82 protein-coding genes and 2 pseudogenes (1 of these 84 cut by a window edge) are annotated in these 114,672 nt (G+C 72.4%); 31 read left to right on the top strand and 53 right to left on the bottom strand.

All coding sequences use genetic code 11. From position 1 onward, the window contains the following. From ACFYY2_RS27080 to ACFYY2_RS27070, 3 genes are all read right to left on the bottom strand, one after another. Positions 1-161: helix-turn-helix domain-containing protein (locus ACFYY2_RS27080; RefSeq protein ID WP_388747613.1), on the bottom strand; the 161-nt coding region annotated here is incomplete at its 3' end. A gap of 85 nt (positions 162-246) precedes the next feature. Continuing rightward, complete coding sequence (locus ACFYY2_RS27075) at positions 247-1,227, bottom strand: hypothetical protein (protein WP_388747585.1); 981 nt, start codon at positions 1,225-1,227, stop codon at positions 247-249. Next, complete coding sequence (locus tag ACFYY2_RS27070) at positions 1,224-1,487, bottom strand: 4-oxalocrotonate tautomerase family protein (RefSeq protein ID WP_388747582.1); 264 nt, start codon at positions 1,485-1,487, stop codon at positions 1,224-1,226. Before ACFYY2_RS27070 ends, ACFYY2_RS27075 begins: the two co-directional genes overlap by 4 nt. A gap of 284 nt (positions 1,488-1,771) precedes the next feature. Between ACFYY2_RS27070 and epsC the strand changes: the two genes are divergently transcribed. The 11 genes from epsC to ACFYY2_RS27015 all read left to right on the top strand — a co-directional run bounded on the left by epsC (position 1,772) and on the right by ACFYY2_RS27015 (position 13,333). Further along, positions 1,772-2,482, top strand: a complete 711-nt coding sequence (gene epsC / locus ACFYY2_RS27065; RefSeq protein WP_388747579.1) for a serine O-acetyltransferase EpsC — start codon at positions 1,772-1,774, stop codon at positions 2,480-2,482. A 73-nt stretch (positions 2,483-2,555) separates the two neighbouring features. After that, on the top strand, positions 2,556-3,539 hold the full coding sequence (locus ACFYY2_RS27060) for a PLP-dependent cysteine synthase family protein (RefSeq protein WP_388747576.1): 984 nt from the start codon (positions 2,556-2,558) through the stop codon (positions 3,537-3,539). A 2-nt stretch (positions 3,540-3,541) separates the two neighbouring features. Then, positions 3,542-4,096 carry a cupin domain-containing protein gene (locus tag ACFYY2_RS27055; protein WP_388747573.1) on the top strand — a complete coding sequence of 185 codons (555 nt, stop codon included), beginning with the start codon at positions 3,542-3,544 and terminating at the stop codon, positions 4,094-4,096. 62 nt (positions 4,097-4,158) lie between these two features. After that, positions 4,159-5,109: a DMT family transporter gene (locus tag ACFYY2_RS27050; RefSeq protein WP_388747570.1), complete on the top strand. Its 951-nt coding sequence runs from the start codon at positions 4,159-4,161 to the stop codon at positions 5,107-5,109. A gap of 259 nt (positions 5,110-5,368) precedes the next feature. After that, entirely contained in the window at positions 5,369-5,752 is a 384-nt protein-coding gene (locus tag ACFYY2_RS27045) for a hypothetical protein (RefSeq protein ID WP_388747567.1), read from the top strand. A gap of 470 nt (positions 5,753-6,222) precedes the next feature. Continuing rightward, on the top strand, positions 6,223-7,110 hold the full coding sequence (locus ACFYY2_RS27040) for a cupin domain-containing protein (RefSeq protein ID WP_388747564.1): 888 nt from the start codon (positions 6,223-6,225) through the stop codon (positions 7,108-7,110). Between the two features lie 8 nt (positions 7,111-7,118). Next, complete coding sequence (gene asnB / locus ACFYY2_RS27035) at positions 7,119-8,975, top strand: asparagine synthase (glutamine-hydrolyzing) (protein ID WP_388747561.1); 1,857 nt, start codon at positions 7,119-7,121, stop codon at positions 8,973-8,975. Beyond that, entirely contained in the window at positions 8,972-10,075 is a 1,104-nt protein-coding gene (locus tag ACFYY2_RS27030; RefSeq protein WP_388747558.1) for a PrpF domain-containing protein, read from the top strand. Before asnB ends, ACFYY2_RS27030 begins: the two co-directional genes overlap by 4 nt. Further along, positions 10,054-11,295: an acyl-CoA dehydrogenase family protein gene (locus ACFYY2_RS27025; protein ID WP_388747555.1), complete on the top strand. Its 1,242-nt coding sequence runs from the start codon at positions 10,054-10,056 to the stop codon at positions 11,293-11,295. Before ACFYY2_RS27030 ends, ACFYY2_RS27025 begins: the two co-directional genes overlap by 22 nt. Then, positions 11,283-12,758, top strand: coding sequence for a dihydroorotase family protein (locus ACFYY2_RS27020; protein ID WP_388747552.1), 1,476 nt, complete (start codon positions 11,283-11,285; stop codon positions 12,756-12,758). Before ACFYY2_RS27025 ends, ACFYY2_RS27020 begins: the two co-directional genes overlap by 13 nt. Continuing rightward, complete coding sequence (locus tag ACFYY2_RS27015; protein WP_388747549.1) at positions 12,755-13,333, top strand: flavin reductase family protein; 579 nt, start codon at positions 12,755-12,757, stop codon at positions 13,331-13,333. Before ACFYY2_RS27020 ends, ACFYY2_RS27015 begins: the two co-directional genes overlap by 4 nt. Before the next feature lie 198 nt (positions 13,334-13,531). Here the strand turns inward: ACFYY2_RS27015 and ACFYY2_RS27010 are convergent, their stop codons facing one another. From ACFYY2_RS27010 to eccD, 10 genes are all read right to left on the bottom strand, one after another. Beyond that, entirely contained in the window at positions 13,532-14,206 is a 675-nt protein-coding gene (locus tag ACFYY2_RS27010; RefSeq protein ID WP_388747546.1) for a type VII secretion system-associated protein, read from the bottom strand. A 7-nt stretch (positions 14,207-14,213) separates the two neighbouring features. Further along, the gene (locus tag ACFYY2_RS27005) at positions 14,214-39,734 is read right to left on the bottom strand and encodes a lonely Cys domain-containing protein (RefSeq protein WP_388747543.1); all 25,521 of its coding nucleotides are present in this window, start codon (positions 39,732-39,734) and stop codon (positions 14,214-14,216) included. An 84-nt stretch (positions 39,735-39,818) separates the two neighbouring features. Continuing rightward, complete coding sequence (locus ACFYY2_RS27000; protein ID WP_388747540.1) at positions 39,819-40,190, bottom strand: hypothetical protein; 372 nt, start codon at positions 40,188-40,190, stop codon at positions 39,819-39,821. Positions 40,191-40,192: 2 nt separating this feature from the next. Continuing rightward, on the bottom strand, positions 40,193-40,648 hold the full coding sequence (locus tag ACFYY2_RS26995; RefSeq protein ID WP_388747537.1) for a YbaB/EbfC family nucleoid-associated protein: 456 nt from the start codon (positions 40,646-40,648) through the stop codon (positions 40,193-40,195). 181 nt (positions 40,649-40,829) lie between these two features. Then, positions 40,830-44,144, bottom strand: a complete 3,315-nt coding sequence (locus tag ACFYY2_RS26990; protein WP_388747533.1) for an AAWKG family protein — start codon at positions 44,142-44,144, stop codon at positions 40,830-40,832. Positions 44,145-44,294: 150 nt separating this feature from the next. Then, positions 44,295-44,759 carry a type VII secretion system-associated protein gene (locus ACFYY2_RS26985; RefSeq protein WP_388747530.1) on the bottom strand — a complete coding sequence of 155 codons (465 nt, stop codon included), beginning with the start codon at positions 44,757-44,759 and terminating at the stop codon, positions 44,295-44,297. Between the two features lie 156 nt (positions 44,760-44,915). Then, the gene (locus ACFYY2_RS26980; RefSeq protein WP_329041248.1) at positions 44,916-45,224 is read right to left on the bottom strand and encodes a WXG100 family type VII secretion target; all 309 of its coding nucleotides are present in this window, start codon (positions 45,222-45,224) and stop codon (positions 44,916-44,918) included. Between the two features lie 90 nt (positions 45,225-45,314). After that, entirely contained in the window at positions 45,315-45,650 is a 336-nt protein-coding gene (locus ACFYY2_RS26975) for a hypothetical protein (RefSeq protein WP_327113586.1), read from the bottom strand. Positions 45,651-46,108: 458 nt separating this feature from the next. Further along, positions 46,109-47,707, bottom strand: coding sequence for a type VII secretion protein EccB (gene eccB / locus ACFYY2_RS26970; RefSeq protein ID WP_388747525.1), 1,599 nt, complete (start codon positions 47,705-47,707; stop codon positions 46,109-46,111). A gap of 46 nt (positions 47,708-47,753) precedes the next feature. Then, entirely contained in the window at positions 47,754-49,160 is a 1,407-nt protein-coding gene (gene eccD / locus ACFYY2_RS26965; RefSeq protein ID WP_388747522.1) for a type VII secretion integral membrane protein EccD, read from the bottom strand. Between the two features lie 452 nt (positions 49,161-49,612). Here eccD and eccCa point away from each other — a divergent pair, with 452 nt between their 5' ends. After that, on the top strand, positions 49,613-53,617 hold the full coding sequence (gene eccCa / locus ACFYY2_RS26960; RefSeq protein ID WP_388747516.1) for a type VII secretion protein EccCa: 4,005 nt from the start codon (positions 49,613-49,615) through the stop codon (positions 53,615-53,617). 94 nt (positions 53,618-53,711) lie between these two features. On the opposite strand, the gene ACFYY2_RS26955 is transcribed toward eccCa, so the two are convergent. The 4 genes from ACFYY2_RS26955 to ACFYY2_RS26940 form a co-directional block, all read right to left on the bottom strand. Further along, positions 53,712-54,947 (bottom strand): S8 family serine peptidase, encoded by a 1,236-nt coding sequence (locus ACFYY2_RS26955; RefSeq protein WP_388747514.1) that lies wholly within the window; start codon positions 54,945-54,947, stop codon positions 53,712-53,714. Next, entirely contained in the window at positions 54,944-58,255 is a 3,312-nt protein-coding gene (locus tag ACFYY2_RS26950) for a right-handed parallel beta-helix repeat-containing protein (RefSeq protein WP_388747511.1), read from the bottom strand. Before ACFYY2_RS26950 ends, ACFYY2_RS26955 begins: the two co-directional genes overlap by 4 nt. Before the next feature lie 145 nt (positions 58,256-58,400). After that, positions 58,401-59,822, bottom strand: coding sequence for a ricin-type beta-trefoil lectin domain protein (locus tag ACFYY2_RS26945; RefSeq protein ID WP_388747508.1), 1,422 nt, complete (start codon positions 59,820-59,822; stop codon positions 58,401-58,403). Further along, positions 59,819-60,661: a type VII secretion system-associated protein gene (locus ACFYY2_RS26940; RefSeq protein WP_388747505.1), complete on the bottom strand. Its 843-nt coding sequence runs from the start codon at positions 60,659-60,661 to the stop codon at positions 59,819-59,821. The genes ACFYY2_RS26945 and ACFYY2_RS26940 overlap by 4 nt, the downstream gene beginning before the upstream one ends. Positions 60,662-61,184: 523 nt before the next feature. Between ACFYY2_RS26940 and ACFYY2_RS26935 the strand changes: the two genes are divergently transcribed. Continuing rightward, the gene (locus tag ACFYY2_RS26935; protein WP_388747502.1) at positions 61,185-62,174 is read left to right on the top strand and encodes a mannose-binding protein; all 990 of its coding nucleotides are present in this window, start codon (positions 61,185-61,187) and stop codon (positions 62,172-62,174) included. 34 nt (positions 62,175-62,208) lie between these two features. Here the strand turns inward: ACFYY2_RS26935 and ACFYY2_RS26930 are convergent, their stop codons facing one another. Continuing rightward, positions 62,209-63,651 carry an FAD-binding oxidoreductase gene (locus ACFYY2_RS26930; RefSeq protein ID WP_388747499.1) on the bottom strand — a complete coding sequence of 481 codons (1,443 nt, stop codon included), beginning with the start codon at positions 63,649-63,651 and terminating at the stop codon, positions 62,209-62,211. 192 nt (positions 63,652-63,843) lie between these two features. After that, positions 63,844-64,860 (bottom strand): hypothetical protein, encoded by a 1,017-nt coding sequence (locus ACFYY2_RS26925; RefSeq protein WP_388747495.1) that lies wholly within the window; start codon positions 64,858-64,860, stop codon positions 63,844-63,846. Positions 64,861-64,964: 104 nt separating this feature from the next. Here ACFYY2_RS26925 and ACFYY2_RS26920 point away from each other — a divergent pair, with 104 nt between their 5' ends. After that, positions 64,965-66,071 carry a methyltransferase gene (locus ACFYY2_RS26920; RefSeq protein ID WP_388747492.1) on the top strand — a complete coding sequence of 369 codons (1,107 nt, stop codon included), beginning with the start codon at positions 64,965-64,967 and terminating at the stop codon, positions 66,069-66,071. Positions 66,072-66,375: 304 nt separating this feature from the next. Continuing rightward, a complete protein-coding gene (locus ACFYY2_RS26915; protein ID WP_388747489.1) occupies positions 66,376-68,385 on the top strand; it encodes a beta-N-acetylglucosaminidase domain-containing protein in 2,010 nt (669 codons plus the stop codon). 98 nt (positions 68,386-68,483) lie between these two features. Here the strand turns inward: ACFYY2_RS26915 and ACFYY2_RS26910 are convergent, their stop codons facing one another. Continuing rightward, positions 68,484-69,095 carry a dihydrofolate reductase family protein gene (locus tag ACFYY2_RS26910; protein WP_388747486.1) on the bottom strand — a complete coding sequence of 204 codons (612 nt, stop codon included), beginning with the start codon at positions 69,093-69,095 and terminating at the stop codon, positions 68,484-68,486. Positions 69,096-69,415: 320 nt separating this feature from the next. Between ACFYY2_RS26910 and ACFYY2_RS26905 the strand changes: the two genes are divergently transcribed. Then, positions 69,416-70,264: an aldo/keto reductase gene (locus tag ACFYY2_RS26905; protein WP_388747483.1), complete on the top strand. Its 849-nt coding sequence runs from the start codon at positions 69,416-69,418 to the stop codon at positions 70,262-70,264. 95 nt (positions 70,265-70,359) lie between these two features. Then, positions 70,360-71,394, top strand: coding sequence for a zinc-dependent alcohol dehydrogenase family protein (locus ACFYY2_RS26900; RefSeq protein WP_388747480.1), 1,035 nt, complete (start codon positions 70,360-70,362; stop codon positions 71,392-71,394). Between the two features lie 187 nt (positions 71,395-71,581). Here ACFYY2_RS26900 and ACFYY2_RS26895 read toward each other — a convergent pair whose 3' ends face one another. Continuing rightward, complete coding sequence (locus tag ACFYY2_RS26895; RefSeq protein WP_388747476.1) at positions 71,582-71,974, bottom strand: type II toxin-antitoxin system death-on-curing family toxin; 393 nt, start codon at positions 71,972-71,974, stop codon at positions 71,582-71,584. Then, on the bottom strand, positions 71,971-72,165 hold the full coding sequence (locus ACFYY2_RS26890; RefSeq protein ID WP_275491664.1) for a ribbon-helix-helix protein, CopG family: 195 nt from the start codon (positions 72,163-72,165) through the stop codon (positions 71,971-71,973). The genes ACFYY2_RS26895 and ACFYY2_RS26890 overlap by 4 nt, the downstream gene beginning before the upstream one ends. Positions 72,166-72,547: 382 nt before the next feature. On the opposite strand from ACFYY2_RS26890, the gene ACFYY2_RS26885 reads away from it, so the two are divergent. Both ACFYY2_RS26885 and ACFYY2_RS26880 read left to right on the top strand, forming a co-directional pair. Continuing rightward, positions 72,548-72,739, top strand: a complete 192-nt coding sequence (locus ACFYY2_RS26885) for a hypothetical protein (RefSeq protein ID WP_388747473.1) — start codon at positions 72,548-72,550, stop codon at positions 72,737-72,739. 58 nt (positions 72,740-72,797) lie between these two features. After that, on the top strand, positions 72,798-72,998 hold the full coding sequence (locus tag ACFYY2_RS26880; RefSeq protein ID WP_388747470.1) for a hypothetical protein: 201 nt from the start codon (positions 72,798-72,800) through the stop codon (positions 72,996-72,998). Positions 72,999-73,296: 298 nt separating this feature from the next. Here the strand turns inward: ACFYY2_RS26880 and ACFYY2_RS26875 are convergent, their stop codons facing one another. Next, positions 73,297-73,683 carry a WXG100 family type VII secretion target gene (locus ACFYY2_RS26875; RefSeq protein WP_388747467.1) on the bottom strand — a complete coding sequence of 129 codons (387 nt, stop codon included), beginning with the start codon at positions 73,681-73,683 and terminating at the stop codon, positions 73,297-73,299. Between the two features lie 148 nt (positions 73,684-73,831). Between ACFYY2_RS26875 and ACFYY2_RS26870 the strand changes: the two genes are divergently transcribed. Then, positions 73,832-74,389, top strand: a complete 558-nt coding sequence (locus ACFYY2_RS26870; protein WP_388747464.1) for a hypothetical protein — start codon at positions 73,832-73,834, stop codon at positions 74,387-74,389. Positions 74,390-74,444: 55 nt separating this feature from the next. Here ACFYY2_RS26870 and ACFYY2_RS26865 read toward each other — a convergent pair whose 3' ends face one another. Next, the gene (locus ACFYY2_RS26865) at positions 74,445-74,927 is read right to left on the bottom strand and encodes a hypothetical protein (RefSeq protein ID WP_388747461.1); all 483 of its coding nucleotides are present in this window, start codon (positions 74,925-74,927) and stop codon (positions 74,445-74,447) included. 110 nt (positions 74,928-75,037) lie between these two features. On the opposite strand from ACFYY2_RS26865, the pseudogene ACFYY2_RS26860 reads away from it, so the two are divergent. Next, a pseudogene (locus ACFYY2_RS26860) lies at positions 75,038-75,427 on the top strand (transposase family protein); the annotation flags it as partial. Positions 75,428-75,978: 551 nt separating this feature from the next. On the opposite strand, the pseudogene ACFYY2_RS26855 reads toward ACFYY2_RS26860, so the two are convergent. From ACFYY2_RS26855 to ACFYY2_RS26835, 5 genes and pseudogenes are all read right to left on the bottom strand, one after another. Beyond that, a pseudogene (locus ACFYY2_RS26855) lies at positions 75,979-76,655 on the bottom strand (IS5 family transposase); the annotation flags it as partial. Positions 76,656-76,744: 89 nt separating this feature from the next. Beyond that, a complete protein-coding gene (locus ACFYY2_RS26850) occupies positions 76,745-77,503 on the bottom strand; it encodes a hypothetical protein (RefSeq protein WP_388747458.1) in 759 nt (252 codons plus the stop codon). A gap of 35 nt (positions 77,504-77,538) precedes the next feature. Next, positions 77,539-78,294 (bottom strand): hypothetical protein, encoded by a 756-nt coding sequence (locus tag ACFYY2_RS26845; RefSeq protein ID WP_388747456.1) that lies wholly within the window; start codon positions 78,292-78,294, stop codon positions 77,539-77,541. A gap of 717 nt (positions 78,295-79,011) precedes the next feature. Next, positions 79,012-80,370, bottom strand: a complete 1,359-nt coding sequence (locus tag ACFYY2_RS26840; protein ID WP_388747453.1) for a class I SAM-dependent RNA methyltransferase — start codon at positions 80,368-80,370, stop codon at positions 79,012-79,014. A 205-nt stretch (positions 80,371-80,575) separates the two neighbouring features. After that, positions 80,576-82,624, bottom strand: coding sequence for an APC family permease (locus tag ACFYY2_RS26835; protein ID WP_388747450.1), 2,049 nt, complete (start codon positions 82,622-82,624; stop codon positions 80,576-80,578). Positions 82,625-82,970: 346 nt separating this feature from the next. Between ACFYY2_RS26835 and ACFYY2_RS26830 the strand changes: the two genes are divergently transcribed. Together ACFYY2_RS26830 and ACFYY2_RS26825 are read left to right on the top strand one after the other, a co-directional pair. Next, positions 82,971-83,639, top strand: coding sequence for a potassium channel family protein (locus ACFYY2_RS26830; RefSeq protein WP_388747447.1), 669 nt, complete (start codon positions 82,971-82,973; stop codon positions 83,637-83,639). Further along, entirely contained in the window at positions 83,639-84,316 is a 678-nt protein-coding gene (locus ACFYY2_RS26825) for a TrkA family potassium uptake protein (protein ID WP_327113656.1), read from the top strand. Before ACFYY2_RS26830 ends, ACFYY2_RS26825 begins: the two co-directional genes overlap by 1 nt. Before the next feature lie 71 nt (positions 84,317-84,387). On the opposite strand, the gene ACFYY2_RS26820 is transcribed toward ACFYY2_RS26825, so the two are convergent. The 8 genes from ACFYY2_RS26820 to ACFYY2_RS26785 all read right to left on the bottom strand — a co-directional run bounded on the left by ACFYY2_RS26820 (position 84,388) and on the right by ACFYY2_RS26785 (position 91,989). After that, a complete protein-coding gene (locus ACFYY2_RS26820; protein ID WP_388747443.1) occupies positions 84,388-85,164 on the bottom strand; it encodes a DUF3159 domain-containing protein in 777 nt (258 codons plus the stop codon). A gap of 3 nt (positions 85,165-85,167) precedes the next feature. After that, entirely contained in the window at positions 85,168-85,518 is a 351-nt protein-coding gene (locus ACFYY2_RS26815) for an OB-fold nucleic acid binding domain-containing protein (protein ID WP_388747610.1), read from the bottom strand. Positions 85,519-85,782: 264 nt separating this feature from the next. Beyond that, positions 85,783-86,490: a response regulator gene (locus ACFYY2_RS26810; protein ID WP_388747440.1), complete on the bottom strand. Its 708-nt coding sequence runs from the start codon at positions 86,488-86,490 to the stop codon at positions 85,783-85,785. 70 nt (positions 86,491-86,560) lie between these two features. Next, positions 86,561-89,104: a DUF4118 domain-containing protein gene (locus tag ACFYY2_RS26805; RefSeq protein ID WP_388747437.1), complete on the bottom strand. Its 2,544-nt coding sequence runs from the start codon at positions 89,102-89,104 to the stop codon at positions 86,561-86,563. Positions 89,105-89,271: 167 nt separating this feature from the next. Further along, positions 89,272-90,006: an ABC transporter ATP-binding protein gene (locus tag ACFYY2_RS26800; protein ID WP_388747434.1), complete on the bottom strand. Its 735-nt coding sequence runs from the start codon at positions 90,004-90,006 to the stop codon at positions 89,272-89,274. 147 nt (positions 90,007-90,153) lie between these two features. Then, a complete protein-coding gene (locus tag ACFYY2_RS26795) occupies positions 90,154-90,918 on the bottom strand; it encodes a DUF3710 domain-containing protein (RefSeq protein WP_388747431.1) in 765 nt (254 codons plus the stop codon). Position 90,919: 1 nt separating this feature from the next. Next, positions 90,920-91,447 carry a dUTP diphosphatase gene (gene dut / locus ACFYY2_RS26790; RefSeq protein ID WP_388747428.1) on the bottom strand — a complete coding sequence of 176 codons (528 nt, stop codon included), beginning with the start codon at positions 91,445-91,447 and terminating at the stop codon, positions 90,920-90,922. Further along, positions 91,447-91,989 (bottom strand): PaaI family thioesterase, encoded by a 543-nt coding sequence (locus ACFYY2_RS26785; RefSeq protein WP_388747607.1) that lies wholly within the window; start codon positions 91,987-91,989, stop codon positions 91,447-91,449. The genes dut and ACFYY2_RS26785 overlap by 1 nt, the downstream gene beginning before the upstream one ends. A 100-nt stretch (positions 91,990-92,089) precedes the next feature. On the opposite strand from ACFYY2_RS26785, the gene ACFYY2_RS26780 reads away from it, so the two are divergent. Further along, positions 92,090-92,545: a DUF3093 domain-containing protein gene (locus tag ACFYY2_RS26780; protein WP_388747425.1), complete on the top strand. Its 456-nt coding sequence runs from the start codon at positions 92,090-92,092 to the stop codon at positions 92,543-92,545. 4 nt (positions 92,546-92,549) lie between these two features. Here the strand turns inward: ACFYY2_RS26780 and ACFYY2_RS26775 are convergent, their stop codons facing one another. The 4 genes from ACFYY2_RS26775 to ACFYY2_RS26760 all read right to left on the bottom strand — a co-directional run bounded on the left by ACFYY2_RS26775 (position 92,550) and on the right by ACFYY2_RS26760 (position 96,124). Then, on the bottom strand, positions 92,550-93,506 hold the full coding sequence (locus ACFYY2_RS26775; RefSeq protein ID WP_388747422.1) for a hypothetical protein: 957 nt from the start codon (positions 93,504-93,506) through the stop codon (positions 92,550-92,552). Positions 93,507-93,517: 11 nt separating this feature from the next. Then, a complete protein-coding gene (locus ACFYY2_RS26770; RefSeq protein ID WP_003965732.1) occupies positions 93,518-93,814 on the bottom strand; it encodes a DUF4193 domain-containing protein in 297 nt (98 codons plus the stop codon). Between the two features lie 404 nt (positions 93,815-94,218). Further along, positions 94,219-95,463 carry a sensor histidine kinase gene (locus tag ACFYY2_RS26765; protein ID WP_388747419.1) on the bottom strand — a complete coding sequence of 415 codons (1,245 nt, stop codon included), beginning with the start codon at positions 95,461-95,463 and terminating at the stop codon, positions 94,219-94,221. A 7-nt stretch (positions 95,464-95,470) separates the two neighbouring features. Continuing rightward, positions 95,471-96,124, bottom strand: coding sequence for a response regulator transcription factor (locus ACFYY2_RS26760; protein WP_327113679.1), 654 nt, complete (start codon positions 96,122-96,124; stop codon positions 95,471-95,473). Between the two features lie 362 nt (positions 96,125-96,486). Here ACFYY2_RS26760 and ACFYY2_RS26755 point away from each other — a divergent pair, with 362 nt between their 5' ends. Continuing rightward, a complete protein-coding gene (locus tag ACFYY2_RS26755) occupies positions 96,487-96,660 on the top strand; it encodes a hypothetical protein (protein WP_327113681.1) in 174 nt (57 codons plus the stop codon). A gap of 101 nt (positions 96,661-96,761) precedes the next feature. Here ACFYY2_RS26755 and ACFYY2_RS26750 read toward each other — a convergent pair whose 3' ends face one another. Continuing rightward, entirely contained in the window at positions 96,762-97,562 is an 801-nt protein-coding gene (locus tag ACFYY2_RS26750) for an inositol monophosphatase family protein (RefSeq protein WP_388747416.1), read from the bottom strand. A 64-nt stretch (positions 97,563-97,626) separates the two neighbouring features. Then, a complete protein-coding gene (locus tag ACFYY2_RS26745; protein WP_388747413.1) occupies positions 97,627-98,751 on the bottom strand; it encodes a ferrochelatase in 1,125 nt (374 codons plus the stop codon). Positions 98,752-98,876: 125 nt separating this feature from the next. On the opposite strand from ACFYY2_RS26745, the gene ACFYY2_RS26740 reads away from it, so the two are divergent. Next, positions 98,877-100,121, top strand: coding sequence for an MFS transporter (locus ACFYY2_RS26740; RefSeq protein ID WP_388747410.1), 1,245 nt, complete (start codon positions 98,877-98,879; stop codon positions 100,119-100,121). Further along, entirely contained in the window at positions 100,081-101,400 is a 1,320-nt protein-coding gene (locus ACFYY2_RS26735; RefSeq protein WP_388747408.1) for a D-arabinono-1,4-lactone oxidase, read from the top strand. The genes ACFYY2_RS26740 and ACFYY2_RS26735 overlap by 41 nt, the downstream gene beginning before the upstream one ends. Positions 101,401-101,424: 24 nt before the next feature. On the opposite strand, the gene ACFYY2_RS26730 is transcribed toward ACFYY2_RS26735, so the two are convergent. Further along, positions 101,425-102,393: a hypothetical protein gene (locus tag ACFYY2_RS26730; RefSeq protein WP_388747405.1), complete on the bottom strand. Its 969-nt coding sequence runs from the start codon at positions 102,391-102,393 to the stop codon at positions 101,425-101,427. A 496-nt stretch (positions 102,394-102,889) separates the two neighbouring features. Between ACFYY2_RS26730 and sepH the strand changes: the two genes are divergently transcribed. Next, the gene (sepH, locus tag ACFYY2_RS26725) at positions 102,890-103,951 is read left to right on the top strand and encodes a septation protein SepH (RefSeq protein WP_388747402.1); all 1,062 of its coding nucleotides are present in this window, start codon (positions 102,890-102,892) and stop codon (positions 103,949-103,951) included. 83 nt (positions 103,952-104,034) lie between these two features. Here the strand turns inward: sepH and ACFYY2_RS26720 are convergent, their stop codons facing one another. Beyond that, positions 104,035-104,862, bottom strand: a complete 828-nt coding sequence (locus ACFYY2_RS26720; protein ID WP_388747399.1) for a sulfurtransferase — start codon at positions 104,860-104,862, stop codon at positions 104,035-104,037. Positions 104,863-105,101: 239 nt separating this feature from the next. Here ACFYY2_RS26720 and ACFYY2_RS26715 point away from each other — a divergent pair, with 239 nt between their 5' ends. Beyond that, complete coding sequence (locus ACFYY2_RS26715) at positions 105,102-105,878, top strand: VOC family protein (protein WP_388747396.1); 777 nt, start codon at positions 105,102-105,104, stop codon at positions 105,876-105,878. Positions 105,879-105,916: 38 nt separating this feature from the next. On the opposite strand, the gene ACFYY2_RS26710 is transcribed toward ACFYY2_RS26715, so the two are convergent. Next, positions 105,917-106,141 carry a hypothetical protein gene (locus ACFYY2_RS26710; protein ID WP_388747616.1) on the bottom strand — a complete coding sequence of 75 codons (225 nt, stop codon included), beginning with the start codon at positions 106,139-106,141 and terminating at the stop codon, positions 105,917-105,919. 123 nt (positions 106,142-106,264) lie between these two features. Here ACFYY2_RS26710 and ACFYY2_RS26705 point away from each other — a divergent pair, with 123 nt between their 5' ends. Beyond that, a complete protein-coding gene (locus ACFYY2_RS26705) occupies positions 106,265-106,573 on the top strand; it encodes a hypothetical protein (RefSeq protein WP_388747393.1) in 309 nt (102 codons plus the stop codon). A gap of 89 nt (positions 106,574-106,662) precedes the next feature. On the opposite strand, the gene ACFYY2_RS26700 is transcribed toward ACFYY2_RS26705, so the two are convergent. From ACFYY2_RS26700 to ACFYY2_RS26680, 5 genes are all read right to left on the bottom strand, one after another. Then, positions 106,663-107,106, bottom strand: coding sequence for an SRPBCC family protein (locus ACFYY2_RS26700; protein WP_388747390.1), 444 nt, complete (start codon positions 107,104-107,106; stop codon positions 106,663-106,665). 104 nt (positions 107,107-107,210) lie between these two features. Next, positions 107,211-107,861: a thymidine kinase gene (locus ACFYY2_RS26695; protein WP_327113703.1), complete on the bottom strand. Its 651-nt coding sequence runs from the start codon at positions 107,859-107,861 to the stop codon at positions 107,211-107,213. 70 nt (positions 107,862-107,931) lie between these two features. After that, a complete protein-coding gene (locus ACFYY2_RS26690; RefSeq protein WP_388747386.1) occupies positions 107,932-109,119 on the bottom strand; it encodes an alkaline phosphatase family protein in 1,188 nt (395 codons plus the stop codon). Further along, positions 109,119-109,715, bottom strand: a complete 597-nt coding sequence (locus ACFYY2_RS26685) for a DUF5998 family protein (protein ID WP_388747383.1) — start codon at positions 109,713-109,715, stop codon at positions 109,119-109,121. Before ACFYY2_RS26685 ends, ACFYY2_RS26690 begins: the two co-directional genes overlap by 1 nt. A gap of 58 nt (positions 109,716-109,773) precedes the next feature. Further along, entirely contained in the window at positions 109,774-112,635 is a 2,862-nt protein-coding gene (locus ACFYY2_RS26680; protein ID WP_388747380.1) for a GNAT family N-acetyltransferase, read from the bottom strand. Positions 112,636-112,799: 164 nt separating this feature from the next. Between ACFYY2_RS26680 and ACFYY2_RS26675 the strand changes: the two genes are divergently transcribed. After that, a complete protein-coding gene (locus ACFYY2_RS26675; protein WP_018520603.1) occupies positions 112,800-113,081 on the top strand; it encodes an HPr family phosphocarrier protein in 282 nt (93 codons plus the stop codon). Positions 113,082-113,251: 170 nt separating this feature from the next. On the opposite strand, the gene ACFYY2_RS26670 is transcribed toward ACFYY2_RS26675, so the two are convergent. Together ACFYY2_RS26670 and ACFYY2_RS26665 are read right to left on the bottom strand one after the other, a co-directional pair. Then, positions 113,252-113,956 carry a GntR family transcriptional regulator gene (locus ACFYY2_RS26670; RefSeq protein ID WP_388747376.1) on the bottom strand — a complete coding sequence of 235 codons (705 nt, stop codon included), beginning with the start codon at positions 113,954-113,956 and terminating at the stop codon, positions 113,252-113,254. 224 nt (positions 113,957-114,180) lie between these two features. Then, positions 114,181-114,672, bottom strand: partial view of a M23 family metallopeptidase gene (locus ACFYY2_RS26665; protein WP_388747372.1) — the 3' portion only. The gene runs 264 nt beyond the window's last position; only the last 492 of its 756 coding nucleotides appear in the window; the start codon falls outside the window, past its right edge; its stop codon occupies positions 114,181-114,183.

Raw genomic sequence — 114,672 nt, 5'->3', positions numbered from 1 at the left:
CCGTTGCGCCAGCGTCGGCCGGTCTTCGGGTTGATCCCGACGATCCGGCACGCTTCCTTGTTGCTCAGGCCCTGCTGCATGAGCTGGGAGTATGCCGCCCGCTCAGCCGACAGCTTCCTCGGCCCCTGCGGCTTCCGGCTCCCTCGGATCTCGAAATCCATCGCACCCCTTGAACTGGGGTGTTGCGACGATCCCTAGAACCCAAGGAGGCCGACGGGCCCTTCGTGACACGGGGGATGTACGGGCTCAGGACAGCCGGTCGCGCACGGCCGCGGTCCGGCCGGTGAGTTCGGCAGGTGTGAGGGCCGTGACCAGCACGTGCCCGTCCCGCACCTCCCGTACGCCGGCGAGCAGTGTGACGTCCTGCGGCACGTCGTCCGGACAGGGCAGCGGCATCGCGGCGGCACAGCCGACGAGCACCGGCGCCTCCATCGGCTTCCCCGACAGGGCGCGCACCAGTTCCCGCTCGGGCGCCAGCCCCGTCGTGAGCTCGATGAGCCGGGATACGGGCCAACTTGCCTGACGTGTCACCGCGTTGATGATGCGGGGGCCCTGAGCGGTGCGCGCGATACGCGTGAAGGCGTATCCGAACTCGTACCCGGCGAGGTCGAGCAGTCCGGTGGCCAGGGCCCTGATCTCGGCCTCTTCCTGGCCCGTCAGCGGGGCCGGGAAGGTGTGGAGCGGAGCAGGCACACGACCGGTGGCGCCGTCGCCCGGTCCGCCACCGGATGCCGTTCCCCCCGAGGCGCCGCTCGTGTCCGTACGGCGCAGCTCGACGATGCCGGTGACCCGGTGCATCCCTTCCGCCGTCAGCGTCTCCACGCCGTATTCGACCTCGTGGGCGGGCGGCTGCTCCCCGGATCCCGCGGGCAGCGCGACCGCCTCCCACTGGGGGCCGCTGCGGGTCAGCAGGCCCCGGATCTCGGAGGGGTCAGCGAGCAGCCGGGCCACGGCGGCCGGGTTCGAGGACAGGCCGAGGTCTTCGGCCGTCTCCACCACGGCCGGCAGGGCGCTCGCCTCTCCGCAGGCGATCAGCTTGCCCACCCTGTGGGTGCGGGCGAGGTCGGCGAGGTGCTCGCGGAGCCCGTCGTCGTCCTGGAAGCCGGTCATGTCGTTGAGCGTCAGGACGTCGAAGCCGGCCTCCGTCGCCTCCGCCACCAGCCGGGGCGGCGGGGTGATGAGGAGAAGCCGCCGCGGATCGGGGCAGGATCCGGCTGGTGACGTCATGGCCGTCCTCCTGTGTCCGATGGGGTGGGGGTGGCGGTGGGGGTGTCGGTGGAGGAGTCGGTGGGGGTGTCCGCGAGGAGGACGTCGGCGAGCACGCCGCCCTTCCCCCAGTTCGCGGGTTCCACGTCCCGCACGATGACGGTGACGGCCTCCTTGGGGCACCCCGCTATGCGGGACACGCTGGCGGTCAGTTCACCGACCAGCTCCTCGCGTTGGGCACGGTCGTTCCCTTTCCACCAGTCCACGGAAATCACGGGCACGGGAAACTCCTCTGCTGGAAGTCCGACACGTCGGTGTGACGAGTCGCTGTGCGGTGTGGCAGGCGCACCCCCGTGGCCGGGCCTCAAGGAGCCCGTGTCCGTCGGCGTTGGTGCTCCGGCGAGTGTGCGGGCTCCCGTTCCCGTCTGTTTCCCGCCACGTTCCCTGCTCGTTCCGGCCCGGCCGCCGGGTGCCGCCGGGGAGGGAACGGGCCGGGACTCCGGCGGGAAGGCGGACCGGCAGGCTCTGTTCCAGTCAAGAGGCCCGCCCCGCCACTGGAGCCACGATGAGCCTGCTCAGTCCGACGAAACCCGAGCCGAATCCGGTCCCCGGCCCCGCGTCCGGCACCGCCCCCACGGGCGGCCCCGGGACGACGGGCGCAACCCCCGCCTCCCCCACCCCGCGTCTTCTGCGCACCCTTCGCGAGGACCTCCACGTCGTCGTCGCGCGGGACCCGTCCGTGCGGGGCGCGAAGGAGGCCGTGCTCCATCCCGCCCTCACCGCTCTGTGGGCGCACCGGATCGCTCACCGCATGCACGGCAGAGGCATGCGCATCCCGGCCCGGCTGCTCGCCCGGTGGGCGAGGCGGGTGACGGCCGTCGAGATCCATCCGGGCGCGGTGCTGGGACGCCGGGTCTTCATCGACCACGGTGCCGGCGTGGTGATCGGTGAGACCGCCGTGGTCGGCGACGACGTGACGATGTACCACCAGGTCACCCTCGGCGCGATCGGCTGGTGGAGCGACAACAAGCGGCCCGAGGGCGACCGCCGCCACCCCGTGGTCGGCAGCGGTGTCGTCCTCGGTGCCAACTGCACGGTCCTCGGGCCGGTGACCGTCGGGGACCGCGCGGTCATCGGCGCGCAGGCCCTCGTCAACAAGGACGTACCCGACTCCGCCCGGGTGCTCGCGCCCACCGCCGTCATCAAGGAGCCGGGCCGCAAGCCGGAGCTGATGGAGGACGTGTTCACCGTCATCGCCTCCTCGGGCTCCTGGTGACGCTCCCGGCCTCCGTACGCCCTCACGCCCTCACGGGCTCCCCCGTATCCCCGACTCCTTCCGATTGCGAGAGATGAGAACCGTGACGACCACCGCACAGGCCCCCCTGGCCCCCATCGCCCCCGTCCGCCCCGCGGTCGCCTCCCGCGTCGAGGACCTCGTCGGATCCACCCCGCTGCTCGAACTGCGCCTGCGGGACCTGGCTCCCGGCGCCCGCGTGCTGGCGAAGCTCGAATCCGCCAACCCGATGTCCTCCAGCAAGGACCGTGCGGCCCTGTACATGCTCCGGGCCGCCGAGGACCGGGGCGATCTCCCGCCCGGCGGCACCGTCATCGAGGCCACCTCCGGGAACACCGGCATCTCGCTGGCCGCCTTCGCCGCCTCGCGTGGTTACCGCTGTGTGATCGTCCTGCCGGACAACGCCACCACCGAGCGGGTCAAGCTGCTGAAGGCCTTCGGGGCCGAGATCGTCCAGACTCCGAGCGCGCTCGGCTACCCGGGGGCGATCGCCGAGGCCGAACGGCTGCACGCGGCCACCCTCGGTTCCTGGTTCCCGTGCCAGCACGAGAACCAGGACAACGTCCGCGCGCACTACGAGACCACGGGCCCCGAGATCCACTCCGCCGTCGCCTCGACCGGGCGCCGCATCGCCGCCTTCGTGTGCGGGGTCGGGACCGGCGGAACCCTCACCGGCGTCGCCCGCCACCTCAAGGAACAGGACCCGGACGTACGGGTGATAGCCGTCGAACCGGAGAAGTCGCCGATCCTCTCCCGGGGTTACGCGGGCCAGCACCGCATCCCGGGTCTCAACGGCGGTTTCGTCGCCGACACCACCGACGTCTCCCTCATCGACGAGGTACTCACGGTCTCGGACGAGGACGCGCTCCTCACCGCGCGCCGGCTCGCGCGCGGCCAGGGCCTGTTCGCCGGGGTCTCCTCCGGTGCGGCCACCCACGCCGCCGAAATCGTCGCCCGCAGGCCGGAGTTCGCCGACAGCCTCGTGGTGACGCTGCTGCCGGACACCGGGGAGCGCTACCTGAGCATGTGGGAGGCCTGAGCATGAGCCACGCGATGTTCCGGGCGTACGCCGACGCGGTGAAGGCCGAGATCGGGGTGGCCACGACCACCCGGTTCATAGCCCTGGCCGAGACCACCGACGGCCGCTTCGGACTCTTCCACCACTCGATGCTCCCGGGCGCCGGCGGCGCCGACCCGCACTACCACTCCCGGATCTCCGAGTCCTTCTACGTGCTGTCGGGCGAGGTGCGCCTGCACGACGGAACCGGCTGGCGCACCGCCAGGGCGGGCGACTTCATGCACGTGCCGGAGAACGCCGTGCACGGCTTCCGCAACGAGAGCGACGCCCTCGTGGAGATGCTGATCATCTTCACGCCGGCGGAGCACCGAGAGGGTTACTTCCAGGGCCTGGCGGATCTGCTCGCCGACGGCAACCGCCCGTCCCGCGAGGCGATGGTCGCCCTGATGGAGAAGTACGACCAGTTCGAGGTCGAGGCGCCCGACACCGACCACGACCACCCCCACTCCCACTCCCACGGAGACGGGACCGGCCACCACCACGGCCCCGTCGGCACCCGTCCACACGTCCACGCCTGACCGGACCGGCCGCGCCCCGCGCCCCCGGACCCCCACCTCACCCCCGACGAGGAGAACCCACCATGAACCTCACCAACTGGGGCCGCTTCGGCCTCCTGGCCGCCCTGTGGGGCTGCAGCTTCGCCTTCATCAAGATGTCCCTGGAGGCGTTCGCCCCGCTCCAGCTCGCCTCCGGCCGTCTGATCGTGGGCACGCTCGTCGTCCTCGCGATCCTGGCCCTGAAGCGGCTGACCCTGCCCTCCCGCACACTCTGGGGACACATCGCCGTCGCGTCCGTCTTCGGCAACGTCATCCCCTTCACCCTCTTCGCCATCGGCGAGCAGCACACCACCGCGACCACCGCAGGAGTGATCCAGGGAGCGACCCCCCTCATCACGATGGGGGTCGCGGCCCTCGCGCTCTCGGAGGAGCAGCCGACGACCCGCAAGGTGGTCGGCCTGATCGGCGGTTTCATCGGTCTGGTCGTGGTCGTCGGGCCGTGGAACACCGACGGGTTCGGCACCCTCGGCGGCCAGCTGGCCTGCGTCGGCGCCGCGGCGAGCTACGCCGTCAGTTTCGTGTACGTACGCCGGTTCATCGGCCCCCACAAGCTGCCGGCCCTCTCGGTGACCGCTGCCCAGCTCGGTTCCGCCGCCGTCATCACCGTGGTGGTCACCACCTTCATGACCGGCTGGACGCTGCACGGTGACCTCACCGTCAAGCCGCTGCTCGCCCTGCTGGTACTCGGCGCGGCCTCCACCGGTATCGCGTTCGCACTGCTCAACCGGCTGATCGCGGAAGCCGGTCCGACGACGGCGTCCGGTGTGAACTACCTCGTGCCGGTGTTCTCGGTGGTCGTCGGTGTGCTCGCCCTCGGTGAGCCGCTGACCTGGAACGTGCCGGTGGGAGGCGTCGTCGTCATCGCGGCGCTGGCGCTGGCGGAGGGCCGTATCTCCGCCCTGTCCAGGCGGACGGAGACCGCACCGACCGCAGCGGCGGCACCCACCCCCGTACGGGAGAAGACCGCACCGTAGGCAGGGCGCACGCACAGCGCACCACAACGAGCCGGGGCCGGCGCGGACACCCTTCCGGGGTGCCTGCGCCGGCCCCGGCTCGTTGTGGACCGGCCCCAACGTCGAAGCCCACTGGCCGCCTTCCCACCGGTTCGTGGCCACGTACGGGGAACGCAGCGCGTCCGCACGAGCGGCGCGTCCGCACAGGCCGGTGCCGCGGACATCGCCGCTACCAGAGGCAGGTGCACGCCCCGGTACTGGGCGCGGGCAGACTACGCGCATGCAGCTCCCCGCCGAAGCCGTAGCCACCGCTGTGCTGCTGGAGGTCGTAAGGATCTCCGAACTGCCGACGATGCGGGGCGCCCCGTATCCCGGCAGGGCGGGCGCCCACTGGATCGGGGACGAGGCAGCCGGCGTCCTGGGCTTGATCAAGAGCTTGCCCGGCAGTGAACAGCACCGCTGCGGCTTCTCGCCGGGCTGGAGTGTCCGGGCGTACGCGGACGCTCTCGACCTGGTGCTGTTCGAGGCGGCGTTCTGCTTCAGCTGCCATGAAGTCCGCATGCATGGAACCGCCGTGTCACCCGCACTGGCCACGCAGTTCTTCGACGCGGGCGCCCCGCAGGCGCACGCCCTCCTGGCCCTCTTCCGCGAGGCAGCCCCGTAGCCGATCGGCCCCAGTCACCACACCTGACACGGTGACCTGCGGACCTGCGAAGTCCGGGCCCAGGTGTCCTGTCGCACTCCGGTCCCCGCCGGTGAGGAGCTTGACCGGCCTCGTCGCACTTACCGCCGGGCTTGAGCTCGCTGCGGAGGAACACGCGACGGCCGAGCAGCTCCGTCAGTTCCGTCAGCTCCGTCAGTTCCGTCGAGTGCTCGGCGGAACTGCCCCTGTCCGCGAGGAAACAGGGCGGGCCACGTCGGGGCAATCCCCCCTGGTCTGGATCGTATGTCGCCTACATATGTGGCGAGTTGACTTCACCTCATGATCCGGGACGCTTCCCGGTCATGTCCCTCCCACCGGTAGCGGAGCGGGATGGTGCCGGGATCACGCAGCGCGAGCCTGAGGTCACAGGACGAGGGGAAGCACCGTAACCCTCTTCGCTCCCTCCCCCACCCTCAAGGAGCACACCGCACATGCACGCATCCACCTCGGCAACCCTCGCGGCGACCCACCTCGGGGACGGCCGCATCATCACCTCCGCCGAATTCGACTTCGCGCCGCTGCCCGGCGGACGGTCCACACTCGCGACCCCGGTGAGCCCCGCCGCCGGCGCCACGCACATCACCCTGCACGTCGTGCGCATCGCGGCGGGAGAGTCCTTCAGCCCGGACAGGAGTGCCGAGGAGGAGAACACGGCGGTCGTGTTCTCCGGTCTGGGCACCGCGACGGTCGGCTCGCGCACCCGTCCGGTGGCCCGCGGGCACGCGGTGTACGCCCCCACCGGGCAGTCCCTGACCCTGACCGCCGGGGGAGAGGGGCCGGCCGCCGGCGAGGAGGACCTCGGCGCCGCCGCGCCCGGCCTGTCCGCCGGCGAAGGGGGCCTGACCGCCTACATATGGCGCACCCCGCTGGCCGCCGGCCGCCGCCCCGGCACGGACCCCGAGCCCTTCTCCACCCTCTGGGACGAGACCACCCAGCTGCGCGGCTTCGGCGGCACGGGCCAGATCGCCCCCGACGCCAAGCGCGCCACCATGAACTTCGTCTTCTGGCCCGGCAACGGCAGCAGCCAGCTCTGCCTGCACTGCGGCATCCAGCAGCCCGGTGAGACCTTCAGCGTCCACCTGCATCCCGACAGCGACGAGTCGATGATCGACTTCGAGGGCGTCGGCCAGATGTACCTCGCCGACCGCTGGGTCGACGTGTCCCCCGGAGACGTCCTGTACGCCGCACCCGGCGTCCTGCACGGCACCCGCAACCCGCACACCGGCCCCGAGGCCCGGCGCTTCGTGACCTGCGGCGGTCCCAGCCCGTACGACCCGGCGCTCTATTCCGCCGCCGGTCTCTCCTCCGACGTCAGGTGATCTGAGCCATGTGCCGCATCCACGGATCCTTCCACGCCCGCACCACCGCCCAGGAAATGCGCGACGTCGCCGCCCTCCAGCACCACGGCGGGCCCGACGCCCAGTCCTTCGCCCAGCACTCCGGCTGGGCGCTCGGCAACAACCGGCTGTCGATCATGGACCCCGAGGGCGGCGCCCAGCCGTACCGCCTCGGCGACATCACCGTCGTCTTCAACGGCGAGCTGTACAACCACGACCGGCTCCGCACCGAACTCATCCGGCAGGGCTTCCACTTCGAGGACCGCTGCGACGGATCGATCCTGCCGGCGTTGTACCTCACCTACGGCGAGAGGTTCGCCGAGCAGCTGGACGGCATGTTCTCCGTGGCCGTCATGGACCTGCGCTCCGCCCCGCGTCTGGTGATCGCCACCGATGCCTCCGGAATGAAGCCCCTGTACTACCACTGGGAGGAGCGCAGCGGCAGGTTCCACTTCGCCTCGGAGCTCCCCGCGCTGCTCGGCTTCACCGACGTACGCCCCTACGAGGACGAACTGGGCCTGCACACCTACCTGTCGGCGAAGACGCCCTTCGGCCAGCGCACCATGTTCCAGGGCATCGACGTGCTGCCGCCGGCCGCCACCGCGGTCGTCACCCGGGAGGAGGGCCTGCACCTCACCACCCGGCGGATGGGCTACGAGAGCGCACCGCCGGTGCGTGAGGAGCGCAGTCTCACGCAGACGGGCGGAGAACTGCGGGACCTGCTGGCCCGCGAGGTGTCCAGGCTGCTGATCGCGGACGCCCCGGTGGCCGCGATCACGTCCGGCGGCCTCGACTCCAGCCTGGTCACGGCACTCGCCGCCCGGACCCTGCGGGACCGGGGCGCGTCCGGCGCCCTGCACACCTTCAACATCGCCTACACGGGCGACTGGCCGGGCGACGAACGCGCCTTCGCCGACGAGGTGTCACGGCACACCGGCACGGTCCACCACCAGGTGGAGATCGACCCGGCCACCTTCCCCGACCTGATGGGCGACGTCGTACGGCACCTGGGTCAGCCCAACGCCGACCCGATCACCCTCAGCACCTTCTCGCTCTTCCGGGCGGTCCGCGACGCCGGGTTCAAGGTCGCCCTCACCGGCGACGCGGCGGACGAACTCTTCGGCGGGTACTCCCGCATGACGCAGGCCGTCGCCGCGCCCGAGGGCTCGGACTGGGCCGGCGCCTATCTCGACCACCTGGCCGCCGTGCCGCGTTCGCTGCGCGATCACCTGTACACCGGTGACTACGCCGCCCGGGTCCGCTCCCACGGGTCGGCCATGCCGCCCGGGCTCACCGAGACGCTCGCTCGCGGCGCGGGCAGCCGTCTCCAGCGGATCTCCCGCATCGAGCAGCGCTACCGGCTGCCCGCCTACCACCTGCGCCGGGTCGATCACCTGTCGATGGCGAGCTCCGTGGAGGCCAGGCTGCCGTTCTGCCAGCCGAGCATCGTGCGCTACGCGGCGACGCTGCCCGACCACCACCGCACCGTCCCCGGCACGGGCGTCAAGCGCGCCCTCTACCGGGCCGCGGACGGCCTGCTGCCGGACAGCGTCCTGAACCGCCCCAAGCAGCCGTTCACCCTGCCGATCACGGCGATGCTGGCTCCCGGCCAGCGGCTGTGGGCGATGGCCCGCGACGTGCTGTCCCCGCAGGCGCTGCGCGCCGACGGCCGGCTGCGCTACGAGGCGGTGGACGCCCTGTTCGCCGAGCAGGCCGTCAAGCCGTCCGACCAGGTGTCGCTGGCCCTGTGGGCCCTGATGTCGCATCAGATGTGGCGCACCGAGTTCTTCGGCGCGGCCGCCGGTGCCTCGCTGCGCACTCCCGAGCCCGCGGGGGCGGTCGTATGAACGTCTCCCTCGCCAAGGCGCACGGCGCACCCTGCCCCACCGTCGTCCTGGACGGCCGGGTGTTCCCCGAGTCGGAGCCGGAGCTCCTGGACGCACTGGCCGGCCTGCGGGCGGACCTGAGCGGGCAGGGCGCGGGCGACGTGCTGAAGAACGCGATCGTACGGCCGTCCCGGCACCCGCTGTTCGACCTCGACTACCGGTTCGTGCAGTCGCTCCCGCAGAGCCACGACAGCTTCGACCTCCGGGGCTCCTGCGGTCACTCGATCCTGGCCGCGGTCGAGGCGGCGGCCCGTACCGGCATGATCCAGCCGCTGGTGCCGGGCTGCCGGGTCCGGGTCAACGTCCTGAACAACGGCGACAACGTGGTGTGCGAGACGGAGGAGACCTCCGACGGCGGCACGCGGTTCACCGCCCACTTCCTGTGCTCGCCGCCGCTGCGGCTGCCCGAACTGCTGATGACGGGCGAGCCGGTCACGCACGTGCCCTTCGACGGCCGTTCCGTGCCCGTGTCACTGGTCTCGATGGGCAACCCGTACGCCTTCGTCGACGCCTCCAACCTCGGCGTGAGCGGCCCCGACGCGCTCTTCGCGGACGACCCGGAGCTGTTCACCGCCATGACGCGGCTGCGGGTCGCGGTCTGCGAGTCGCAGGGCTGGGACACCTTCGGGGCCTTCCCGAAGATCGCCGCGCTGCTGCCGCAGGACGGCGGCGGACTGTTCGTACGGGCCGTGTCCGTCCCCTCGTGGCATCCCACGGTCGCCCTCACCGGCGCGATCTGCCTGGGTGCGGCCGCAGGGATCGTGGGCTCGGTGCCCTGGTCGCTGGCCGGGACGTCGGCGCAGGACCCGGACGCCCTGCTGTCGGTGCGCACCCCCGGCGGGTGCGTGCGGGTCGCCGCCCACTCGGCGCTCGGCCCCGACGACGTGCGCAGGCTCGCCTGGGTCTCGGTCGCCGAGAAGCAGGTCGACTACCGGGGGCTGTTGCCGCGTCCCCGGTCCGTCACCCCGCGGGCCGGCTCCGTCGCCGGCGCCCGTACCCCCGTGCTCGCCACGTCCGACCACTCATCCGAGGAGACACCGTGGGTTCCGCTGACAGCCTGACCGCCGTACGCGGGAGCACCGTGCCGCCCGCGCTCCCCGACGCGTACGCCGACCCGTTCGTGGAGGCCGGCACCGCCCGGGCCCGCGCGGCCGCCCTCCGCACCGCCCCCCTCGTCCCCTCGCCCGAGGTGCTGAGCCGTCTGTCGGCGTGTGCCGAGGCGGCCGACCGCAGCGGGGAGCCCGACCGGGAGGCCGTCGCCGTGCTGCGCGAGAGCGGCCTGCTCGCTCTCGTCGTCCCCGCGTCCCACGGCGGCGCCGGAGCGGACGCGGTGGCGCTCAACTCCTGCGTCGAGCAGGTCGCCGCGGTGAACGCCTCCGCCGCGATCATGCTCTTCCAGCACTGCGCCGTCACCAGCCGGATCGTCGAGAACGGCACCCCCTCCCAGCACCGCGAGGTCCTGCCCCGGCTGGCCGACGGCCGGTGGCTGGCGGCGTCCGCCTGGTCGGAGAGCGGAGCCGGGGCCGCCAAGAAGAACCTCTCGACCCGGGCCCACCGCACCGACGGCGGCGACTGGCTGCTCGACGGCGCCAAGTCCTTCACCACGAGCGCGGGGCTGGCCGACGTCTATCTCGTCCTGGCACAGTCGCAGGAGGAACCCGCACCGGCAACCTCCGCCCAGGACACCGGATACGGCGCCGCGGGGCAGACGTTCTTCCTGATCCCCGGCGACCACCCCGGCCTGCTGCCCGACACCTCGATGCGGCTGGCCGGGATGCGCGGCTCCGCCACGGGCTTCGTGTCGGTGCGGGAGTGCCGTGTGCCCGACACCGCGCGGCTGGGCGCGACGGGCGTCGCCGCGTCCATCATTGCCCGGGTCCGGGACAGCGGAGCCACGCTCGGCGCGGTCGCCGTGGGCATCGCCCAGGCGGCGCTCGACGCCGCACACGAGCACGCGGCGCGCCGGGGGCTCTACGCCCACCAGGCGGTACGCCACCGGCTGGTGGACCTGACGACCCAGGTCGAGACCGCCCGCGCGGTGGTGGAACGCGCCGGACGCCGCACCTCGGCCGATCCCGGCCTGACCACCCTGCACTCCAAGCTGGCGGCCTCCGCGACGGCCGAGCGGGTCGTGGCGGACGTCGCGCAGTTCCTCGGCTCGGCGGGTTACGTCGAGACGCACCCGATCAACCGGTTCGGGCGCGACGCCCGTGCCGTCGCCCTGATGGGACCGACCAACGACCTCTGCAAGGAACTGGTGAGTCTGCCGTGGAACCGTTGAACACCGCCTCGTCCCGCATGTCCACGACCTCCCGTCACACCTCCGCCCCGGACGCCGACCTGGTGGTGGAGGGGGGCCGGCTCGTCACCCCCGAGGGGGTCCGCGAGGGTGCCGTCGTCATCCGCGCCGGACGCGTCGACGCCCTCGTCGCACCCGGTGACCCGCTGCCCCCGGGGCCCCGCCTGGACGCCGCCGGCCGGTACGTCCTGCCGGGTCTCATCGACTCGCACGTGCACTTCCGCACCCCGGGCCTCGAACACAAGGAGACGTGGGAGAACGGCAGCCGGGCGGCCCTCGCGGGCGGGGTCACCACGGTGATGGACATGCCCAACACCCGTCCGCCGTCCCTCGACACGGCCTCCCTGCGGGCCAAGGCCGCCCTGATCGCCGGCCGTTCCTACGTGGACCACCGCTTCCACATGGGCGCCGACCCCGACCATCCGGAGGTTCTCGCCGGCCTGGACCCGGCGGTGGCGACCTCGGCGAAGGCCTTCATGGCGGGGCACCACACCGCGCCCGTGGTCTTCCGCGAGGCGCACCAGCTGGAGGCGGCCTTCGCGGCCGCCGCCCGCGGAGGCGTACGCCTCGTGCTGCACGCGGAGGACCAGCACGTCTTCGACCTGCTGGACTCCCGCGGCGGAGACCCCGAGTCCTACGACGCGTACGAGCCGCACCGCCCTCGCTCCGGGGCGATCGTGGCCGTCGCCAAGGTCGTGCACCTGGCCCGCACCTACGGCACGAAGGTGCACGTGCTGCACGTGTCCTCTGCGGAGGAGACCGACATGCTGGCGGCCGCGGCGGACGAGGGACTGCCCATATCCTTCGAAGTCACCGGCCACCACCTGTCGTTCACCGACCACGACACGGCCCGGCGCGGCCCGCGCACCCGGCTGTCCCCCGCGATCCGCGCGCCGCGCGACCAGGAGCGCCTGTGGCAGGCGGTCCTCAGCGGTGAGGCCGCCACCGTCGGCAGCGACCACGCCCCGCACACCGTCGAGGAGAAGAACCGTCCGCCGGCCGAGGCACCGCCCGGCCTGCCGGGCGTCCAGGAGCTCGCCGTGTCCGTGTGGACGGGGATGCTCGCCCGGGGGGTCGAGCCCGACGCGGCGGCCACGCACCTGGCCCGGCTGATGGGCACGGGGCCCGCGGACCTGTTCGGGCTGGCCGGCAAGGGCCGCCTGGCGGTCGGCGCGGACGCCGACCTCGCGCTCCTCGACCCGGCCGCGCGCTGGCAGTTGTCCGCGAAGCACGTGCAGTCGCTGTGCGGCTGGTCGGCGTACGAGGGCTGGATGTTCACCGGGCGGTTCACGACGGTGGTGACCGGCGGCCGCGTCGCCTGGGACCTGGAGAGGGGGACGGTGGGCGAACCGCTCGGCCGCTGGCTGCCGGGACCGGAGCGGCCCCGGCCCGAATCCGCGCCCACGACGGTGGCCGAGCGCGAGCTGGAAGGGGCGTCCCGATGAGTGTCACGACCCTGCGCACGGACTCCGGGGCGCCGTCCGGATGGGAGCACGAGCCGGCCACTTCGGTCCTGTCCCGCGACGTACCCGCCGACGAGTTCCGTGCGGCCATGGCCTCGCTCGCCGCCCCCGTCACCGTCGTGACGTGCTACGACGACACGGGCAGCCCGCGGGGACTGACGGCCAGTGCGGTGTCCTCGCTGTCGCTGGACCCGCCGTTGCTGCTGGTCTGCCTGGACCGGGGCTCGCGCACCCATGACGTGCTGACCGGTGCGGCCGCCTTCACGGTCCATCTGCTCGGACCGGAGGACGAGGCGCTGGCGAAGAAGTTCGCCGGCCCCACCGGACAGCGCTTCGAGGGCGTCTCGCTCGCCACCGGACCGACCTCCCGCCATGCTCCCCAACTGGCGGACAGTTCCCTGCGGCTGACCTGCGCGCGGCACGACCTGATCGAGGCGGGCGACCACACGATCCTGGTCGGCCGGGTCGCGGTCGCCGACTGCCAGGGCCGCCCGGCCGGCGGCCTGGTCTGGCACCACAGGGGCTTCGCCCACGCACGGCCGGCGGAGGCACGCTGAGCGGGCGGGCGCGGTGACGTCCGCGCCCGCGTCGGACGCCGTGGAGTGTGCGCACGGACGCGAGGAGGGCGCAGGACGAGAGGCGGCCCGGCCGGACCCCCGGCCGGGCCGCCGACCTGCCGGGCTGCCGACCTGCCGGGCTGCCGGGCTGCCGGGCTGCCGACGGGCCCGGCTGGGCCGGGCCCGTCGGCGGAGGGGTCAGGACGGCGACGCGGCCGGTGCCCCCGCCGGGTCTCCGCGCCCTTCTCTGTCACCAGGTCCCTCCGGACCTCCAGGCCCCGCCGCGTCTCCAGGTCCCGCTGCTTCCCGCAGCGCCTCCGCGAGACCGTCCGTGGCCAGCACCATGCCGACGGGGGCCGAGCTGTTGAGGAACAGGCTGTGGCCCGGAGGCACGCGGGTGAGCAGGTCCGCGACCGGCATCCGCACGTGTCCCAGTCCGACGGCCCCGAGGTGGCTCGGAGAGGTGTAGACGGGGACGACCGCGGTGCCGTCGGGGGCCGACGCGCTCACCGGCTCGCCGTCCGCGGTGACCAGGAACGCGACCTCGGCGCCCGCCAGGGCCGCGGTGACCCCCTCCGCGGGGCCGTAGCCGGTGGTGGCGAGCTGGACGGCGCGGTCCACGTCGTCGGTGGGTTCGGGCCATCCCCTCGCTCCGGGCGACGGCCTGTATCCCTCGTTGTCCTCCCATTCGACGATCTCCCCCGCGGAGTCGGAGCGCCACTGGCCCACCACGGCCCAGTCCGGTGGCGTTCCCTCCCCCTGCCACGCGGGATCGCCGAGGTAGAGCCAGTGGCCGGGCGCGAGCCTGGCGGCCCGGACGAACTCCTCGGGCGGTGCCGGCCGGGCGGGGCGCTCGGCGCCGGGGTCTGTCATCGTGTCCTCACTTGCCGGGTGTGCCGGAGTCGGTGCCGGGGGCGGGCAGCGGCGGCTCGACGGGGCGCGGACCCTCCTGGGGTCCGGCCGGGTCGACGGGCCGCGCCTCCCGCCAGTCGGCGGCCGTCGGGCTGGTCAGGGTGGCCAGGGAGTCGGCGAGCGTGGGTACCGAAGCCCCCGCGTCATCCGTCCCGGAGAGCTCCACCGGGAACGGGCTCCACCACACGCCGCGGCCCAGCCGCCGGGCGATCAGGTCCGCGACGACGGAAGCCGGCCCGCCGAGACCGTCGAGCACGAGGAGCACCGGGGTCGAAAGGTCCTTGCGTCGCAACTCGCCGTCTGCGGCCAGAAGTTCGGCGAACTCGACGGCCGGGACCCGGTAGGAGGCACCGCCGATGACGACGTCGAGGTGGTCGCTCTCCTGGAGGTCCACCGACGCCCTCACCAGATGGGGGACGGGCCTGTCCTTGCCGGAGGCGTCCTGCCCTGCCCACGGCGCGTCGACGATTCCCTCCGGTGCGCGGAACCTGCCCAGTTCCGGCAGGAAGGCCGAGCCGTCCTTCCAGTCACGGCCGCCGCCCATGGCGGTGCCCATGGTCGTGAACGGCACGGGCACGGTGAAGGCACCGCGCGCCTCCAGGTCGTACGCGGCCGCCACCTCCGGGTCGGCCATGTCCCGGCCCGCCGCGAACCCCTGGGTGAGCAGCCTCAGAGCCTCGCCGCGCGACGTGTCGTCGACCTCGACGGCGGGGTCGAGGTGCAGCATCTTCGCGGTGAGGGCGTCCGTGCCCGGACCGGCGGCCTGCAGCGTCTCCTCGGCCCTGACCCGCGCCCAGAACATCCGCGCCCGGTCGGCCCCGGCAGACGCGGAGTGCTCCGGTGCGGAAGGCGCGGCCGCGTCCACCGCCGCGGTGTCCTGGAGCCACCGGGCGGCCGAGAGCAGCACCGGCAGGTCCACGAACGCGCTGACGGGCAGGGGGGATCCGGACTGCCACGCCTGCGCGGCGGCGGCCAGCACACGACGGGTGACCTGCCGGTCGACCCCGGTCGTGGCGTCCGGGTGCGCGGCGATCACCCGGCGCAGCAGGTCGGGCGAGAACGGACCGGTCGCGCCGAGGTCCGGATCGGCATGCCACATGTTGTCGATCGCGCCCGCCCCGCGGATCAGGGTCGCGAAGTCGTCGGCGTCCTCGACGTCGGCCCCGAACAGCAGGCGCAGGGCACGCACCAGTCGCAGCATCTCGGCTCGGCTCCGCGGTGACGGCTCGCCCTCGAAACCGGCGGTCCGCGCGAGCCCGTCCAGCTCGGGCTCCCCGGGTTCGGGACGGCTGGTCTCCCACCACCAGCGCCGTCCGCGCGCGTCGGTGAACAGGACCCGCACGGGGTCGTCCTGGTACCGGAACGCCCCCTGCAGGGCGTAGGACAGGCGCACCTTGCGCCCCGTCACGTTCGCGAGGTGCTGCCCGAGGGAGACCGCGTCGTCCGCGAGGGGATCGGCGGCGAACGGCACGGGGAAGGAGTGGCCCGCCTGCGACAGATCCTGCGTGGTGCCGTCCTGCGGGGCCGACGAGTAGCAGACGACCATGTCGATCCAGTGGTCGCCGGGCAGGCTCGACAGGCTCTTGCGCCGCCGCAGCCACTCCCCCGCCTCGTGCCGGCCGGCCGTCCTCGAACCGCCGCCTGCCAGCGGCATCATCAGATGGCCCGGAAGCCCGTGGCCCGCCAGGTGGTACGCCTTGTCCTTCGGACCGGGGTCCTCCAGGGGCAGTTTGGCCGAGTACGTGCCCGTGGCGGGGTTGTAGTGGACGAACAGCGTCATCCGGTCGAGGAGGCTGAAGTCGTCCTCGCGCGATCCGGCGAGTTCGCCGGGCTCGTGCAGGCTCCGGCCGATCTGCTGTCCGGTCAGCGCGCTGACGACGGGCTGGGTCAGCACCTCGCGGTGCCAGTCCGGCGCGCCGTCGTCCGCGTCGGGGGCGAGGCCGGGCCGGACCGGGACCCAGGAACCGTGCGGCAGCCCGTCCTGACGGACCACGGCGAGGGTCGCCTGCGCGGCGGGGTCCGGATGGCGCCGCGCGAGACCGCTGTGCACCCAGACGGTGCGGCCGGTGCGCTCCGCGAGCTTCCTCGGCATGTCCAGGTACCGGTCACCGGCGTACGGGACCGCCAGCACGATCGGGGTGCCGGCCGGGAGGTTCTGCCCGGCCAGGTCGGCCGCGACCAGTTCGGTGAGTTCGTCGGCATCGAGGTCCTGTGTCGTCCCGTCGGGCAGCCGGGCCGTCACCCTGTCGTGCCGCCCGTCGGCCAGGACGGCGTACGGGGTGACGTCCCACGGCCAGGGTGAGACGTCCGGGACGAGCGTGGAACTGAACCCGCCGGCCTGGTCGGGCACCACGTTGTCGACGAACAGGGTGTCCAGTTCGGCGGTGTCGGATCCGGTCCAGTTGAGGCCCGGTACCCGGTGTCCGCCCACGGAGACGTATCGGGTGCGGTCCGCCGCGATCAGGCCCTGTTCCTCCAGGGAGAACGCGGTGAGCGCGGCGCGGCCGCCCGCCCGGCCGGCCGCGAGGGCCCGTCCGGTCATCGTGAGGAAGTCCCGGCGCATCTCCGGGTCGACGAGCACGTGCGGTCCGAGGTGGAGGACCCGCCGGACGACCGCGTCCACGTCGAACGCCCCGGCGCGCAGTGCCCGGTCCTGGCCGCGCAGCGCGTCCAGGGTCTCCACCGCCGCCGCGTGCCCGGGCATGGTGACGGCGATCGTGGCCTGGCGGCCCAGGTCCGCCCGGTCCACCTGCTCGGACGGGCCCACGGTGACACTGCGGCCGGGTACCCGTGCCCGGCCGCGCGAGGCGATCGCGAAGTCCCGTGCGGTCAGGGGACGCTGTCCGGCCGGCAGGTTCTGCTGGAGGGTGCCGAGTGCCTCGTCCAGCAAGCGGACGAACAGCTCGTGGGCGGTCCGCGCCCGTGCGTCACCCCTCTCGCGGGCATCCCGCTCCCGGTCCTGCGCGGTCCCGGTCCCGCGTGCGTCGGCGCCGTAGCCCGCGATGCCGATCCTGGGCAGCGGCACCCGCACACGGCGGTTGCGCAGACCTGCCTGCGCCACACGGAGAGCCAGCTTTTCCACGCTCTCCCGCGCTTCGCCCGAGGGACCGGTCTCACCCCGGCCGAACTCCACGAGGCTCAGCCGGGGCAGTACGGCGAGCGGCCCGGCCGACGAGGCGGCCACCGGTGCGACGAACACCGTCTGCCCGTCGCCGGTGTCCAGGACCGTCATGTCCAGGCCGGTCATGTCGACGTCGGCGGGGTCAAGGCCGGTCATGTCGACGTCGGCGGGGTCAAGGCCGGTCATGTCGACGTCTGCCGCATCGGCACCGGTCATGTCGAAGTCGAAGTCGTCCCAGCCGGTGGCGTCCAGGTCGAGGCCGTCCAGGTAGGGCGTGTCGAGGTCCGGCACGTCCGCACCGGTGGCCGACTGCGTTTGGGGCGCGGCCTCGACGGCGCTGTCCGCGGTGGGTACCGTCCAGCGGTGCCGCAGGCCGAGGCCGGACCTGAGGGTGTCGGCCAGCTCGACGGCGGACGCCGACACCGGCCCGCTGCCCGCCCCCGCTTCCAGGAGATGGCCGGCGACCCGGCGCACCGCGCTGCGGAACCCGTCCTCGGCGTACCGGGAGTCCGCGAGCACCGGGTGCGGCTCGGCCGGGAGCACCAGCAGGACGGCGGCGGCCCAGGCGCGGGTGAGGCCGGTCCCGTCCGCGCCCTCGGGTGCCACGTCGGCGAACGCGGTGTACGCCTGCGACCACAGCCTCCGCGACACACGCGCGGCGACCGTGTCGAGCGTGCCGGTCCACGGACCGCTGCCCGACATCCGTACCCGGACCCGGTCCAGGGGGGTCAGGACACCCGCCGGCAGCCGCCCGTCGCCGCGCAGCACCATCTCGGTCCGCTGTCCGTGGGTGAGCGTGACTCCGGCGGCGTCCAGGTCCGCCGTGCCGAAGGTCTCGCCCGCGCCGGGCGCCGGAGGTGCGGGCGGCAGGTCGGCCTCGGTCACCTGCTCCGCGATCCAACGGCGTCGGGCGGCGGTCCTCGGCACGACCGGAGCCGCCCCCTCCGCCTCGGGGCCGGTCGCGGCCGTCATCGTCGCGCGCGCCTCGTCGAGCGCACCGGGCGTGACGCCGAGGACCCGGAGCCCGGCCTCGGCGTCCTCCAGCCGTCGGCGCGCCTCGTCAACGGCGGCCCAGGCGGCCCGCGCCCCCTCTCCGCCGCCCTGCTCCTCCGCGCCGGCTGCGGCGCCGGCCTCGCCGAGCGCGGTCAGCGCGCGCCCGTGGGCCTCCCAGGCGGCGGCGCTGTCCACGGCGGCAGCGTCCGTGGCGGCTACGGACGGCACGGCCGGCGTGGCGGGTGCCTGGGGCAGCGGGCGGTCCGGCCGGGCGGCGGACCCGGTGCGCCCAGGCCGGTGCGGGAGCACGCGGACGTCCGCACCGGTCCCACGGACGCCGGTGTCCGTGCCGGAGGAGTCCCGGAGTTCGTCCAGCAGGGCCTGGGCGTGCTCGTCCGGGAAGAGTCCGTCCCGCGCGACGTTCGCCCGCAGCTCCCGCTCGTCGAGCGGATGGATGTCCCAGTAGCGGCCCCAGTTGTCCGTGTAGTCCAGTGCCGGATCGTGCCCGGGTACGTCGTCCAGGGCCAACTGGGCGCCTCGCATCACCTCGTGGACGGTGTGGTGGCCCACGGTCAGTGAGACGGCCAACATCCCCGCCCGGATGAGCCCGAGATCGAGGTCGAGACCCCACCGCTCACGCATCCGGGCGGCATGGAGCATGAAGCGGTACGTCGAACCGGCGGTGCCCGTGGCCACCAGACCGCCCGTGTCCTCGGAACTCCCCTGGAACGCCTCGCTCATGGCGATGTCGTACACCGACGTCGCCGGCATCCAGGTCAGACCCGCGCCGTCGACCGCGAGCCTGCGCTCCGCCTCGCTCAGCGGCGGGCGGGCGTCGCCCGGACGCGTGGGTGTCACCAGCGGTGCCTGCAGTTCCCGGACCGCGGCCTCCTTCTCCGCCGTGGTCAGATCGTCCGACGCCTGGATCTCCATCGCCCGTCGCATGAAGTCGGCGTAGGCCTCCCGCTGCCGTCGGCTCGGCCGCTCCGCCGCGATCTCCGGGTGCTGCTCCTCGGCGCCGCCGAGCATCACCGGCACGAGGTCGTTGGAGATGCCCTCGTACAGGAACGCCACGAGTTCCCGCAGGTTCCCGCTCCGCAGGACCCGCTGGAGCGCCTCGCGCGACGTGCCGACGACGCCCGCCTTGTACTTGCTGGTGTCGCCGAAGGTCGCCAGCTCGAGCGGACGGTCCCGGCGGGCCGCCGCCCACGCGGCACGTGCCATCTTGCGGAACTCGGCGGTCACCGCCTCGTTCGCTGCCAGGTACTCGCCCAGCCGCCTGTCGAAGGCGACGGACTCCTCGGCGTAGCGGATGCGCGCCAGGACCCACGGCGGTGCGTCGCTGTTCCGGCGCTCCGGGCTCGGCTGCGCGGAACGCCCGGGCGGCCGCGACCTCGGGCGCCCGGGAACGGTTTCTGCCCCGACGGGCAGAACCTCGGACGGCTCGGACGGCTCGGACGGCTCGGGCGTCGTGCCGGGTCCGGGCGTCAGCGGTTCGGCGGTCGCCGGCCGCGTGACGGCGGGCTCCCCGGACGGGGCGTGCCCGGCGTCCGGGGTGCTGGTGCCGGACGACGCCGGCGGGACGAGCCGGTGATCGTCGACCTCGATCGTCACGACGCGTCCGCGGTCCGGATCGGTGGCGCTGCGCACCCGCTTCGCGGACTTGGTGAGGCCGAAGTCCCGTACGCCGACGAGCGGCCCGGCCGCACCGCTCTGGAAGGAGGTCAGGATCCGGGCCAGCCGGGTGCCGAGCGCACCGGCGACGGCGTCGGCCCGCGCCCGGCCGGTCGCCTGCGAGCGGTTGCCGTGCCCGGTGACGGTGATCGACGGCATCGGCAGGCCGTGGGCACGGTTCCACAGCCCCGCGCGCGCCAGGGCGAGGGCCAGGCCGTCGATCGCCTCGTCCGCTCCGGCGGGGACACCGTGCTCCTTCTCCGCGAAGCGGATGGTCTGCTGGTGGCCCCGTGGCGTGTGGCCGTGCAGCACCACTGTCGTGAGCGGGTTGGCGACGGCGGGCGAATCCTCGGACAGCAGGGCCGCGTTGGTCTCGTGCGCCGACTCACCCGGGCGCTTGCTGTACGCCCGGAAGAACCACAGGTCCTTGTTCTCGATCACCGGAGCGGCGGCCCGGACCATCTCCCTGGCGCGCGAGCGTGCGCGGTCCACCTCACCCAGTGCCAGAGCGTGCTCGGGGCGGTCCTCGTCGAAGTACCAGGGCAGTTGCTGTGCCCGGTGGACGTCGGCCAGGGACCTGGCCACCTTCGCGAAACCCTCCAGGCGGGCGGTCTCCGCCTCGTCGGCACCGTCGCGCCGCGCCGCGTCGAGGCGTTCCTCGGCTCCGGTGGCCAGCGCCGTGAGCTCGTCCTCGCCGTAGCGGTCGAGGTTCTCGTCGATGACGTCGTCGAGAACCCCGGCCGGGATCTCGGTCCGGGAGTGGGTCTCGTTCTCCAGGGTGATCTGGTGGGTGCCGTCCTCACCGGCCAGCACGACCTGCGCGAAGTGGTACGGGGCGTGCGGGCCGACCGGGTCGCCCGGTTTGGCGTGGTTGTGCGTGAACAGCTGGGCGCCGCCGTCGTTCGTGGTGCTGATCGACTGGATGAGGTAACCCTCTCCGACCCCGGCCCACGCGAACTCGTTGACCCCGATCCGCCGCGCGGCGGCGGCCAGCCGGGGCCGCGACGGGTTGTCCTGCGGCTCGAAGCTCAGGGCGCGGCCGTACTCCTCACCCGGGGTGGGGGCGCCCACCACACCGCCGGTGAAGCGGTTGTCCTGCGCCGTCCGGCGCGCCGCCCAGCGGGGGGTGACGTCGGTGGCGGCGCGCGTGCCCCGGGCGACGTCCGACAGGGCGTGGGCCAGGTGGTGGGTTCCGGTGACCTCGCGGCCGTGCATCCCGTTCACCGGTGCCGTGGTGACGGTGCCGCCGGGGCTCCGGAAGGCGATGTGCGACAGGGGTGCGGTCGCCGAACCGGCCACCATCCGTGCGAAGTCGCGGGTGAAGGCGTGCTCGGGACCGCCGGACGGCGTCAGGAACTCGGGCTCCACGCGGAAGAGGGGTTCGCCGTAGGAGCCGTCCTCCTTCGGCAGCAGCACACCCACCGACTCGTCGGTCTTCAGCCGTACCCCGGCCCCGGCTGCCGCGAGCCGCGCCGACGACCGCTCGATCGCCGCGCGCGTGGCGTAGGCCTGCCGGCTGCGCCCGGTCGCGCCGTCCCCGGCCGCGAGCGTCGCCAGCGTCCGGTCCTCGGAGATGTGCAGCGGCGGCCGGTCGGCCATGAGCACGCGTGCGTGGTCCTGGCGCGGCAGGACCAGCGGGAGCGTGTCCGGGCCGTCGCCCTGCCCGGCCCGGACCTCACCGACGGACCGCGGGAGCGGCGGGGTGAACAGGACGCCGGTGCCGCGCCGGTCGATGACGCCGTAGTCGCGTGTCGTCAGCGGGCGGGGGCGGCGCGCCTCGATCTCCCGTTCCAGGACCGCCTGATCGGCCAGCCGGTCGAACTCCGCGTCCCCGTCGCTGCTGGACCCGTCGCCCCCGTCGTCCGGGCCGGACAGGCTGTCGGTGTCGCTGTCGGTGTCGCTCCCGCTGCTGAGGTCGCGGGCTCCGGGCAGCCCGCCGTCGGCGGCCGGGTCGGTCGGGGCCCAGCCCACCGCGCTGTCCCCGTCCCCGAGTTCCAGGATCAGGTGGCGGGTCCCGGTGGCGGGATGCACGTCCAGGACGACGGGCGCCTCGGGGTGCCAGACGCGGCGGCCCGTGGTCCCGGCGACGAGGGACGCGACCGTCGCGGCGTACTCCAGGGGGAGCGCCAGGACGATGTCCGCCCCGCGGGGGCGCCTGGGGTCGTACGAGATGAGCATCGCCAGCTCGTAGGCGCTGTCCACCCGGAAGGTCCGCCCCGGCAGGGCGATCTCCACGGCGCCGCCGGCCGCCTTCGCGACGACCACGTACGGGTTGTGCCACGGAGCGGGCCTGGGGATGACCCGGCCCCGCCCCCGGACGGCGTACGACGCGGTCTCGGGGGCGGACCCCGGTCCGGTGTAGTCGCGGCCCACGGGGCTCCCCGTGTCGTCGCGCAGGAGCGTCGGCTCGTCGAGCGCGCCCCGTCCGGTCTCGATCTGCCGCTCGATGAAGTACAGGGCGAGGTCGTCGGCGGTGTCGAGGTCGTCCGACGAGGCGTCGAGCGCCAGGGAACCGAGCAGCTGGAAGTCCGCGGCGGACGGCCTGGCCCGGCTCCCCATGTGCAGGACCTGCCGGGTGACGCGGATCAGGCCGTCGCGCAGCGCCTGTTGCGTGGGGCGGGGTCCCGCTTCGGCAAGGGCCAGGTCGTACACCGCCTCGGAGGTCTCCTCGAGCCGGTCGCGCGGGACGCTGCCGCGCAGCGGGCCGAACAGCGGGTCGAGCCACTCCGGGTCGGCCCAGCCCGGGCGGTCGGCCTCGTCGCCGGACTCCGACTCGTCGGACGCCTCCGCCACTGGGGGCAGCGCCCCGCCGGGAGGCAGCGGGGGCGGCACCGAGCCGTCGGGACCGGTCTGCGGGGAGGCGTCGGGGAGTGACACCGGGTCGACCCAGGCGGGCTCCCGGCGCTCCGCCGGAGCGTTCTTCCGCGCGTCGGCCCAGCTCGCGCCCTCGGGCGGGGTGTACGGCTCGCCGGCCCCGGCCACCGCGGCCCACAGCTGGAGGTGACGTGAGCGCAGACCGCTCTGCGCGAGACCGTCGGGGGCCTTAGCGCGGAACGCGCCGAGCAGGCTGCCGGGCGCGTCGAGCCGGCCGGGGTTGCTCGCGTCGCGCGACTCGTCCCGGAGGAACAGCTGGTGTGCCAGTTCGTGCGCGAACTCCACCGGGTCGGCGTCGGCCCACCACGCGCGCTGGTTCATCGGCCGGTCGCGGCCGACGAGGTCCACCGTCAGGTGGGGGTCCCCGTCGGGGGCGACCCGCTCGACGGTGACGTGCAGCCGGTCTCCGCCGGGCAGTTCGTGGCCCGGCTCGTTGTAGAACTCCTCCACGCCCTGGAGCACGCGTGCCATGACGGCGTCCGTGTCGGACCGGCCGTCTCCGTCGGCGAAGGCGATCCGGACCGTGAGGTCGGTGACGGTCCGGCCGCCGTGGGTGAACCTGCGCACGTCGAAGGCGGACCGCACGACGTACCGCGGCCGGTCGTCCAGGCGGGCGCGGGGCGCGGGCGGCCGTCCGGCGGAAGGGGTCCGCCCGGACTGCGGCGTGTCGGAGGCCGGGGAGCCGGGACCGGTGGAGCCGCTGGTCTCCCGCAGCGGGATGCGGAGTGCGGAGTCGCCGTCGCCCTCCGGGACGAGGTAGAGGGCCGAGGAGTCGGCCACGATCCGGTGGGGCCGGGAATCCGGGTCCAGGTCGGCCATCACCTGCGCGAGGCCGTCCATGTTGGCCACGCGGCCGATCCATCCGCTGTCGCCGCGCAGGATCACGCCCGTCGCCCCGTGGACGAAGTCGTGCCCGAACCGCGTCCAGCCGGCGGGCGGGATCACCTCGCCGTCGGGAAGCCTGATGTGCCCGGTGCCGGCGACGTCGTAGCGGAAGGGTTCCGAGCGGGACTCGGCGGCCCGCGTGTAGGTGAACCACTGGTCCGGCCGCCGGTCCGGGGCGACCGGCCCGTCGTGCGGCGCAGTGGGGGCCGGGTCCTTGCCCTTGCCCGTGGTGTCCGCCACCGAGGTGTCCGCGGGACTTCCGGTCTCCGCCGCGTCCGCACCGGGCACGTCGGTGACCGGCACCACGGATGCCGCGTCGACGCCGCCGTAGCGGGGCCGCATCACGGTGATCGCGCGCCCGACCGGCCACTGCTCCGCCACCGGGTCGAGGCCGTCGTCGCGCGAACCGCCCGGCAGGCCTCCCGGCTGCGAACCGGTGCGCGGACCGCGCGTGGCGACCTGCCGCGGACCGCCGCGGTGGTCCTCGACGGTGATGTCCACGGTGCCGTCGGCCGCGTCACCGCTGGACGCTCCGCGTCCGGGGGCCGCGACGGCCTCGACGGTGAACCGGTCGGCGCCGATGTGGGGTTCGGGGGTGCCGTCCTGGAGCGCCGCGAGTGCCTCGGCGAGTTCCTGCCGGAAGGAGGCCGCGACCGCTTCGGTGCGTACCTTCGCGAGGTCCTTTCCGGTGAAGCGCCCGGCACGCCGGCCGCTGACCCGGATGTCCGGCAGCGGCAGTCCGTTGGCGGCGTTCCACAGCGCCGCCCTCGCCACCACCCTGGCCAGATGCCGGACGGAGTGCTTCGCCCCGTCGGGGGTCTGCTGGACGCCCTTGCCGAACGAGACGGACACCGGCAGCGCCTGCTGGCCGCGGAGCACCACGGCGGTCAGCGGATTGGCCTCGGCGGAGGGCCCGTCGCCGAGGAGTGCGGCGTTGGTGTCGTGCGCGGACTCGCCCGGACGCTGCGAGTACATCCTCATGTACCACTGGTGCTTGCCCGGAATGACGGCCTCCAGCTGACCGATGCGGAGCGCGGCGGCGCGGGTGGCGCCCTCCAGCGTCCGCTCGGCGGCGGCCCGCTCCGGTGAGCCCGCTGCCGCCGCCAGGGCGTCGGTCTGCGCCTGCTTGGCCCTGACGAGCGCGAGGGTCAGGTCCAGGTGGCCGCGCAGCTCCGCGAGGTGCTCGCCGCCGCCCGCCTCCAGCCGTTCGATCTCCCGGCGCAGTCGTGACGCCATGTCCCGCAGCTCGTCCAGGTCGTGGTTGCGCAGGTTCGCCTGGACGGCCCGGCGGTGCCGGTGGTTGCGCTGGGAGGCCCTGGCGTGGTTCTCCAGGGAGATCTGGTGGCTGCCGTCCTCGCTGGCCAGGACCACGGTCAGGAAGTGGTAGCCGAAGTGCGCTCCGCCGGATTCGGTCTGCGGTTTCGCGTAGTTGTGCTCCAGGCTGGGCTGCCCCTGCTCGCCGGGAGCCGCGACGGACTGGACGACGTAACCCTCCCCGATGTCGGCCCACGCGTGCTCGTTGACCCCGATGCGGCCCGCGGCGTCCGACAGGGCGTCACGCCGCGGGTCGCTCTGCTCGGCGAGGCTGAGCGCGCTGCCGTACGAGCGGCCGGGCAGCGGTCCGCCGTCGCCGCCGGTGGGCCGGTCGTCCTGCCGCACGAGCGACGCAGCCCAGCTCGGCTCCGCCGTGCCGGGGTCCTCGTCCCCGTCCGCGACACCGCCCAGGGCCTCGGCGAGGTGGTGGGTACCGGTGACCTCCGCGCCGTCGGAGGCGTTGACCGGGGCGGTCACCGCCGGGCCGCTCCCCGGCACCCGGAAGACCACGTGCGACGTGCGGGAGAGGTCGGCCAGCATGTCGGCGAAGTCCCGGCAGACCTCCTCCGTCGAACTGCCCGAACCGGTGAGGAACACGGGTGTCACGCGGAACAGTCGTCTGCTCCCCCCGTCGGCGGTGGGCAGGATGACGCTCAGGTCCCTGTCGGCCCGCAGCCGCACCGCCGTCCCCGCACGCGACAGCTTGACCGACGCGCGGGCGACGGCCTCGGCCGTCGCGAAGATCTGCTGCCCGTACGCGCCGTCCTCGACCGCGAGCGTGCGGTCCGAGGAGATCCGCAGAGCGGGCCGCTCGGAGACGAGCGTCTCGTGGTGGTCCTGCACGGACATGGCGAGTTCGGGGGCGTCCTCGCTGGCCGCGAGCGCCCTGGGCGTCCGCCAGCTGCCCCGGACGCCGCCGGGCCGGCGGAAGAGCACGCCCGTGTCCCGGCTGTCGACGATCCCGTAGTCCGTCGTCGTCAGCGGTTCGGCCCGGCGCGCGTCGGGGTCGTTGCCGTACATGCCGACGATGTCCCCGACCTCCCCGCCGTCGCCGTCGCTGCCGCTGTCCGCGTGCCGGTCCGGCCGGACGGAGTTCCACGTCCTGCCGGTGCCGTCGGGGACCGGGCCGAGCATGATGTGGTCGGTTCCGGTGCGCCAGTCGGTGGACGGACGGGGAGCGTGCTGCGAGTACCAGACCTTCGCGCCGGTCAGGTCCGCGATGTGCCGGGCCAGGGACTCGACGTCTTCGTGGGGGAAGGCCAGGACGACGTCCGCTCCCGCACGCCGAGCCGGGTCCCGCGCCACGAGCCGCGCGAGCTCACCGGGATCGTCCAGGGTGAGGACGCCGCGGGGCGTGTTCAGACGGACGGAGTCCCCGTCCGCCTGGGCGAGGACCACGTAGGGGTCCGACCACGGCGCGGGCCAGGTGCTCAGCAGCCCGTCCTCGCCCTCGACGGCGTACGAGTCGAGGGCCGGCACCGCGTCCCCGGTGCCGGTCCAGTTCCGCACGGTGCCCTGCGGGGACACCAGCCGGGTGCCACGGCCAAGGGCGGCGTCATGGCTCCTCAGATACGCGGTCAGGGCGGCCTCGTCCGCGAGTTGGGCCGGGGTCGCGCCGAGCGCCAGCGACCCCAGGACCAGCAGTTGCCGCTCGCCCACCTCGGCGTCCGGGCCCAGGCCCAGCACCCGCCCGGCCAGACCGTGCAGGGTGTCCCCGGTGCCGGTGGCCACGGAGGCCGGCTGGGGGTGCCGCTGGGCGAGTTCCCGCAGTGACAGGGCCGTGCCGACCAGCATCTCGGGCGCGTAGTCGTCCCGGGCGGCCGCGCCGAAGAGGAGGTCGAGCCAGAGCTCGTGCGCGGCCTCCTCGGAGTCGTCCTCGCTGTCCGGCTCACTGTCCGTCTCGCTGGTGTCGTCGGTGAACCTGAACCGAGCGAGCTCCTCCGCCCCGGAGAGCGTGCTCAGTCCGTACGCCTCCTCCTCGCCGGGGATTCCCGGCAGATCGCCTTCGGCCGGCGACCCGGCTGTGTCCGGGCCCGGTCGCACGGTGCCCTCCGGCGCCTTCTGCCCGGACTCCGGCCCGTGCTCCTTCGGCGCGCCCTCCTTCGCATCGGGCGTCACAGGTGCCTTCGGCGCGCCCTCCTTCACCTCCGGTGTCACGGGTGTCTTCGGTGCTGCGGACGTCTTCGGCGTCCCGTGCGTGTCCGGCCGGGGTGCGGGGGTGCGCGGGGTCACCGGGACGAAGTCGCCGCCGCGGCGGCGGAGCCGGATGTGCGGGGAGTGCTCGCCGGCGGGGCCCGGGTAGGTGTGGGTGGTGCCGTTCTCCTCGATCAGGGTGACGGTGGTGCCGGTCGCGGAGGCCGCCCACTCGGCGACGGCACGGTCGGCCCCCGGCCCCCAGGGGCCGGTGGCGAGGTACCGGCGCAGGTGGCCGGCGCGGGCTTCGGCACTCGGCTGCGGCGCGCCCGGCCGGGTGGTCAGCGGCGGTGGCGCGAAGAGGGAGTCGCGCTCGGCGGGGACTCCGGGCAGGCCGTACAGCCGCATCAGGCGGGCGGGTGACTGAGCGGCCCGGGCGCGCAGCCTGATCGCCTCGCTCCGCGCCGTGCCGGGCACGTCGGCAGCCTGCCGCAGGGCCGTGGAGAGCGCGCCGAAGAAGCCGTTGCCTCGGCCGGAAGGGGGGCCCTGGGTGTAGGTGGCACCGTCGGGGGCGGTCAGCACGCCGTCCCGGTCGAGGCGGTGGCGCGGGCCGGTGCTGTCCGCGGGCGGCGCCCAGGGCGGGGTGGCGTGGCTGCGGTGAGCGGGCGGCCTACCGGTCACCGGCCGCGCGCCGTCCGTACCGGTGGCGGTGGCCGCCGGGGCGGGCAGCGGCGCGGCGACCGGCGCCGGACTCCCCTGAGGCAGGGCGATGTGGAAGAAGCCGCCCGTCGTGAGCAGGACGGGGTCGGTCGCCGGGGCGACGGCGGCGGGGTCGGTGCCGTGCGGCAGGAAGAGCTGCTCGCGTCCCTCGTCCGTGACCACGGTGAGCGGTGTGCCCATGACGCGGGCGGCCAGTGCGGGCAGCAGGTCCGCGCCGCCGTGGTCGCCGGCCCGGCGTTGCGGCGGTGCCGGTTCGCCGTCCGCGCCGTCCTGGCGCGGCTCGTTCGCGAACGGGCGGGAGAGGGCCGCGGTGGCCAGCGCGACCCGCTGCGCGGGGGTCGGCCACAGGGTCTGCGGGAGGCGCCCGAAGGCGTCGAACTCGGCCTGCTGAGCGGCGGTCAGCCGTATCCCGGCGCCATCGAGTTCGGCCTGGGTGAAGGTGTCCAGGGCGTCCAGCGCGAGGGCGTCGAGCAGGTCCTCGTTGCCGTCCTCGCCCAGGGCCCAGGCGAGACGGTCCCGGGCGGCGCCGACGGCCTCCGCCGTGACCGCCGGATCGCCGGGGGCGGCCGCGAACCGCTCCGCGAGGTCGGCCCCGAGCAGGTGCGCGAGCCGCCCCCGGTGCTGGGCGGCGGCGAGCAGCGAGTGGAAGAACGACGCACCGTCGTGCGGCATGTCGTGCACCTCGCGCACGGTGACGCCGTCCGGGAAGGTGAGGGTGCGCGGGGCGGTACCGGTGCCGTCGGCGATCCGGTACGGCTCGGGCGCCTCGGAGCGCCAGGCCGGTGCGGTGTACTCCTGCGGCCCGTCCTTCACCGGCACCGAGGCGGAACCCTGGTGGTGGGCCGTGAGTCGGGAGGCGGCGAGGTGCAGCCGGTGGTGGTCCGCCGCGGCGGCGGCGGTGCGCCGCTCCCAGTCGCGGACCTCGTGCCGGGCGCTCTGCCAGGCGGCGACGGCCGGGGACCCGTCGAGGGCCGGGGGGAGTCCGGCCGTCCGCTGCGCGTCGTCCGCCCCCAGCGCCGCCTGTTCGTCCGCACTCAGGTCGAGCCATGTCTCCCTGGCCCGGGCCCTGGCGTCGTAGTAGCCCTTCTCCGCGGCCGCGAGGTCGCCGGCCGCCTTGCCCTGGGCGTCCCAGGCCGCGACGACCTCGTCGGTGAACGTGGTGTCGTCCAGGAGGCCGTAGTCGCGGGCGATGTCCTCGCGCAGCCAGACCAGCGCGGTGGTCTCGGCCTCGGCGGCGCGCGGCCCGCGCTTCGCCTTGCCGAGGGCGAACATCGGGCGGCTGTCGGTGATCCGGTGGTCGACCTCGGACACCGAGAGCCAGCTCACCGGCAGTGCGAAGAGCATGCTCCGGTCGGTGACGACCTTGAGGTGGGTGCCGAGGGTGGTGTCGGCGGCGCCCTTGAGCGTGGTTCCGTCGTTCGTGCCCGCGACCGGGAACGTGGCACCCGGGTTGGTGACGCCCGCGTTGCTGTTGCCGGCCAGCGGCGCGGTGCCCACCGCGCCTTCGACGTTGTCGGTGATGCCCGCTTCGTGCGCGTCGGAGGTCTTCGACCGCTGCATGGCCTCCATGCGCGGCTTGTTCTCCACGGCGAGCAGCCGGGCACCGCGGCGGTGCATCTTCGCGTACAGGCGGGAGTTGGCGGTGTGGAACTGGCCGAAGAGGTGGGCGGACGCCTGGGTGGGCAGTGCCGCCCCGCTCGCGCCGAGCGCCTCGCGGAACCCGGACGTCAGCCCGCCCTGTGTGGTGGCCTCCTGCTGCGCCTGGGCGGGGGCGGTGCCGAGGCCGGTGAGGGGGGTGTGGCGGGCCATGCGCACGCGTGCGCCGAGGACGCTGCCGGTGTGGCGTTCGCCGAGGTCGCCGTCGCCGAGGCCGTCGGCGCGGGCGGTGGCGAGGGTCAGGGCGTCCCGCACGTTGGAGGCGCCCAGGATGTCCACGGCGAGGATGCCCGAGCCGATCCGGTCGTCGAAGGGCAGGACGTCCGGATCGGCGCTGCCGGTGGGGTCCCCGGCGGAGGAGGCCCGCCAGGCGGCGATGCCCTCCGGCCGCGCGCCGTCGGCGGTCAGCATCCGCACCGCGCGCTCGGGTTCCGGCACGTCCTGCTCGGTGACCGCGCCGTCGGCACCGTCGCCGTCCGGCGTGAGCAGACTCGCCGGGAGGATCTCGTTGAGGCTGCCGACGGGTACGCCGACGACGCCGGGGGTGAGTGCGTCACCCGCCGCGTCCGTCATGGTGACGGTCAGGGTGTAGCCGGTGATGATCTCGGCGTGCGCCTGGGTGGTCGCGATGTTCGGCATCGCGGTGGTGCCGGAGGTCTCGGTCCGGGCGCTCGCCCGCTGCTTGGCGGCGGTTCCCTGGAGCGAGGGGTTCGCCACGAGGATGCCGCTGTCCGCCGCGCGCTGGCCTCCGCTGAGCGTCACGTCGGCGCCGCGGTCCTGGGAGGCCGACGCGGCGTCGTCGCGGGCGGTCGTGCGGTAGTCCTCCAGTTCGTAGCCGGTCCGCAGCCTTTCCACCGTGGTGGTGACGGGGGTGAGCTTGAACGCGACCTGCCCGGGGCTGCCGCCGACGGGCAGGTGGAAGGGGCTGGACCAGGTGCGGTAGCGGACCGGCAGCGCCATCCCGTCGGTGGTCAGCTCGTGCTGGTGGGCGGCGAGGAAGTCCGGGGAGAGCCGCTGCAGGACCTGTTCCCGGTCGTGCGAGGACACCCCGATCTGCTCCAGCTGTCCCATCAGCTGCTGCGCCGCCCGGGTGGCGTCGAGCCGGCCGCTGGGATGAGTGGGGAAGCGGCGGCCGCGCAGGAAGGGCGGAATCCGGTAACCCCCGCCGAGGTTGCGCGGTGTGGTGGTGCCCAGGCCGTCCGGCGCGATCCCGGCCTCGATGACGTCCTGCATCGGCAGGTGGAACATCACCGCGTCCCGGATGCGGTGCAGCGCGGCTGCGGCCCGGCGCGGGGCGAGGCCGTCGCCGAGGCGTCCGGAGAGCCTGCCGGCCGCGGCACTGACGCGGGACCCGGCGCGGGTGCCCACGGCGCCCATGACGGCCGTCCAGCGGTCCCGCACCGCGACGGTCTCGACGGAGTCGGCGACCACGAGGTACATCCGCCCGGCGAACGCGAGGGTGGTGTTGCGCCCCCGGGTCAGGGTCTGCGAGACGCCGCGGCCCTTGCCCCACGCGTACTGCAGGGCGGTCGAGTAGGAGCCGACCACCGCCGGCCCGCCCGGTGCCTGCTGCAGCGGTGTGTCGGCGCCCTGGAGGCCGAGGGTGGTGCGTGTGACCGTGCTCGCGCTGCCGTTGATCCGGTGCTCGTTGCCGACGGTGGTTTCGAGGCTGGCCGGCTTCGGGTCGCTCTTGACCCGGAAGTTCCCCAGCTCGCCGCGGACGGCCGCCTTGAGGTAGTGCGTACGGAACGGTCCGGCGCCGTTGAGGCCGGTGATCCGGGAACCGAACGGGCCCAGGTACTGCCCGAGTTGCCCGGCGACACTGAGATTCGCCACCGCCCTGCGCAGGGCGGTGCGCACCGGGGCGCCGGGCGCGCTGACGTGCCAGGAGGAACCGGAGGCGCGGTCGGCGGTGTCCTGCACGAGGCGTTGGCGCTCCGGTCCTCCCTCGGCGCTCAGGACCACGTGCGGGGAGCTGAGCAGCTTCGTGGCGAGCTGCCGGTCGGCGGATTCGGACCTCGGCAACGGCCGTGTGCCGTCGAGCAGTTGGTCGGCCTCGGTGGAGGAGAGCTGCCGCGGTGCGGGCGCCGCCACCGGTGCGGGCGCCGTACCGGTGGCCGGCGGGTCGACGGGAGCGTGCCGTTCGGAGCCGTGTGCCGCCGGCACGGCCAGCTCCACCCGGCCCACGGTCTCGTTGCCCCGGGCGAACAGGGGCCGTTCCTCGACCTTGCTGACGAAGACACCCGCGCCCAGCAGACCGACGGACGCGAGCCGCGCCCAGCCGCGCGGGCGCCGGTGGCCCTCGAACGTGGCTCCCAGCTCGACCTGGTAGCTGTAGAGGTCTGCGCCGGTCTGGAACATCAGGTGGTCGTGCGTGACCGCGACCGTGTTCCTGGTCGCCTTCTGGTCGGTCCTGGCGTGCCGGGCTCCGACCGCCACGCTGCCCGCCTGGCGGGGCAGTCCCACGTCCGGGACCTTGTCGTGGTCGCGCGGCGAGATGCCCAGCTCGACACCGCCGGAGAGGGTGATGGACGCCTGTTGCCCCTGGCCGGAGACCTCGGTGCCGATCACGGCGTTGCGCAGCGAGCGCTCGCTCATCGTGGACTCGAACCGCCGGTCGGTCAGCCGCGCCCTGAGAATCAGGGTGTGCTGACCGCGTCGCACCTTGCCGTCCTCGGTGAGTGTGACCGGCACTCCCGTGGTGGTCAGGTCGTCCAGGCTCTGGGCCAGACTGGGCCGGTTCAGCGCCTCGCGCACCTGCCGGTCGTTGTGCAGCGCGGTCCGCATCCGCCCGTCGCCGTACCAGAACTTCGCGAGCCGGGGATGCCGGAGCATGAACGTCGGGACGAACAGCGAGGGGTACGAGCGGTGCAGCGTGTCCACGACGGCGTCCCCGAACGCCCGCATGGGGTCCTGGGGGACGGGCTGTTGAGGCTGCGTCTGCCCCTGCGTCTGCGTCTGTGTCTGCGCCTGGGTCCGCGGGCTGCCGGGCCGGAAGCCCTCGGCGCGGACCTGGCCGCTCAGGTGGACCGGGTCCTCGCGGGTGAGGTACCAGGGGACCGGCGGCTCGGCGTCCGGGTGAGGGCCGGTCCGGCCGGGCGTACGGCTGTCCCAGCCCGCGAGGCGGCGGGCGTCCTGGGTGGAGATCCAGTCCAGCGTGACCACCCTGACCGGGCGGGCGGCGGAGGGCGGTTCACCGGGCTTGCGCACCATCAGCGTGCGCTCCACCCGGTAGAGGGCGACCGGGTGGTTGCGGATCCGGCCGGTGGTCTTGCGGGCGGCGTCCGCGCCGAGGTAGTGGCCCCGCCCGGTGGCGATGTCCGCCCGGACCAGCGGCCCGCCCTGGAGGCGTACGTCGGTGTCCGCACCGGCGAGGGTGTAGTTCGGCCCCGAGGTGACCTGGAACCCCAGCCGGGTGTCGCGGACGTGCCCGCGCTCGTTCTGGTAGGTGATCTGGGTGAGGTCGCGCAGCTCCGCCTTGACGGACTCCGCCACCAGCGTGGCGCGGTGGGGCACCGACCGCTCCACGATCAGGTGCCCCAGCGGATGCTGTCCGCTGCCCCGGGTGAGCTCGGGCCCGGTGACCGGTCCCGCGAACCGGCCGAACAGGGCGAGGAGCCTGCCGGGGCGGACGTACGAGACCAGCGTGCGGTGCGCCGAACTGCCGGGCCGCGCACCGGACAGGGCGAGTGCCAGGTCCTCGGGCGGGTCCGTCAGGTGCAGCCCGGTGGTGTCGGTCATGCGCGGCTCGGCGCCGTCCGGGAAGGTGAGCGTCGCCGGTGCCCGGCGGGGCCCCTTGTAGGGCACGGTCAGGTCGTCGGGCAGCCGCCAGCTCAGCCCGTCGCGCATGGCGAACTCCGCGGTGTGCACCCGCGAGCGCTGCCAGCCGCGGGCGGGGCGGGGCGCCCTGGTGCCGCCGTCCCCGGTGGGCGCCGGCGGCCCCTTGGGCGCGGGCGCCTCGGTGACGCGGTCCACCCGGACCCGGTAGTGGACGTCGTCCAGGTGCAGGTGGGAACCCTCGTGGGCGCGCCACTCGGACTGGTTGTAGGCCTGGGTGCCCTGCGCGTAGTCGGTCCTGCGGGTCCAGCCGAGCGAGAAGCCCAGCTTGAGGAGCCAGTTGAGGGGCGGACCCATGCTCAGCCCGCCCGCGACGCGTCGCCCGAAACCGACGCTGCGGCCGCCGCCCGTACCCGCCTGACCACGCCGCATGGTGTCCAGCCGCACGGTGCCGCCGTCCACCTCGGAGAACCGTTCCCAGCGGTGGTAGGGGACGGCCTCGACCGTCATCTCGTGGCCGACCCCCGACTTCTCACGGCCCACGAAGCGCGCACCGCGCGGGGCGGTGAACGCACCGGGCTGCTCGGTCAGCAGCCTCAGCAGGTCCGCCTCGTCGAACTGGGCGCGCAGTTTGGGCGGGAGGCCGCCCAGGATCTCCTCGGCCACCTGCTCGGGCGAGCGCAGGGTGGTCCGGCCCAGGCCGGTGAAGAGGCCGGCCGGCCGGTTCCGCCCCGCGCCGTCCGTCCGGCTCCCGGGAGTGCCGTCGCCGGGGTCGGCGTCCGGGTCGATGAGCACCGTGGGTATCCGGCTGCCGTCGTCGAAGGTGACGGTGCGCGGGGCGGGGCCCGGAGGCAGGACGTCCTGGCCGGTCATCAGCCGTGCCGGGCGGTGCCGTTCGAGCTGGGTCTCCAGCGGTACCCGGTCGCCCCGGTCGGGGGCGTCTTCGTCGGTGCCGTGGTCATCGGTGCCGTGGTCATCGGTGCCGTCGAGGTCGGTGATGCCGCCCATGCTGCGCAGCCACTCCCCGAAGACGGGCGAGCCCTCGGGCTCCCGGGGAGTGGCCGGGTCCGGAGTGACGTCGGGGTCCTGTGGGGGCGGCAGGGGGGCGGAGGCGGGGACCAGGGCGTCGAAGTGGTCCGTGCCGTTGTAGCCCAGGTGCAGGGTGCCGCTCCGCCCGCCGGGGTTGAGGGTGTTGACGAAGGTGCTCCCCGGCGACCGCGGGTCGGGCTGGACGAGCCGCAGGTCCAGGTCGAGGGTGTGCGCCAGTGCTTCCGGAAGCAGTTCGGCGAAGGGGGAGGACCACAGCGCGGGGAGTTCGGCCGCCGAGGCGACCAGCCCCCTGGCGCCGAGCCGCCGTGCGTCGGCCGGGGTCGGCGCCACACGGGCGAGCTGCGCGTACGCGCTCTCTCCGATGATCCGCTGCCACACCACGGCGTCGCCGCCGGTCACGACGTCGTCCGCGATCCGGTTCCAGAGCCGGGTGATACGGGTCCGCTCGGCGGAGTCCCGCACCCCGGCGAGCGCGCGCATGCGCAGGTCGTCCACCACGGCGAACACCGGGTCCGGGATCGCCTCGGCCACACCGTCGCCGAGTTCGGTCCCGGTGATCCTGTCCCGCAGCGCACGGCGCAGGCCGGTGATGCTCCGCGCCGCCCAGGCGGGCGGCACGTCCCGGCTGCGCGCGCTGTCGAGCAGCGACCGGAAGAGGCAGTCACCACCGCCCGGAGTGTCCAGCCGCCGGAAGGCCAGCCCGTCCGCGCGCACGCCGTCCGCGGCTCCGGGCGCGGTCCTGCTGAGGAGGGTCATGTCCTCGGCGATGCTTTCCGGTGAACCCGGTGTACCCGGCGTACCCGGAGCGTTCACGCGGGGCGCCGGGACACCCGTCGCCGACGATGGACCACTCAGACGGCGTGTCAGTTCCGCGGTGTCCGCGGGACGGAGTCCCAGCTCCGACAGCGGCAGCGGCGCGCTCGACAGCGACCAGGCGATCCGCGCCGAGGGCGAGACGGCGAGGCCCCGTGCGTCCTCCTGGGAGACCGGAGTGTCCGCAGACAGCTCGGGCAGGGGCGCGGGCAGCAGTTCACCGAGTGTGGTGCCGGGTCCCGCGCCCGCCCGCAGACCGGCGGCGGCACGCAGGAACGCGGTGTACTGCCCGGGAGTGGGCCCGCCCGCCGGATCCGTGCCGGGGTCCGCGGCCGGGGCGTCCGGCGTGGTGCCGCCGGCCGCGAGCCAGTCGGTGACCATCCTGCGCAGCAGGTCCGGCGTCATGCGGCCGTCGCCGTACCTGGCGGCACTCTCGGCCGTCAGCCAGCGCAGGCCGTCCACATAGGCGAGTCCGGCGAGCAGATCCCGGTTCTCCGGCCGCTGTTCGGCGTCCGGACCGAGCGCGTCGCGCAGCGTACGTATCTGCTGGAGGGTGCGGGCACGGGCGAACACGTCGGCGGGACCGGGGCCCGCGTGCAGGCCCGCGTCGCGTGCCACCCCGTCGAGTACCGTGCCGCTGGGTTCGGGGGTGAACAGCCGCCAGCGCCCCGGGCCGTCGGGGCCCTCGGTGAGCACCGCCCGGACGTCGCCGTCACGGTCGCGGGCGGTGCCGACCTCGGTGGTCGGCGCGTACACCGGCCGTCCCGTCCGGTTCGCGACGTGCTGCGCGACCGGCAGGCCCGCGATCTCCGGCTGCCGTCCGGTCTCACAGGAGAACAGCACCAGCGGCCGCTCCTGATCGCCGTCCTGCGCCCACGCGGTGAGCACCGCACCGAGTTGTACGCCGCTGACCTTCACGCTGGGCCGCGCCGCGTCGTCGGTGCCGAGGGTGACAGTGCGGGAGGTGCCGTGGCCCACGAAGTAGTCGGCGCCCTGCTCGGTGTCCACTCCGGGGAGCGGGGCCGGCGGACCGGTGAACACCGTGCGGCGGACCGGCGGGGCCGGGGCGGAGGAGGCGGGCGTGGACACGGTGCGTACGCCGCGGAAGGTGTCCTGTCCCAGCAGCGCGCGGCGCCCGGTGTCGCGTTCCGTGCCGTCCTCGGCCGGGCTCTGCGAGATGGTCAGCATCCGGACGGCGCGCCCGGGTGCGGGCCGGGCGCTCCCGGACGGGACCAGCCGCCGCACCTGGGCGAGGGGCACGGTGTGCCCGTCCAGGGTGATCACGGCCGGTTCCCCCGCGGTCTCCGGGGATCCGGTGGTGCTGCCGCCGGCCGTCCCGCTCTCTGCGGGACGTACGACGATGCGGGCCTGCGACGGGGCGAGGGGTGCGATCGGCGCGGGAGGCGTCGCGGGGACGTCCACCGGCGGCGGGGGCGGGGTTCCGCCGGTCCCGGCGCCGAGTCCCGTGCCGGACGGGGAGGTCCGGCCGGCGGTCGTGGTCCTGGTTCCGTCACCCTCGCCGGACTCCAGGTGCAGGTCGGTGGCCGTCTCGGCAGCGGGGCGGGACAACGTGGCGATCTTGTCCGGGGCGAACACGGTGGCGGCGGGGCCGGTCCCGACGCTCCGCGGCGGAGGCGCCTTCTCCTGGAATGCGGCCGGAGGCGCCTTCTCCTGAACGGCAGGGGTGGAGTCCACCGTGCCGACGCCGGTCGTCCCGATGCTCTGGGTGCCGGGTCGGGGCATCGGGCCGAGGGCGTCGGCCAGCGGCAGCAGCACGTCCGCGCCGGGGAACGCGGTGTCCGTGGCGCCGTCGGCCTCCGGGCCGGGCGTCGGGGCGGCGAGCGGACGGACGCGGACCGGCGCGCCCGGCCCCTCGCGGGTGAGTTCGGCGGCGGCGCGCACCGGGGGCCCTCCCCCGACCTGCGCGACGGCGGGCCCGAGCACGACGGCCCTGTCGGTACCGGCCCCGTCGAGCAGCCCCGCCGCCTCCGGCGCGCCCTCCCCGGGCGGCGGCACGGCGGAGACGACGATCGTCAGCGGAGGCGCCTGGGCGGCGTCCGGGTCATCGGCACCCAGGGGGGCGGACTTCGGGTCGGCCGAGCCGTCGGCGTCCGATGCGCCGCCCACGGCCTTCGTGTCCCCGGTGCCGGTGAACGAGCCGACGGTGCCCACCTTGGTCGGGGCGGCAGGGACGCCGGTGTCCGGAGCGCCGGTGTCCGGGGCATCGGTGGCCGCGACTCCGTCCGCTGCGGGGGCGGAATGTGCGGCGCCGTGGGTGTCCGGGGCTGAACCGGTGCCGTCGGCCGGGTCGAGCTGCCCGCTGCTGTCCGGTGTCGGGTCCGTCCCGGTCCGCCCGGAGGGCTCCTGCGCCTGGGCTGTCCCGGGCGAGGACCCGGACTGCTCGGACGCCTCGGCAGCCGTCTGCTCCCCGCCCGCCGGAGCCGCCCCGTCCGCGGTCCGTGCGCCTTGGTGCGGGGTGGCGGACGAAGCCGGTCCCCCGCCCGTCTGGGGCACACCGCCCGGCCGGGCGCCACTGCCCGTGCCGGAGGCGGTCTGGTTGGCGGACCCGCCCGTGGCGGATGGAACACCCGCGCCCTGACCGGGCACCGGGGGCGCGGGGGCGCTCGGCCCGGCCGTCCCACCGGTGTCCGCCCCGGCTGCGGCGGAACCGCTGCCACGCCCGCCCGGGCCTGCCTCCGACGGGCCCTCCGCCGCGACCGGCATGTCGACCGCGACCGGTGTGTCGACCGTGACCGGGGTGGCGAAGCCGTCGAGTGCGCGGCGGACCTCGTCGGCGTCGACCTGGGCGGCCGGGCCGCTCCCGGACGGCACGACGCGAACCTCGGGCAGCTGCGACAGGCTGGAGTGCAGCCCCTCGCGGACACCGATCTCGGTGCCGCCGGGTATCGCGCCGCGCAGGGCGGCCAGGTCGCGCAGGGCCTGTTCGCGGACCTCGGAGGGCCCTTGGTGGACCTGCTGCCACAGCGCGTTCTCCGAGGCGGTCGCCGGCAGGGAGCCCGGCGTGTAGGCCGGAGGGTCCACGGGCGTGTAGGGCGGAGGGCTCTGCGGGGCGTACGGCGGTGGCCCGTCGCCTGTGACGTCCCGCGTCCCGCCGCTCCCCACGGTCGGCGGGGGCGACGTGGCCGCGGAGCCCGTGCCGCCGGTGGTGTCCGTGTCCGGGGAGCCGCCCTCGCGGTCGGCGCCGCCCGGCTTCGGGGACCCCTCGGAGTCACCCGTGCCGGAGGCACCGCCCGAGACGGTGAGGGGCTGGACGCGCAGTCTGTCGATGACGTGGCGCAGTTCGGCCCCGCTGTTGAGGGCGGTGTCGGTGAGCGTGCCCTCGACCTGGCTGCTGACGCCCGCCCCGACGAAGGTGGACCAGCTCGTGGACCAGTCGCCGTCGAAGGCGCCCTTGATCAGGATCTCCGCAAGCGCCTCGCCCGAGCCGGCGGCGATGAAGTCGGCCGTCCCCTTGATGCCGTAGTGCCCGGCCACCGCCCCGGGCCGGTCGGCGTTGTTGCGCAGGATCTGGTTGTTCCGCCAGAGGTTGACGTTGTTCCGGAAGGAGAGCGGATCGTTCCGGAAGGTCACCGGCGGATTGTTCGAGGGGCCGGGCCCGTTCGCGTTCGGACCGGGACGGTCACGGTCGGGGTGCGGCGTGGGTCCGGGATTCGGCTTGGGGCCCGGGCCGTTGTTCTTGAAGTCGATGCCCGGGGGGTTCTTCGGGTTCGGGTTGTTCTTGAAGCCGAGGTCGGGGCCGTTCTTCAGGAAGTTGTTGTCGAAGCTCTTGACGATGCTCTTGGCGAAGCTGTCGAAGATGCTCGTGAAGAAGCCGGCCGCGGCGCCGAAGGCGGCGGACTTGAGGATGTCGTTCCAGTCGAAGCCGTCGGGCCGGCGGCCGTCCGGCGCGAAGTTCATCATCGCCAGCCGCACGGCGAACGTCGTGAACGCCTCGGCGAACGCCTCGGTCAGCGAGGGTGCCAGGTGCAGCCGTTGGAGCAGGTGGCTGAGGGTGGTGAGGATGAAGAACCGGCTGCGCAGCTTGGCCATCATGATCTGGCTGGCCGACGCACCGCCGGTGAAGAAGGACATGGCGAGGTAGATGGCGATCTCGATGAGCAGCCGGATGATCTCGGCGATGACCTGCCACTTGGACTCCATGATGTCCATGGAGGTCTTGCGGCGGCCTTCCGCGATCTTGTCGAGCTGGTCCGAGAAGTCGCGCAGGTAGTTCTTGCCGCCGTCGTCGATGAGCATGCCCATCGCCCTGCCGTAGGACTTGGCGAGGTCGTCGGGCATGGACTCGCCGATGTCGTGGATCGACTTGTCGATCAGCGAGGACAGCCTGTCCAGCTTGCGGCCCAGGCCGGAGTAGGGCCGACGGCTCTCGTAGGCGAGGTCCTCGTCGGCGTCCATGAGCCTCTCCCCGGTGAGGATGAAGATCATCGCGTTGACCTCGGGCGAGACCTGGATGCTCAACGGGGACCGTCCTCGGATCCGTGAGGGCAGGACGGAGCGGCCGCTCCCGGCGTGGTGGCGCGGGAGCGGCCGGCGGCGCGGGGGTCAGCGGCGGCCATGCCCGCCCGGGCCGCCGTCGAGTCCGTGGGTGTTGATGCGGTTGGTGCCCTTCTCGACTTCCTCGATGTTGTGGTCGCGGGTCTCCTTCATCATCCGCACCTGGCTGACCGTGGCGTCGGTGATGCCCACCAGCGCCTCGCGGATGGCCATCATGGTCTCCTTGGTGGTCTGCCGCTCCTTCTGCTCCTGAGGCTTCGCCTTCTCGGCGAACTCGCCTTCCGTGCCCGGCCAGTTCACCGTGAGGGCCAGCTCGTCCAGGAACTCCTCGGTCATGCTCCTGGTCAGCGTGCCGATCTCCTCCAGCTGCCGCGCCAGGGCCTCGATGCGCTGGGGGTCCACGTAGTAGCGCTGTCCCACGGTCAGTCGCCTCCCTCTTCGCCGAGTGCGTCCCGCCAGGCCGGGGCGGCCCGGCCGCCGCGTGCGGGATCCTCGTCGTCCCCGCGCAGCACCTCGGGTCCGAAGATGCGCTCCCAGTCCAGCTCGAACCCCTTGAGCTCCGGCACGTCGCTGCTGGGCTCGGCGAAGGGCGCCATCGCCTTCATGACGTGCCTGTTCATCTTCAGACGTGCCGCGCTCGCCGCTTCCAGGACACTGGCGGCCAGTTCCTGCGGGGACATGTCGCGGTACTTGTTCTCCAGGAAGTCGATCCCGGTCAGCTCGCCCTGCGGACCCGCGGTGGCACGGACCGCACGGTCGGAGGAGACCGCGGTGAAGGAGGCCGTCCGCAGCTCCCGCTCGGTGCGCGCCACCGCCTCCTGGGCTGCCTGGAGTTCGGCCATGGCTTTCTCCAAGCGTTTCTCCAGCGGTTCCGTCACGCCCGCTCCGCCCTTCTCCGTCGTACTCTCCGTGCAGCCGGACGCCCGGCCGGCGTTCCCGGAGCCGCTCCCGCCTCGGACAACTCCCCTGCTGATCCTGCCCGGTGCGGGGTGCGCCGTGGAAGGCGGGGCGGAGTGGGAAACGTCTCCCCTCCCCGGCGCCGCCCTGTCTGATGCATCGTCATCGTCCGATCACGGCCGGAGTGCCCCCCTCCTCGGTGCCCCACACGTCCGCGTCCTCCTCCAGGTAGTCGGCGGAGGTGGTGGCCCTGCGGCCCGGCTCCGCCTCCTCCTCGCGGGAGGACTCGCCGCCGGTCGTCGCCACCCGGGACGCGGGTGCCAGGAAGGTGTCGCTGTCCTCCTGGCGGTTCCACGGGCTGCGCCTGCGCCGGTTGCGGCGCTCGCTCTCCTCGGCCGCGTCGACCAGGACGGCGCGTACGCGCTCGCCGTTGCCCTTGTCGCCGCCCCCTCCCATGCCGCCCATTCCGCCGCCCATGGGCATGCCCGGGCTGCCGGGCGTACCCGGGGCTCCCGGGGTTCCGGCCCCGCCGGCCGCGATCTGCGGGGTGCTCCCGCCCGCGACGCCGTCCGAGAGCGGGGCCACGTGGCCGCCGCCGAGGGAGCCCGGGCCCGCCCCGAGGCCGCCACCGGCGGATGCCCCGGCGGTCACCTGCCCGCCGCCGACGCCCAGTTCGGAGAACGGCACGTCCCGCGTGGTGGAACCGCCGCCGCCCAGGCCGTCGGCACCACCGAGGCCGCCGAGCCCGTCGAGGAAGTCCGAACTGGTGTTGCTGTCCCGTGCGTTGAGATCGTGCAGGTCCACCGTCTCGGTCCTGCCCTGCGGGTCGGTGACGGTGGCGATGCCGGTGTCGGGATCGATGACCTGCTTGCTGCCGTCCGGGAACGTCGTGGACAGCCGGCCGTCGTCCAGTGACGTGACGGAGCCGTCCGGGTTGGTCACCTTCGCACCATGCGTGAGGTCGGTCGTCACGGTGGTGCCGTCAGCGCTCGTGGAGGTGAACATCCCGCTGTCCGGGTCGAAGACCCCCTCACCGCCGTCCGGGAACGTGGTCGTGAAGTCGCCGTCGTCCAGCGCGGTGTGCCCGCCGGTGGGGGTCTCCAGCGCGGACCGGTCGGCGTTCAGGTTCCCCAGGTCGCCGATCGACTCCGTCGTCACACCGGAGTCGATGTCACCGAGGTCTCCCGGACCGCCTTGGCCGTTCTGGCCGTTCAGGTTCCCGGGGCTGCCGAGGTTCTGCGTGGTGGTGGTGCCGTCGGGAGCCGTGGAGGTGACCTGGCCGGTGTCGGGGTCGACGACCTGGGTCGTCCCGTCGGGGAAGGTCGTGGTCAGCCGGCCGTCGTCCCCGAGGGAGGTGACGGAGCCGTCCGGGTTGGTCAGCCGGGTGCCGTCGCCCAGGTCCTGCGTGGTGACGCTGCCGTCGGGGTGCGTGGTGGTCACGAGACCGCTGTCCGGGTCGAAGGTGCTGGTGGAGCCGTCGGGGAAGTCCGTGGTGAGGTTCCCGTCCGTGAGCCGGGTGCTGCCTCCGGTCGGGGTGTCGAGGGGGCCGCCCGCTCCGCCGTTCAGGCCTCCGAGGTTGCCGAGGTTCTGGCTGATGGCCTCGTTGGCGTCGGCGGCGGCCTTGTTGGTCCCGCCGGGACCGCCGTTGAGCCCTCCGAGGCTGCCGAGGTTCTGGGTGACCGCGGCGGGCCCGCCGCCGCCCTGCTGGTCCCCGTTGAGGCCGCCCAGGTTTCCCGTGCTCTCCGTGACCGGGATGTTGCCGTTCAGCAGCGAGTCGAGCTTCGGGTCGTTGAGGCCGCCGAGGCTCTCCTGCACGGCCTTCTGCTGTTCCTGGGCCTCGCGCTTGGCCTCTTCCTGCTCCTTGCGCTGCTCCTCGCGGAGCTCGTCCTGGTACTTCTTGTCCTCGTCACGCTGCTGGTTCTGCTCGTTCCGCAGGTCCTCCTGGAGGTTCTTGGCCTCCTCCTGCTCCTTGCGCTGCTCCTCGCGGAGCTCGTCCTGGTACTTCTTGTCCTCCTCCCTCTGCCGGTTCTGCTCCTCACGGAGCTCGTCCTGGTACTTCTTGTCCTCCTCCCTCTGCCGGTTCTGCTCCTCACGCAGTTCGTCCTGGTACTTCTTGTCCTCCTCCCTCTGCCGTTCCTGCTCCGCGCGGAGCTCGTCCTGGTACCTCTTGTTCTCCTCGTTCTGCCGCTTGATCTCGTCCTGCTCCTCCTTGAGCTTCTTCTTCTCGTACTCCTCCGACGCCGTGCTCGTCGACTTGGGCTTCGGGACGTTGTCGGTGAAGTCCTCACCCAGTTCGAGGAAGCGGTTGTTCAGGGCGGACTGCACCTGGGCTGCGGGCTTGCCCAGGTACTCGTCCACGCCCTGGGACCAGATCTTGACCGCCTTGTCGCCGACCTTCGCCCAGTTCGCGATGTCGCTGAGATCGCCGTACTCGGGATGTACCTGGGAGAAGCCGCCCTGCGGGCTGTGGCTGACGGTGGTGGAGTAGCGGCTCGTGTACGACTTGATGTCCGTCTTGGCCACGTTGTTGGCGTCCACCCACTGAGCAAGGTCGTCCAGGACGTAGCGCAGCACCTGGTGCGGGTCGTAGTACGAGGACTTGGCCCAGGTCAGCCACGCGTCCAGCAGCTTGCTCGCGGAGTCCTCCAGATACTTGCGGCCCAGGGACAGGGCACGCGAGTACACCGTGTTCCCGGTCCCGGTCTCGTCGCCGGTGCCGACGCCGGAGTTGAAGGTCTCGACGTAACTGTCGTAGTTCTCACGGATCTTCTTCAGGAGACTGCGGAAGACCTCCGCCGCCTCGCCCTTCCAGCTGGCGTCGTCCCGGCCGAAGCGGTCCTCCCAGTCCTTCAGGACCACCGCGTGGTCCTTGAAGAACTTGGCGGCGAAGTCGAAGGACTCGCCTGTGGTGTTGAAGGAGTTCAGGTCCACCACGTCGGCTCCGGGCACGCCCAGGCTGCTGAACCTGGCGTCCTGGGTGCTGCCGCCCAGCAGCCCGAGGAGCGCCGCCCGCGGCCCGTTCATGTACCGGGCCAGCGGGATGGTGCTCATCTTGTCCTTGTTGTAGTCCGTGAACTCGTTGCCCTCGCGGACCTGCGCGTCGTGGACGTTGTCGGAGCCGGGCCCGGCGAAGATGATCTCCTCGCCCGCCTTCACACGGCCCTCGAAGACGATCCGGGCCTGCATGATGGACCGCTTCTTGCCGCTGTCGAAGAACCAGATGTCGTAGTCCTCGCCCTTGTTCGTCAGGAACCCGGAGTCCTTGACGAGCAGGCTGAGGCTGCGCTCCTTGATGTCCATCCGGAACAGCTTGCCGCCGTGGTCGGACCGGAGCGTGTCGAAGACGGTGCCGCGGTCCGGCACCGGATAGCCCGTGATGTGGGTGACCAGAGTGGCCCAGGTATCGGTCGAGGGGTCGCCGGCGCTGTCGAACTTGTCGATGTTGGTGACGGAGTTGGGATCGTACCGATCGGCCACCGGGGGCCCTTTCTGGTCGGTTGCCGTCCGGGCCGGCGCGCGGGCCCTGCGGGCGGATGCGCGGCCGTACGGACCTCACGCGGACCCACTCCGCGGACGGGACGCGGGGTGTGGGGGCGCGGCGGCGGTTCGGGGAGCGGGAGGGGGCGGTCAGGTCGTCTCTTCGCCCGACGAGCCGCTGGTGAGGGTGTCGACCTCGTCGAAGGTCTGCAGCAGCGTCTGCGCGTCGATCGCGTCGAGGTTCTTGTTCTTGGTCTTGTTGGCCTCCTCGATGGTCTCGGTGAGCGCCTCCTTCAGCTCCTTGAAGAGGTCCATCTGATCGCCGAGCAGTTTGTCGACGGCTTCGGCCGCCGTGCGTATCCCCGCGATCAGCTTCGGCCCCGAGACCAGGGGTTCGGTGACCATCCTGCCGATGCGCAGGAGCTGCTTGTCCTGGGCCAGGTTGTCCGGGGTGGTGTGACCGTCGACGAGGTGGCCGAGCGGCCGGATGTGGGCGCCGTCGCCTTCCTCGCGGTGCTTCTTCGCCGCGGTGTACACCGGCTGCACCTCGTTGTCCCGGAAGTACTCCATCTGCTTGAGGTCGAAGTGCTTGACGTCGGCCTTCTCACCGGCCATGGGACGTCCTCCTGCGGTTCGGTGCCGGGCGGGGAAGCGGGGTGGCCGGCCGGGCGCCCCGTACGGGCTCCGGTGCGGCCGGCGGCAGCGCGCCGAAGAGGCGCACCGAAGCCGGGGCCCGCCTCCGGATGCGTGGAGGGGAGCCCCGGTCGGGACCTAACGGGCCCGCACGTTCCCCCAGTTGTCGGCGCTCTTGCGCTCGTCACGGGAGTGGTTGTCGTGGATGCTCTGCACCAGCTCGCCGCTGTCGCCGAGGAGGAGGGCCATGTTCTTGGTGGCCTGGTCCCACTCCGCCTGGACCCCGCGGTACATCTGCTGGTCGTCACCCTCCCACGAGGTCACGAGCGGCCTCAGCTCGTCCTCGAGGTTGTTGAGGGTCGTAATGATCTGCTGGGTCTGGTCCTTCAGCTCCTCGATCGCGTGCCGGACCGTGGCGTACTGCACATCGATGATGCCGTCAGCCATGACATCTCCTCTCGGGTGGCCGGGCCGCGGGGCCCGGCGGGGTCGCGGATGCCGGCCGCCCCTGAGGGGGCCGGTGCCGCAGGGGGCGGGTCAGCGCAGCGCCTCGAAGACACCCTGGCTGGTCTTGCTGTTGAGCACCTCGGTCAGGTCCTGGTTCTCCTTCGCCAGACGGTCGGCCGAGGTCACGTTCTCCTGGAGCGCGTCGACCATCTTGCTGATCTGGATGACGACCTTCTGCGCCTCCGCGTTCCAGCTGCGGAAGAGCTTCAGCAGGGCCTGCCCCTCGTCCCCGCCGACACCCGAACGCGCGGCGATCTCGCCGACGTTGTTCTGGATCTTCTCGACCGCGCTGCGGGCCGACTCCAGGGAGGAGACACCTCCCAAGCCCTTGGCGTAGTCCGCTTTCCTTGCGGCGCTGTCCGCCATGCCGCACTCCCTTCGTCGAGGCCGGTCTCGTTGCGGCGTTGCCCGCTGAGGCTAAAGAGAAGCCTGCGTTCCGCGCAACGTATGTTGGGGAAGATTTGAGCATAGGTCAGTTCTTCAGAATGCTTGTATGGCACGGGAGTTGTCCGGATGTTGCCAGCGGATGAACGCCCCGCTCAGGCGGCCGGGGAAGGGACCTGGCACTCCCTCCGGGGACGTGAAACGGTCGGTGAACGGGCGCCCGGAGAAGGCAAACGGTCATCGGCGCAGCCCGTTTCCGGCGACGTACGCGCGATTGCGGCATTTCCAGGGGTGCGGCCGTCCGGAAATCTGAGCTTTCCCTGAGGTTTCCCGTCCCGCTCACCCCGTGCGGAATGGGCCGCACCGGTACGACTTCGAGGAGAGTTTCCCCCCTCCCGCCATTTTCCTTTCTTCGGCGGCGTATGCGGTGTATGCCTGGATCAGGATGCCGATCCGGCTGCGACCGACGTGCCGGCCGCACCCGTCGCGGCCGCCTTGCCGGTCCCACCGGCCCCCTCGCGCTCCGACGGCTCGTCGGTGCCGCAGCGCGGAGCCGTGACCCTCGGACCGGCCGCGCCCGATGCGGCGCCGGGGTCCAGGTCGGCGCCGGTAGGGAGGGCGGCCAGCATCGGTGCGGGGACCGAGCCGATGTCCCCGGCGCCGTATCCGAGCGCGGCCAGTGCGTCCTTGGCCGGAACGCGGTACTTCACGCCGTTCTCCGCGACCAGGTAGGTCGTCCCCGCGTGCGCCGCACCGCTGGCGTTCAGGGCGCGTACCAGGGCACCGCGTCCCGGCCGTACGACCGTGGCGTCCGTGCGGACGCAGGCGGGGGCGAGCGGCTGGGCGGTGCCCTCCGACACCACGACCGGTGCGAGACGGCTCAGCGGGACCAGCACGGACTTGATCCGGGTGCCGCCGTCGCCGCCGTCCACCTGCGCGCAGAGCGCGGTCCCGCGAGGTGCGGACTGCGGGACCGGCGGGCTGTCCGGAAGATCGGCGGAACCGGCGGGCGACGAGTCCTTCGCCCGGTGGGTGCGCAGGGCGTCGGCTCCGACCGCCCGCACCTCGGGCGAGTGCCCGTCGTAGGCGTCCTTCTGCGTGGCGGGGTCGCCGAGCACCAGGGCGGCACCGAGACGTGTCAGCGGCACGAGCCCGTCCTTCCGCAGCAGGTGGTACGTGCTGCCGCCGCCGGGCACGCTCACCGTGAACAGCTGTCCGACACGCGTGGCTTCGCCGCCCAGGGCGGGGCCTTCCGTGCCGCGGTCCGGCACCTCGGGCGACTTCAGGGCCGGGCCCGGAGCCAGCGCGTCGAGGAAGGCCGCCGACACCGGCATCGGCTGCTCGGAGCCGTATCCGAGGGCGTTGCGGGCGTCGGACTCGCGGTCCAGCGGCAGCCTGCTGCCCCGCCACACCAGGTACTCGGTGTCCTCGGGGCCGACGACGAGCACGCCCCGGCCGCCGCCGATGCCCTGGGCGCCGAGCGGGGCGCCGGCGACCACGGTGGTGGCGCCGGGCTCCTCCACACCGGTGCCGGTCACCGCGCCGGACGTGCTGGGGAGCGCTCCGCCCGGCCCGGTGACGCACATGTGCCAGGCACCGTCGTCGAGTTCGCCCGGCGCGGGCACCGCGTCGGGTGCACCGGGTATGCCGGCCGGCGGCCCGACGGGAACGTCCCGCAGCGAGGCGGTGGCCACGTCGACGGTCGCCAGGTCCGAGCCGCCGATCAGCCGCGCGGAGGCGTAGTTGCGTACGGGGTGGAGCACACCGTCGGTGCCGGTCCAGAGGTACCGGGCGCCCGTGTCACGGTTGACCACCAGGTGCTCGCCGTCGCGCCAGCCGTCGTTCCCGCCCGGGCGCAGGAGGCCGAAGACCGTGGCACCCGCGCCGATCAGGACGGTCACCAGGACACCGAAGACCACGCCCCGGGTGGTGCGCCCGAGCGGGCTCTCGGGGGCGTCGGGATCGGCCGTCAGCAGTCCCGAACTGAGCCTGCCCATCATGAAGCTGTGCGCCTGTACCTGGTCGCGCTTGGACTGCACGGCCTCTCCTCAACTCGTGTCCGATGTACGGGGCGTACGGCCGTGCTCAGCCGAACAGGCCGCGCAGCCAGCCGAAGAGGCCTGCCACCCAGAGGCTGAGCGGGAGCAGCGCCACGGCGAAGCCGGTGTGCGCGAGTTCCGCGGCCCGGCCCCAGTAGGGCAGCACCCGGCGGCCGGGCACCGTCCAGGAGGCGGTCACGAGCCCGGCGGCCGCGGCGAGCAGCACCGCGAAGACCACCAGGCGCCCGGTGCCGTCGCTGTCGACCGCCCAGGCGCGGGCGAGCAGCAGCAGTCCCCAGATGCCCGGTACGGCCAGCGTCAGCCGCTGGCCGATGTGCACCAGGCCCCGGCAGTGCAGGAGCAGCAGGAGGCTGAGGACCAGCGCGGTCAGCACCTCGGGCAGGTTCGGGTGCTCGGCGAGTACGGCCAGTGCGGCGGCGGCGATGACGCCGGTGGCCGCGAACAGCGCGGTGACCCAGCGCCCGGCCAGTTCGGTGCGCTCGGCCACCTCGTCGCCCGAGTAGGGGTCGATGCCCTCCTGGAGCTGGCCGGCGGACGAGGGCAGCGAGGGCATCCGCATCCCGGCCAGCTTGAAGGCGAAGGGGGCGACGGTCCCGGCGGCGAGCGCGACCGCGGTGGCCACGATCGCCACGGCGGCGGGCACGCCCAGGCCGGTGTATCCCATCAGGGCCCCGGCGATCGCGGAGGCCACCGAGACCACGGCGGTGGCCAGCAGGGCCGGGGCGCCGACCGCCGTCGCGGCGAGCGCGATGACCGCGCCGCCCGCACCCGCGGCGCCCGCCGCGAGCAGGCGCGCGCCCACGACCTGCGCCGCGTCCGGTCCGGTGATGTCGCCGCCGGGAAGCACCCAGCCGGCCAGGGCCAGGCAGGGGGCGACCATCAGGCCGAGCGCGGTCGCGGACAGCCGGTCGCCGACCGCGCGGCTGGCGGAGCCGGCGCCCGCGAGCAGCAGGAGACCGGCCACCGCGGCGCAGGCGGCCCGGGTGGAGCCCGAGCCGGTCACTCCGGGCCGGAAGACGAGGAGGAGAGCGGCGGCCACGGTCGCGACCACGGTGCCCACCAGCAGCCCGCGGGCGGCCCCGGGGTGCCAGGTGTGGAGCCGCCGGGCGGCGGTGTCGGCTATCCCGTCGACCAGGTCGTCGAGCCGCGCCTCGGGCAGTGCCTCGGTGTGCGGGCGGAGGTAGAGCACGGCGCCGTCGGCGAGCCCGGCGCGGGCCAGGGTGCTCTCCTCGTCGAGCGGGGCGTCGCCGAGCCGCTGGAGCACCCAGCCCGCGTGGTCGAGCCCGGCCTCCTCGGCCTCCTCGCCGACGTAACGCAGCAGTGTGGGCAGCAGATCGGCGACCGGGACGTCGGCGGGCACGGCCAGATCAATGGTGACGCTCGGCGCACGCACGGTCAGGCGGCACGATTCGGCCACCGCACTGTCGGTCATCGGATGAACTCTCGTCTTCCGTGGAGGCTTTGACAGGGAGGCTCCCCCGGATCGGGGGATGTGCGAACAGTACGGAACGTCCGCACGGCGGGGAACAGCGGTGCCGTGTTGCGGAATTGGACCCGCACACCGGCGTCCGCCACTCTTGCGTGGACAGGTCGCGTTCGGTGAATGCAGACTACTGCCTACGACCACCGCGTCGTACTGCGGACCGGGCGCCCTATCCCGTATGCAATTGGCCTTCAAGGGAGTTGGCCGTCCGCCGTTGTCAGCTCGATACATTCACCCGGCGTTCACCGCGTCACGCGTGGGCCCGGGAATCAGCGCGCTGCGGCCTTTCCCACTACCGGGTCCTCCTGTATTCGGTACGGACCGAAAGGCTGTGAAACCGGAGGTTCTGTTCCTTGAGTGTGGTGCTGTTTCGCCGGCCGGCCCGCAGGCGCGGACCCGAGATGCCCGAGGGGCAATTGACCCTCCAGGAGCCGCCCGTCCTCGCCGAGACGGTGCCCGACACCTCGGCGATATGGACATATCTGCCGATGGCCCTGATGTCGGTGTCGATGATGCTGATGTTCCTGCGGCCCGGCGGCGGCAACGGCGTCTTCATGTATCTGGCGATGGGCGTGATGGCGCTCTCCGCCGGCGCCATGCTGCTGGGACAGCTGATGCGCCGCTCCAGCGAGCGCAAACAGCGCCTCAGGGGTGAGCGCCGCGACTACCTCCGCTACCTGGCGCAGACCCGTAAGCGGGTCCGCACCACGATCGCCGAGCAGCAGCGGGCGCTGGCGTGGCGCCACCCGGATCCGCAGTCCCTGCGCTCGCTGGCCCGCACCTCGCGGCTCTGGGAACGCCGCCCGGCCGACGAGGACTTCGGCGAGGTCCGGCTCGCGGTGGGCGAGCAGCAGCTCGCGCTCACGCTGGACCCGGTCTCCACCCGCCCGGTGGAGGACCTCGAACCCCTCTGCGCCCACGCCCTGCGCCGCTTCATCCGCGCCTACTCGACCATCCCCGAACAGCCCCTCGGCCTCTACCTGCGGTCGTCCGCCCGCATCCTGCTGCGCCCCGAGGAGACCTCGGACGACGGCGTGGCCTCGACCGGTTCCCCCGCGTCCGGGGAGAGCGGCGCGGACCCGGCCGGTGACCCCGGAGCCGAGGCGGTACGCGCCCTGGTGCGCGCCGTGATCGGGCAGCTCGCCGTGTTCCACGCGCCCGAGGAGCTGTGGATCGCGCTCTGTGTGAGCGACGAGCGGCGGCCCGACTGGGAGTGGGCCAAGTGGCTGCCGCACGTGCTGGACCCGCACGAGGAGGACGGTGCGGGCCAGGCCCGCCGGATCACCGCCGACCTGACCGAACTCGACGACCTGCTCGGTGCCGAGTTCGCCGAACGCCCGGCCTTCGACCCGGATGCCCGCCCCGGCCGCGACGAGCCGTACACGATCGTCGTCCTGGACGGCGTCACCGTCCCCGAAGGGCACCGCTGGGAGGGGCACGGCTACCGCAACGCCCTGGCCCTGGACGTGTCCGGGGCGCTGCGCTGGCGCCCGGGCCGCAACACGCTGCGGCTGACCGCCGGGCCGGACCGGGTGAGCCTGGTGCGCACCGACCGCAGCCGCAAGGAGCGCTCGGTGCCGCTCGGCAGGCCGGACCGGCTCGGCCCGGTCGGCGCCGAGGCGCTCGCCCGGCTGCTCACCCCCCGCCGGATGAGCCTGGGCACCGACATCGCGCAGCCGCTGGACGCCGACGTCGAGCTGACGACGCTCCTCGGCATCCCCGACCTGCACCGGCACGACCCGCACACCCTCTTCAACCGGCACACCGGTTCCACCCGGCTGCGGGTGCCGATCGCGGTCGGGGCGGACGGCCGGCCCGTCGACCTCGACATCAAGGAGTCCGCGCAGGGCGGCATGGGCCCGCACGGCATGCTGATCGGCGCCACCGGCTCCGGCAAGAGCGAGCTCCTGCGGACCCTCGTGCTCGGTCTCGCCCTGACCAACTCCTCCGAGACCCTCAACTTCATCCTGGTCGACTTCAAGGGCGGCGCCACCTTCCTCGGCCTGGAGGAACTGCCGCACACCTCCGCCGTCATCACCAACCTCGCCGACGAAGTCGCCCTGGTCGAGCGCATGCAGGACGCCCTGCACGGCGAACTCATACGCCGCCAGGAGCTGTTGCGCTCCGCCGGTAACTACACCTCAGCCCTGGAGTACGAGCGCGCCCGCGCCGCCGGCGCCGACCTCACCCCGCTGCCCAGCCTCTTCGTGGTGGTCGACGAGTTCAGTGAACTTCTCTCCGCGCACCGGGAGTTCATGGACCTGTTCGTGATGATCGGCCGGCTCGGCCGCTCCCTCGGGGTGCATCTGCTGCTCGCCTCGCAGCGCCTGGACGAGGGCCGCATGCACCAACTGGAGAGCCACCTCTCGTACCGCATCGGTCTGCGCACCTTCTCCGCCATGGAGAGCCGGGGCGTCCTCGGTGTGCCGGACGCCTACGAGCTGCCGGCCCAGCCCGGCAGCGGTTACCTGAAGTCCGGCGTGGAGTCCCTGACCCGGTTCCGCGCCGCCTACTCCTCCGGCACCTACCGGCGGCGGACCGGCGCGGTGGTGCGGGCCAGGGTCGCCAGCCAGGTGGTGCCGTGGACCAGTGGCTGGGTGGTGCCGCGGACGCTGGACCCGGCGCCCGAGCCCGAGCCCGAGACCGCCGAGGCGGGCGACGAGGAGGCCCTGCTCGACGTCGCCCTGGACCGGCTGCGGGACTCGGGTCCCGCAGCGCACCAGGTGTGGCTGCCGCCCCTCGACGAGCCCTCCCCGCTGGACGCCCTGCTTCCCGGCATCGCCGCCGACCCCGAGCGCGGCCTCACCGCGGGCGGATGGGCCGGCACGGGCAAGCTGAGGGTCCCGGTCGGTCTGGTGGACAAGCCCTTCGAGCAGCGCCGCGACCCGCTGGTCGTGGACCTCTCGGGAGCAGGCGGCCACGTCGCCGTCGCGGGTGGCTCCCAGAGCGGGAAGTCCACTCTGGCCCGGACGCTGATCGCCGCCCTGGCCCTGACCCACACACCGGCCGAAGTGCAGTTCTTCTGCCTGGACTTCGGCGGTGGCGGGCTCTCGCAGCTCGCCGCCCTCCCGCACGTCGGCGGGGTCGCGGCGCGGCTCAACCCGGAGCGGGTGCACCGGGCCGTCGCCGAGGTGATGACGCTGCTCGCCCGGCGCGAGCAGTTCTTCGTGGACCACACCCTCGACTCCATGCAGTCCTACCGCCGCCGCCGGGCCGCCGGGGAGTTCCCCGACGAGCCCTTCGGCGACGTGTTCATGGTCGTCGACGGCTGGTCGACGGTACGCCAGGACTACGACGACCTCATCCCGAAGTTCAACGAACTCGCGGCGCGGGGCCTCAACTACGGCATCCACCTCATCATCACGACCACCCGCTGGGTGGAGCTCTCCGCCCAGGTCCGCGACCAGGCCGCCACCCGCCTCGAACTGCGGATGGGTGACCCGATGGACTCCGAGATCGACACTCGCAAGGCCCGCTCGGTGCCGCGCAGCGGCGGCCGGGGCATCACCGCCGACAGCAAGATGCACTTCCTCGCGGGTCTGCCCAGGCTGGACGGCAGCGGCTCCCTCGACGACCTCGGCGAGGGTGTCGCCCATCTGGTCGCCGAGATCTCCCGGCACTGGCAGGGGGCACCGGCCCCGCAGGTCCGGATGCTGCCGCACCGGCTCCCGCTGGCGGACCTCCCGTCGCCCGAGCCCACCGAGGGCGGCGGCATGCGTCTGGCGCTCGGCATCGACCAGGACGCACTGGAACCGGTCTGGCACGACTTCAGCCGTACCCCGCACCTCATCGTGGTCGGCGACACCGAGAGCGGCAAGACCAACCTGCTGCGTGGCATCAGCAAGGGCATCACCGCCCGGTACACCCCGGAGGAGGCGAAGATCATCGCGGTGGACTACCGCCGCACCCTGGTGGACGCCGTGCCCGAGGAGTACCGCCTGGGGCACGTGATCTCGCTGGACAACCTCAAGGAGACGATCGAGGGAGCGTCCCGCGCGCTGAAGACCCGTGTGCCCGGCGCGGACATCGCCCCCTCCCGCATGCGCCAGTGCGACTGGTGGAGCGGTCCCCGGCTGTTCATCCTGGTCGACGACTACGACATGGTCTCCGGCAACTCCTTCCAGAGTCCCTTCGAGCCGCTCTTCGAGAACGTCACCCTAGGTTTCGAGATGGGTCTGCACCTGATCGTCGCCCGCAGCGCGATGGGGGCGGGCCGCGGACTCAGCGACGGTCTGATCCGCCGCCTCGACGAGGCCAACAACCCCGCCGTACTCCTCTCCTGCCCGCCCACGGAGGGCCGCCTCTTCGGCAACGCGAAGCCCCTCAACCTCCCGCCGGGCCGGGCCCTCCACATCGCGCGCCGCAAGCCGCGCCTGATGCAGACCGCACTGGTGGAGGAGAGTTAACGGCCTGCAGGACCCGGACGGTACGAGGGCGGCTTCTGTCCCCGGGCGGTGGCCCGGGGACAGAAGCCGCCCTCGTGTTCACGGCTCACCGCGTTCAGGCTCCGCCCGCTCCCGCCGGACGCCAGCCCCGGGCGCGGGCCCGGGAGAACGCGAAGCCCGCCCAGAGGACGGCGAGGACCCCGGCGGAGCCGAGGAGGACGAACAGGGTCGCGCGGCTCGTGGCACGGTCGGCCGAAGAGGTGTCGCGCAGCGCCACGGGCTCCGCCGCGCGCCCGGCACCCGCCCGCACACCGGGTTCGCCGAGGATCGTGGTGACGGCGGCGTAGGGGTCGAGCTGCGGGATGTCCGCGGGGTAGGCGGTGGCCGTCAGGCGGCGGACCACGTCGTCGGGCTCCTCACCGGGGTAGGCCGCACGGACCGCCGCGACGGCCCCGGCCGCGTACGCGGTGGCCACCGAGGCGCCGCCGCCGAGGTAGTGGCCGTCTCCGCGCGGACCGCCGGACACCACCCCGGCGCCGGGGGCGGCCAGGTCGATGCCGTCGGTGCGCAGGGCGCCGTCCGGGCGGAGACCGCCGGGCAGCATGTCGGCGACCGAGAGGACACCGGGTTCACCCGCCGGCCAGTACGTGCGGACCGGAGTCTCGTCCGCAGAGCCCCTGGACGGCGGGTCCGGGGTGGCCGCGGCCACCACCACCGCGCCCGCGCGGCGCGCGTCGGCGACCGCGCGGGTCAGCGCCGCGTCCCGGCGCGGCAGTGCCACCGTGACCGCGATGACGTCCGCGCGGGCGGCCGTCGCCTCGCGTACCGCCGCCGTCACCAGGCCCGCGCCCGCCCGCCCGCGCGCGTCCGTGCCGCGCAGGGCGAGGACCTTCGCGGCCGGCGCGACGCCGGCCAGCCGGGGGCTGTCCCCGCCGGTACCGGCTATGAGGCCGGCCAGGAAGGTGCCGTGCCCGACGCAGTCCTCACCCGCCGTTCCCTGTGCGGTGACCCTGCCGTCGAGACCGGCGGCGCCCGTGTCGACGCCGGTGTCGATCAGGGCGACGGTCGTGCCCGCACCGGTGCTCTGCCCGTGCAGGCGGTCCAGGTCGAGGCGTTGGCGCGACCAGTCCTGCTTCTCGGCCTCCGCACGTGAGGCCGGGGTGCAGGCCGCCTCACCGTCCGGGTCGAGGGACGAGGGCATCCCGGGCAGTTCCTGGCCCTTCTTCCCGTCCGCCGCCGGAACACGCTGGAGGGACTGGGCTGCGGCCGGGACGGCCACGGGCAGGACCAGGGCGGCGGCGAGGCCGGCACCGGACAGCAGCCGGGTGACCGCGCGCGACGCGGGGCTCATCGGGGCGCCACCTTCGGTGCCGTGGCCGTGACGTCCTCCGGGGTGAGGATGCGCAGGTCGTCCAGGGTGGGCACGGCCACGGAGCTGAGCCTTCCCGCCTGGCGGGTGACCATGGACTCGACGACCTGGCGGGCCGCGCGGGCGTTGCCGAACGACCGGTCCCTGGGGAGCGAGTCGAAGTACTCCTTGAGCAGCGGGCCCGTGCCGGGGCCGCAGTCGTAGCCCATGCTCGCGGCCTGGGCGCGCACGATGGTGACCAGTTCCTCGGAGGAGTAGTCCGCGAAGGCGATACGGCGCGGGAAGCGTGAGGAAAGGCCCGGGTTGGAGTCGAGGAAGCGTTCCATCTCGTCGGTGTATCCGGCGACGATGACGACCACCTCGTCCCGGTGGTCCTCCATCAGCTTCAGCAGCGTGTCCACCGCCTCCTGGCCGAAGTCCGCACCGCCGCCGCGCGGGGTGAGGGTGTAGGCCTCGTCGATGAACAGGACTCCGCCACGGGCCCGTTCGAAGACCTCGCGGGTGAGCTGGGCGGTGTGGCCGATGTAGCGGCCGACCAGGTCGGCGCGGGCCGCCTCGACCAGCTGACCCCGCTGGAGGACGCCGAGCTGGGTCAGGACCTCGCCGTAGAGGCGGGCCACGGTGGTCTTTCCGGTACCGGGCGGACCGGTGAAGACCAGATGGTTGCTGAGGGTGGGCACCGGCAGCCCCGCCGCGGCCCGGTGCCGGGCGGTGGTGATGAGGTTGACCAGATCCGCCACCTCACGCTTGACCTCGGCGAGCCCGATCATGTCGCCGAGGCGCGTCAGCGGGTCGTCGTCCGGTACGGCGGTGTCGGCCGCGGCCGCGGCCGCCGTGGCGGACACGTCCTCCGGCAGCAGCAGGCGCAGATCACGTTCGCCGACCTGTTGCTGCGCGGACAGCCGGACCGCCTGCCGGTCGACCATCTCCTCGAACACCCCGCGTGCGGCACGGCCGTTGCCGAAGCCGGCGTCCCTCGGCATCGCCCCGAAGTGAGCGGCCAGCGCCGCCGCCGTGCCCTCGCCCAGCTCGTACTGGTGCTGGGCGCACATGCTCTCCATGATCGCGACGAGGTCCGGCACGGAGTAGTTCTCGAACTCGACGGTCCGTGAGAAGCGGCTCGCCAGACCGGGGTTGGAGCCGAGGAAGGACTCCATCTCACGGGAGTAGCCGGCGGCGACGACGACCACCTCGTCGCGGTGGTCCTCCATCAGCTTCAGCAGCGTGTCCACCGCCTCGCGACCGAAGTCCGCACCGCCGTTCCCGCTGTCCGCGGTCAGCGTGTACGCCTCGTCGACGAACAGCACACCTCCCAGGGCGCGTTGGAAGGTCTCGGTGGTCTTGATGGCGGTGCCGCCGACGACCTGCGCGACGAGGTCGGCTCGCGAGACCTCCACCAGGTGTCCGCTGCGCAGCGAACCCAGCTCGGCCAGGATCGCCCCGTACAGGCGGGCGACGGTGGTCTTGCCGGTGCCGGGCGGACCGGCGAAGACCAGGTGCCTGCTCATCGGCGGTGCGGGCATGCCGAGTTGCTCGCGCCGCTGGGCGAGCTGGGTCAGGTTGACGAGGGTGCCCACCTGCTGCTTGACGTTCTCCAGACCGATCAGCGCGTTCAGGGCGCCGAGCGGGCCGTCCGCACGGTCCGGCCGGGGTCCGTCCGCGGCGCCGGAACCCGCCGGGTCGGTGTTCTCCGCGCTGCCGGTGCCCCAGGCGTCGCGCTTGCCGTTGCCGGTGCTGCTCAGGTTCTCCACGGCGAGCCGTTCGCCGGGCGCCGTCTGCACCAGACCGCCGCCCTCGTTCTCACGGGCGAAGCAGTTCACGAGCGAGACCGGCGCCGTCGACTCCACCCGGAAGCCGTCCTGGCCACCGCCGACGACCTCGCAGCCGCTGAGCGAAGCGAGGGCGCCCTCGCGGAGCAGATAGCCGTGTCCCTTGGGAGCGTGGACCGTGGTGCGGTTGGCGGTGAGTTCGCCGCCGCCGGCGACCACGACGCCCTCCTCACCGGACATCTCCACGCGGAAGTCGCGGACGGTGACGTTGCCCCCGTCCTCCACGACCAGGCCGCTGGTGGCGGCGTCGGAAGCGCCGCCGCCGGCCAGGTAGAGAGTACTGCCGGAGGCCACCCGGACACCCGCGCCCTTCGGACGTACGATCTCGCAGTCCTCGGCCCTGCCCCGGGCCTCCTTGGTGGCGTGGATGCCGTCACCGGAGGGCTCCACGAGCCGGGCGCGGCGCAGCAGCGGGTTGGCACCGCCGAGCAGCGCGACCGCGGGCGAACCGCCGATGACCTCCAGGCGGTCCAGCTCGGGTGCGGAGTCCTCCTCCAGGAGCAGCCCCGGCCCGTCGCAGTCGCGCACGGTCAGCCCGGTCAGTGCCGGCGAGGCGGCCCCGGCGACCCGCAGCGCGGCACCCTGCGCGCCGTCCACCCAGCAGTCCTCGAAGGTTCCGCGCGCCCGGTCGGTGACGAGCACCCCGTGACCGCGGACACGCGAGACGCGGCAGCGGCGCAGCACCGGATCGGTGCCGCCGGCGAGGGCGAACCCGTTCCCGGACGCCCCGGTGACGCGGACGTCCTCCAGCGTCGTACGCCCCTTGCTGCTCAGGTGGACGCCGGTGCTGGTGTCGTGCACCACTGTGCGGACCACCGACACGGCGGAGTTCTCCTCCAGGGCGATGGAGGGCTTGTCGGTGGAGGATATGTCGCAGTCCTCGACACTGCCGCGGGTCTCCCCGTTGGCGAGCAGGCCGTTGCCCCGGGCATCGCGCACCGTGCAGTCACGCATGCGCGCCTCGCCCTGTTCGGCGAGCACCAGGCCGCTGGTGCCCAGGTGTTCGAGCGTGCAGGACTCCACGGTGGTGGGGGTGGTGGACGTCACCACGATGCCCGCGCCCTGCGGGTTGCTCACCCGGCAGTTGCGCAGTGCGAGCGACCCCGTGCCACCGGCCAGCATCGCGGTCCAGGCCGCGCCGACTATCTCGCAGCCGTCGAACGCGGCCTGCCCGCGCCGCACGTCCACGGCGGGCAGCTCGGCGTCACCGCCGCGCAGCGTCAGCTCGGAGAGCATCACGGCGTCCGCGCGCAGCGCGACCACGCTGCCCGCACGCGGGCGTATCTCCACGGTTCCCCGGCCTTCGGCGGCCGTGAGGGTGACCCTGGTGTGGATCACCAGGTTCTCCGCGTACGTCCCGGGCCGGACGCTGATGAGCGCGCCCGTGCGGGCGGCGGCGAGCGCCTCACCGATCGTCGAATAGCGGTCCCCGGGGCCGACCGACAGTACCTGGCGCGACACGCACCAACCTCCTTGCTACGGCGGCGTCTTCAGCGGACGCCCCCATGGGCCGGGGGCGCGTGTCGGCGAGCCGACGTTGTCATCATGCCTCGTTGCCGGGGCCCGCGGGTTCCGGGAGCGGTGCTCCCGGGATCGGGCGCCGGGGTCAGGTGCTCCACTTCTGGGCGTCGTTGCCCGAGCACCTCAGCAGCTGCAGTCGTGCTCCGCTGTTCCGGTCGGCGCCCGCGATGTCGACGCACATGCCGACGACGGTGTTGACCAGGTCGTGACTGCCGTTCAGGGCGAACTGCTGGGCGGCGTTGCCGTTGCACCAGGCGATCTGGATGGGCGTGCCGTCGCTGAAGTTCGCGTTGGCCACGTCGAGGCACTTGTCCTGGATGCGGATGGTGCCGTCGGAGGCGAACCGCCATTGCTGCGCGGGGGCGTTGTTGCAGTCCCACACGTGCAGCGCCTTGCCGTCGCTGAAGTCGTGGTTCGGAACGTCGATGCAGCGCCCGGAGAGATGGCTGCGGAAGGAGACGGGGCCACTGAACGTGACGGCGGGAGCCTTCGCGGGCTGACTCTTCGCCCCACCGGACTTCTTCTCAGCGGACTGCGAGGACTGCTGCTCACCGCTCGGCTTCTTCGGCTCGCTCTTGGGCTCGCTCCCGGGGGCCGCGTCCTTCTTCGGCGGGTCGTCGTCCGTGTCCTTCGCGGGTGCCGGTGCCTGATGCACCGGCTTCTCCGGGGCGCCCGACTTGCCCGCGTTCTTCTTGTCGTCCTCCGGCGAACCGGTCTCGGGCGGGGTCACCGCGAACTCGCCCGGGGCTTCCTGCCCGCTCCCGTCGAGGACCGTCCCGGCCGCCGCGACCGACTGCTTGCCGGGGCCGTCGTCGTCGTTCCCGGCAAGGACCAGGAAGGGCACCGACACGAGGAGCGCCCCGGCGACGGCGGCCCCGGCCAGCACCGCCTTGCCGGGCCTGCCCACCGGCCCCGCCTGCTGCTGCGGCTGCCCGATCGCGGTGGCGGTCATGGTCCGCACCAGTGCGGGCAGCCGGCTCTGCGCGGCCGCGGCGGCATCGGGTTCGGTATCCGGCCCGGCATCGGTGTCGGGTTCGGGCCCGGATTCCGGCAGGCCCGCGCCGCCGGAGGGCTCCGACCGCGACGCCGGTGCGCCGGTGCCGGCCTGTACGGCTATGCCCTCGGCGGTACTTCCGTCGGGTGCGGATCCGTCCGGCGCGGATCGGTCGGGTGCGGATCGGTCGAGTGCGGTTCCGTCCGCCGTGGATCCCGCCTGCATGGATCCCGTCTGCGCGGCGGGCACCTCGCCGTCGTCGCCCCCCGCGGACGCCTTCGGGGTCGCCGCGGAGTGCCCGCTCTCGCCGGACGTGCCGGCGGCGTCACCGGCTTCCCCCGACGTGTTCTCCGGGGCGGCGGTCACCGCCGCCCCGGTGCCGGCCTCAGGGTTGTCCGCGCCGGCCGGCCCGGTGGGGGCGGCAGCGGGCACGGCCGCCTCCTCCTCGGGCCCGGAGGCCGACTCCGGGCGGGAACCGGAGGAGGCGGGGACCTGCTGGGTGGAACGTGTCACGGGGTCCTCCCTGTGGTGTGGGGCCAGGGTTCGGATGAACTGTGGGTCCGGTCGGCGGCGGAAGCCGCGTCCGGAACACCGGCACGGTCCGCGGCACCGTCGACGGCCGAGGACGCCCGGGCGGGAGCCTCGGCCGGGTCGCCGGTTGGCACGCGCTCGCCGGGGACCACGGCGCCGAGGTGGCCGAGGAGACTGTCCGCCGGGACGAGAAGGGGCGCGGCGGCCCCCGCGTTGACCATCAGCATGGTGCCGGGACCTCTCGGTGAACGGGTCAATTCCCGTACCGGAAGCCTGTCATGGCGAAGTTCCGCGGACATGAACTCGTGTGCGGGCGAGGTGAACAGCAGGAGTACCGGCTGCCCGTCGCGCCCGGCGGCCGCGAGCGGTTCGCCGTCCGTCCCTCGCAGCACGCCGACCTCGGCCTCCGCGAGCGCCGCGAGGGCGTCCTCCACCGGGCCGTATCCCGTGGCGGCACGCTGCGCCGCCGCGTCGACCGGGTCGGTGGGATCCGGCCAGCCGAGGACACGGGCCGACGGCCGGTAGGCCGGGTTGGCGCGGTACTCACCCACGCCCCCGGACTCGTCCGACCGCCACTCACCCAGCACGGCCCACTCCGGCGGCGTCCGCTCCTCGGACCACTCCGGATCCGCCACACCGATCCAGTGTCCCGGCGCCCGGCGGGCCGCGGCCTTCACCGCCTCGGGTATCCGGCTGGGCTCGCCGTCATCGGCCGGCCGGATTCCGGAGCTCGACACCTCGGGTGTGTCGGCCTGACCGGCAGCCTCCGGAACCACGAAAGGGCCGCCAATTCCGGCGTCTTGGCGCTCTCCGGACCGCATCTCCACCTGAACTCTTAGGTATGTACGCATTCTCGGGTGCCCCAACGACCCCTGGGCACGCCGACATTACTCAGGCCATGGAGCCATCAGGATGTCACACAGGCCACATCCGTTGATGGTTGAGGCCTGCCCGTATCTGCTGCGCACGCGCCCGATTGATGCCCGGAGCGAGAACTTTCCGGGACCAGTGAGGCACGAGAGGACAAAGTGCCGGATGTGATCGGCCCGAGGAGGCGGCCGGCGCCCCGCGACGGGCTACGTTGGGTACGCCATCGGCCCCTCCGACGCACACAGCCTCACGGCCGGGACGTCCGGGCCGGGGCGTACGGGAACACCTCGCGGCCGGGCAGAGCATCGGACCGGTACCGACGGTGACCGAGCCGGCGCGGGCGCATCGGACGACGCGTACGGACCGCCCCGGACCGGCGCGGCTCGGCGGTCGCCGACGCCCGCGAGGACACCTGGCGTTCATCCGGCCCGACCGCTGCCCACCGACAGCTCAGCCCCGATGAGGAGTCACCGCATGTCCCCCCAGCATCCCACCCCCGGCGCGAGCTCGGCGGCGGCCGCAGACCCGGACGCGCAGGAGGCCGGTTCCCCGCCGCCATCCCCGGAACCCGCCGCGGAAACACCGGACGGAGCCCCGGCAGCGCTGACGCCCGCCGCGACGACCGCCCCCGAACCGGAGGCGGAGCCCGCCGCCGACCCGGCGGCCGGTGCGACGCCCGGCACCCCTCCGGCGACCGCACCCACCACGGCGACCGCCGAAGCGGCCGAGGAGGGCGTGGCCCTGGCAGCGGCAGCCACGGCGCCGGGCACCATGACGGCGACCGCCGTCGACCGCGGCCGCCCCCGCACGCCGGTCCTCGCGGGAGCGGCCTTCCTCGGCGCCGCGCTGATCGCCATACCCCTGCTGCTGGTCGGTACCGCGAACGACGACGACCACGGCAAAGACGCCAAGGCGCCGACGGCGGGCAGCGCCGACACGGTCCTCAACCCGGACTCCGCCCCGGCGGCACTTGAGGACTACGTGGCCGGGAAGCCCAGCCCGTCCCCGAGCAAGGAGAAGCCGAAGAAGGTCGAGGCCCCCGTACCGGTCGCCCCCAAGCCGGTGACGTCCGCGCCCAAGCCGAAGGCGAGCAGCACGCCCGCCAAGAAGCCCAAGCCGAAGCCGGCACCGCCGAAGCCGGACTGGACCACGGCGACCATCTCGGCGCCGAGCGTCATCGGGGTCGACCAGGCCTGGACGACCAACCGCATCAAGATGGTCATGCAGACCGACGGCAATCTCGTGGTCCTCAACGAAGAAGGCAAGCCCATCTGGGCGTCCATGACCTTCGGGCCGAACCACCGGGCGATCTTCCAGCCCGACGGCAACCTCGTCATCCACAACGGCGACGACCGCCCGATCTGGGCCTCCAAGACCCACGACCACCCGGGCGCCCAGCTGGTCCTGCGTCCGGACGCCAAGGTGGTCGTCGTGGCCAACGGCACCGTCCTCTGGTCGACCTGACATACCTGGGCCGGCCTCTGGTCGACCTGACCGCCTACCGGTCCGAGGGCGGTGCGAATCGCCCCCGGGCGAAGACCCCGTGCGGGTCGAGTGCGCCGACGAGGCGCCGATGGAGCACGGGGTCGGTGGCGGCGGCCGGCGGATGGTCGATGTCCGGGCGGTACGGCGGCCAGCCGTGTGCCGCGAAGGAGACGTGCATCCGGTCCAGGGTGCGGTGCGCTGCGGCGGTGGACAGGGGGTCGGCGGGATCGAAGCGAAGGGTGACCACGTGGTCGATCGTGTCGGCGTCCAGCACGTTCATCGTGATGCCGGGCCGGGCCGTGCCCTCCCCACGCGCCGCGTCGATCAGAGCGGCGGCCGTTTCCACGGCAGCCCCCTCGAAGGGCACCACCGGCAGGAACATCAGCAGACCGCGCGAGCGGTCGAGGCAACGAGCACAGCAGCCGCCCGTCTTGCGGCGGAAGAGCGCGTCCTCCGGGTCGTGCACTCCCGCGTACGCCGCGTGCACCTCCGCGTCGGCGGCCCGGTCCGGGCCTTCCGACAGCGGGCAGGAGTCCTGCCGCAGGCGGGCGGCGAGCAGGTCGGCCAGCGCGGCCGTGACGTCGGCGTCGCCGGTGAGGGCCAGGTGGGCCAGGTGGGCGCCGTCCGGTCCGGCGGCCTCACCGACGCCGTACGTGCGGGCGGCGACCGGATCGTAGATCTTGGTGGTGGCGGGGACCAGCCCGCCCGCCGTCCACGCGCGCAGGGTGTCGACGGCGTCGGCGAGACGGTCCGGCGGGAAGACGGCCGGCAGGATCCTGACGGTACGGGGCCGTGGCAGCAGACGCACCACGGCGGCGGTGACGACGGCCCACGAGGCCTGGGTGAAGAGGTGGTTGAGGGAGGGGCCCCGGCCGTGCGGCTGGACCACGGCGGAACCGCCCGGGGACGGCCACCAGCCCGTGCGCACGAGCTCGCCGTCCGCCAGGACGAGCTCCAGCCCGGCCAGGTCCTCGGCACGCGGCCGGTGCAGGCCGACCCCACGTTCCAGGATGTTCCCGATGACACTGGTGTGCCGGGAGGCACCCGTGAGGTTGAGCATCCGGTCCGTATCCGCCAGGCGTCCGGTCAGAGCCCCCTGGGTGACGCCGGGTTCGACGACGGCGAAGCCGCGGCGGATGTCCACGTCCCTGATCCGGTCGAGCCCTGACAGATCGAGGAGCAGAGCGTCGTCGTCGACCGGGAGCGCGGACCCCAGGCCCCAGTTGCGGCCGGTGGAGACCGGGTGCAGCGGTGTGCGGGCGGCAGCTGCCGCCCGTACCAGACCCGCCACCTCGTCCGCCGCGCCCGGACGCACGGCCCCGGCGACGCGCCGGGGCCGGAACCGTCCGGAGTCCGGCAGACCCGCCGGCCCGGCTTCGGGACTCCCGTACGCGGGGGTGACGCCCCCTGCGGTACGCAACCGGCCGTGCGGGGAGACGTCGGACGGCGAAATCATGGCGGTGCCTCCTGGCGGTACGGGCCCGAGGTCCCGCTACGGGGTGACGGAGCGTTTTCTCGGAGCCTGCGAGCAGTCCGGCCACTCGCGGACGGACGGGGTGACGGAGCGTTTCCTCGGAGCCTGCGAGCAGTCCGGTCCCCAGCGGGCGGACCGGGTGACGGAGCGTTTCCTCAGAAGGGTCGAGGGCGGTCAGGCACTGCCGGACGGAGTGAGGTGGCCGAGCCGCTGCCGGGCCAGACGCTGCGCCGCCGCGACTCCGCTCTCGGCTCTCTCCCCACCGGCCTGAGCGGCTTGCGCCATCAGCAGGCTGGGCTCGACGGCCCCTCCGAACCGGTCGCACACCCACACGTGGGCCTCGTACAGGTGCTGGACCGCGGCATGGACGGCCGTGCGGGAGGCGGCGGTGAGCCGGTCGAGTCCGCCGTCCCGCTTGAGGCGGCGCATGGACGCGACCAGTTCGTGGTGGTCGCGCGTCTGCAGACCACTGAATCCGGCATTGACCGCGGGCGGCGCCATCGTCTTCCGGACCTCCTCGTAGAGCTCGGGCGGGAAGTCGGCGGCGTAGCGCATGGAAACCGCGGCGCTTCGGCACAGCCGGCCGAAGCTGCGGACGGCCTCCTGTTCCTGCTCGGGGGTCGCCCCCTCGGCATCCAGGGCGCGCAGGGCCAGGGTGAGCAGTTGCAGCATCACGAAGAACCGCTGGTGGCCCACGAGCCACCGCTGGTTGGCCGCCTCGACCGGATGCGCGGTCTGCCAGGAGCCGGGCTTCGCCACCGGGGCCGGCGCACCCATGAGGTAACCGGTGACCCCCAGGAGCAGGCTGTCGGGATCGGCGTCCAGGGTGCTGCCGCTCCCGGCGAGATCCTCCTGCACGAGCAGATCGCTGAGCAGGATCGCGGCGGCGAGCACGGCGACGCTGTCACCCGTGCCACGGCGCACCGAGAAGAAGGCATCGTGCACACAACTCCCGGCGGGCCGCTCGGCCGTGACCGTGCCGGCCCGTTCGGACTCGGCGACCAGGCGCGCGACGAGTCCGGCACGGACGCCGGCGGCCTCCGGCTCGACCCCCATGGCGGCGCTGTAGTCCGCGCGGCAACTCTCCGTCATCTCCGTGAGCCGCTCGGCCAGGGGGAGGAGGGTGCCGGGGAGCTCGGCGGGGAGAGGCATCACCAGGACGACGGGACCGTCCGCACCCGCGAAAGACATCACAAAAGTCTCCTTGAACTGAGGGAATAACGTAAAGCAATCAAGCAACTACTATATGTGTTCATGCAGGTGGGTTCAGAACTCGGAACAAGAGGAACGACGCGATGACACGGACAGTCACAACGGAAGAGAAGATTCCGCTGGGCCTCACGGGGGTGCGGGGACAACGGCCGAGCGGGCAGACGCCGGTGGGCCTGATGGAACTGACCACGGGCTTCTGGCGGTTCAAGGTGCTGGCGGCCGGGGTGGAACTCGGCCTCTTCACGCTGCTGGAACGACTCGGCGAGGCCGGTACCGACCGCATCGGAGCGGAACTCGGCCTGCGTCCCCGTCCGGCCCGCATGCTGCTGGCCTGCTGCACCGCCCTGGACCTGCTGGAACGCGAGCGCCCTGGTGACGGTGAGGCGCTCTACCGCAACTCGCGGACGGCGGCGGAGTTCCTCGTGGAGGGCCGGCCGCACTACTTCGGCGGATTCGTGCGCTACTCGGACCGCTACGGCTACCCGGGCTGGGACCGACTGACGGAGGCCCTGCGCACCGACCGGCCCACCACCTGGGACCCCGACGCACAGGAATCGGCGTTCGTCACCGCTGATCCGGCGATCCTGGAGGGCTTCTGGGGAGCGATGTTCACCCTGTCCTCGTTCACCGCCGCCGCCCTGGCCGAGGCGTACGACTTCACCCGGCACGAACGCCTGCTGGACGTGGGCGGTGGCGCCGGAGCGTTCCCCGTGGGCCTGTGCCGACGCTATCCGCACCTACGGGCCACGGTGCTCGACCTGCCGCAGGTGGCGGCGTTGGCGGAGGCGAAGGCCGTGGAGCTCGGGATGACCGATGCGATCGAGGCGCGGGGCGGCGACTTCCTGCGTGACGCCGAACTCCCGGGCGGACACGACGTGATCCTGCTCAGCATGATCCTCCACGACTGGGACGCGGAGACGGGACGGCGTCTGCTGGAGAAGTGCCACGCGGCGCTTCCTCCGGGCGGCGCCGTGGTGATCTGCGAACTGGTCCTGGACGACGACGAGTCTGGGCCCGCGTCAGCCGCCCTGATGGGCCTGAACATGCTCGTGGAGACGCGGTCGGGGAACAACTGGACGTACTCGGAGTACGCGGACCGGCTGTCGGAGGCCGGTTTCGGCGCGATGGAGGTCCTCCCCCTGGACGCGGCGGGCGCGAACGCGGCCCTGGTGGCGCACAAGCCCTGCTGATATCCCCTGCGCGACGGGCCGTCGGGGATGTCACCGGGGGCACGCACCCGCGCGACGAGAGCCACACTCCCACCCGGGTCCCGATGGTGCCGCCCCGCGCGGACTCGCGCCAACAGGTGGCATGTCACGAGGACTTCGCTCCGGCGGTTCCGGGTGATCGGTACGGGAATGCCGGTCACCCCGCCGGGGCTCCGGTGTCACATTCTCGGGCCTCGATCTTGACACCGGAGTCGAGGAGTGGTGGTTTAGACCACTTCACCACCCGAATGTGATAGTCCGCTTCCGTGGAGGTGCAGTGACCCGTATGACCGAACGTCATCCGTACCGTCTTCCCCGCATTCCCCGGCTCTCGCTTCTGGGCTCCGCCGTACTGCTGGCCATGGGCACGCTCTCCGCTCCCGCCCAGGCGGTCGGGGCACCGGACGCCACGGTGCCGTCCACGGGCGGTGCCGCCGCGTCGACGGCACCGCCCGTCGTCACGCCCACTCCCCGCAGCATGAAGTCGGCGGGCCGGGACATCCGCGTCCCGGCGAGAGTGCGCCTCGTCCTCGGCGACGACGTCGATGCCTCCAGCACCGATGTCATCAGGCAGGCGCTGACGGCGGCCGGGGCCCGCCGGATCGACACGGAAGCCGCAGGGAGCACGGTCCCCGCGTCGCACGCCCGTGGGGCGAGGCTGACCGTCGTGGCCGGTTCCGTCAAGGATCCGGCAGTGGCCGGCGCCCTGCACCGCGCGGGCGGGACCATACCCGGCACCCTGGTCGCGGAGGGCTACTCCCTCGCCTCCCGCGGCGACACGATCGTGCTCGCCGGCAACGACGGGGACGGCGTCTACTACGCCGCACAGACGCTGCGGCAGCTGGTGACCGGGAAGCACTCCGTGGCCGCCGTATCGGTCACCGACCACCCGGCCATGCCGCTGCGCGGCAGCATCGAGGGCTTCTACGGCGCACCCTGGTCACACGGCGACCGGCTCGACCAACTCGCCTTCTACGGCGACATCAAGGCGAACACCTACATCTACACGCCGAAGGACGACGCCTACCTGCGGGAGGAGTGGCGCGAGCCCTACCCCGCCGGCAGACTCGCCGACCTGCGAGAACTGATCGACCAGGCCACCGTCCACCACGTCGACTTCACCTACGCCCTCTCCCCCGGCCTGTCCATCTGCTACAGCGACCCCGCCGACGTGAGCGCGTTGAAGGAGAAGCTGGGCACCCTCTACGACCAGGGCGCACGCGGTTTCTACGTGGCGCTCGACGACATCAGCTACACCAGGTGGAACTGCGACGCGGACCGGGAGAAGTACGGCGCCCCGGGAAGGGGCAGCGCGGGCCGGGCGCAGGCGGACCTGCTCAACGCGGTGCAGCACGACTTCATCGACGGCCACACGGACGCCGGGCCACTGCAGTTCGTACCCACGGAGTACTCCGACACGGCCGACTCCGCGTACAAGTCCGTACTGCGCGAACAGCTGGACCCGAAGATCGTCGTGCAGTGGACAGGCACGGACGTCGTTCCCCCCTCGATCAGCGTGGCGGACGCCGAGGCCGCCTCGGCGGTCTGGGGACGCAAGGTGTTCCTCTGGGACAACTACCCGGTCAACGACTACGGGCAGACGACGGGACGTCTGCTGATGGCCCCGTACGACAAGCGGGAGGCCGGGCTGCACAAAGCGCTGAGCGGCATCGTGCTCAATCCGATGAACCAGGCCGCGCCGAGCAAGGTCGCTCTCTTCGGCGGCGCGTCGTTCGCCTGGAACGACGAGGACTACGACCCCGAGCGCACCTGGAGGGAGGCCGCCCGCTACCTGGCCGGTGGCGACCGTGCCACCGCCCGGGCCCTGCTGGCCCTGTTCGACACCGAGCACCTGGCGCCGACCTTCGGCGACACGGACTGGCAGCCGCAGGCACCCGAACTGGCCGCGCGGCTGGCCGACTTCACGACGGAGTGGAACAGCGGATCCCGTGTCCGCCGCATGGCCGCGCTGAAGGAACTGGGTGCGTACGCCGACGTACTGTCCGGGGCTCCCGAGCAGATCCGCGCCGGCGTGCGGGACCCGGCCTTCCTGGCACAGACGAAGCCCTGGCTGGACGCCCTGGATCTGTGGGGCGGCTCGCTGGACGCCACCCTCGACGGGCTGCGGGCACGACTGCACTCGGGCACCGGACAGGCGGACTTCGCGACTGCGGCGGACCTGGCGAAACAGGCGTCCGCGATCACCACCATCCCGGGCACCACCCGGCCGCAGGGCAGGATCAAGGTGGCCGACGGGGTGCTGGACACGTTCATCGAGCAGGCACCGACGATGTGACACGAGCCCCGGGTGCCGGGAACCGGCGCCCGGGGCCGGCGCCGGGGTTTCCCTTCGCCCGGGCGTTCAAGGGGCCGGGCGGCGCGGTGCGCCGATGCCTACGCCCCGGCCCCGTACGTCCCGTACTCCGGCAGGCCCGTCGTCTCGTACACGTACACCGCGACTCCGCTCGGCGTGGTCTCGTTCGCCAGCAGGCGCAGGCCGGCGGGGGTGCCGCCGTCCGGGAACAGGCGCCGTCCGCCGCCCACGACGACCGGAGCGACCGCGAGCCGGATCTCATCGACCAGCCCTGCCGCAAGCAGGGACTGGCCGAGTCGGGCGCTGCCGTGGATCTGGATCTCGCGGCCGGGCCGCCGCTTCAGCTCGGCGACCTGCGCGGGGACGTCGCCGGAGAGGATCGTGGTCGGGTCCCACCCGGCCTCGGTCAGGGTTCGTGAGGCCACGTACTTGGGCGAACCGTTGAGGATCGCGGCGTTCGGGTGGTCGGTCATCCGCGGCCAGTCCCGGGCGAAGTTCTCGTAGGTACGACGGCCGAACAGGAAGGCGTCCGCCCGGCCGAGCCAGTCGGTGGCCACCCGTTCGAACGCCTCGTCGAGGTGGGGCACGAACCAGCCGCCCCGGGTGAACCCGTCGCTCGTGTCCTCGTCCGGCGAGCCGGGCCCCTGGGAGACGCCGTCCAGCGACAGGAACTCCTGCAGTACCAATCTCATCGCGCACCACTTCTCTCGGGAGGGGAGACGGGGCAAGGAGACAGCATCCTCAGCCCGCTCAGACTTCCTGCTTCCCGCTTCCTTCCCCGTACGCGGGGACCTGTCACGCCCCCGCTCACCACTCCCCCGAGCGGGGCGCCCTGCCTGTCGCCGCTGCGCGGAGGCCCACCGGGCGATGTCCGGACGTGGCGCCCGCACGGCGTAACGGCCGAGAGGCATCGCCTCCTCACGGGTAGCGGTGTACGAGTCCCCACTCCGACCACCGCGAACGCTGTTCTCCCCCGCACGAAGACACAGTCCGCAAGGAGTCACCCGCCACCATGCAGTACGTCACCCTGAACAACGGCGTCGAGATGCCCGTCCTCGGCTTCGGCGTCTACCAGATCCCGCCCGAGCAGACGGAGCAGGCCGTCGGTGACGCCCTGGCGGCCGGCTACAGGTCGCTGGACACGGCAGCCGCCTACGGCAACGAAGAGGCCGTAGGGCGTGCCATCCGCGACAGCGGCATCCCGCGCCGGGACCTGTTCGTCACCACCAAGCTGTGGGTCTCCGACGCGGGAGAGGACAGGGCGAAGCGTGCCTTCGACACCTCGCTGCGCAAGCTCGGCCTGGACCACCTCGACCTGTACCTGATCCACCAGCCCTTCGGAGACGTCTACGGCTCCTGGCGGGCGATGGAGAGCCTGCAGCGGGACGGCCTCGTCCGGGCGATCGGGGTGTCGAACTTCCACCCGGACCGGCTCGTGGACCTGATCGACCACAACGAGGTGACCCCCGCGGTCAACCAGATCGAGACGCACCCGTTCCATCAGCGCACGGCCGACCAGGGCCTCATGCGTGAGCGCGGGGTGCAGATCGAGTCGTGGGGCCCGTTCGCCGAGGGCCGCAACAACCTCTTCACCGAGCCCGGGCTGAGCGGGATCGCCGCGGCGCACGGCAAGTCCGTGGCGCAGGTCGTACTCCGCTGGCTGATCCAGCGCGACGTCGTGGTCATCCCCAAGTCGGTACGTCCCGCGCGCATGGCGGAGAACCTCGACGTCTTCGACTTCGAACTGACCGACGGCCAGATGGCGACCGTCGCCGCCCTGGACACCGGGGCGTCGCTGTTCTTCGACCACCGCGACCCGGCCATGGTCAGCCGGCTCGGCAACGCCACGCTCGACTCCTGAACCACGGCCGGCCGTCGGCGACCGTTGACGGCCCACCGACGCCCTGCACCGGCGGCACCGACCGCCGCACGCCCCCCACACGAGGAGTACCGCCCATGCGCGCCACCCTGCTGTACGCGGCCGAGGACGTACGCGTCGAGGACGTCACCGACCCGGAGATCAAGAACCCCACGGACGCGGTCGTACGGATCGTGCTGTCCTGCGTCTGCGGCAGCGACCTGTGGCCGTACAAGTCGGCGCCGCCCACGAACAACCCCCGGCACATGGGCCACGAATTCCTGGGCGTCGTCGAGGCGACCGGATCCGAGGTGCGCACCGTCGAGCCCGGCGACCTGGTGGTGGCGCCGTTCGTCTACTCCGACAACACCTGCGCGTACTGCCGCGAGGGCCTGCAGACCTCGTGCGTGCACGGCGGGACCTGGGGTGTGAACGGCGTGGACGGCGGTCAGGGTCAGGCCGCCAGGGTCCCGTACGCCGACGGCACCCTGGTCAAGCTCCCGGTCGGTGAGGACTCCGAGCTGCTGCCGGACCTCCTGACCCTGTCCGACGTGCTGAGCACCGGCTACCACGCGGCCCGCACCGCCGGAGTCGGGCCCGGCGACACGGTCACCGTCATCGGCGACGGCGCGGTCGGCCTGTCCGCCGTGATCTCGGCCAGGCTGCTGGGCGCCGAGCGGATCGTCCTCATGGGCCGCCACACCGTGCGCACCGACCTCGGCCGCGACTTCGGCGCCACGGACGTGGTCGCGGAGCGCGGCAGGGAGGGGGTGTCCCGGGTACGTGACCTGACCGACGGCGAGGGCACGCACAAGGTCCTCGAATGCGTGGGGCTGAAGGACGCGATCGTCCAGAGCTTCGGGGTCGTCCGCGCCGGCGGCACGATCAGCCGGGTCGGCGCCCCGCAGTTCACCGACGTCCCCTTCGGCTTCCCCGACTTCCTGCGCAACATCACCCTCACCGGCGGCGTGGCCCCGGCCCGCGCCTACATCGAGGAGCTGATGCCGCACATCCTCGACGGCTCGATCCGGCCCGGCCGGGTCTTCGACCGCACGATCGGCCTGGAGGACATCGCGGCGGGCTACCGGGCGATGAACGACCGCGAGGCACTGAAGGTCCTGGTACGGCCGTGACAGAGGGCCCGGTATCTCGGACGGCCCGACCGAACGCCGTCGTGCCACCCCGGACCACGACACGCGCCGCTCCCCCACAGCGGCGGACAGTGCTTCCGGGAAGCCGTCCCGGGCGCCGCCCGCCAGCCTGAGCAGGACACGTGAGGGCCGGGAACACGCGTACCCGGCCCTCATGTCTCGTCGAACGTCAGGAGACGGGAAACCAGACTGACAGGCGCTTGGCAATGACCGGCACGTCGACGTGATCCTGCGCGACTTCCTCGACGAACGGGCCGGCGGTACGGACGGGCGGCGGAACGGTACTGGCACTGACGCCGTTGAACCGCAGGAAGACACGCATGGCGAGCCAGGCGGTGCGCTTGTTGCCGTCGACCAGGGCGTGATTTCGGGCAACGGAGTGCAGCAGTGCCGCTGCCTTCTCATGCAGTGTGGGATACAGCTCGGCTCCGAACACGTGGGTCCGGGGCCGTTCGATCGCTGACACCAAGAGTCCCATGTCACGCACGCTGTGCTCACTACCGTTGACCGTGCGTGCGATGGACAGGATCTCGTCGATCTTGATGTAACGCACTTCGGTCACTTCAAGTAGTCCAGGATCTCAGCGTCACTGTCCATGATCTCGGCCAAGACGTCGTCGACCTTCAGCTCGGCCCGGTCCTGAGCGTCACGGATGGCCTCGACAGCGAGTTCCTGCTTGCTTCGGCCCTCTCGCCGAGCCCGCTCGGTGAGCTTCGCATCAAGATCGTCGGGGAGTCGGAGTGTCATCGCCATACGGCCATGATACCTGACTGGTATCTGAGTGCGAGGTGAGACCAGCCCGGCAGGACCTCGGACTGTCTGATCGGGGCGCCACACCCTGCCGCCTGGACCGGCCGCGCCTTCGGCTCGCACAGACCAGAGGCCGGAAAGGCAGCGCGCCGCGGCCAATGGAAGACGCAGCGGAATGCCCCTACCAGCATGCTTCCCACGCGGCGGTGGCCGGCCCGCACGGCCCCGAGCGTCAAGGCTCTCCGAACGTCACCCTGAAGACGCTGATGACGCAAGCGCCTCCCCCCTTTTTCCGCAGGTCCGGAAGCCAGCGGGGCGCGGGGCGGGCAGTCCGTCCCAGCCCCCAGCGGAGTGCTTCGAGCTCGGCGGTCGCGTCTCCGGCGGCGTGGTCAAGCCGTCCTACGACACGGTGCCCAGCGGCGAGACCAGCGGACGCAGCGCGAGCAAGCAGCCGGTGGACCCCAACGACCCACTGTCCGGGTACAAGCAGGGCGGTCTGAATGCCAAGGCGTACGACGTGAGCGGCGTCGCCACACGCATCCGCTACGACAGCAGCCGCAGCAGTGGAATGCGGTGACCGCTGGGCACCGTGTGCAGATGACCGGGGAGAGCGGGGTCGACTCGGAAGCAGCGTGGTGTACGAGCTGAGTCGCGGCTCTCTGGGCACCAGCAGTCTGCTGCGCTACGGCCGTTTCCTCGTCGTCTTCACGTCGACCGGGGACGGGACGGTCGGCGCCGAGCGGGAGGAGCCGAAGAGCGGCAAGCGCATGGTGCCCCACGACGCCGCCGTGGGATGCGCGCTCGCCGCCACCCATAGGGACGGGGGGCAGTGCTGATGTGGAAGCCGACCATGAACGCCCTGCTGGAGCTGTGGCCGTGAGCAGGGTCCGGCCTCATTCAGCAGCCTGCGACAGCGGGTGGGAGTGACCGGTCGCGGGAACGGACGGTGCGGTCATGCGCCCACAATTGGCGTCGCTCCGTACCCGTCTCCAGGTGCGACCCGCGTACGCCGCATTGGCGTACGCACCCCGGGGGTGCCCCGTACGCGGGGCAGGCGGCCACGCCCAGCCGAACTCTTCCGGAGACGGCATCTTGGAGGACCTCCGCCAGATCGAGGGCGACGGCCCTCGTGCATCAGAGGTCTTGCAGACCGCTGCGAGGCAGCTGGATTGATGGCGTGGACAGTGCATCGGCGGCTGCTTCGATGTCGACGTCGGCCCGGACCCTGCGGAACTGTTCGAGGGTCTCGAGTTCCTGCTGGGTAAAGCCGCCTTCGCTCAGACGAATGGCCTCCGCCAGGAACTGAATGGTCTGTCCGATGCGAACGGCATCCTCCGCGGCACCACGGTGGAGCGATCGATAGGACGTAGCAGTCGGCCCCTGCCAGCCGACCTCGATGCCGTCGACGATCTCGTCCATGCGTGTGACCTGCTTGCCGAGATACTCCTGCATGTCATCCAGATCGTCTGCCAGTTTCTTCAACTGCGACGAGGCGTAAGCGAGTTTGGGCTCGTCACCCATGCCGGCCCCCCACGTTCGAACCTGCATTGCAAGCCGGAGACCAGGAACTGAGAACCGGTACACAGGCAGGCGCCCACGCTGGCGGGATCCGGGACGCGTCCTGACCGGGAAACGCCCTGGCACATCTGCCGAGAAAGGCCAACGCCGCATGCCCGTCGACCAGACGTCCTGGGACGCCGCGGTACGCCACCTGTACAGGGACGCGTACGCGTACGTCGCCACAGGTCCCCGCCACCACGAGGACTGGGCCCTCGACGTCCTCACCGTGATGGCCCGGGTTCCGGACCCCAGGGGCTGGGTCGGCGTCGACGACGCGGCCCAGAGCCCGGAGCGTGAGGGAGACCCCAAGTACCCATTCGCCGACCACCCCCCGGAGTACATCGCGCCGCGCCTCAAAGAAATCGACCGGGGCAGCGCCGAGAACCTGCTCCTGGCCCTCACGGAGTCCGGGTGCACCCTTGCCAACCTCCAGTACTTCGCCGAATCCCCGGACGAACTGCGGGCCATGGCGCGCACGATCCTCGCTCGGTACGGGGACGGGGCCAGGTACTACACGAACGTACAAAAACAGGGCAGCCGCCCCGGCACAATCGACTTCACTCTGGAGAGCTTCGGGTACAGCCCGCTGAGTGTCTACATGGAAGACTGTGGCCTCGTCATCGTCTCGGACACCGAAGTGGGCCTGGTCTGGGGCTTCGCCGACTAAGGCTTGTCCCGTGAGTGGGCAGAGTGATCAACAGCCCCACGGCGACGGCGCCGTCTCACACGGCTGACCGCTGAAGGGTATCTCGCCACTCGTCCATCACATCGCGGGACTCGTCCAGGGCAGGATCGCGCGTTGCGCCGGGTGCGTAGGCCGGGGACCGGTCGGCGCGGAGCGGCACATGAGCGCAGTACCAGGCCCGCTTGGCGCCTGCTTGTTCCGCGTCCGTGCCCGTCTGTAGATAGTCGAGCAAGGCGGTCATGACCCGACGGCGTCCGAAGGCGTAGACCGTGGGCTCGACGAACCAGAGGCAGAAGCTGGGGTCCGGGTCGTAGACGGCTGCGGCCATCAACGGGGCGAAGAACTCTTCGGGTAGGCAGGCGCGTTCGAGCAGTGGCTTGCGCACCGCATGCGCCAGGTACCGTGCGCGGCGTGCTTCCGGCACGTCGGTCGCGCTCCCGAGATTGATCAGGCGCGCCACCTCGACGGCACATGTCAGGAAGGAGCGTGCGGCTGCCTCGTTGTGCTCTTCGTCGGCCATGGCGGCATTCTGGACTAACTCAGGTCAAGAGGGTACGGGGCCGATTGTGGCCGCGATGCGAGCGACGACGTGCCGCTCGACTACCATTCCCAGGGTGAAACGATCATGCTGTGGCTGGTGTGATCACGGCGTCGGTGCCGTCCTGGATTGAGCCCTCCACCGGGCTGAGCACGCGCTGCTTCAACAAGTTGGTCGCTTCTGTGCGGCGCGAGCAAGCCGTGGGTCAGCAGCGGGGCCGGCCTTGGAGTCTGTCGCTGGAAGACCGTGTCCTGCTGGTGACGGCGTACTGGCGCACCAACTTGACGATGCGTCAGATCGCCCCGCTGTTCGGCATCTCGAAGTCAGCGGCGGACCGGGTCATCGATAACCTCGGGCCGCTGCTCGCGCTCCAGACAAGGAAGCGGTTCCGCAAGGGCAACGTGCTCATCGTCGACGGGACCCTGGTTCCCACCCGCGACCACACGGTGGCCGAGCAGTCGAAGCTACGCCGTGCGAGGACGGGGTAACCGCCTGACTACCATGTCCCAGGCCTGCAGGGCGGCGGGAGGGGAGATATGGGCGAGAGAACCAATGGTCCGACTGCCAGGGGACGAAGCGTCGGGGCTCCACATTCGGCACTGCGGCACCTTGGCGCTATGCATCTGAGTGGAGCCGTACTCCTGCTCACCTTCTTGCTGCCGCCGTTGTGGATGCTGAACTTCGGCTATGCGACCCCGCCAGGCGATCCCACAGCAGATGCACCCTTCGTCCTCCTCCTTACTGTGCCGCTGGCATGCGCAAGTTTCCATGTGATGGTGCAGATCCCGGCTGGGCTTCTGGGAATCTGGCTGGGCAGAGGCCGCACCACGCTCGTCAGGTACGGGAGCGCAGTCACAGTGGCAAGCGCCCTGAGTTTGCTCCTCTTCTGGAGCCTGGGATGGAATGCAGGAGGCAGCGTTTTGCCGGCGTGGGCTGACGCGACGGTGCGCGGATCGATTGGTCTGGCCGGGTACATGTGGGTCATGCGGGTGCAGCCTGGATCCGCGCGGCACGGAAAGGCACTGTCCTGCGGTCATGGTCTGAGCCACAAGCGAACCGCTACTGCGGCGACGGTGCCATGGAAGACGGAGGCCCGTTTGTCGTAACGGGTTCCGACAGCACGGAAGTTCTTGAGCCGGCTGATGGTTCGCTCGACTTCGTTGCGCCGCCGGTAGCGGTCGCGATCGAAGCCGGTGGGCCTGCCGCCGTTACTGCCTTTGCGCCGACGGTTGGCCCGCTGGTCCTTCGGCTCCGGAATCGTGTGCTTGATGTCGCGTCTCCGCAGGTAGCGCCGGTTGCGGCGGGATCTGTATGCCTTGTCGCCGCTGACATGGTCGGGCCGGGTCCGCGGCCGTCCGCCCTGCGGTCGGGGAACCCGAATCCGGTCAAGGACCCCGACCATCTGCGGAGCGTCGCCCCACTGGCCCGGCGTTAGTAGGAGGGCCAGTGGGCGGCAGCCGCCTTCGCCGGCGAGGTGGATCTTGCAGGTCAGACCGCCCCGGGGCCGTCCAAGCCCCTCGTCGGGACGGTGGTGCCGAGGCGTCGTCCTTTTTGCGGGACCCGAGACTTGGCTTTGCGTGCGCCGGCCGCGTGCTGGTGGGCCCGGCACGAGGTCGAGTCGACGCCGACCACGCCTCAGTCGATCCGGCCCGACAGGTCGGCGTTGGCCTGGACCGCCTGCAGAATGCGGTCCCAGGTTCCGTCCGCAGCGGCGCTCGCCCACCAGCGGACCGGGCCACCCGCACGCAACACGGCATCGGCAAGCTCGAACAACGCCTCGCATGCCTGGCAGCCGACCGTCACCGGCTCCCGTACTCCTCGACCAGTTCGCCGATCAAAGCGAGGAGCGCGTCGACCCGGGTCCGGTCCTCACGCTGGTCACGCAGCCTGCGGTCAAGCTCCCGCAAGGCGGACAGGGCTGCCGGATCACGGCGCCGCACCGCGTCCAGCCACGGCGTGGTGACGAGGTCCATGCACGCGGTGAACAGGACCCGGGTCGACGGGGCGGGAGGAGCCGGGTCGGGGGCGGCGAACCCGGTGGTCACGTACCGGACCGGATCGGTCAGGCTCCACCCGACGACGGCACCGCCCTGAACAAGAAGTGCCACGTCCGGGGCGATACCGACGCGAGCCTCCAGCGGCGTGTCCAAGACATCGAGATCACGAAGACAGGTCAGTACGGCATCCTCCGGAGCACGGCAGAGCTCGCTGGTCACCTCCAAGCGGAAGTCCCGGACCTCTTCGGCGCGAAGTCCGCCCGGGTGGACGGCGGGGGCCGCAGACAGGTGGGCACAGTCTTCGGGGTCGGCGGCCTCACCGGCGACCTGGAACTCGACGCCGACCAACTCCCGGTCTTCTCGATTGAACCGGAGTTCGTCAGGTGTGTCCCACAGCCACGGCCCACTGCCGAAGGTGTCCAAAAGGAACGCGCCGCGTTCCTCCACATTCGAATACTCCGCTACGCGTACGAGAAAGTCCCGGAAGTCGAAGCGCGGACAGATGTGCAGGGGATTGCCCTTCACCGTCGCACTCCAGTCGCCGTCGAGCACGAGTCTCATCGCTCGTCACCGTACGAACCATCCACGGTTCACCTTCACATTGCGTAGTCGTCCACGTAAGTGGCGATCAAGGCGAGCAGGGCGTCAGCCCGGTGCCGGTCTTCGTGCTGGGCTCGGAGGGTCTCGTCGGCGGCTCGGAGGCGGGTCAGCGCGGCCGGTTTACCGTCCACCACGTCGTCGACCAACGGCGAGGTGACCAGGTCCAGGCATTCAGTGAGCAGACGACGCGTGGTCGCGGAAGGCGAGCCCGAGTCGGGAGCGGTGTGCGCGGCGGCGAGGTACCGCGCGGGGTCGGTAATGCTCCAGCCGACGACGGTTCCGTCCTGGACGAGAAGCGCCACGTCGGGTGCGATGCCGACACAGGCATCCAGGGGTCTGTCGAGGACATCGAGGTCACGAAAGCAGGCCAGCACGGCATCGCCGGGAGCCCGACACAGCACCGTACACATCTCGTGGCGGAAGTCCCGGACCTCGTCCGCACGGAGCCCGCCCGGGCGAACCTCGGGCATGACGGGAACGTGAGGCACGGTCTCGGCGTTCGCGGACACATACGGCATCCGGAATTCGGTCCCGGCCAGTTCCCGGCTGTCCGGATCGAACCGGAGGACGTCGGGGGCGTCCCACAGCCAGTCCTGGCTACCGAAGGTGTGCGAGAGGAACCGCTCACGCTCCTCCACGTCCACGTACTGAGCAACATCCAGGGAGTCGCCCGTGAAGCGAGGGGTGATGTGCAGCGGATCGTCCGTCACCGTCGCAGACCAGCCTCCGTCGAACGACAATTTCATGGCCATTCTTGCCTCATCTGATTTGCTGTGCTGGTGACAAGTAGCCGCCATCGGTTGGAATCCTGCTGGAGCAGCGGTTCTTGTGAAGATGCGCACAGCGCGGTTGGTGAAGCACCGACGCCAACAGCCTTGGCACTACGTAAGGTTACGACGCAGCGCACCGCCTGACGTCGGTCACCGACCGATCGACCGAGCGACGACCTGCGCGTACGACGCGGCCGGCGATCCGGTCAAGTTGACGACGCCCCCGCGCATCCACCACCCGAACGTACGCCAGCCGCGGCCAGGTCGGAATCGCTGCACGAGTCGCAGGGCCACCCGGAGTTCGTGGAGTTGTCGCTGCACGGAGCCTGGTCCGCAGCCACTACCCGGTTCCGGCCTGACCTGAGCAGGATGCGTGAGGCCCGGGCGCGCGCGTGCCCGGGCCTCACGTCGTCGAACGTCAGGAAACAGGGAACCAGGCCGAAAGGCGCTTGGACATGACCTGTACATCGACGCGGTCCTGCGCACCCAGCCGGAGAGGTCCGTGAGGGCAGGACTCCCGACTCGAGCGTCATACGAGCGTCAAGAATCTCCGAACAAGCTCCTGAGAGCGTCGCAGTTGCGAGCGTCTTCCTGATGAATGCGCAGGTCAGGCACCCTTCAAGGAGCGATCTGTCCGCTCGAACCCGCTGCACGGAGGGAAACAGGTCAAGCGAACCACCCGCAGCACAAAACCACAGGTCAGGCGCCCTTCTCAGCAGGCTCCAGGATCGCCACGCACTCCACATGGTGCGTCATCGGGAACAAGTCGAAAGCCCGCAGCGTCCGCACCCGGTACCCCCCGTCCCGGAAGTACGCGATGTCCCGCGCCAGTGCCGCCGGGTCGCACGCCACGTATGCGATGCGCCGTGCCCCCAGCGCGACCAGCTGCTTGACCGTCGCCTTGCCGGCTCCCGCGCGCGGCGGGTCCAGGACGATCAGGTCGCACTCCGTGATGCCCGTGCGCGGCAGGACCTGGTCGACCTTGCCGTGCTCGATGCGGACCCGGTCCAGGTCCTTCAGGTTGTGACGGGCGTCCTCGACCGCGCGCTTGCCGGACTCGATGCCCAGCACCGCGCCCTTCTCGCCGATCCGCTGCCCGATCGCGCCGGCGAACAGGCCGACGCCGCAGTAGAGGTCCAGGGCCGTGTCGTTCTTGCGGGGCAGCAGCCCCTGCATGACCGCGCGCACCAGGGTGTCGGCCGCCTGCGGGTGCACCTGCCAGAAGCCGCCGGAGCCGACGCGGTACGTACGGTCGTCGGCCCGCTCCCGCACGAAGGCGCGGCCGTGGACGCGGTGGACGCCGCCGTCCTTCTCGTCCACGCGCATCACGGACACGGGCTTGTCCAGCTCGACCAGCGGGAGACGGCCGCCCTCGCGCGGGGTCAGGATGACCTGGCGGTCGTGGGAGCCGGTAGCCGAGATGGCCTCGACCGTCGCCATCTGGGGCCAGTCCTGCTTCTCGATGCCGAGCTCGGAGACTCCCGGGGCGGCGATCATGCAGTGGTCGACCGGCTGGACCTCGTGCGAGCGGTGCTTGCGGAGTCCGACCAGGCCGTCCGCGTCGACGGCGTACTGCACGCGCGTGCGCCAGGCCGGGACCTGGCCCGGCGGGAGCTTGTCGCCCTCGGCCGGCATCACCGTGCCGTCCCAGCCGGCCTCCTCGGGCGTCAGGCCCGCGAGGCGCTGGAGCTGCTCGGCGATGACCTCGCCCTTGAGGCGGCGCTGCGCGCCCGGCTTGGCGTGCTGCCAGTCGCAGCCGCCGCACTTGCCGGGGCCGGCGTACGGGCAGGGGGCCTCCACCCGGTCCTTGGACGCCTCGATGACCGTGACCGCGTCGGCGCGCAGGAAGCGGGATCCGCTGTCGCCCTCGGTGACCCGGGCGACGACCTTCTCGCCGGGCAGGGTGTGCCGCACGAAGAGGACCTGGCCCTCGTCGGTGCGGGCGATGCAGTGGCCGCCGTGGGCGACGGGGCCGACCTCGACCTCGTACTCCCGGCCGATCAGGGACTCTCCGGCCTGCGGCTCCCCGGGCTGCGACGACGTTGCTTCGTTCTGCATGAGGGGGTGGCTCCAGGGGGTCGGGAAGAGAGGAACGAGGTGAAGGGGGCCGGGATCCGGGATCCGCGATGAGGAAATGAGGACCGCGGAAACACGGAAACGCGGAAACGGCCGGACAACAGCCCACCAGTCTACGTGGGCCGGAGCCGGCCGTTCACCACACAGTGCCCGGGGGCTGCTCACCACACAGTGGCCCGGGGGCTGCTCACCCCTTGTGGCTGGGCTCCTTGTGGCGCCGTTCCACCGGCCCGCGCCGGACGGATCCGGGCGCCGTCCAGTCCGCGCGCCTCCTGGCCCGCAGCTTCGCGGCCTCGGAGGACTCCAGCTGGTACGGCACCGAGGTCACCATGACGCCCGGTGTGAACAGCAGGCGGCCCTTCAGCCGCAGGGCGCTCTGGTTGTGGAGCAGGTGCTCGTACCAGTGGCCGACCACGTACTCGGGGATGTAGACGCTGATCACGTCGCGCGGCCGGTCCTTGCGCAGACTCTTGACGTAGTCGATGACCGGCCTCGTCACCTCGCGGTAGGGCGAGTCGAGGATCTTCAGCGGGATGTCGATGCCGCGCCGTTCCCAGTCCTCCTTCAGCGCCTTCGTCTCGTCGTGGTCGACGCTGATGGACAGCGCCTCCAGTTGGTCGGAGCGCACCAGCTTGGCGTACGCGAGGGCGCGCAGCGTGGGCCGGTGGAGCTTGGAGACCAGGACGATCGAGTGGACCCGCGAGGGCCTGATGGTGTCGTCCGAGGGCGCCTCGTCCGCGGAGATCTCCTCGGCGACGCGGTCGTAGTGCCTGCGGATCGCCGTCATCGTGCCGAAGAAGATGACCATGCCGAGCAGCGCGACCCAGGCGCCGTGGGTGAACTTGGTGGCCAGGACGACGACCAGGACGAGGCCGGTGAAGAACGCGCCGAAGGTGTTGATCGCCCGGGAGCGGATCATGTGCCGTCGCGTCGCGGGGTCCGTCTCCGTGCTCAGGTGGCGGTTCCAGTGCCGGACCATGCCGGTCTGGCTGAGCGTGAAGGAGACGAACACGCCCACGATGTAGAGCTGGATGAGCCGGGTCGAGTCCGCCCCGTAGATCCAGACGAGCAGGATCGCGGCCCCGGCCAGCAGCACGATGCCGTTGGAGAAGGCCAGCCGGTCGCCGCGGGTGTGCAGCTGACGCGGCAGGTAGCGGTCCTGGGCCAGGATCGAGCCGAGCAGCGGGAAGCCGTTGTACGCGGTGTTGGCGGCGAGGAAGAGCACCAGCGCGGTGGCCGCCGCGAGGAAGACGAAGAAGAACGTTCCCTCGCCGAAGACCGCCGCCGCGACCTGGGAGATGACCGGGTCCTGGGTGAAGCCCGCCCCGACCGGGGAGCCGTTGTGGATCAGGTCCTTGGCCGGGTTCTCGGCCAGCTTCACGTCGGTGGCCATGGCGAGGCCGATGATCCCGCAGAACATGGTGACGGCCAGCAGGCCCATCGCCGCGAGGGTGGTCGCGGCGTTCTTGCTCTTGGGCTTGCGGAAGGCGGGCACGCCGTTGCTGATCGCCTCGACGCCGGTGAGGGCCGCGCAGCCGGAGGAGAAGGCGCGCAGCAGCAGGAACACCAGTGCGAATCCGGCGAGTCCCTGGTGCTCGGGCTTGATCTCGTAGTCCGAGGTGGGCGCGTGCATGGTGTCCCCGAGGGCAAGCCCCCTGAAGGCGCCCCAGAGGATCATGATGAAGACGCCGGCCACGAACAGGTACGTCGGGATGGCGAAGAGTTTGCCGGATTCCCTGACCCCTCGCAGGTTCATCAGCGTGAGCAGGACGATGGCCCCTATGGCGCAGAACGTCTTGTGCTCGATGACGAAGGGGATCGCGGAGCCGAGGTTCTCGACGCCCGAGGAGATCGACACGGCGACCGTGAGGACGTAGTCGACGAGCAGGGCGCTCGCGACGGTCAGTCCGGCCTTCGGCCCGAGGTTGGTGTTGGCGACCTCGTAGTCGCCGCCGCCGCTCGGGTAGGCGCGCACGTTCTGCCGGTACGAGGCGACGACCGTGAACATCAGGACCACGACGGCGGCCGCGATCCACGGGCTGAAGTGGTATGCCGACACGCCCGCGATGGACAGCACCAGGAGGACTTCTCCGGGTGCGTACGCGACGGAGGACAGCGGGTCGGACGCGAAGACGGGGAGCGCGATGCGCTTGGGGAGAAGGGTTTCCCCCAGCTTGTCGCTGCGCAGCGCCCGGCCGATCAGGATCCGTTTGGGCACGTCGGTCAGTTTGGACACGGTGAGGATCGTAAGCGCTGGCGAGACACGCCGCCGAAGCACCACCCCCTCGATGCCCCGAAAACCTTCATGATTAACCGCCCTCACCGGGAAAGTCCATGGAATCCTTAACGAAATCCTTGCGCCGGAGAGCGGTGAGGCCCCCCTCTTCGCGGCCCGCTCCGCCGGTCGGTCTCCCGGATACGCACACGCGGATGAGGCGGTGGGGGCGTCGCCGCATAAGCTCATGTGGGGGCGACACCGAAGGTGGTTGCCCCGTTGTTTGCCCCCGCAAGCTGAGAGAGAAGTGTGAGCAGGGTGTTTTCGCAGGTCATCCGGATGACCAGGACGGCGAGGTAGGCGCAAGGTGCACATCGTCATCATGGGCTGCGGGCGAGTCGGAGCCGCTCTCGCGCAGACCCTGGAGCAGCAGGGGCACACGGTCGCGGTGATCGACCAGGACCCCACGGCGTTCCGCCGTCTCGGTTCGGGGTTCGGCGGCCGGCGGGTCAGCGGCGTCGGCTTCGACCAGGACACCCTTCGCGAGGCGGGTATCGAGGAGGCCGGGGCGTTCGCCGCGGTCAGCAGCGGCGACAACTCCAACATCATCGCGGCGCGTGTGGCGCGTGAGAATTTCGGCATCGAGAACGTCGCCGCACGCATCTACGACCCGAAGCGCGCCGAGGTCTACCAGCGCCTGGGCATCCCCACGGTCGCGACGGTCCGCTGGACCGCGGACCAGATGCTCCGCCGGCTGCTGCCGTCGGGAGCCGAGCCCCTGTGGCGCGACCCGAGCGGTGGTGTGCAGCTCGCGGAGGTGCACACGACGCCGTCGTGGATCGGTCACAAGATCAGCACACTGCAGGAGGAGACCGGCGTCCGCGTCGCGTTCCTCACCCGGCTGGGCGAGGCCATACTGCCGTCGTCGCAGACCGTGCTGCAGGAGGGCGACCTGGTCCACGTGATGATGCGTACGGACGAGATCGCGAAGGTCGAGGAGGCCTTTGCCGAGGGTCCCGAGGAGGGCGGTCACTGATGCGCGTGTCGATTGCCGGGGCGGGTGCGGTGGGACGTTCCATCGCGGCGGAGCTCCTGGAGAACGGTCACGAGGTGCTGCTGATCGACAAGGCGCCCACCGCCATCTCGGTCGAGCGGGTCCCGATGGCCGAGTGGCTCCTCGCGGACGCCTGTGAGATCACGTCCCTCGACGAGGCGGCGCTCCAGCGGTGCAACGTCGTGATCGCCGCGACGGGTGACGACAAGGTCAACCTGGTCGTCTCCCTGCTCGCGAAGACCGAGTACGGCGTCCCCAGGGTCGTCGCCCGGGTGAACAACCCGAAGAACGAGTGGCTGTTCAACGAGTCCTGGGGTGTCGACGTCGCGGTCTCCACGCCGCGCCTGATGTCGGCACTGGTCGAGGAGGCGGTGAGTGTCGGCGATCTGGTCCGGCTGCTGCGCTTCAGCCACGGCGACGCCAACCTGGTAGAGCTGACGCTGCCCCCGGAGTCGGCCCTGGCCGGCACCCGGGTCGGGGACGTGGACTGGCCCCAGGACACCTCGCTGGTCACGATCATCCGCGGTACGCGGGTGCTGACGCCGAGCCCCGAGGAGACCCTGGAGGCCGGCGACGAGCTGCTGTTCGTGGCGGCGCAGGCGCGCGAGGAGCAGCTGGAGGACCTGCTGTCGGTCCGCCGCGATCCCGAAGAGGACTGAGACGGCTCACATGCGTGGGGCCCTGACCGTGTCACGGTCAGGGCCCCACGCATGTGAGCGGCGTGCGCCTGTCAGTAATCGGAGTTGCGTGCTTCCGGTGACTGGACGGTCTGCGCGGCGGCGGCCTTGCGGGCCTTCTCGGCCTGCTCCTCCGCCTCCATCTCGGCGAACACGTCGATGGGCGGCGGCGCCTTGGCCAGGAACACCCAGGTCAGATACACCGCGAGCAGGAACGGCGGGATCTTCAGGGCGACCAGCACCCAGCCGAGCTCTGCGGTGTCGGCCCACCAGTAGAGCGGGAAGAGGATCGCGCACTTGGCGAGGAGGATGAGTCCCCAGGCGTAACTGGCCTTGGTGTACGCCTTCTTCCGGCCGGGGTTCCGGGTGCGCCAGGAGAGGTTCTCCTTGAAGACCGGGCCCAGGATCAGTCCGATCAGCGGCACGCCCGCGACCGACGTGACGAGGTAGGCCAGGGCCAGCCCGAGCGTGTAGAGCATGCCCGGGAGGTAGAAGTCCTTGGCGTTGCCCGTCATCATCGCGAACACGACGCCGAAGGCCACGCCGAAGACGCCGCTGAAGGCGTGCTTGACGGTGTCCCGGCGGACCAGTCGCACGACGACGAGGATCAGGGACACCGCCAGTGCGGCGATGGCGGACGCCTTCAGGTCCTTGTTGATGGTGAAGATCGTGACGAAGAGCAGCCCGGGCAGGACTGTCTCCACCATGCCGCGCAGGCCGCCGAACGCCTCGAAGAGCGCGGCTTCCGTGACCGCCTTCGCGTCGGCGTCCTGCTGGTCGGTGCGGTGGGGCTGGTCCGTGTCGGACGTCGGCTTGTCGAGAGACGTCACCGGCTACTCCTTGCCGAGCGGTCGGAGTTCGTATTTGGGGTTGAACAGCACCCGGCGTCCGTGGCTCATGGCCACACGACCCGACGCGATGAGCCTGCGGCCCGGCTCGATGCCGACGATGGAACGCCGGCCCAGCCAGACCACGTCGAGCGGTGCGGTCCCGTCGAAGAGCTCCGCCTCCAGGGCGGGCACTCCGGCCCGCGGGCGGAGGGTGACCGTCCGCAAGGTACCAGTCACCTTGACGATCTGGCGGTCCGAGCACTCGGAGATGCGCGTGCAGCCCGAGGCGTGCGAGTCCTCCCGGAGTTCCTCGCACTCGAGGTCCTCCTGGGAGCTGGACAGCCGGTCGAGCATGCGTCGGAAGCGGCCGGACGGCTTTTCCGTCCTGCCTGGCTTCTCGAATCGGGAAACAGCGCTCATACCCGAAGGGTACCGGTCTCCCGTGGTGGCGGCCGGGCCGCGGTGGCCTCACCCGGACAACCCGGACGAGTGAACACTCACACGACGGAAACCGACACCCGTGCGTGGAAGCCCCCTTCCCCGGGCCGAGCCGGGCGCCGGGGCCGCGCCCCCGGCGGATGCCCCAGGACGGGCCGCACGGCGCGCTCTCGGGGGCCGCTACTCCGGTACGGACCGGCCGCGCTCGAAGCGGTAGCCCATCCCGGGTTCGGTCACGAAGTGTCTGGGGTGCGAGGGGTCCGCCTCCAGCTTGCGCCTCAGCTGCGCCATGTAGACGCGCAGGTAGTTGGTCTCGGTGCCGTACGACGGCCCCCACACCTCCTGGAGCAGCTGCTTCTGGCTGACGAGGCGCCCCGCGTTGCGCACGAGGACCTCCAGCAGGTGCCATTCCGTGGGCGTGAGCCGTACGTCCCGGCCCTCGCGGTGGACCTTCTTCGCCGCCAGGTCGACGGTGAACCCCTCGGTCTCGACGATCACCAGGTCGTCGCCGCCCTCCGGGCCGACGGGTTCCGCCCTGCGCACGGCGGCGCGCAGCCGGGCCAGCAGCTCGTCCATGCCGAACGGCTTGGTGACGTAGTCGTCGGCCCCCGCGTCCAGGGCCTCGACCTTCTCGTCGGACGTGTGGCGGGCGGAGAGCACGAGGATCGGCACCCGGGTCCAGCCGCGCAGCCCCCTGATCACCTCGACGCCGTCCATGTCCGGCAGGCCCAGGTCGAGCACGACGACGTCGGGATGGCGGGCCGCGGCGAGCTGGAGGGCCGTCGCCCCGTCGGGCGCGGCGTCCACCTCGTACTTGCGCGCCTTCAGGTTGATCACGAGGGCGCGCACGATCTGCGGCTCGTCGTCGACCACGAGCACCCTTGTCATCGCTGACCTGCCTTTCCGGAATACGTGAACGGGGTGGGGGTACGCCCCGGCGAACCGGGGGCGCGGGGCCTCATGACATCACCTGCGCGGGCGGCACGGGGCCGGTACTCACCTGGCCCGGTGCGGCGGTGAGGGTGAGGACCATGGTGAGTCCTCCGCCGGGGGTGTCCTCGGCGTCCAGCGTGCCGCCCATGGACTCCACGAAGCCGCGGGCGACGGCGAGCCCGAGGCCGACGCCGGCTCCGCGCGGAGCGTCACCGTACCGCTGGAACGGTTCGAAGATCCGTTCCTTGGCCTCGTCCGGGACTCCCCGGCCGCGGTCGGCGACCCGCAGCTCGACGCGCTCACCGTGGGAGCTGGCGGCGACGAGGACGCGATCGCGGCCGGTGCTGTACTTGACGGCGTTCTCGACGATGTTGGCGACGGCCCGCTCCAGCAGTCCCGGATCGACGGCGACCATGGGCAGCGTCTCGGGGATGTCCAGGTCGACGCTGCCCTCGGGTACGCCGCCGAGCGCCATCGGGACGACCTCGTCGAGGTCGATCTCGCGGATGAGCGGGGTGACGGTGCCGGTCTGCAGGCGGGACATGTCGAGGAGATTGCCGACCAGGTGGTCCAGGCGGTCCGCGCCGTCCTCGATGGCCGCGAGGAGCTCCGCCTCGTCCGCTTCGGACCAGGCGACGTCGTCGGAGCGCAGGGAGCTCACAGCGGCCTTGATGGCCGCCAGGGGGGTGCGCAGGTCGTGGCTGACGGCGGCGAGCAGGGCGGTCCTGATCCGGTTGCCCTCGGCCAGCCTTCTGGCGGCCTCCGCCTCGCCGACGAGCCGCTGCCGGTCCAGGACGACGGCGGCCTGTGCCGCGAAGGCGCCGAGGACGCGCCGGTCCTCGGCGGGCAGCACGCGGCCGGAGAGGGCGAGGGCCATGTGGTCGCCGACGGGCATGTCGACGTCGGCGTCGTCGGGCCGGGTCACGGGCGCGGGGCCGACGGATCCGGCGGTGGTCCAGGGGTCGACGTCGCTGCTGCGTTCCAGGAGGGCCACGGACTCCATGGCGAAGGTCTCGCGGACGCGTTCCAGTAGGGCGTCGAGGGCCGTCTCGCCCCGCAGGACGCTTCCGGCCAGCGCGGAGAGGATCTCCGACTCGGCCCGCAGTCTGGCCGCCTGATGGGTACGGCGTGCCGCCAGGTCCACGACGGAGGCCACGGCCACCGCCACCGCGAAGAAGATCACGATGGCGACGAAGTTCTCGGGGTCCTGCACGGTCAGGGTGTGCGTGGGCGGTGTGAACCAGTAGTTCAGGAGCAGGGAGCCGGCCGCGGCCGAGGCGAGCGCGGGGGCCAGCCCGCCGAGCAGCGCGGCGGCGACCGTCAGGAAGAGGAAGAGCAGGACGTCGTTGGCGAGTCCCGGCCCGTTCTCCAGTCCGTGCAGGAGCAGGGTCAGGAGGGCTGGTCCGCCGACACCCGCGATCCAGCCCGAGATGATCCGGGCGCGGCTGAGCCGCGCGCCGCGCGCGATGGGCAGCCCGCGGCCCTTGGCGACCTCTTCGTGCGTGACGATGTGGACGTCCAGGTCGGGACCGGACTCGCGGGCGACGGTGGCGCCGACCCCGGGGCCGTAGACGTACTGCCAGGTCTTGCGGCGGCTGGAGCCGAGGACGATCTGGGTGGCGTTGACGCCCCGGGCGAACGCCAGGAGCGCCGACGGTATGTCGTCGCCGATGACGTGGTGGAAGGTGCCGCCCAGGTCCTCCACGAGTGTGCGCTGGACCGCCAGCTCCTTGGGCGAGGCCGAGGTGAGTCCGTCGCTGCGCGCGATGTAGACCGCCAGGATCTCGCTGCCCGAGCCCTTGGCCGCCATCCGGGAGGCGCGGCGGATGAGCGTGCGCCCCTCGGGGCCGCCGGTGAGTCCGACGACGATGCGTTCGCGGGCCTGCCAGGGCGCGCTGATGTCGTGCTCGCCCCGGTACTGCTGCAGGTACTCGTCGACCCGGTCGGCGACCCACAGGAGCGCCAGTTCGCGCAGGGCGGTGAGGTTGCCGGGCCGGAAGTAGTTGGACAGGGCCGCGTCGACCTTGTCGGACTTGTAGATGTTGCCGTGGGCCATCCGCCGGCGCAGCGCCTGGGGGGACATGTCGACGAGCTCGATCTGGTCGGCCCGCCGGGCGACCTCGTCCGGGATGGTCTCCTGCTGGCGCACACCGGTTATCGACTCGACGACGTCGCCGAGGGACTCCAGGTGCTGGATGTTGACGGTGGAGACGACGTCGATGCCGGCCTTGAGCAGTTCCTCGACGTCCTGCCAGCGCTTGGCGTTGCGGGATCCGGGCACATTGGTGTGCGCGAGTTCGTCGACGAGCGCGACGGCGGGGGCCCGCTCCAGGACGGCGTCCACGTCCATCTCGGAGAAGACCGCCGAGCGGTGGTCGATGTCCCGGCGCCGGATCTGCTCCAGCCCGTGGAGGAGCACCTCGGTGCGCGGCCGGTCGTGGTGTTCCACGAACGCAACGACGCAGTCCGTTCCCCGCTCCACCCGCCGGTGGGCCTCGGACAGCATCGCGTAGGTCTTGCCCACACCGGGTGCCGCACCCAGGTAGATCCGAAGCTTGCCGCGTGCCATGGCCCCATTGTCTTCTCTGCAGCGGCTTCCGCCGATGCGGGAGCCGCTGTCGAAGCTACCCCGAAGAATCCGGGCATAGGGGACCGGACCCCTGGAGCGGGGTCCGTATTGACGGGATTCTGATGCGCGGCCCTGTGACCTGCGGCGGGCGGCCGCGTCCCACCGGCCTACGCGTGCTCGACGATGTGCCCGTCGCTGAGCTCCAGGACCCGGTCGGCGAAACCGAGCAGCTGGGGGTCGTGGGTGGCCACGAGCACGGTGACGCCCTCGCTGCGCACCACGGCCCTCAGGAGCTGCATGACAGCGAGGCCGGTCTCCGCGTCGAGCTGTCCGGTGGGTTCGTCGGCGATCAGGAGCGCGGGGCGGTTGGCGAGGGCGCGCGCGATGGCGACGCGCTGCTGCTGGCCGCCGGAGAGCTCCCCGGGGCGCTGCTGGGCGTGGTCGCCGAGGCCCACCAGCGCGAGCAGCAGGGCGACGCGCTCCTCGCGTTCGGCGGGGTCCGTCTTCCGCAGCCGCATGGGTACGCCGACGTTCTCGGCCGCGGTCAGGATGGGGATCAGGCCGAAGGACTGGAAGATGAATCCGATCCGGTCCCGGCGCAGTTCCAGCAGCCCGTCCTCGCCGAGCTGCGAGAGGTCGGTGCCGCCGACGGTGATCCGGCCGGCGTCGGGGGTGTCGAGACCGCCGACGAGGTTGAGCAGGGTGGTCTTGCCGGAGCCGGAGCGGCCCTTGAGGGCGACGAGCTCACCGCGGGGTATCTCGAAGGAGACCCCGCGCAGGGCGTGCACGGCGGCGGCGCCGGTGCCGTACGAGCGGTGCAGGTCCTCGATCCGCACCATCGGGCCGTCCGTTGCGCTGTCGGCCAGGGCCGTACCGCCCTGTGCGCCGGTGCTCCGTGTCATCGTTCTCCCCGTGCGTGTGCCGCCGTCGTTGCCGCTCTCCGGCAGCGCCAGTATGTCCGTGCGGCCCCCGCGGGGCAACGGAGAGGCCGGTGGGCCGCACCCGGTCCCTGGTGCGGCCCACCGGCCTCGGTCTGCCGTGCGGCGCGGTCAGCGCACCTCGGTGATCTCGGGTCCGCGCTGGAGGCTGCCCATCCCGCCGGAGAACTTGGAGCTCTCCTGGTCCTCCTGCTGCACGCCCTCGGGCACCATCTGGGCGTCGTTGGGGAGCTTGAGGACGATCGGGTCGCGCGGCGCCATCGGGCCGTCACCGCGGACGACGACGGTGTCGCGGAAGATCGTCTCCAGCAGCCCTGCGGCCTCCGGCTGCACGGCGCCCTGGCCGGAGATCACGCCGCGCAGGAACCAGCGCGGTCCGTCGATCCCGACGAAGCGCACCAGCTGCACGCCGTTCTTCCCGTCCGGGAGCTGCACGGGCACCTGGGCACGCAGTTCCCAGCCCAGCGGACCCTCGACCTCGTCGATGATCCCGCCCTGCTGGGTGATGCCCGACGCGATCTCGTCGCGCACCTCGCCCCAGATGCCCTCCTTCTTCGGAGCGGCGAAGGCCTGGAGCTGGATCGCGCTGTCGCGCAGCACGACGGTGGCCGCGACGATGGCGTCACCGGCGACCTCCACGCGGAGCTCCATGCCTTCGACCCCGGGCACGAAGACGCCGCCCAGGTCCACCCGGCCCTCGCCGGGCTGGGAGACCTCGGAGATGTCCCACGGCCCGTCCGGCCGGGGTGCGGGCGGAAGGTTCGTGCGGCGCGAGCCGCTGGCGGCGCCGTCGAGCCCGTCGGCGACCTGCTCGGCCTCGCGCGCTTCGTCCACCGTGTCCTCGGTGGAACCACTGTTCTTGCGACGTCCGAACACGTCAACGTCCTTCCCGGTCGGATACGACCGAAGCGTAGCTGTTCCCACCCTGGGTGTTACCGCCCGTGACGCCGTCCACCGCGGCGTGACCGCCGGTGGATCCGAAGCCCCCCTCGGCCCGCGCGGAGCCGGGGAGTTCCGTCACCTCGTGGAAGCGCACCTTCTCGACCTGCTGGACGACCAGTTGGGCAATCCGGTCGAACCGTTCGAACTTCACGGTCTCGCGCGGGTCGAGATTGACCACGATGACCTTGATCTCCCCACGGTACCCGGCATCGACCGTCCCCGGGGCGTTCACGAGGGCCAGTCCGCAGCGGGCCGCGAGGCCGGAGCGGGGGTGCACGAAGGCGGCGTACCCGTCGGGCAGGGCGATCGACACCCCGGTGGGGAGCACGGTCCGCTCGCCCGGGGCAAGCTCGGCGGCCTCCGTGGTCACCAGGTCGGCACCGGCGTCGCCCGGGTGCCCGTACGCGGGGATCGGGACCTCGGGGTCGAGCCGGCGGATCAGTACGTCGACGGGGGTACGCATCAGGGGTTCACCTCGAAGGCACGCGCGCGCCTGATCCGGTCCGGGTCGGCCATCGCCGCCCGGATCTCCTCGGGCCGTCCGTTCTCGGTGAAGTGCTCGACCTTGACCTCGATGAAGAGCGCCTCGGCGCGGACGGCGACGGGCCCCTCCGGGCCGCCGATCCGTGCCGTCGCGCGGCAGTAGTTCTTGCGGCTGTGCACGGCGGTGACCTCGGCCTCGAGGAAGAGTTCCGTGCCCACCGGCACCGGCAGGAGGTAGTCGGTCTCCAGCCGTCCGGTCACCGCGATCACCCGGAGCAGCCAGCTCAGCGCGCCGAGCGTCTCGTCCATCGCCGTGGCCAGGACACCACCGTGCGCGAGTCCCGGGGCACCCTGGTGGGCCGGCCTCACGGTGAACTCGGCGGTGACGCTCACGCCCTCCCCGGCCCTCGCCTGGAGGTGCAGACCGTGCGGCTGCCCGGTTCCGCAGCCGAAACAGTGTTCGTAGTGCGAGCCGAGGAGCTCACCGGGCGCGGGGGCGTCGGGATGACGGACCGGCTTCACCGCCGCGGCCGGGGGTGTCAGACGTGCAGATGTTCCACTCACAGGCGCAGACCTTACCCGCGCGGCCGACCGGGGGTCGCGCCGTGCCAAGCTAGGTTTCATGCAGCCTTCCGCACCCCCCTTCGACGAACGTCTCACCGCGCCCCGTTCGTGGTGGCTCATCGCCTTCGGGATCGGCGTCGCCTGTGCCCTGATGCTCCTGCCGCTGGGCGCCCTGCCGATGCTCGGCGGCCTGGTGGGAGGGACCGCGGCGGCGTGCGCCGGTGTGAGTTCGTACGGCTCCGCGCGCATCCGGGTCGTGGCGGGCGCGCTCGTCGCGGGCGACGCCCGGATCCCGCTCGAGGCACTCGGTGACGCCGAGGTCCTGGACGGCGAGGAGGCGCGCGCCTGGCGCTCGTACAAGGCGGACACGCGCGCGTTCATGCTCCTGCGCAGCTACATCCCGACGGCGGTCCGGGTGAAGGTGACGGATCCGGCCGACCCGACTCCGTACGTCTATCTGTCGACCCGGGAGCCGCAGGCGCTCCTGGAGGCCCTCGCGCCGGTGCCTGCCTGAGCGCTCAGCGGCCGGGGCCGTCCAGGCCCTCGGGCAGCTCCGCGGCGGGGCTCGCGGGCTGTTCCAGCGGGGGGAGCTCGGGGAGGCGGTCCCAGGGCACCTGGTGGCGTCTCAGGTCGTCCCTGACGCGGTCGGCGAGCTTTCTGGTGTCCCTCCGGTTCATCATCGCGCCGACGACGGCTCCGATCATGAACGGGATGAGGTTGGGCAGGTCGCGCACCGTGCGCTTCATGATCTGCTGGCGCAGTTCGCGTTTCATCTGTCCGCCGAGGGCGGCGTTGAGCGTGGTGGGGCGCGAGACGTCGATGCCGCGCTCCTCGGTCCAGGCGGTGAGGTAGGCGGTGCTGCGCTGGCCCAGGTTGCCCGGGGGCCGCCGGCCGTAGACCTCGTGGAGCTCGGCGACGAGCTTCATCTCGACGGCTGCGACGCCGGTGATCTCCGCGGCGAGTTCGGCCAGCATGGCGGGCGGGACGGGCATCATCGCCGCCGCCCCGATGCCGGCGCCGACGGTCGCGGTGGCGTTGCACGCGCCCGCGACGAGCTTGTCGGCGAGCTCCTCGGGACCGAGTCCCGGGAACTGTCTGCGCAGGGTGGCGAGGTCCCGCACGGGGACGCGGGGGGCCGTTTCGATGATCCGGTCGGCCACTGTGCCGACCGCGGCGCGGGCGCTCGCCCGGCTTCTCAGCACGCCCCGTTTCAGTGAGTTCAGGCGGCCGGACTCCTCCGGAGACGGCTCGTGTCCGTCCTGCCCGGGCTCGTGTGCCGAGCCCGCTGCCCGTACTGCTTCGAGCGAGGCCGGACGGCCCCGCTCGTCGTCGGGTGTGCCAGGGGAGGGCCGCAGGGCGGCCTCGTGCTCGGCGGCGGGGTTGTCGCCCTCCACCGGGCCTGTGCCGCCCTGTTGCGCCTCCGACGACTTCGTGCGCCGCAAGCGCCGCTTCCGGAACGGTGTGTCGCCTGCCACGGCCGGAACCCTCAGTCGCAGTCGCGGCAGATGGGCTGACCGTTCTTCTCGCGTGCCAGCTGGCTCCGGTGGTGCACGAGGAAGCAGCTCATGCACGTGAACTCGTCGGCCTGCTTGGGCAGAACCCGCACGGCCAGCTCTTCGTTGGACAGGTCTGCGCCGGGCAGCTCCAGTCCCTCTGCCGCGTCGAACTCGTCCACGTCGACGGCGGATGCCGTCTTGTCGCTCCGACGAGCCTTGAGCTCTTCGAGGCTGTCCTGATCGACGTCGTCGTCGGTCTTCCGTGGGGTGTCGTAATCCGTTGCCATGTCGCTCTCCCCCTCATGGGTGTCTGCGGTGTCTCAGCGCACGTAACGCGTGAGAGGCCGGACTTGTGCCCGACCTGAGGCGGAGATTTTGCCTCACATCAAGGTCTGTTACTCAATCGACACCCAACCGGATCTCTCGTGAGCGATCAGCTTGGGTGGCGATGGGGACCGTACACGGTCCCGTTACTGCAGTTCACGGGCGCCACCCCGTGTACTTCCCGTGATCTCACCCCCCGGAAACCCGGACGTTTCCAAGCTTTCGGGGAGAGTTGTGATCACGGAGAGTAGAGGTGCCTGAATGCGCTCCTGTGATCGATCACACAGGGACAGAACGGTTGGATGGTTCGATAATTCCGCCCAAAGCGAACAGAGCGATCCAATCCGGCCTCACGCCGTGAAGCCTCTCAGACCGGCAGGGTGACGCGCATCACGAGACCACCGCCCTCGCGGGGCTCCGCGATGATACGGCCTCCGTGCGCCCGCGCGACGGATCGCGCGATCGACAGGCCGAGTCCGACGCCCTTGTCGCTCCCGGTCCGCTCCGTGCGCAGCCGCGTGAACGGCTCGAAGAGGTTGTCGATCTCGTACGCCGGCACGACGGGCCCGGTGTTCGTGACGAGCAGGACCGCCTGTCCGTGCTGGAGTTCGGTGGTGACCTCCACCCAGCCGTCCTCCGCGATGTTGTAGCGCACGGCGTTCTGCACGAGGTTGAGCGCGATGCGCTCCAGGAGGACGCCGTTGCCCTGGACGACCGCCGGCACGCGCTCGCCGCGGATGTCCACGCCCTTGTCCGCGGCCTCCGCCCTCGCCTGGTCGATGGCCCGGTCGGCCACCTCCGCCAGGTCCACCGGCTTGCGCTCCACGATCTGGTTGTCGCTGCGCGCGAGCAGGAGCAGGCCCTCCACGAGCTGTTCGCTGCGCTCGTTGGTGGCCAGGAGCGTCTTGCCGAGCTGCTGGAGCTCCATGGGCGCCCCGGGGTCCGACAGGTGCACCTCCAGGAGGGTGCGGTTGATGGCGAGGGGTGTGCGCAGCTCGTGCGAGGCGTTCCCGACGAACCGCTGCTGCGCCGTGAAGGCCCGCTCCAGACGGTCGAGCATCTCGTCGAAGGTGTCCGCGAGCTCCTTGAGCTCGTCGTCCGGGCCGTCCAGCTCGATCCGACGGGTCAGGTCCGTACCGGCGACCCTGCGGGCGGTACGGGTGATCCTGCCCAGCGGGGACAGGACCCTGCCCGCCATGGCGTAACCGAACGCGAAGGCGATGATGCTGAGGCCGACGAGGGCCAGGAGCGCCCTGTTGAGGAGGCTGTCCAGGGCATGCTGCCGCTGCGACGCGGTGCAGTCCTTGATCGCCTCGTTGAGCTGGCTGTTGTTCAGCGCGGAGCCGAGCTGCGGACAGGTGTCGCTGGAGATCCGGACGTTCGTGCCCGAGACCTGGAAGGCGAGCCCGCCCCCCGCGTCGTGCAGGGCCTGCGCGGCCAGCATGTAGATGATCGAGAGCAGGAGGATGCCCGCGATGAGGAACATGCCGCCGTACAGGAGCGTGAGCCGTATCCGGATGGTCGGACGCAGCCACGGGTAGGTGGTCTCCTGCTGCTTCGGCTCCCAGGTCGGTTTCGGGGGCGCCGCGACAGGGCCCGGGGATGCTGCCATCACGCCCTCAGATCCGGTAGCCGGAGCCGGGGACCGTCACGATGACCGCCGGTTCGCCGAGCTTGCGGCGCAGGGTCATCACCGTCACCCGCACGACGTTCGTGAACGGGTCGGTGTTCTCGTCCCAGGCCTTTTCGAGCAGCTGTTCGGCCGAGACGACCGCGCCCTCGCTGCGCATCAGGACCTCGAGGACGGCGAACTCCTTCGGGGCGAGCTGGATCTCCTGGTCGTCCCGGAAGACCTCGCGGCGGTTGGGGTCGAGCTTGATTCCCGCCCGCTCCAGCACCGGCGGCAGGGCCACCGTCGTACGGCGCCCCAGGGCCCGCACGCGGGCGGTCAGCTCGCTGAAGGCGAACGGCTTGGGGAGGTAGTCGTCCGCGCCGAGCTCCAGGCCCTCGACCCGGTCGCTGACGTCACCGGAGGCGGTGAGCATGAGCACCCGGGTGGGCATGCCGAGCTCGACGATCTTGCGGCAGACGTCGTCGCCGTGCACGAGCGGGAGGTCCCGGTCCAGCACGACGACGTCGTAGTCGTTGACCCCGACCCGCTCGAGGGCGGCCGCCCCGTCGTAGACGACGTCGACGGCCATGGCCTCCCGGCGCAGTCCGGTGGCCACCGCATCGGCGAGCAGCTGCTCGTCCTCGACGACGAGTACGCGCACGGCGCAGTCCTTCCCTAGATCTCCGGAAATACGGCGAGCGGCCTTCAATACGGCCGCTCGCTGCACGTCAGCGGCACCGACTGTGCGTGTCCATCCTGCCTTCAACACCCATAAACCGGCGGTAAGACGACGCGTCGGGGCCGTCCCGGCGGGGAATGGATCGGATTCCCCGGGCAGTTGAGGTTTCTCGAATGCCGGGCGGGGGGAGGACGACCTCACACCCGCGATCACGCCATGTATGTGGCGTACCACAGCCCGTCCTGCTTCCAGAGGGACTGCGTGATCACCCGCACCCCGGCCTTCGCGCCGGGGGACCACCGGGCACACCCCCGTGCCACCGACCCACGATGAGGGGGCGCTCCATGGACGCTTTCACCGCAGGTCTGCTGCAACGAATCAAGACCACCGAGTCCGACCTCACGATGGCTCGCGAGACGGGCGACGACTTCCTCGCGGACGTCGAACAGGGAGAGCTCGACGACCTGCACCGCCTGGCCGCCGAGCACGGCGTGGAAATCGGCGCCACAAGCGTCTGAGCCGCTGCGGGAGGGCCCGGGCAGCCGCCATGGCTGCCCGGGCCCTCCCGTCGTACGGGGCGGTCTCCGGTGCACCTCCAGGGGCGCCGGAGGGCCGTGCGTCAGTCGTGCCAGGCGCCGAGTTCGTCGAGGAGGGCCTGCAGCGGCCCGAAGACCCCGGGTGTCGCCGCGACGGTCAGGTCCCCGTCCGCGGGCCGGCCGGGCCGGCCTCCGGTGAGCGCGCCGGCCTCCCGGGCGATGAGGTCGCCGGCCGCCACGTCCCAGGGGTGCAGCCCTCGCTCGTAGTAGCCGTCGAGGCGGCCCGCGGCCACGTCGCAGAGCTCGATGGCCGCCGATCCGCCGCGCCGGATGTCGCGCAGCCTGGGGATCAGCCGCTGCGCGACGGCGGCCTGGTGGGTGCGGACCTCGGTGACGTAGTTGAAGCCCGTGGCCACCAGAGCCTGGTCGAGGGGGGCCGCGGGGCGGCACCGCAGCGCCTCGCCGTTGCCGTACGCACCCCGGCCGAGGACCGCGTGGAACGTCTCGCGGCGCATCGGGGCCTCCACGACGCCGACGACCCGCTCGCCGTCGAGCTCGGCGGCGATGGAGACCGACCACGTCGGCAGGCCGTAGAGGTAGTTCACCGTGCCGTCGAGCGGGTCGATGACCCACCGGACTCCGCTGCTGCCCTCGGCGCTGGCGCCCTCCTCTCCGAGGAAGCCGTCCGCGGGGCGGTGCTCGGAGAGGTAGCCGGTGATCAGCTTCTCCGCCCGGATGTCCATCTCGGTGACGACGTCGATGGGGCTGGACTTGGTCGCGGCCACCCCCAGGTCGGCGGGACGGCCGTCCCGGAGCAGGGCCCCGGCCCGGCGTCCCGCTTCGAGGGCGAGGTCGAGCAGTTCGGACAGGAGGGGGTCGTTCACAACGCTCCAGACGTGGTGTCGCGGGACGGGGACGGGCTGTCGGCGGCCCGCTGCGGGAAGGCGGTCAGTAGGGGCTGTCGGCGCCGGCCGCGGCCGGCGCCGGGACCCTGGCCGGACAGCACCCGACGGGGCAGAGGTCGTGCGAGGGCCCGAGCGCGCCCAGGGCGCACCGCTCGGCCGGGCGGTCCTGCTCGGCGGCGGCCCGCTCCAGGAGGAGCTCGCGCACGGCCGCGGCGAACCGGGGGTCGGCGCCGACCGTCGCGGACCTGCGGACCGGCAGCCCGAGCTCGGCCGCCTTCGCCGCCGCCTCGGTGTCGAGGTCGTACAGCACCTCCATGTGGTCCGAGACGAAGCCGATCGGCGCCATGACGACCGCCGGGACCCCGTCGCCGTGGAGGGTCTCCAGGTGGTCGCAGATGTCGGGCTCGAGCCACGGGATGTGCGGGGCGCCGCTGCGCGACTGGTAGACGAGCTGCCAGGGGTGCTCGACACCCGTCTCCTCGCGCACGGCCTCGACGATCAGGCGTGCCACGTCCAGGTGCTCGGCCACGTAGGAGCCGCCGTCGCCGTGGGACTCCACCGGCCCCGAGGTGTCGGCCGCGGAGGTCGGGATGGAGTGCGTGGTGAACGCCAGGTGCGCTCCCGCCCTGACCTCCTCGGGGAGGTCGGCCAGCGAGGCGAGCACGCCGTCCACCATGGGCCGTACGAAGCCCGGGTGGTTGAAGTAGTGCCGCAGCTTGTCGACCCGGGGCACCGTGAGCCCCTCGGCCTCCAGGGCGGCCAGGGACTCGGCGAGGTTCTCGCGGTACTGGCGGCAGCCGGAGTACGAGGCGTAGGCGCTGGTCGCGAGCACGGCGATCCGGCGGTGCCCGTCGGTGATCATCTCGCGGAGGGTGTCGGTGAGGTACGGGGCCCAGTTGCGGTTGCCCCAGTGGACGGGGATCTCCAGGCCGTGGTCCGCGAAGTCCTTGCGCAGGGCGTCGAGCAGGGCCCTGTTCTGCGCGTTGATCGGGCTCACGCCGCCGAAGAGGAAGTAGTGCTTGCCGACTTCCCTGAGGCGCTCCTCGGGGATGCCCCGGCCGCGTGTCACGTTCGCCAGGAACGGGACCACGTCGTCGGGGCCTTCGGGACCGCCGAAGGAGAGCAGCAGAAGGGCGTCGTACGGAGCTGGATCACGCAGATCGGACATGCACCCGATCCTGCCACCCGGTGGCGGCGGTGCGGCACCCGACATCGGCCGGTGCCGGGTGGCGGGGACCGCCCGTAAGCTGTGTGAGGCATCTGCACACCTGACAGGCTTCATCGGAGCACCCCTTGCCCAGCCCCTACCGCGCCATCTTCTCCGCCCCGGGAAGCCCGGCCTTCTCGGCTGCCGGATTCCTCGGCCGGATGCCGCTGGCCATGATGGGGATCGGCGTCGTCACCATGGTGTCCCAGCTCACCGGGCGCTACGGGCTGGCCGGCGCGCTGTCCGCGACGCTCGCCCTCGCGGCTGCGGCCATGGGACCGCAGGTGTCCAGGCTGGTCGACCGTTACGGGCAGCGCCGTGTGCTGCGCCCCGCCACCCTGCTCGCCGTCGCCTCCGTCGCCGGTCTGCTGATCTGTGCACAGCAGCGGCTGCCCGACTGGACGCTCTTCGTCTTCGCCGTCGGCGCGGGCTGCGTGCCGAGCGTGGGGTCGATGGTCCGGTCCCGGTGGGCCGAGATCTACCGGGGTTCCGAGCGGCAGCTGCACACGGCGTACTCGTGGGAGTCGATCGTCGACGAGGCGTGCTTCATCTTCGGCCCCATCATCTCCATCGGGCTGTCGACCGCCTGGTTCCCGGAGGCGGGCCCCCTGCTCGCCGGCGGGTTCCTGGTGGTGGGCGTGTTCTGGCTGACGGCGCAGCGGGCCACCGAGCCCAGGCCGCATCCGAAGGAGCACCACACCGGCGGCTCCGCGCTCCGCTCGTCGGGGCTCCAGGTGCTCGTGCTGACGTTCGTCGCCACGGGTGCGATCTTCGGAGCGGTGGACGTGGTGACCGTGGCCTTCGCCGAGGAGCGCGGCCACAAGGCGGCGGCCAGTCTCGTGCTCGCGGTCTACGCCCTGGGCTCCTGCCTCGCCGGGGCGGTCTTCGGCCTGTTCCACGTCAAGGGGAGGCCGGCCGCCCGGTGGCTGGTGGGGGTGTGCGCGATGGCCGTGAGTATGATCCCCCTCCAACTGGCCGGGAGCCTGCCGTTCCTGGCCGTGGCGCTCTTCGCCGCGGGCCTCGCCATCGCACCGACGATGGTCACCACGATGGCCCTCGTCGAGCAGCACGTACCGCGCACGCAGCTGACCGAGGGCATGACCTGGACCAGCACGGGACTCGCGGTCGGAGTGGCGCTCGGCTCCTCCGCCGCAGGCTGGGTGGTCGACGCCTCGGGCGCAGCGGCGGGGTACGTGGTGCCCGTCGTGTCGGGAGTGCTCGCGGCCGCGGTGGCGCTCCTGGGGTATCGCCGGCTCGCGGAGCCGGTACCTACGGGAGGGCGCGGGGACAATGACCGACACCTACGCACGGACGGCGAGCACGTGGCGTAACTGGGCGGGCAATGTCACCGCCCGGCCGGTGCGCGTGGAGTCCCCCGCATCGGTCGACGAGCTGGCCGACGTCCTCCGCAGGGCCTCCGAGGACGGTCTGACCGTGAAGCCGGCGGGGACCGGTCACTCGTTCACCGCGGCCGCGGCCACGGACGGGGTCCTCATACGCCCGGACCTGCTCACGGGCATCCGGGACGTCGACCGCGAGGCGATGACGGTGACGGTCGAGGCCGGCACCCCGTTGAAGCGCCTCAACGCCGCGCTCGCCCGCGAGGGGCTCTCCCTCACGAACATGGGCGACATCATGGAGCAGACGGTCGCCGGGGCCACGTCCACCGGGACCCACGGCACCGGACGCGACTCGGCGTCCGTGTCGGCGCAGATCCGCGCGCTCGAACTGCTCACGGCCGACGGCACGGTGCTCCGCTGCTCGGACGCCGAACACCCCGACGTCTTCGCGGCGGCCAGGATCGGCCTGGGCGCGCTCGGCGTGGTCACCGCGGTCACCTTCGCGGTCGAGCCGGTCTTCCTGCTGAGGGCCCGCGAGGAGCCGATGACCTTCGACCGGGTCACGGCCGACTTTGATCAGCTCGTCGCCGAGAACGAGCACTTCGAGTTCTACTGGTTCCCGCACACGGGCAACTGCAACACCAAACGGAACAACCGCAGCGCCGGCCCGGCCGCTCCGCCCGGGCGGGTCAGGGGCTGGGTCGAGGACGAGCTGCTGTCCAACGGGATCTTCCAGGTCGCCTGCACGGTGGGCCGGGCGGTCCCCGGGACCATCCCCGCCCTCGCGAAGATCTCCAGCCGCGCCCTGTCGGCCCGCACCTACACCGACATCCCGTACAAGGTGTTCACCAGCCCCCGCCGGGTGCGCTTCGTCGAGATGGAGTACGCCCTGCCGCGCGAGGCCGCCGTCGAGGCGCTGCGGGAGCTCAAGGCCATGATCGACCGCTCGCCGCTGCGCATCGGCTTCCCGGTGGAGGTCCGTACGGCTCCCGCGGACGACATCGCGCTGTCCACGGCCTCGGGCCGGGACAGCGCGTACATCGCGGTGCACCTGTACCGGGGCACCCCGTACCAGGCGTACTTCACGGCCGTCGAACGGATCATGACGGGGTACGACGGCCGCCCGCACTGGGGCAAGATCCACACCCGGGACGCCGCGTACCTCGCCGGGGCCTATCCGCGCTTCGGAGAGTTCACCGCCGTACGCGACCGGCTCGACCCGGGCCGGCTGTTCGCCAACGACTACCTGCGCCGGGTGCTCGGCGACTGACGCGCGGAGCCCTGCGGCGCGGGCTCACCGTCCGGCGTCCGCCCCGGAGGCCGCGTCGTCCTGTGCGCCCGCGGCGTCGCCGGCACCGGTCGTGGCGGGTGCGGACGGGGTGCCGTCACCGGGGGCCGACGGTGTGGTCTCCGGTGCGGTGGGGTCCGCGGAGAGCGAGGGCGAAGGAGCCGGATCCTCGGTCGCGCCGCCTCCGGACGGGTCGGGCGAGGCGCTGTGGCCGTCGCGGGGATCGGTGCCGGGCTCCGTCGTGGCGCCCGTGTCCGGTCGGCGCACGTCGTCCCCGTCGTCGTCCCGCCCGGTTCCGGTGGACGGCTCGGGGGCCTTCGCCCCGCCGTCGCGCTCGCCCCGGACGACCGAGCCGACGGTCGTCCCCCCGTTGCCGCCGAGATCGTGGCCGGACACCGCCTCGTAGACCGTGATGCCCGCCATCGAGAACACGAACACACCGGTGGCCGCGAGGGCCGAACGCTTCCAGCCCCGGACGCGGGTGCCGTGGGTGCGGGCGTCGGAGTAGGCGTCGTCCGGGGTCACGCCGCCGGGGAGCGTCCCGGGGCGGGCCGCGTCATCCACCGGGCCGCCGTCGCCGGCCCGCACTCGGCGGAGCAGCCTGGTGCGCTCGGCCTCGGACTCCGCCTCCGTCACGGAGCGCAGGACCGTGGTCGCCTCGTCCCGCGGCCACTGCGACGCGGGGGACGTCTCCTTGGTGCGCACCGTCACCTGACGGCCCGCCGGATGTTTCACCTGGACCGTGACTTCACGGATCTGCTCGCCGGTGCGGCGGAAGAAGTGCTGGAAGACCGACCCTCCGCAGGTGGCCACCACGCTCATCACGCCGGCACCCGCGATGGTTCCGTACACGCCCAGCTGTGAGGCCATGACCGCTGCGGCGACCGAGGCGACCGCACTGCCGGCGACCTGCGGCAGGCTCAGATCTATGCGCCTTTCCTTATGTTCCGCATCACTCTGCGGCTTCTGAACCATGATCAGCCCCTGCTCGACAACTACCCCACCTTGCACCAGGAAGGGACATATGAGCGAACCGGATAGTTCCGATTCTGGAGTTTCTGTGAAGCAGCCCACGCATCGCGGGCATACGGCCGCGAACGGGGTAACCCAACTCCTGTGTCCGACGAGAACTTCGGCGGCGCGCCGGTCCACCCACGTGGCCCGAATGGAGTACTGTGACGAGCCCTGGGGCCGGACTCCCGCATGGGTGGCCGGGCCTACGGGAGGGAGCCGAAATCGGCACTCGAACCGGCGGCGCCGCGGCATCGCACGGGCGCCTGCTGCACGGAGTGACGAACCGGTCGCTCCGCGTCGCAAACAGGTAACCGTGCCATCGTGGCGCTCCAGGGCCAAGGCCCGACACGCCGGGTAACTTGGCAAGGTTGTGGCAGGCTGAACCCGGGCAGGTCACACTCGACTAGCGGAAGCAGCGACGCACGTGACGTCGGCAGGCACCACCCGGGAGGTTCCCATGCCCGAACTGCGTGTCGTGGCCGTCTCAAACGACGGCACACGACTGGTGCTCAAGGCTGCGGACAGCACGGAGTACACGCTTCCGATCGACGAGCGGCTGCGTGCCGCCGTGCGCAACGACCGCGCACGCCTGGGCCAGATCGAGATCGAGGTGGAGAGCCATCTCCGCCCCCGCGACATCCAGGCGCGGATACGCGCCGGTGCCTCCGCCGAGGAGGTCGCGCAGTTCGCCGGCATCCCGGTCGACCGGGTGCGCCGCTTCGAGGGTCCTGTGCTCGCGGAGCGCGCCTTCATGGCCGAGCGGGCCCGGAAGACGGCCGTGCGCCGCCCCGGCGAGAACACGGGACCCCAGCTCGGCGACGCGGTGCAGGAGCGGCTGCTGCTGCGCGGTGCCGACCGGGAGACCGTGCAGTGGGACTCCTGGCGCCGGGACGACGGCACCTGGGAGGTCCTCCTGGTGTACCGCGTCGCAGGCGAACCGCACTCCGCGAGCTGGACCTACGACCCGCCGCGGCGCCTGGTCCAGGCCGTGGACGAGGAGGCGCGGTCGCTGATCGGCGAGACCGACGACTCCGCCTCCCCCGAGCCCAGCTTCCCGTTCGTGCCCCGGATCGCCCGCCTGCCGCGCGACCGGCCGCTGGACCGCGCCCTGGACCGCCAGATCGAGCGGCCCGCCCCTTCGGTGCCGGAGCCGGACGAGCGCCTCGGCGGCATCTCCGTGGGCGAGCGCGACTCACTGACGAGCCTTCTGGAAGCGGTACCGAGTTTCCGCGGGGACATGGTCGTGCCCGAGCGCCCGTCGCAGCCGGAGCCGCCCGCGCTCGAACCCGCGCCGCAGCAGGAGCCCGAGGCGGACGAGCCTCCGGCGGCGGCCGCGGCGGGCGCCGGTTCCGCCTACGCCGACGTGCTGATGCCGCGCGCGGTGGCCGGGCACCGTGACCGGCTGACCGGCACCACGGACCGCCAGGCCGAGGCCGACGGGGTGCGCCCCGGACGCCGGGCGGCGGTGCCGAGCTGGGACGAGATCGTCTTCGGTACGCGCCGGAAGAAGCAGGACTGACGGACGGCCCGGACACCGATGGCGTGAGGAGGGCCCGTGCGCACCGGCGTACGGACCCTCACCCCTCGATGCGGCCGACGGCCTCAGCGCGGGTCCGGTCCCGTGGCGACCGGCCGGGACTCGTCCGCGGACCATTCCGACCAGGAGCCCGCGTAGAGGGCGGCCCGGTGTCCGGCGATCTCCAGCGCCAGCACCTGATGCGCGCCCGAGACGCCGGAGCCGCAGTAGACACCGACCTCCGTGGCACCGTCCGCACCCAGGGCCTCGAACCGGGAGGCCAGCGATCCGGCGGGCAGGAACCGCCCGTCCTCATCGACGTTCAGGGTGGTCGGGGCGGAGACCGCACCCGGGATGTGGCCGCCCACCCGGTCGATGGGCTCGACGTCGCCCCGGTAGCGCTCCGCCGCCCGCGCGTCGAGCAGGAGCCCGGAGCGGGCGAGGCCGGCCGCACCGTCGGCGTCCAGCAGACCCAGCGCACCCGGCGCGGGCCGGAAGTCGCCCTCGTCGGGCTTCGGGAGCGCGGTGGTGAGCTCGCCCGTCCACGCGGCGAGCCCTCCGTCCAGCACGCGGACGTCGAGGTGACCGGTCCAGCGCAGCAGCCACCAGGCGCGCGCGGCCGCCCAGCCCTGACCGCCGTCATAGACCACCACGGGAGTCCCGCCCCCCACGCCCGCGCGCCGCATGACCGCACCGAAGTCCTCGGGGTCCGGCAGGGGGTGGCGGCCGCCGCTGCCCGCCGGGCCGGCCAGCTCGGCGTCGAGGTCGACGAACACCGCGCCCGGGATGTGCCCGGCCTCGTAGGCGGCGCGGCCGTGCGGGCCGCCGAGCTGCCAGCGGACGTCGAGGAGTACGGGCGGGCGCGGCCCGGTCGACTCGCTCAGATATTCGACTGCGGTGATGATGGGCTTCATGGGTGCCATCCTCGCGCAGGGACCACCCGCGATGTCGCCACCCCTAAGCGGATACTCCCCATCAAAACGGTCAACACGGCTACCGGAAGCCGGAAAACGCGGCGCGGCCGGGGTGCCTCGGAGGCTCAGTGGTGCGAGCATCTGCACGGAGCGTACGCACCCGTATCCGTACCGCTGGACGTCGTGCAGGCCCCGTCCCCCCGTACGGCGACCCCGATGGTACGAGGAGAGAGAAGAAGATGACCGAGGCTGCCACCCGGCGCATTCCCGGAGCACCGTGCTGGGTGAGTCTGATCGTGCACGGCCTGTCCGCGACCCAGGACTTCTACAGCCAGCTGTTCGGCTGGGAGTTCCGGCCGGGTCCCGAGCAGTTGGGCCCGTACGTACGGGCCCTCCTGCACGGCAAGGAGGTCGCCGGCATCGGGCAGTTGCCACCGGACCGGCACCTCCCCATTGCCTGGACGACCTATCTGGCCACGGAGGACGCGGACGCCACCGCGGAGGCCATCCGTTCCTGCGGCGGCACGGTCGCGGTCGGCCCGATCGTCGCGGGAGACGCGGGCCGCCTGGCGCTCGCGTCGGACCCCGGCGGAGCCGTGTTCGGCATCTGGCAGGCCGCCGAGCACCTCGGCACGGCCCTGGCGGGCACGCCCGGCACGCCCGTGTGGAACGAGCTGGTGACACGGGAGACCGCGTCGGTCGCCAAGTTCTACCAGGCGGTGTTCGGCTTCGAGGCCGAGGCGGTCGTCTCGGCCGACTTCGACTACCAGACACTGCATCTGCGGGGGCGCCCGGTCGCGGCCCTCCACGGCGTGGGGCACGGTCTGCCGCGCGACCGGGGGCCGCACTGGATGACGTACTTCCAGGTCGCCGACGCCGACGAGGCCGCGGCGCGGGTGGCCGAACTCGGCGGGCGTGTACTGCATCCGCCGAGGGATACGCCGAGCGGGCGCCTCGCGACCGTGGCGGACCCCGAGGGAGCGGTGTTCACCGTGGTCAGGCCGCCGGAGGACTGAGCGGACGGCCGGCGGCCCGGCATGCCGCGTACCGGGCCTCAACTCGGCCGGGCGGGCTGGAGTCCGGCGTACACACCGCCCCTGTCGAGCAGTTGCTCGTGCGTGCCCACTTCGGCGACGCGGCCGCCCTGCATGGCCACGATGCGGTCCGCACCCTGGATCGTGGACAGCCGGTGCGCGACAACGAAGACGGTCCGGCCGCGCACGAGCGGGGTGTTGGATGACGGGACAGCCCTTGGCGAGCCGAAGCGTCCGTTGATCATGTCCAGGCGCGTTCCAGGTACGGAGACGACCGGCATAACGGCTCACTGCGCCGCACTCCCAGCGAAAGGGTGGTTTTCGGGATCTTGCCGCGTGATCGTCCCCGGCCCGGGTAGCCGCGAGAGATGTTCAGGCATAGGCGCGTACGCATTCTGACCGTGCTGCTCAGCGGCTGGGTGGCACTGACCGCGGTGGAGCGGGTGGCCGAGGGGGCGTCCTGGCCGGGCGCGGCCCTGGGCGGGCTGCTGTGGGCTTCCGTGGTGGCGGGCGTCTGGTGGTTCGCGGAGTGGACGCAGTCGCCGCTGCGCACCGCACGCGAGGCGGCGGAGGCGCGCCGCCGGGAGGCCGCCGTGGCGTACGGGGACACCGGCGCGGACACCGGTCCCGGGTCCGCCGGGCGCACGGCCGGCTCCTCGGCCCCGGCGCGGCGCTGACGCCGCGTCGGGTCAGCGGCCGATGACGTGAACCGCCCGTGCGCACCTCCTGGGTGCGCACGGGCGGTTCACGTACGGGGAAGCCCGGATCACGGGCTCAGGGGGCCGTCTCCCGCCGCCGTCGCCTCGGCGAGCTTCTGGAACTCGCCCAGGTCGTAGTTGGCCAGCGCCGAGTCGAGGTTCGTCAGAGCACCCACGTGCTCCACGAATCCCCTGGGGTCGTACTCGATCTGCAGGGCCACCCGGCTGGAGTGGTCGTCGATCCGGTGGAAGGTGACCACTCCGGCGTGGTGCACGCCCTCGATCGTCTTCCAGGCGATGCGGTCCTGAGGGACGACCTCGGTGAGCTCCGCGACGAAGCTCTTGTCGGCGCCCGGCAGGGACAGCTGCCAGGAGAACCGGCGCTCGTCCATCGGGTCGACGCGCTGTACGTGGCTCAGGAACTTCGGCCACTGCGTCACATCGCTCCACAGAGCCCAGGTAACGGCGACCGGCGCCTTGATGTCGACGGTTTCGACGAGGGAGGAGGACATGTCATCACCCTTTTCGGACTCGGTTGCGGCTTCCGCACCCGAGTACCCCCTCGACGTTCCCCCACGCATGATCCTCGGCCCTTCGGCCGCCGGGGCGGCCGTGCTCAGCCGTGGTTGACGGGCAGGACGTCCGGCGAGAGCGCGCCCGCGTACGCGGCGGCGCTCGTCATGTGGCGGCGGTGGTGACGGCGGCAGAGGACCTCGTAGCCGACCTCTCCGGCCGGCCGGTCGACGTCGCCGACGACGACCTGCTCCCCCTCGACGACCATCGCACCGTCCACGGTCCTGGCGTTGTGCGTGGCGCGCGCGCCGCACCAGCACATGGCCTCGACCTGGAGTGTCTCTATGCGGTCGGCCAGTTCGATCAGGCGCTGCGAGCCGGGGAAGAGCTTGGTCCGGAAATCCGTGGTGATCCCGAAGGCGAAGACGTCCAGGCCCAGGTCGTCCACGACGCGCGCCAGTTGGTCGATCTGCTCGGGCGCCATGAACTGCGCCTCGTCGACGATCACGTGGTCGACCTTGTCGCCCCTCGACATCCGCCCCACGAGATAGCCGTACAGGTCCATGCCCGGTGCCGCCTCGACGGCGTCCGTCACCAGGCCCAGCCGCGAGGAGAGCTTCCCCTCCCCCGCCCGGTCGTCGCGGGTGAAGATCACTCCCTGCAGACCTCGGGCCGACCTGTTGTGACTGATCTGGAGGGCCAGGGTGCTCTTTCCGCAGTCCATCGTTCCGGAGAAGAACACGAGCTCGGGCATGAGGGGGTGCGTGCCTTTCGGGGTGCGTGTGCGGTGCGGGGTGCGTGTCGGGTGCGTGCGGAGAACGGGGTTACGAGCGTACTTCGAGCAGCGGGACCAACTGCTCGACGGGGGTCAGCGAGCCGTGCATCCCCACCATCACCGACTCGTGGGGTTCGTTGACGGAGGCGGTGATCACCACGTCGTCGTGGGCGGCTGCCACGACGTCGCCGATCCTGCCGTACACACGCTCGTCGATCCGGGGGCCGAACCAGCCCGCGGCGACGGCCTCGTCCCGGCTCGCCACCCAGAACTGCTCGCCCAGCACCTCGCGCCACACGGTGAGCACATCGGCCTCGGCCCCGGGCACCGCGTACACGTGGCGTGCCCGGCCCTCGCCGCCCAGCAGGGCCACTCCCGCGCCGAGTTCCCAGTCCTCGTCGAAGTCGATCCGGGACTGTTCGTCGAACGGGATGTCGATCATGCCGTGGTCGGCCGTGACGTAGAGCGCCGAGCGGGGCGGGAGCTGCTCGGCCAGGCGCCGGGCGAGCCCGTCGACGTACATCAGCTGGCCGCGCCAGGCGTCGGAGTCGACACCGAAGCGGTGGCCCTGTCCGTCGACCTCGCTGTAGTACGTGTAGACCAGCGACCTGTCGCCCGCGGCGAGCCGCTCGGCGGCGAGGTCCATGCGCTCCTCGCCCGTGAGCCGGCCGAGGAAGGAACCGCCGCTGAGCGCGACCTTGGTCAGCGGGGTCTGCTCGAAGTTGGGCGCGGAGACCTGCGCCGTGCGCACCCCCGCCGCGTCGGCGAGCTGGAAGACGGTGGGGTGGGGCTGCCAGACCTTGGGCTCGGTCCAGGGCCTCCAGCGGAGCTGGTTCATCAGCGCGCCGGTCTCGGGGTTCCGCACGGTGTACCCGGGGAGGCCGTGCTCACCGGGGGGCAGGCCCGTACCGACGGAGGCGAGCGAGGTCGCCGTGGTCGACGGGAAGCCCGCCGTGATGGGCCGGCCGGTACCGCCACGGGAGGTGGACAGGAGGGAGTGCAGGAAGGGCGCTTCGTCGGGGTGCGCCGTGATCTGCTCCCAGCCGAGGCCGTCGATCAGGAAGACGCAGTTCCGGTCGGCCGGGGTGAGTTCGGGGATCGCCGCCTCGAAGCCGGGTACGCCCTGTCCGGCGGCGAGGGTGGGCAGGAGGTCGGCGAGCGAACCGCTGCCGTACTCCGGTGCCGGAGCGGAATCGGGAGCGAGCAGGACGGGGTCCTGCCAGGCCGGCTGGGCCATCAGCGGCCGGTCGCCGCGGTCGCGGCCGTGGCCTCGGAGAGGGCCTGTGCGAAGGCGAGGGTCTGGCGCACGGTGTCCGGGCCGTCGCCGGCCTCGCTGACCCGCAGGCTCAGGTCGTCGGCGGTGGAGCTGCCCGTGTAGCCGTGGTCGGCCTCGCAGTTGGGGTCGCCGCAGGCGGCGGGCTCCAGGTCGATCCGGGAGACGGCGCCCCAGCCGATGGTGAGGACGACCTCGCGCGGCAGCGTGCCGGGCACGTACTTCTCGGGGTCGGCGACGACGCGGCTCACCACGACGGACGAGATCCGGTCGAGCTTGACGGACTCGGTCGACGTCGTGGCGTACGGCGTCGGGGAGCTGTTGTCGGCGGCCTGCTCGTCGGTGTGGCTGACGATGAAGCGCGTGTCCGTGAGGACGAGGACCGTGACGTGGCGGCGGACCTCGTTGGAGTCGAAGGTGGTCTCCTGGTGCACCAGGTACGACGCGACCGGCTCCCCGCCGACGGCGGCCTCCACCGCCTCGGCCACGAGGGCCGGGTAGTAGCCGCTGCGCTCGATCGCCGTGCGCAGCCCCTGGGTCGTCGTACCGGTCTTTGCCATGCGGACCATCCTACGGGGGGCAGGTGGCTGCCGGGGACGCCGTGCGCGGGCCGCGGGGTCAGTAGCGGGGGAGCCGCCGGGGGCCGATGTCGCTGCGGGCGGGCGGCGGTGCGAGGCGGACGCTCGCCCCGAGCACGGTCAGGCCGTGCGTGGCCACGACGACCGGTTCCAGGGCGACCGAGACCACCTCCGGGTGGTCGTCGACCAGCCGCGACACCCTCAGCAGGAGTTCCTCGAGAGCCGCGGTGTCGGCCGGCGCGGAGCCCCGCCAGCCGAACAGCACCGGCGCCGCCTTGATGGACCGGACGAGTTCGGCGGCGTCGCGGTCGGTGACGGGCACGAGGCGGTGGGCGGTGTCGCCCAGCAGCTCGGAGGGGGCGCCGGCGAGGCCGAAGGAGAGGACGGCCCCGGCGGCCGCGTCGATCGAGGCGCGCACGACGGTGTCGACGCCCCGGGGTGCCATGGCCTGGACGACGGGCTGGAGTTCGGCGGGTGTGCCGAGCAGGTCCGTCAGTTCGTCGTAGGCACGGCGCAGCGCGTCCTCGTCGACGAGGTCGAGCCGGACGCCGCCCAGATCGGCACGGTGGCGGAGATGGGGCGCCGTGGTCTTGAGGGCGACCGGGTAGCCCAGCCGCCCGGCGGCGGCGACGGCGGCCCCGGCGTCAGGGGCGGGAAGCGTGGGACGCACGGTGACGCCGTAGCCGGCCAGGAGCTCCTGGGACTCGTCGTGGGTGAGGGGACGGCCGCGCGGGTCGGGGTCCGTCCCGAGCAGCGCGTCGATGAGCGCGGCGGTGCCCGGTGCGTCGATGGTGTCGTCGAGGAATTCCGGCACCTTGCCGGGGGACGCGGCCTGGCGGCGCCACTGGGCGTACTTCACCGCTTCGGCGAGGGCGCGCACGGCCCGCTCGGCCGCCGGGTAGGCGGGGATCCGTCCGGCGCGGGGGGTACGCCGGGCCTCGTCGGGCGCAGGTGCGGGCGCCGCCGGTGCGGGGCCGCGTGGTTCGGCTCCGGCCGGGGCGGCGGGCCGCCGGGGCGCGGGCGGTGCCGCCGTGCCGGCCGCGTCGGCGAGCGCCTGGGCCAGGCCGCCCATCTCCACGTGCACGACGGCGACCGGCTTGGGCGGGCCGTCGGCCGCCGCCTCGCGCAGCGCGGCACCGAGGACCTCCCCCTCGCCGGTCTGCGCCTCGCCGTTCTCCCCCACCCAGGGGATCGCCGTCACGATCACACCGTCGCAGCCCGGGTCGGCCAGTGCGTGCGCGAGGGCGTCCCGGAAGTCCTGGGGGCCCGCGGCGGTGGTGAGGTCGCGGGGCGGGCGCGGACGCAGCCCTTCGGCCAGGCACGCGTCGTAGGTGAGGAGCCCGAGGGACTCGGAGTTGCCCAGGATCGCGACCCGTGGGCCGTCCGGCAGGGGCTGGCCGGCGAGGAGCAGGCCCACGTCGACCATCTCGGTCACGGTGTCGACCCGGATCACACCGGCCTGGCGCATGAGGGCGGAGACCGTGGCGTCGGGGATACGGCTGACGGGCACGGCGTGGCCCGGCGGGTTGGTACCGCTGTGCCGGGCGCCCTTGACCACGACCACCGGCTTGACCGCGGCGGTCCGGCGGGCGAGCCGGGTGAACTTGCGCGGGTTGCCCAGTGATTCGAGGTACAGCAGGGCGACGTCGGTGTCCTGGTCCTCGAACCAGTACTGCAGGAAGTCGTTGCCGGAGACGTCGGCCCGGTTGCCCGCGGAGATGAAGGAGGACAGTCCCGCTCCGCGCCGGTGGAGGCCGGACAGGAGCGCGATGCCGATGGCACCGGACTGGGTGAAGAGCCCGATGCGGCCGGCCTGGGGCGACTCGGGGGCGAGGGAGGCGTTGAGGCGGACGGCGTCGGAGGTGTTGATGATGCCGAAGGCGTTCGGCCCGATGATCCGCATCCCGTACGACCGTGCCTGGCGGACCAGTTCGCGCTGGCGCTCCCGGCCGTCGGCGCCGCGCTCGCCGTAGCCGGCGGAGAGGACGACGACTCCTTGGACCCCGTGTTCACCGCAGTCCGCAACGGCTTCCGGCACCCGGTCGGCGGGGACCGCCACGACCGCGAGGTCGACGGGCTCACCGATCTCGGCCACGGAGCGGTGCGCGGGGACGCCGTCGACCGTGGCCAGGCCGGCGGCGAAGGAGGTGTTCACCGCGTAGGTGCGTCCGGTGAAGTCCGAGCCCAGGAGATTGCGCAGGACCGTGCGGCCGACCCCGCCCTCGGCGCGGCCGACGCCGACCACCGCGACGGAGCCGGGGGCGAGCAGACGCTGCACCGAGCGCGCCTCGGCCCGCTGTTCCCGCGCGCGCTGGACGGCGAGGGACTCGGCCGTGGGTTCCAGGTCGAGGGTGAGGTGGACGGAGCCGTCCTCGAAGCTGCGGTGCTGGGTGAATCCGGCATCGCGGAACACCTTGATCATCTTGTTGTTGGCGGGCAGCACCTCGGCGGCGAAGCGGCGGATGCCCCTCTCCCGGGCCACCGCCGCGATGTGCTCCAGGAGCGCCGACGCCACTCCGCGGCCCTGGTGGGCGTCCTGGACGAGGAAGGCGACCTCGGCCTCGTCCGCGGGGGCGGAGGCGGGGCGGCCCCGCTCGTCGATGCGGTCGAAGCGGACGGTGGCGATGAAGTCGCCGCCGACGGTGACGGCGAGTCCCACCCGGTCGACGTAGTCGTGATGGGTGAAGCGGTGGACGTCGCTCGCGGAGAGCCGGGGGTAGGGAGCGAAGAAGCGGTAGTACTTCGACTCGTCGGAGACCTGCTCGTAGAAGCTGACCAGCCGCTCGGCGTCGTCCGTGGTGATGGGCCGGATGCAGGCGGTGCCGCCGTCGCGGAGCACCACGTCCGCTTCCCAGTGGTCGGGGTACGCGTGATGCGGACTCTGCTCCGGGGTGGGCTCCATGGGCAAAGCCTACGGCCGCCGCAGCGGTCGCGGCGGGTTCCCGGCGGGGGCACGCTGAGTGAGCCTGCGGGTGGCCACCGGGCCTGCTCCGGGGCCGGGCACAGCAGGGCGCACTGCATGAGAGACTGGTCTAGACAACTCATTGACACCTGAAGGGCAGAACCATGGCTGAGCGCCGCGTCAACGTCGGTTGGGCCGAGGGCCTGCACGCCCGCCCCGCTTCCATCTTCGTCCGTGCCGCCACGGCCTCCGGCGTCCCCGTGACGATCGCCAAGGCGGACGGCAACCCCGTCAACGCCGCCTCCATGCTCGCGGTGCTCGGCCTGGGCGCGCAGGGTGGCGAGGAGATCGTGCTCGCGTCCGAGGCGGACAACGCCGAGGCCGCCCTGGACCGCCTGGCGAAGCTGGTCGCCGAAGGGCTCGAGGAGCTCCCGGAGACCGTCTGATCCCGGCCGCTCCTGTCCGGAATTCTCTTTGCGGCAAAGCCGCGGCACCCCCACCGGGCGCCGCGGCTTTTCTGTTTACCGGGCCACCCGGAACAAGCCCAGGAAAATCGGATCAGGGCAGCAGGAAGAAAGCCCGCCGACAATTACCCTCTTTGTATACGGCGTAATTGTTAATGGCGGACTCCCGCGATGTTTACGTGGTGTTGCGAAGTCCTCACCCGGGTTCCGCCCCCCGCGCGGCCGGACCGGTCCGTGCGGCGCAGCCGGTGGGCGGCCGTGACCCGCTCGGCGTGCTGGACGGCGAGCGCCCTGGCCCGTTCGGCGTCCCCGCGCGCCACGGCGTCCACGAGGGCTCCGTGCTCGGCCCAGGATTCCGCGGGCCTGGCCGGCTGCTCCACGGAGTACATCCAGGCGATCTTGTGCCGCAGCTGCGTGAGCAGCGCGATCAGGGCCGGGCTGCCCGACGCCTGGGCGAGCGTCTCGTGGAACCAGCCGCCGAGCGAGCGCAGGTCCTCCCCCTCACCTCGCCGCACCCTCTCCTGACCCAGCCTGACCAGGCCCCGGAGCACTTTGAGGTGCGCGTCGGTGCGGCGCTGCGCCGCGCGCGCGGCGCCCAGCGGCTCCAGCAGCATCCGGATCTCCAGGAGGTCGGCCGCCTCCTGCTCCGTGGGTTCGGCGACACAGGCACCGGCGTGCCGGCGGGTGACGACGAAGCCCTCGGACTCCAGGGTGCGGAGCGCCTCGCGCACCGGGACGCGGGAGACGCCGTAGCGTCGCGCGAGCACCTCCTCGGTGAGGCGGCCGCCGCGCTCGAAGACACCGGAGACGATGTCGTCACGGATCGCCGTGCATACCGACTGCGCGGGAATGCGCATGTCCGAACCTCCGCCTTAATCCCCGCGAAACGCGGCCGATCGACGCCTGTTCCGTGACTCTATTGCAACCGGACGGAATTTCCGACGGCGGGGTGGAATCCATGGATATCTTTTGGCTGGAAGTCAGTTCTGCGCGGCCCGGAGACACCGCGGCAACCCGGGGTACGACGAAGGCCCCGGCGCGTGCCGAGGCCTTCGTCGGAGCGGTGCGGGCGAGCCCGGGGTCAGACCTGGACGCCGTGGGCGCGGAGATAGGCGACGGGGTCCATGTCCGAGCCGTACTCGGGGGTGGTGCGGGCCTCGAAGTGCAGGTGCGGTCCGGTGGAGTTGCCGGTCGAGCCGGAGAGGCCGATCCGCTGCCCCGAGCCGACGCTCTGGCCGACCGAGACGCCGATCGAGGAGAGGTGGCCGTACTGGGTGTACGTGCCGTCCTTCATCCTGAGCACGATGTTGTTGCCGTAGGCACCGCCCCAGCCCGCCTCGACGACCGTGCCGGCACCGACGGCGACGACGGGGGTGCCGGACGCGGCCTGGAAGTCCACGCCGGAATGGGTGCCCGAGGACCAGAGCGCGCCGCCGGACTTGTAACCGGTGGTGACGTGCGAACCGGCGACCGGGAGGTGGAAGGCGTTGAGACGGGCGCGCTCGGCGGCGCGTGCGGCACGCGCCTTCTCCTCGCGGACCTCCTTGGCGCGGGCCTCCGCCTTGCGCTTGGC

This window comes from Streptomyces sp. NPDC001822, from assembly GCF_042892135.1.
Lineage (GTDB): Bacteria > Actinomycetota > Actinomycetes > Streptomycetales > Streptomycetaceae > Streptomyces.
Note: the sequence above shows the minus strand (reverse complement) of the source record. Positions and strands in the feature narration are given on the sequence as shown.

Coding starts and splice junctions, on each gene's coding strand:
- ACFYY2_RS26815 (WP_388747610.1), bottom strand. CDS start 85,518: ATGCTCGACCGGCTGTCCAGCTCCCAGGAGGACCTCGAGTGCGAGGAA.
- ACFYY2_RS27040 (WP_388747564.1), top strand. CDS start 6,223: ATGCACGCATCCACCTCGGCAACCCTCGCGGCGACCCACCTCGGGGAC.
- ACFYY2_RS27045 (WP_388747567.1), top strand. CDS start 5,369: ATGCAGCTCCCCGCCGAAGCCGTAGCCACCGCTGTGCTGCTGGAGGTC.
- ACFYY2_RS26735 (WP_388747408.1), top strand. CDS start 100,081: ATGACCGACACCTACGCACGGACGGCGAGCACGTGGCGTAACTGGGCG.
- ACFYY2_RS26935 (WP_388747502.1), top strand. CDS start 61,185: ATGTCCCCCCAGCATCCCACCCCCGGCGCGAGCTCGGCGGCGGCCGCA.
- ACFYY2_RS26840 (WP_388747453.1), bottom strand. CDS start 80,370: ATGCAGAACGAAGCAACGTCGTCGCAGCCCGGGGAGCCGCAGGCCGGA.
- ACFYY2_RS26980 (WP_329041248.1), bottom strand. CDS start 45,224: ATGGCTGACGGCATCATCGATGTGCAGTACGCCACGGTCCGGCACGCG.
- ACFYY2_RS27050 (WP_388747570.1), top strand. CDS start 4,159: ATGAACCTCACCAACTGGGGCCGCTTCGGCCTCCTGGCCGCCCTGTGG.
- ACFYY2_RS26890 (WP_275491664.1), bottom strand. CDS start 72,165: ATGGCGATGACACTCCGACTCCCCGACGATCTTGATGCGAAGCTCACC.
- ACFYY2_RS26690 (WP_388747386.1), bottom strand. CDS start 109,119: ATGGCCCAGCCGGCCTGGCAGGACCCCGTCCTGCTCGCTCCCGATTCC.
- ACFYY2_RS26910 (WP_388747486.1), bottom strand. CDS start 69,095: ATGAGATTGGTACTGCAGGAGTTCCTGTCGCTGGACGGCGTCTCCCAG.
- ACFYY2_RS26700 (WP_388747390.1), bottom strand. CDS start 107,106: ATGTCCTCCTCCCTCGTCGAAACCGTCGACATCAAGGCGCCGGTCGCC.
- ACFYY2_RS26975 (WP_327113586.1), bottom strand. CDS start 45,650: ATGGCGGACAGCGCCGCAAGGAAAGCGGACTACGCCAAGGGCTTGGGA.
- ACFYY2_RS26720 (WP_388747399.1), bottom strand. CDS start 104,862: ATGAAGCCCATCATCACCGCAGTCGAATATCTGAGCGAGTCGACCGGG.
- ACFYY2_RS26765 (WP_388747419.1), bottom strand. CDS start 95,463: ATGGCAGCATCCCCGGGCCCTGTCGCGGCGCCCCCGAAACCGACCTGG.
- ACFYY2_RS26710 (WP_388747616.1), bottom strand. CDS start 106,141: ATGATCAACGGACGCTTCGGCTCGCCAAGGGCTGTCCCGTCATCCAAC.
- ACFYY2_RS27015 (WP_388747549.1), top strand. CDS start 12,755: ATGAGTGTCACGACCCTGCGCACGGACTCCGGGGCGCCGTCCGGATGG.
- eccCa (WP_388747516.1), top strand. CDS start 49,613: ATGCCCGAGGGGCAATTGACCCTCCAGGAGCCGCCCGTCCTCGCCGAG.
- ACFYY2_RS26670 (WP_388747376.1), bottom strand. CDS start 113,956: ATGCGCATTCCCGCGCAGTCGGTATGCACGGCGATCCGTGACGACATC.
- ACFYY2_RS26850 (WP_388747458.1), bottom strand. CDS start 77,503: ATGAGACTCGTGCTCGACGGCGACTGGAGTGCGACGGTGAAGGGCAAT.
- ACFYY2_RS26675 (WP_018520603.1), top strand. CDS start 112,800: ATGGCTGAGCGCCGCGTCAACGTCGGTTGGGCCGAGGGCCTGCACGCC.
- ACFYY2_RS26900 (WP_388747480.1), top strand. CDS start 70,360: ATGCGCGCCACCCTGCTGTACGCGGCCGAGGACGTACGCGTCGAGGAC.
- ACFYY2_RS26715 (WP_388747396.1), top strand. CDS start 105,102: ATGACCGAGGCTGCCACCCGGCGCATTCCCGGAGCACCGTGCTGGGTG.
- ACFYY2_RS26800 (WP_388747434.1), bottom strand. CDS start 90,006: ATGACACGGAGCACCGGCGCACAGGGCGGTACGGCCCTGGCCGACAGC.
- ACFYY2_RS26865 (WP_388747461.1), bottom strand. CDS start 74,927: ATGGCCGACGAAGAGCACAACGAGGCAGCCGCACGCTCCTTCCTGACA.
- ACFYY2_RS26925 (WP_388747495.1), bottom strand. CDS start 64,860: ATGTCTTTCGCGGGTGCGGACGGTCCCGTCGTCCTGGTGATGCCTCTC.
- ACFYY2_RS26870 (WP_388747464.1), top strand. CDS start 73,832: ATGCCCGTCGACCAGACGTCCTGGGACGCCGCGGTACGCCACCTGTAC.
- ACFYY2_RS26905 (WP_388747483.1), top strand. CDS start 69,416: ATGCAGTACGTCACCCTGAACAACGGCGTCGAGATGCCCGTCCTCGGC.
- ACFYY2_RS26985 (WP_388747530.1), bottom strand. CDS start 44,759: ATGGCCGGTGAGAAGGCCGACGTCAAGCACTTCGACCTCAAGCAGATG.
- ACFYY2_RS26810 (WP_388747440.1), bottom strand. CDS start 86,490: ATGACAAGGGTGCTCGTGGTCGACGACGAGCCGCAGATCGTGCGCGCC.
- ACFYY2_RS26680 (WP_388747380.1), bottom strand. CDS start 112,635: ATGGAGCCCACCCCGGAGCAGAGTCCGCATCACGCGTACCCCGACCAC.
- ACFYY2_RS26745 (WP_388747413.1), bottom strand. CDS start 98,751: ATGTCCGATCTGCGTGATCCAGCTCCGTACGACGCCCTTCTGCTGCTC.
- ACFYY2_RS26955 (WP_388747514.1), bottom strand. CDS start 54,947: ATGAGCCCCGCGTCGCGCGCGGTCACCCGGCTGCTGTCCGGTGCCGGC.
- ACFYY2_RS26770 (WP_003965732.1), bottom strand. CDS start 93,814: ATGGCAACGGATTACGACACCCCACGGAAGACCGACGACGACGTCGAT.
- ACFYY2_RS26825 (WP_327113656.1), top strand. CDS start 83,639: ATGCGCGTGTCGATTGCCGGGGCGGGTGCGGTGGGACGTTCCATCGCG.
- ACFYY2_RS26695 (WP_327113703.1), bottom strand. CDS start 107,861: ATGCCCGAGCTCGTGTTCTTCTCCGGAACGATGGACTGCGGAAAGAGC.
- ACFYY2_RS26915 (WP_388747489.1), top strand. CDS start 66,376: ATGACCGAACGTCATCCGTACCGTCTTCCCCGCATTCCCCGGCTCTCG.
- sepH (WP_388747402.1), top strand. CDS start 102,890: ATGCCCGAACTGCGTGTCGTGGCCGTCTCAAACGACGGCACACGACTG.
- ACFYY2_RS26845 (WP_388747456.1), bottom strand. CDS start 78,294: ATGGCCATGAAATTGTCGTTCGACGGAGGCTGGTCTGCGACGGTGACG.
- ACFYY2_RS26685 (WP_388747383.1), bottom strand. CDS start 109,715: ATGGCAAAGACCGGTACGACGACCCAGGGGCTGCGCACGGCGATCGAG.
- ACFYY2_RS27060 (WP_388747576.1), top strand. CDS start 2,556: ATGAGAACCGTGACGACCACCGCACAGGCCCCCCTGGCCCCCATCGCC.
- ACFYY2_RS26805 (WP_388747437.1), bottom strand. CDS start 89,104: ATGGCACGCGGCAAGCTTCGGATCTACCTGGGTGCGGCACCCGGTGTG.
- ACFYY2_RS27055 (WP_388747573.1), top strand. CDS start 3,542: ATGAGCCACGCGATGTTCCGGGCGTACGCCGACGCGGTGAAGGCCGAG.
- asnB (WP_388747561.1), top strand. CDS start 7,119: ATGTGCCGCATCCACGGATCCTTCCACGCCCGCACCACCGCCCAGGAA.
- ACFYY2_RS27030 (WP_388747558.1), top strand. CDS start 8,972: ATGAACGTCTCCCTCGCCAAGGCGCACGGCGCACCCTGCCCCACCGTC.
- ACFYY2_RS26705 (WP_388747393.1), top strand. CDS start 106,265: ATGTTCAGGCATAGGCGCGTACGCATTCTGACCGTGCTGCTCAGCGGC.
- ACFYY2_RS26780 (WP_388747425.1), top strand. CDS start 92,090: ATGCAGCCTTCCGCACCCCCCTTCGACGAACGTCTCACCGCGCCCCGT.
- ACFYY2_RS26920 (WP_388747492.1), top strand. CDS start 64,965: ATGACACGGACAGTCACAACGGAAGAGAAGATTCCGCTGGGCCTCACG.
- ACFYY2_RS26730 (WP_388747405.1), bottom strand. CDS start 102,393: ATGGTTCAGAAGCCGCAGAGTGATGCGGAACATAAGGAAAGGCGCATA.
- ACFYY2_RS27010 (WP_388747546.1), bottom strand. CDS start 14,206: ATGACAGACCCCGGCGCCGAGCGCCCCGCCCGGCCGGCACCGCCCGAG.
- ACFYY2_RS26875 (WP_388747467.1), bottom strand. CDS start 73,683: ATGGGTGACGAGCCCAAACTCGCTTACGCCTCGTCGCAGTTGAAGAAA.
- ACFYY2_RS26930 (WP_388747499.1), bottom strand. CDS start 63,651: ATGATTTCGCCGTCCGACGTCTCCCCGCACGGCCGGTTGCGTACCGCA.
- epsC (WP_388747579.1), top strand. CDS start 1,772: ATGAGCCTGCTCAGTCCGACGAAACCCGAGCCGAATCCGGTCCCCGGC.
- ACFYY2_RS26755 (WP_327113681.1), top strand. CDS start 96,487: ATGGACGCTTTCACCGCAGGTCTGCTGCAACGAATCAAGACCACCGAG.
- eccD (WP_388747522.1), bottom strand. CDS start 49,160: ATGACCGACAGTGCGGTGGCCGAATCGTGCCGCCTGACCGTGCGTGCG.
- ACFYY2_RS27075 (WP_388747585.1), bottom strand. CDS start 1,227: ATGACGTCACCAGCCGGATCCTGCCCCGATCCGCGGCGGCTTCTCCTC.
- ACFYY2_RS26940 (WP_388747505.1), bottom strand. CDS start 60,661: ATGCGGTCCGGAGAGCGCCAAGACGCCGGAATTGGCGGCCCTTTCGTG.
- dut (WP_388747428.1), bottom strand. CDS start 91,447: ATGCGTACCCCCGTCGACGTACTGATCCGCCGGCTCGACCCCGAGGTC.